Source organism: Pseudomonas sp. TMW22090, from assembly GCF_022496665.1.
In the GTDB taxonomy this organism is placed as follows: domain Bacteria; phylum Pseudomonadota; class Gammaproteobacteria; order Pseudomonadales; family Pseudomonadaceae; genus Aquipseudomonas; species Aquipseudomonas gregormendelii.
The window spans coordinates 1-113,031 of the sequence record NZ_SCFH01000012.1 but is presented as its reverse complement, the minus strand read 5'-3'; the positions used below and the strand labels follow the sequence as shown (position 1 = coordinate 113,031).

Genomic DNA, 113,031 nt, shown 5'->3' with positions numbered 1-113,031 from the left:
GGGTATTTTCGACTCACGTGTGCCACGTAAAAGTGCGGTGTCGGTAACGCCTTATCGAGGGGGCAGTCTGTCCCGGGCCGATTATTTGAGGATTAATCGGGATTTCGGTTAAACCTGCGGGCCATTTTTCAGTCGTAGATCTCATGACAGGCCGGTTCTGGCCTGCCTTTCAAAACGTGCGTCGCGGTCAGGGCGCTCAGTCGTATCAAGGAGCCCTGTGCAATGACGCGCACTCGAAAAGTAATTGCCTGGACCCTCGCCAGCTTGTCAGTCCTGCTGGCGGTGCTGGTTCTGATCATCGTGTTCTTCGATTGGAACCGGATTAAACCCCCGCTCAATGCCAAGGTGTCCGAGGAGTTGCACCGTCCGTTTGCCATAAACGGCAACCTGGCTGTGGTCTGGCAGCGCGAGCCCGCGGAAGGCGGCTGGCGGGCGTGGGTGCCGTGGCCGCATGTGGTGGCCGAGGACCTGAGCCTGGGCAACCCCGAGTGGTCAAAGCAGCCACAGATGGTCACGCTCAAGCGCGTGGAGTTGCGCATTTCGCCCCTGGCTCTGCTGGCGCAGCGTGTGGTCATCCCGAGAATTGACCTGACCGGGCCCAATGCCGATCTGCAGCGCCTGGCCGACGGTCGTGCGAACTGGACGTTCCAGTTCGATCCCAAGGATCCGGATGCCGAACCATCCAGTTGGGTGGTGGACATTGGCGCCATTGGTTTCGACAAGGGTCACGTTACCCTCGATGACCAGAGCCTTAAAACCCAACTTGATGTGCTGATCGACCCGCTCGGCAAGCCAATCCCGTTCAGCGATATCGTCGGCGAAAAGGCGGCAAAGACCGCGCAGGACAAGGGCGCGGCGCCGCAGGATTACGCATTCGGTATCAAGGTCAAAGGTCAATATCACCAGCAGAAGCTCAACGGCGAAGGCAAGATCGGTGGCTTGCTGGCGCTGCAGGACTCGAACAGACCGTTTCCACTGCAGGCCAAGATCAGTATTGCCGATACCCGGGTGGAACTTGCCGGCACTCTGACCGATCCGCTGAACCTTGGCGCACTGGATCTACGCCTGAAGCTGGCGGGCGCGAGCCTTGGCAACCTGTATCCACTGACGGGCGTCACACTTCCGGACACCCCGCCTTATGCTACGGACGGCCATTTGATCGCCAAGCTGCATGAACCTGGCGGTGCGCTGTTCCGCTACGAAGCATTCAACGGCAAGATCGGCGAAAGCGATATTCACGGCAGCCTGGCCTATCTGGCCGGACAGCCAAGGCCTAAACTCAGCGGCGCACTGGTTTCCAACCAATTGCTGTTTGCCGACCTCGCGCCGCTGATCGGTGCGGATTCCAACGCCAAACAGAAAGCACGTGGTGGCGACAGCAAGCAGCCGACCGACAAGGTGCTGCCGGTCGAGGAATTCAAGACTGAACGCTGGCGCGACATGGACGCGGATGTCGAATTCACCGGCAAGCGCATCGTCCACAGCGAAAAGCTGCCTTTTAACGACCTCTATACCCACCTGGTGCTTACCGACGGAGTGCTCAGCCTGGAGCCCCTGCGTTTCGGCGTGGCGGGCGGCAAGCTGGATGCGCAAATTCGCCTGAACGGCCGTACCGAGCCCCTGGAAGGCCAGGCCAAGCTGACCGCGCGGGGCTTCAAGCTCAAGGAGCTGTTCCCGACCTTCGAACCGATGAAAACCAGTTTCGGCGAGCTTAATGGCGATGCCGACATCACCGGGCGAGGCAATTCGGTCGCCAAACTCCTTGCGACCTCCAACGGCAATCTGAAGATGCTGATCAACGACGGTGCGATCAGTCGTGAGCTGATGGAGCTGGCCGGGTTGAATGTGGGTAACTATATAGTCGGCAAGATCTTTGGCGATAAAGAAGTGAAGATCAACTGCGCGGCTGCCGACTTCGATATCAAGACGGGCCTGGCGACGACGCGCCTGTTTGTATTTGATACCGAGAACGCGATCATCTATATCGATGGCACGGCAAACATGGCGACCGAGCAACTGGACCTGGCGATTACCCCGGAATCCAAGGGCTGGCGCTTGATCTCCCTGCGATCTCCCCTGTACGTGCGGGGCAAGTTCATCAAGCCGGATGCGGGTGTGAAGGCGGTACCACTGTTATTGCGTGGTGCCGGCATGGTGGCCCTGGGTGTGATAGCCGCCCCGGCCGCCGGCTTGCTGGCACTGATTGCACCTAGCGGGGGTGAGCCGAATCAGTGCGCGCCACTGCTTGAGCAGATGAAGGCGGGCAAGGCGCCGAAAACTGTAAAGAACTAGGCTGGTGTTGAGGAAGGCTGAGCCTTATCGTCGCTTGGGGGCGATAAGGCTCGTGGGGTTAGAGGTCCTTCAAAATATCGGCCATGTCATCCGCGTGCTCTTCTTCCTGAGCCAGGATGTCTTCGAAAATACGCCGGGTAGTCGGGTCTTTCTCTCCAATGTATTGAATGATTTCCCTGTAGCTATCTATCGCAATTCGCTCGGCCACCAGGTCTTCATAGACCATCTCTTTCAGTGAGTTGCCAGCGACGTATTGCGCATGAGAATTGCGGGACAGCGTGTCAGGGTTGAATTCCGGTTCACCCCCCAATTGCACAATGCGCTCGGCAAGCCTGTCGGCGTGCTGGCCTTCCTGTTTGGCGTGTTCGAGAAACTCCTCGGCCGCAACGTGGGCTTTCAAGCCATTGGCCATGAAGTAGTGGCGCTTGTAACGCAACACGCAGACCAGTTCAGTGGCCAGCGACTCGTTGAGCAGGCGCAGCACTTCGTCGAGGTCGGCGCTGTAGCTTTCGGTCACCGCACCGTTTTCGACGTTCTGCCGGGCGCGGGCGCGCAGGGTGGTTACATCAGATAAATGCATGTCGCTCATCTCGTTCTCCTGGAGGCTAATCCGGTTGGCGTCACGGCTCTGGGGGACGTGATCGCTACTTAAGGTGTGAGTGATGAGCGCAATGAAAAGTTTTATGGGATTGTCGGCTGTCCGTCCGATGCGCTCTGCTGCGACAGCAGGCCCGACAGACGCGCATCGTCCTGTCGCCACGAAAAGGAAGGTGCGCACCGGTGGATGCCGCGTGCGTCCTGCTGCAAAAAGGTCTCGGTCGTCGAGTTGTCATCTGTTGCAGTGATGCTTGGCTGAGGTCTTGCATTGCGCTTGCCCTACCTGTCCCTCACAAGGAAGTCCGCCCATGTCGCAAGGTTCAGCCCCGCGCTATCCATTGGTGCTGGTCCCGGGAATGCTCGGGTTTGTGCGGTTGCTGCTTTATCCCTACTGGTACGGGATCATCTCGGCGTTGCGCCGTGGTGGTGCAACCGTGTTCGCGGTGCAGGTCTCTCCCCTCAATTCCAGCGAAGTTCGTGGTGAACAGTTGCTGGCCCGAATTGACGAGATTCTGCGGGAAACAGGGGCAGAGAAGGTCAACCTGATCGGCCACAGCCAGGGCTCGCTGACCGCGCGCTATGCCGCTGCCATGCGTCCCGACCGGGTGGCGTCGGTGACTTCGGTCGCGGGGCCCAATCATGGCTCTGAACTGGCGGACTACCTGGAAAGGCACTATCCGGCGCAGAGCGCCAAGGGGCGAGTGCTCAGCGTGTTGCTGCGGTTGATTGGTGCCGTGATGAGCCTGCTTGAAACGGGCTATCGCGGGCCGAAGTTGCCGGTCGATATCCCGGCTTCTCACCAGTCGCTGACCACGGAGGGGGTGGCGCTGTTCAATCAACGGTATCCCCAGGGCTTGCCGCTGACTTGGGGTGGCCAGGGCCCGGAGCGGGTGAATGGCGTGCGGTACTACTCGTGGTCGGGCACCCTGCAACCGGGCAAGACCGATCGTGGGCGCAATCTGATTGACGGGACCAATCGCAGCTGCCGGTTATTCGCCAGGACCTTCGTCCGTGAAGCCGGGCATTGCGACGGCATGGTCGGACGCTACAGCTCTCACCTGGGCACGGTGATTGGCGACGACTATCCGCTGGATCACTTTGACATCGTCAATCAGTCGCTGGGACTGGTGGGCAAGGGCGCTGAACCGATCCGCCTGTTCGTCGAACATGCGGCGCGGCTGAAAGCGGCGGGCTTGTAAGATCAAGATCAAAAGATCGTCCGAACGCGGTCCGAGCCTTCGGACGATCTTTTTCAATCAGGCAACCCTGAGTTTGCGCCCCAAAACAGTCGTCCACCGCTCCGAAAGAATCACCCCACCCAACGTTAAAACCCCACCCACCAAGTGATACAGCGCCAACTGCTCCTGCAGCACCACGGCGGCAATCAATGCAGTAATCAACGGCAGCAAATTGAAAAACAAGGTGGTCCGGCTCGGCCCCAGGCTTACTACGGCCTGCATCCAGGCCAAAGGGGCCAGCATCGAAGCCAGCAAGCAGGCGTACAGCACGAGCGGGATATTCTGCAGCGTCGGGCCGATCTTCGGCGAGGCAATGAACAGCGGAAACAGCACGACTATCGCCACCAGCACCTGCAAATACAGCAACACCAGCGGCGGCAAGCGCAGTTGCCACTTCTTCAGCAGCGTGCTGTAGATCGCGTAAGCCAGGGTGGCCACCAGCATCATTGCATCACCCAGGTTCACTCCATGCTCCAGCAACACCCCGAGACTGCCGGAGGACACCACGACCAGCACGCCGGCAAACGACAGCACGGCGCCGGCCAGCGCCCCCGCAGTCAGGCGCTGGCCCAGGCTCGCGATCGCCATGGCCAGCGACATCAACGGCATCAACGACAGGATGATTCCCATGTTGGTAGCCGACGTCAGCGTGGCGGCGAAGTACGCCAGGCTCTGATAAACAGCCATGCCCAGCACCCCGAGCACGAAAATTCGCCCCAGGTTCGGACGGATCAGCGGCCAGTGGGCGATGACCGGTTTAAGCATGAATGGAGTGAACAGGACACCGGCCAGCAGCCAGCGGTAGAAACCGATCTCGGCCGGAAATATCGCCCCTACGGCGAGTTTGTTGATGACGGTATTGCCCGCCCAGATAAAGATCGCGAGCAGGGGGTAAGCGTATTGCATCAGGAACAACCAGAACATTAATGAGGGGGGATTATCCCCGCCTGCGCGGCGCATATCCATGCCGGCGGCCCTGAGGCGCTAAATTGCCGCCATGACGTGAAAGCAGGAAGGTGTAACAGGTGTTGTCTACACTCCAGCACAAGGCCGCGTTCCTCCCTGCGGCGACCAGGAGAAAACTCCATGAAGATGTTGCGTGCCCCCTTGTTGATGATCGGCTTGCTGCTCTGCTCCCAGGGTTTCGCGGCCACGGCCCAACAGAACAAAATGACCACTTGCAACGCCGACGCTACGGCCAAGAGCTTGAAAGGGGATGAGCGCAAGGCCTTCATGAGCACCTGCCTGAAGGCGGCGCCGGCGGCCAACGATGACGGCAAGGCGCTGACCCCGCAGCAGGAAAAGATGAAAACCTGCAACGCCACGGCGGCTACCCAGGCGCTCAAAGGCGATGCGCGCAAGGCATTCATGAGCGAGTGCCTGAAGAAAAAATAATGCGCTGGTAGGTGATGGCCTCGTCGCGGGCAGGTCTTGTTCCCGCAGGAGCGCTGCATGTTCGCCGGATCTGCAGGCACTGGAGATCGTAGTCGGAGCCGGCGCAGCGACGTTCGACTTGCCAGCGCCGAGGCCCGCAGGCCCCACACAGCCCCGACAAAAGTCTCCCCCACATTTCCTAGTGCTGGGTTCGGAACGCTGGCAGACTGCCAATCCTTTTTACGCCGTTCGTTTTGAGGCTGTATGCCAACGTTTTCTCAACGCCAAGTCTTGCTGGTCATCAGTTGGGTCATCATCTTTGGTGGTTTGCTGTTGGTGATTCCCCTGCGCCTGCTGCCAAGCCTGCTGGCCGGGTTACTGGTGTTTGAACTGGTCAATATGCTGACCCCGCAGCTGCAGCGGCTGATCGAAGGTCGACGCGCCCGCTGGTTGGCGGTGGCGCTGCTGGGCACGCTGGTGGTCAGTGTGCTGGCGTTGATATTTGCCGGTGCGATCAGCTTCCTGTTGCACGAAGCGGAGAACCCCGGCGCCTCTCTCGACAAGTTCATGGGCGTGGTCGATCGGGCCCGTGGGCAGTTGCCACCGTTCATCGATGCCTATTTGCCGGCCAGTGCCGCCGAATTCCGCGTGGCAATCGGCGAGTGGATGAGCAAGCACCTGAGCGATCTGCAACTGGTCGGCAAGGATGCGGCGCACATGTTCGTGACGCTGCTGATCGGCATGGTGCTGGGCGCGATCATCGCCCTGCAGCGGGTTCCGGACCTGACCAAACGCAAGCCGCTGGCCGCCGCGCTGTTCGATCGCCTGCACCTGCTGGTGCAGGCATTCCGCAATATCGTCTTCGCGCAGATCAAGATTTCCCTGCTCAACACCTTCTTCACCGGAATCTTCCTGGCGGTGGTGCTGCCGATGTTCGGCATCAAGCTGCCGTTGACCAAGACCCTGATCGTCCTGACCTTCCTGCTGGGCTTGTTGCCGGTGATTGGCAACCTGATGTCCAACACTCTGATCACCATCGTCGGCCTGTCGCTGTCAATCTGGGTGGCAGTGGCGGCGCTGGGTTACCTGATCGTTATCCACAAGCTCGAGTACTTTCTCAACGCCCGCATCGTCGGTGGGCAGATCAGCGCCAAGTCGTGGGAGTTGCTCTTGGCAATGCTGGTGTTCGAGGCCGCATTCGGCCTGCCGGGGGTAGTGGCGGGGCCGATCTACTACGCGTATCTGAAAAGTGAGTTGAAGCAGGTGGGGATGGTTTGACCCGGTAGGGATGTTGCCTGATCTGACGCCATCGCGGACAAGTCCGCTCCCACAGGTTTCAGGTCAGGCACAAACCTGTGGGAGCGTGGCTTGCCCGCAATGCAGGCAACTCGGTTTTTGATCAGTCCATGCTGCCGTAACGCTTGCTGGCCTCAATCGCCAATCCGCTACCAATGCTGCCAAAGATATTCCCTTCGACGTGCCGGGCATTGGGCAGCATGTCCGAGACGCTGGTGCGCAACGCCGGGATCCCGCTCGAACCGCCGGTAAAGAACACCGTATCCACCTGGTCGACCCGCACGTTGGCATCGTTGAGCATCTGGGTCACGCTGTTGCGCACGCGCTCCAGCAGCGCTTCGATGGCTGACTCGAACAGCGCCCGGGTCAATTCCACGCTCAACCCCGGCTCGATGCGGTCCAGCGGAACATGACGGTGCTCGGCATGGGTCAGCTGGATCTTGGTTTCTTCCACTTCCATGGCCAGCCAGTGCCCGGCGCGCTGGTCGATCAACTTGAACAGGCGATCAATGCCACCGGTGTCCTCGATGTCATAGCGCATGCTGCCCAGGGCCAGGGTGGACTTTTGCGAGTACACCGAGTTGATGGTGTGCCAGGTCGCCAGGTTCATGTGGTGGCTGGTGGGCATGTAGGCGCCGCTCTTCATCCGGCTGCCATAGCCGAACAGCGGCATCAGCCCTTGCAGGCTCAGCTGCTTGTCAAAGTCGGTCCCGCCGATGTGCACGCCGCCGGTGGCGAGAATGTCATCGTGGCGGTTGTCGTTGTGGCGACGGTCGGGCGACAGGCGCACCAGCGAGAAGTCAGAGGTACCACCGCCGATGTCGACGATCAGCACCAGTTCTTCTTTCTCGATGGTCGACTCATAGTCGAACGCGGCGGCAATCGGCTCGTACTGGAACGATACATCCTTGAAGCCGATGGCCCGGGCCACGTCGACCAGGGTGTTCTCAGCTTCCTGGTCGGCCATTTCATCGTCATCGACAAAGAACACCGGACGGCCCAGCACCACTTCCTCGAATTCCCGGCCCGCGGCGGTTTCGGCACGCTTTTTCAACTGGCCGATAAACAGCCCGAGCAGGTCCTTGAACGGCATCGCCGTGCCGAGGACGCTGGTGTCGTGCTTGATCAGTTTGGAGCCCAGCAGGCTCTTGAGCGAGCGCATCAGCCGGCCTTCGTAGCCTTCCAGGTATTCGTGCAGGGCCAGGCGGCCGTACACCGGACGGCGTTCTTCCATATTGAAGAAGACCACCGACGGCAGGGTGATCTTGTCGTCCTCCAGCGCGATCAGCGTTTCCATGCCGGGCCGAATCCAGCCGACGGTGGAGTTGGACGTGCCAAAGTCGATACCACAGGCACGAGCTGGAGATGCGTTTTTCATGTCTTTCGAGTTCCGGTTAAAAAACGGCCGCGCAGTGTATGTCACTGCGGCACAGATTCGAAGGCCGACTATCCGCTAAATCGAAGCGAATAGCGCCTTGAAAGACTATCCTTTGCCCCAAACTTGTCTGCATCGAGCCTGGCGGCGCATGCTGCGGGTGGCAGAACGAATTGATAACGGATGGTGATCCTTAGATGGACTTCAAAGACTATTACAAGATTCTCGGTGTGGAGCCGACAGCGGACGATAAGGCCATCAAGGCGGCCTATCGCAAGCTGGCGCGCAAATACCACCCCGATGTCAGTAAGGAAAAGGACGCCGAGGCCAAATTCAAAGACGCCTCGGAGGCCTATGAAGCGCTGAAAAGCGCCGACAAGCGCGCCGAATATGATGACTTGCGCAAGTACGGCCAGCATGGCCAGCCATTCCAGGGCCCGCCAGGTTGGCAGGGGCGTGGGGGTGGCGGCTTTGGAGGTGGTCAGGACACGGGCGATTTTTCGGACTTCTTCAGTTCGATCTTCGGCAACCGTGGTCCCGGTTTTGGTGGTGCACAGCCGGGCCGCAGTGCCGGGCGTCGAGGGCAAGACGTGGAAATGGAATTACCGGTTTTTCTGGAAGAGACCCTTTCGAACGAATCGAAGAAGGTCAGTTTCCAGGTGCCGCAGTACAACGCTGCCGGCCAGCACGTCAGTAACACCAGCAAGAGCCTGAACGTGAAGATTCCGGCCGGCGTGACCGACGGCGAGCGCATCCGGCTCAAGGGCCAGGGCGCACCGGGTGTGGGTGGCGGCGCCAATGGCGACCTGTACCTGATCATTCGTTTTGCCCCGCACCCCAAGTACGACGTCGAGGGCGAAAACCTGATCATCACGTTGCCCCTGGCCCCGTGGGAGTTGGCGCTGGGCACCGAGGTCGCGGTGCCGACCCTCACCGGCAAGATCAACCTCAAGGTCCCGGCAGGCAGCCAGAACGGCCAGCGCATGCGCGCCAAGGGCCACGGCCTGCTGAACAAGGCCGGCGAACGCGGCTACCTGTTCATCCAGCTCAAGGCCGTGATGCCCAAAGCCGCCAGCGACGAGGTCAAGGCGCTGTGGCAGGAACTGGCAGACAAAGCTGCGTTCAACCCAAGAGAGAACTTCTGAGTCAACAGACGGAGTAGCCCATCATGAGCAACCCCCTGATCGTTCATCTGGACCTGGCCGAATTCTGCGAAGCGACCGACTTGTCGGACGTCTACGTGATCGAAATCGTCGAGCACGGCATCCTCGAACCTCAGGGCTCGGCGCCCAAGGATTGGCGATTCAACGACTTCGAACTGGCCCTGGCCAAACGCGCCGCCAAGCTGCGGCGAGATCTGGAGCTGGAATGGGAAGGGGTGGCCCTGGCGCTGGAGTTGCTGGAGGAGGTGCAGCAGCTTCGGGCGGAAAACCGGATGTTGAAGCAGCGGTTGGGGCGGCTGGTGGTGGAATAGGTAGCCGGCTTTGGTTCAGGGACGCTTGAGGGCATCCCGTGCTGGCGACTTCTGGCGAGCCGTCAAATGTTGCGCGGCAGCACTACCGTGAACAGCGTGCCGTCGGTTTCGCTGGAGCTCACTTCGATCGTACCGGCGTGGGCTTGCACCACTTCCTTGACGATAAAAAGCCCCAGGCCAAGGCTGGTGGACGGCTGGCCCAATTCTTCGTCGGCGCTGCGTACCAGTGGGTCGAAGATGGTGCCGATGGCCTCCTCGGAAATCGGTTTGCCGAAGTTATGCACCGTCAGGCGTATGGCGTCGGGTTCCCCGGTCAGGGTAATGGTGACATCCCGCTTGTTCAAACCGTGTTGCAAGGCGTTGCCAAGCAGATTCTGCAGCAGTTGATCAAGCCGTCCGCGATCCCAGTTACCCTGGGTGTTGCCCGAGATGACCAGTTTCGGGTCGCACTCAGGGTTGCCGGCGCAGGCTTCGCCTATGGCCGCGTGGGCGGCGTCGGCCAGGTCCATCGGCGCGGGTTCGATCGGCAGGCTCTTGCCCAGGCGGCTGCGTACCAGTTCGAGCAGATCGCTGACCATCACGGCCATGTGCCGGGCGCCACGCTTGATGTTGATGGCACAGGCCAGGGCATCACCCTCAAGCTTGGCCTTGCGCAGTAACAACTCAGTGGACATGCTCACCGCCTGCAAGGGGGCGCGCAGGTCATGGCCAAGTATCGCCAGGAAGATGTCCCTGGAGCGGTTAACCTGTTCGGCATAGGCGGCCGTGGACTCCGCCAGCGCTTCGTCGATGGCTTCGTTGAAGCGGATCATGTCCTGGAAGTAGGCAAGGTCCGGTGAGTCCAGGCTGTCGACCCACAGCCGGATCACGCAGGCGCGCAGGTGACGGAATTCGCTGGTCATCTGCACCAGATCAAAGCCCACCGTGTGCCGCAGCTCACCGTGGCTGGCTCCGGCCTCATCCAGGCTTGGGGTTTTCTCGGGTCCCTCACCTTTGGCCTTGGCCATTTGCTCGCTGGCACTTTGTGCGGTGGTCATGTCCCGCGCTGCGGCCAGCAGGATGACCCGGGCATGGTCGCGCAATGCGACGCTGTCCATGTACTCGGCAGCAGGAGTGATGGTGCTGGCGAACTGCTCCCATTCATCGACGATACGGTCTACGTGTTGCCTGATGAATTCGGGTAGGCGCATGGCCAGATTCCTGAGGGAGAAGTCTGGCGCATCTTAGCCCCTTTGGCGGGCACTAAAAACTACCATTACGCGGCGCGAGCCTCGATCAGGAAATGTTCTGCGGTAACTGCAGCGGGTGAAGATCCCCTGCACCGTTCAAACGGCCACCTGATCAGCCGTTGCGGCAGGCAGGAACCGGGCATGCCGGATTCCTGCCTGCTCACCGTGGGGTCAGAACAGGAAGTAGCGCTGCGCCATCGGCAGCACATCCGCCGGTTCACACCACAGCAACACACCGTCGGCCTTGACTTGATAGGTCTGCGGATCGACGTCGATGGTCGGCAGATAATCATTGTGGATCAGGTCGGTTTTCTGCACCTCACGACAGCCTTTGACCACGGCGATTTTCTTCTTCAAGCCAAGCGCCTCGGGTAGGCCGGCATCGTGCGCTGCCTGGCTGATAAAAGTCAGGCTGGTGGCGTGCAGCGAGCCGCCGTAGCTGGCGAACATCGGGCGGTAGTGCACCGGTTGCGGTGTGGGTATCGATGCATTGGCGTCGCCCATCAGGCTGGCCGCGATCGCACCGCCTTTGAGGATCAGCGTCGGCTTGACCCCGAAAAACGCTGGCCGCCAGAGCACCAGGTCGGCCCATTTACCCACTTCGATCGAGCCCACTTCATGGCTGACGCCGTGAGTGATCGCCGGGTTGATGGTGTACTTGGCGATGTAGCGCTTCGCGCGGAAGTTATCGTTGCCGGGACCATCCCCGGGCAGTGCGCCGCGTTGCTTTTTCATTTTGTCGGCGGTCTGCCAGGTTCGGGTGATCACTTCCCCGACGCGCCCCATGGCCTGGCTGTCGGAGCTGATCATCGAGAACGCGCCGAGGTCGTGGAGGATGTCTTCGGCGGCAATGGTTTCGCGGCGGATGCGGCTTTCAGCGAAGGCCACGTCTTCGGCGATGCTCGGGTCCAGGTGGTGGCAGACCATCAGCATGTCCAGGTGTTCGTCGATGGTATTGCGGGTGAACGGCCGGGTCGGGTTGGTCGAGCTCGGCAACACGTTGGCAAAGCCGCAGGCCTTGATGATGTCGGGTGCGTGACCGCCACCGGCGCCTTCGGTGTGATAGGTGTGGATGGTGCGCCCCTTGAACGCGGCGAGTGTGGTTTCGACGAAGCCCGATTCATTGAGCGTGTCGGTATGGATCGCCACCTGCACGTCGTACTGGTCGGCGACGTTGAGGCAGTTGTCGATGCTCGCCGGCGTGGTGCCCCAGTCTTCATGCAGCTTGAGGCCGATGGCGCCGGCCTTGACCTGTTCGATCAGCGGCTCCGGCAGGCTGGCGTTGCCTTTGCCGGTGAGGCCGATGTTCATCGGGAACGCGTCCGCCGCCTGAAGCATCCGTGCCAGGTGCCACGGCCCGGAGGTGCAGGTGGTGGCGTTGGTGCCGGTGGCCGGGCCTGTGCCACCGCCGATCATGGTGGTAACGCCACTCATCAACGCCTCTTCGATCTGCTGCGGGCAGATGAAGTGGATGTGGGTGTCGATGCCGCCAGCGGTGAGGATCATGCCTTCGCCGGCGATGATTTCGGTGCTGGCGCCGATGGCGATGGTCACGTCGGGTTGCACGTCCGGGTTGCCCGCTTTGCCGATGCCGGCGATGCGTCCATCCTTGAGGCCGACATCGGCTTTGACGATGCCCCAATGGTCGATGATCAGTGCATTGGTAATCACGGTGTCGGCGACTTCAGCGGCCAAGAGCTGGCTCTGGCCCTGGCCGTCGCGGATGACTTTGCCGCCGCCGAACTTCACTTCTTCGCCGTAGGTGGTGAAGTCTTTTTCCACTTCGATCCACAGCTCGGTGTCCGCCAGGCGGACCTTGTCACCGACGGTGGGGCCGAACATGTCGGCGTAGGCTTGTTTGGAAATTTTCATGCGCATGCCTTGGGGTTCAATTGTGTTTTAGGCTCACCTGTGGGAGCAAGGCTTGCCCGCGATGGGGCCACTGCAAGCACCGCATTGCTCAAAGGTCACCCATGATCCGCCCGGCAAACCCGAACACCCGGCGATTTCCCGCCAGGTCGACCAGCTCGACCTCCCGACTCTGCCCCGGTTCGAAACGCACGGCAGTGCCGGCAGGGATGTTCAGGCGCATGCCGCGACTGGCCGCACGGTCGAAGGTGAGCGCGTCGTTGGTTTCAAAAAAGTGGTAGTGCGAGCCAACCTGAATCGGCCGGTCGCCGCTGTTGGCCACCTTCAGGCTGATCGTGCGGCGGCCTGCGTTGAGTTCGATGTCGCCGGGCTCGATCTGGTATTCACCGGGAATCATCAATGAGCTCCTTGCAGAATCTTGTAGTAAAGAGCGGTCGGCTTGTACTGGCCGCTCGGGTCGCAGGCGTAGTCGGGGATCTGGCCGGCACGGGTGTAGCCCAGTGCCTTGTAGAAGTCTTCGGCCGGTGAGCCGGCCTCGGTATCGAGGTACAACATGCCGCGCTTGTGCTGCAGCGCGGCGGTTTCCAGGGCGGTCATCAACTGTTGCCCCAGGCCACGACGTCGTGCGTGCTCGCGCACCAGCAGTTTTTGCACTTCGGCACGGTTCAGGCCATTGGCTTTCTGGCACAGGGTCAGCTGTACGCTGGCTTGCACCTGTTCGTCCTTGACCACCACCCAGAGCAGTACATTGCCCTTGTTCAGGTTGTCCTGGACTTCGTCGAAATAGGCGCGGGCCTGCACCGCGTCCAGGTTCGCCATGAATCCGACACTGGCGCCATAACCCACTGCATCGAGCAGCAGATCGATCAGTCCCTGGCGATAGTGCGCGAAGCTTTCAACATTGACGCGGCGCAGTTGGGCGGCGTTCATCGGGCGTTACTCCTTGCTGGCGATCGGCGGTTGCGCGCCAGGATTGAGCGTCAGTTGCATGAAGGTCAGGTCCAGCCAGCGGCCGAACTTGGTGCCGACCTGGGGCATCTGGCCGGTGGTGATAAAACCGGCGCGCTCATGCAGACGAATGGAAGCGGCGTTACCACTTTCGATGGCGGCCACCATGATGTGCTTGTCACAGCCTTTGGCGCGCTCGATCAGCACGGTCATCAGCTGCGGGCCGAGGCCGTTGCCACGCTGGTCGCTGCGCACATACACCGAGTGTTCCACCGTGTGGCGGAAGCCGTCGAACGGCCGCCAGTCACCGAATGAAGCGTAGCCCAGTACAGTGTTGTCGCCGTCGACGATGACCAGAATCGGATAACCCTGTGATTGCCGGGCGCTGAACCAGGCCTGGCGGTTTCCCAGGTCGACCGCCTGCTCGTTCCAGATGGCCGTGGTGTTCAGTACGGCATCGTTGTAGATGTCGCGGATCGCAGGCAGGTCGGCGTGGACGGCATCGCGGATGTGGAAGTTCATGACGCGTCCTCAGGCGATGGGTTGGTGAACGGTCACCAGTTTGGTGCCGTCGGGAAACGTAGCCTCCACCTGGATTTCCGGGATCATTTCCGGGATGCCTTCCATCACTTGTTCGCGACTGAGCAGGGTGGTGCCGAAATGCATGAGCTGCGCCACGGTCTGACCGTCACGCGCGCCTTCGAGCAGCGCGGCGGAGATGTAGGCCATGGCTTCCGGGTAATTGAGTTTCACGCCACGTGCCAAACGTCGCTCGGCCACCAGGCCGGCGGTGAAGATCAGCAGCTTGTCTTTTTCGCGTGGGGTCAGGTCCATTGTTGGAATCCATCTTGGGCAGTAAAAAATTCGGATCTGTTCACAGGTAACCTTGTGGAAGCTGGCTTGCCAGCGATGGCGTCGGCACATTCACCCGATCAGGCGCCTGACCGGCCGCCATCGCCGGCAAGCCGGCACCTCCAGGTTATGTGTTCAGGTGCTCCATATTCTCGGTGACAGCGCTTCGCGGCCGAGCATCGCCGGCCTGAGCAGTCGCCATAAATCAATCATCCAGCTGCGGGCCAACAGGGCTTCGCTGGCCAGGCATCGGGCGACCAGAAGTCCCGGCAACTGGGTTAAATCCCCGCGGACGTCGTTGGGTAGAGACCGGCATTTTTCCAGCAGGTCATTGTCGATCTCACCCGTTACCAGCAGCGTCGCAAACACCGGTCGCCCGTCCAGCCCGACAGGCGAGTCAAGCAAGCCGTCATCCCCGACAATGCGCTGGCGTTCGTGCCAGAGCAACTGGCCGTCGCGACGGATGTCGAGTTGCGCCTGGAAATGCCCCCGGTCAAAGCGCTCGCCGCTGGCCGGCCGTCCCAGTGCCACGACGTCCCAGTAGAACAGCCGCGCATCGCCTTCCAGGTCGATGGACGTGCTGAGCTCTGCCTGCGCGGCGCTGAAAATGATGGTCTCCTGGGGCACCCACTCCAGTGTCGCGCCTGCGCTGACTTTCAATTCGAGTTGCTGATAGGCGGGCCCTGCGGCGCGGTACCATTTGGCCGCACCGGGGCTGGTGATTTGCGCCCAGGCATCGCGACCCACGCTGGCGCTGATATCCAGTCTATCCCCGCCGGCAATACCTCCGGGCGGGTGCACGATGATGTGCTGGCACACTTCGGGGCCTTCGGCATACAGGTGTTTTTGCACCCGCAACGGGCCCATGTGGCGGCGCAGTACCGGGCGCGTGCTGTCGCCGAATCTGGCATAGCCCAATTCCAGCTCGGCGTGCCAGCTCGGGGTAAACAGGGCAGGGGAAACAGGTAAGTTCATAAGTACCAATGATCGTCTGGACGCTGCAGGTTAGATGGTTACCAGGCCGCGCACACCTTCGGCTTCCATGTTTTCGCCGCGCCCCTGCTGCACGATCTCGCCGCGGGACATCACCAGGTACTGATCGGCGAGTTCGGCAGCAAAATCGTAGAACTGCTCGACCAGCAAAATCGCCATGTCCCCGCGGGCGGCAAGCTTCTTGATGACCGCGCCGATTTCCTTGATCACCGAAGGCTGGATACCTTCAGTGGGCTCATCGAGGATCAGCAAGCGTGGGCGACTGGCCAATGCGCGACCGATGGCCAGCTGTTGCTGCTGGCCGCCGGACAAATCGCCACCGCGCCGCTGCTTCATTTGCAGCAACACCGGGAACAGTTCGTAAATGAACGCCGGGACTTCCTTCGCTTCGCTGCCGGGAAAGCGTGACAGACCCATCAGCAGATTTTCTTCGACGGTCAGTCGGCCGAAAATTTCCCGACCCTGGGGAACGTAGGCGATTCCAGCGTGCACCCGCTGGTGGGGTTTGAACGTAGTGATCGGTTTACCTTCCCAGTTGACCGCGCCGTCCTTGGCCGGCAGCAGGCCCATCAGGCATTTGAGCAAGGTGGTCTTGCCCACGCCGTTGCGCCCGAGCAGGCAGGTGACCTCGCCGATTTTCACGTCAAACGTCAGGCCGCGCAGGATGTGGCTACCACCGTAGTACTGGTGCAGCTTGTCGACTTGCAGCATTCCAAATTCTCCTCAAAACCCTTGTAGGAGCGAGCTTGCTCGCGATGATCCCGAGATCGAAGCGTTCATTCAGGCAGCCCGCGTAATCGTTGATCTCCATCGCGAGCGAGCTCGCTCCTACGAAGTGCATCAGCGTCCGAGATAAACCTCGATTACCCGCTCGTTTTCCTGCACCTGCGCAAGCGACCCTTCGGCCAGCACGCTACCCTGGTGCAGCACCGTGACGTGGTCGGCAATCGAGCCGACAAAACCCATGTCGTGCTCGACCACCATCAGCGAATGCTTGCCGGCCAGACGCTTGAACAGCTCAGCGGTGAATTCGGTCTCGGCATCGGTCATGCCCGCCACCGGTTCGTCGAGCAGCAGCAGTTGCGGGTCCTGCATCAGCAACATGCCGATTTCCAGGAACTGCTTCTGACCATGGGACAGCAGGCCCGCCGGACGATTGACCGAACTGGTCAGGCGAATGGTGTCCAGCACCTCGCTGATGCGATCCTTCTGTTCACCGCTCAGGCGAGCCCGCAGGCTGGCCCACACCGACTTGTCGGTTTTCTGCGCCAGTTCAAGGTTTTCAAAGACGCTCAACGCCTCGAACACTGTCGGTTTCTGAAACTTGCGACCGATGCCCGCCTGGGCGATCTGCACTTCGCTCATCTGCGTCAGGTCAAGGGTTTCACCGAACCACGCCTTGCCATGGCTGGGGCGGGTCTTGCCGGTGATCACGTCCATCAAGGTGGTCTTGCCTGCACCGTTGGGGCCGATGATGCAGCGCAACTCACCGACGCCGATGTACAGGTTCAGGTTGTTCAGCGCCCGGAAGCCATCGAAGCTGACGCTGATGTCTTCCAGGGTCAGGATGGTGCCGTGACGGGTGTTCAGGCCGGGCGTCACGCGCTGTCCGAGGCCGATAGCGTCCCGGCTGCTGCCAGCGTCCTTGTTCGGTTCCGGTGGGAAGAAAGCGGGTTCGAGCATGAATTGTGCCGTCGGTGTGATTCTCATTGTTCGCCCCTTTTCTTCAGCAAGCCGATCACACCCTTGGGCAGGTACAGCGTCACGACGATGAACAGTGCGCCGAGGAAAAACAGCCAGTACTCGGGGAAGGCCACGGTGAACCAGCTCTTCATGCCATTCACCACGCCGGCGCCCAGCAGCGGCCCGATCAGCGTGCCGCGCCCACCCAGCGCTACCCAGACAGCGGCTTCGATGGAGTTGGTCGGCGACATTTCACTCGGGTTGATGATGCCGACTTGCGGTACATAAAGCGCACCGGCCAGGCCGCACAGCACTGCACTCAATACCCACACAAACAGCTTGAAGCCGCGTGGGTCGTAGCCGCAGAACATCAGGCGGTTTTCTGCGTCGCGCAGCGCGGTCAGCACCCGGCCAAATTTGCTTTGCGCCAGGCGCCAGCCGATGTACAGGCTGGCCACCAGTAACAGCACCGTGGCAATAAACAGCACTGCGCGGGTACTGGGTTCGGTGATGCCAAAGCCGAGAATGGTGCGAAAGTTGGTGAAGCCGTTGTTGCCTCCGAACCCGGTTTCATTGCGGAAGAACAGCAGCATCCCGGCGAACGTCAGCGCTTGGGTCATGATCGAGAAATACACGCCCTTGATGCGCGAGCGAAAGGCGAAGAAGCCGAACACCAGCGCGAGCAGTCCCGGCGCCAGCACCACCAGGCACATGGCCCAGAGAAAACTGCTGGTGCCGGCCCAGTACCATGGCAACTCGGTCCACGACAGGAACGTCATGAAGGCCGGCAAACTATCGCCCGAGGCCTGGCGCATCAGGTACATGCCCATCGCATAACCGCCGAGGGCGAAGAACAGGCCGTGGCCCAGGGACAACAGACCGGCGTAACCCCAGACCAGATCCAGGGCCAGGGCCACGATGGCGTAGCACAGGATCTTGCCCACCAGGGTCAGGGTGTAGGCGGAGACGTGGAATGTGCTGTCCGGTGGCAACAGCGAAAGCAAAGGCAGTGCCAGCAGCAGCACGAGAATCACCGCACCGACGGCGATCGTGACCTTGGGGCCGGCCTTTTGTGTAGCCGTGAGCATCAGGGGCTGGTTCATCAGTCGATCACCCGTCCTTTCAGTGCAAAGAGGCCTTGCGGACGTTTCTGGATAAACAGAATGATCAGCGCGAGGATCAGGATCTTGCCGAGTACGGCTCCGATTTGGGGTTCGAGAATCTTGTTGGCAATGCCCAGGCCGAATGCGGCAAAGACGCTCCCGGCCAGTTGACCTACGCCGCCGAGCACCACCACCAGGAACGAGTCGATGATGTAGCTCTGGCCAAGGTCAGGGCCGACGTTGCCGATCTGGCTCAGGGCCACGCCGCCGAGCCCGGCGATACCGGAGCCGAGCCCGAACGCGAGCATGTCGACGCGACCGGTCGGCACTCCGCAGCAGGCGGCCATGTTGCGATTTTGCGTGACGGCGCGCACGTTCAACCCCAGGCGCGTCTTGTTCAGCAGCAGCCAGGTCAGCACGACCACGAACAGCGCAAACGCGATGATGACGATGCGGTTGTAGGGCAGCACCAGGTTTGGCAGCACCTGAATGCCGCCTGACAACCAGGCCGGGTTGGCCACCTCGACGTTCTGTGCGCCAAACACCAGCCGCACCAACTGGATCAGCATCAGGCTGATGCCCCAGGTGGCGAGCAGGGTTTCCAGTGGGCGCCCATAGAGGTGGCGAATCACTGTGCGCTCCAGTGCCATGCCGATTGCGGCGGTGACAAAAAACGCCACCGGCAGGGCAATCAGCGGGTAGAACTCGATGGCTTGCGGGGCGTAGCGCTGGAACATCAGCTGCACCACATAGGTCGAGTACGCGCCGAGCATCAGCATCTCGCCGTGGGCCATGTTGATCACCCCGAGCAGGCCGAAGGTAATCGCCAGGCCGAGGGCGGCAAGCAGCAGAATCGAGCCCAGGGACATGCCGCTGAACGCCTGGCCGAGGACCTCGCCGATCAGCAGTTTGCGTTTCACTTGGGCCAGGCTGGTTTCGGCGGCGGTACGCACCCCGGCGTCGGCCTCGACGCCCGGTTCCAGCAGGCTTTCAAGGCGGGTGCGGGCCAGCGGGTCGCCGGTTTCCCCGAGCAGGCGCACGGCCGCCAGGCGCACGGCTGGGTCGGTGTCGACCAGCTGCAGATTGGCCAGGGCCAGGCTCAGGGCCGCGTGGACGCTTTCGTCCGGTTCTGCGGCCAGTTGCTGGTCGAGGAATTTCAGTTGCGCCGGTTTGGCGCTTTTCTGCAATTGTTGTGCGGCCGCCAGACGCAGCCTGCCATCGGCGGCGAGCAGTTGGTGACTGGCCAGTGCGGTGTCGATCAGACCCCGCAGGCGGTTGTTCAGGCGCAGGGTTTTCGGCTGGCCGTCGACGGTCAACTGCCCTTGTTGCAAGGCGTTGATCAGCTCGACACGGGCCGGGTCGGGCTGCGCGGCCCAGGCTTCCAGAAGCTTGGCTTGTTGAACCGGATTGGCGGCGACGAAGTCTTCGGCGTCGCCGGCAAAAGTGGCCATCGGCAGCAACAGCGCGATGGCCAGGATCAAGCGATAAAGGGCGGTGGGCATAGAGAGTCGCCTTGCGCGGACATTGTGGGAGCGAGCCTGCTCGCAAATGCGGTGTGTCAGCCACATAGATGTTGAATGTGCCGCCGCCTTCGCGAGCAAGCTCGCTCCCACAGGGATTTGTGTCGGGCCCGAGTGCGGGCCCCGACGTCCAATGGCTTAGTTGCTCTTCACCGCATAGTCCGGCTTCTTGTCGTTACCCGAAATGAACGGGCTCCACGGCTGGGCACGGATCGGGCCTTCGGTCTGCCAGACCACGTTGAACTGACCGTCCGCCTGAATTTCGCCGATCATCACCGGCTTGTGCAGGTGGTGGTTGGTTTTGTCCATGGTCAGCGTGTAGCCGGACGGCGCGGCAAAGGTCTGGCCTGCCAGGGCTTCGCGGACCTTGTCGACGTCGGTGGACTTGGCTTTTTCAGCTGCCTGGGCCCACATGTGGATGCCCACGTAGGTGGCTTCCATAGGATCGTTGGTGACCGCTTTGTCGGCACCCGGCAGGTTGTGTTTCTTCGCATAGGCTTTCCAGTCGGCAACGAATTTCTTGTTCGCCGGGTTCTCCACCGACTCGAAGTAGTTCCAGGCCGCGAGGTTGCCCACCAGCGGTTTGGTGTCGATGCCGCGCAGTTCCTCTTCGCCGACCGAGAACGCTACGACCGGAACGTCGGTAGCCTTCAGGCCCTGGTTGGCCAGCTCTTTGTAAAACGGCACGTTGGAGTCGCCGTTGACGGTGGAGATCACCGCCGTCTTGCCGCCTGCCGAGAATTTCTTGATGTTGGCAACGATGGTTTGGTAGTCGCTGTGGCCGAACGGGGTGTAGACCTCTTCGATGTCCTTGTCCGCCACGCCTTTGGAATGCAGGAACGATCGCAGGATCTTGTTGGTGGTGCGCGGGTAGACGTAGTCGGTGCCCAGCAGGAAGTAGCGCTTGGCACTGCCGCCTTCCTCGCTCATCAGGTATTCCACCGCTGGGATCGCCTGCTGGTTCGGCGCTGCGCCGGTGTAGAACACGTTCGGCGACATTTCTTCGCCTTCGTATTGTACCGGGTAGAACAGCAGGCCATTGAGCTCCTCGAATACCGGCAACACTGATTTGCGCGACACCGAAGTCCAGCAACCGAAGACCACGGCGACCTTGTCCTGAGTCAGCAACTGGCGGCCCTTCTCGGCGAACAGCGGCCAGTTCGACGCAGGGTCGACCACTACGGGTTCGAGCATCTTGCCGTTCACGCCGCCCTTGGCGTTGATCTCGTCGATGGTCATCAACGCCATGTCTTTGAGCGAAGTTTCGGAGATTGCCATGGTGCCGGACAACGAGTGCAGAATCCCGACCTTGATGGTCTCGGCGGCCTGGATAGTCCAGGTCATGCCCATTGCGGCGATGCTTGCCGTGAGTGTGAAAGCCTTGATCAAGCTACGACGCTTCATTGTGCAATCTCCATGAACGTTAGATATTTTTCTTGGTTGGCAGATGCGGGCTACTGAAGAGTCTTTAGCAAGGGCTGTGCCTGGTCGGCATAAGGCAGGAAAGTGTCGGTTTAGACAGGGTGCGCGCCTGGGCGGCGCACCAGGAAGGGTCGAGGTCGGGGCGTTGGTGCGCCGGGGTGCGCCACAACAGGGCAGGAGCGCCGCCCCTGGCTGTAGGAGCGAGCGCGCCCGCGATGGACGTCAACGATAACGCTGGTTTCTGTCTGACCGCAGCGTCACGACGTTGATCGCAAGCGAGCCCGCTCCTGCAGAGGAAGCCGGATTCAGGAAGTAGAAGCCGATTCAGGCTGCCGGTTGAATCGCGAAAACAGCACACGGTCCAAAACCCAGACCACGACCAACGAGGCCCCCACCAAGGGAAATGCCACCGCCAGTGCGAGCATGATGACCATCGCGGTTTTCCATTTCGGCAGGTCGTGGCGCAGCGGTGGCACGCCGAGCTTGCCTTGCGGGCGACGTTTCCACCAAATCACCACGCCACTGACCGCGCTCAGCAGAATCATCAGGCAGATCAGCAGCACGATAATCTGATTGATGACCCCGAACATCTTGCCTTCATGCAACATCACGCCGACTTCCGTGGCGCGGGCGACACTGCCGTAGTCTTCCCAGCGCACATCGGCGAGCACCTTGCCGGTGTATTGATCGACATGCAGGGTGGCATCGTTGCGCGGGTCGTCGGCGAACACGGCGATCGTGAACACGCCGGTATCGGTGGTGGGCAGGGTGATGCTGTAGCCGGGCTCGACCTTGCGTTGTTCGGCGACGTTTTGCACGTCTTGCAGGCTGATGATCGGTGCGGCCGGGCCGGCAGGTTTATCGCCGTGGTTCATGTGTTCGGCATGATCGCCGGACATCGGCATCGGCGTGTTTTCCATGGCCCATGGGACAGTCTGGCGAGTGGCGGTATTGAGACTGCGCGCCTCGACATCGGACTTGGGCATGTCATTCCACATCGCGTCCGGAAAGACGTTCCAGACCCCCGCGTATTGCTTGCCCCAGAACCCGGTCCAAGTCATGCCGCTGAGCAACATCACCAGCAGAAAGGTCGCGCCCCAGAAACCGGTGACCGCGTGCAGGTCGCGCCACAGCACTCGGCCGCGGCTGCTCAGGCGTGGCCAGAGGATGCCGGCTGCCTGGCCCCGCGGCCACCAGAGGAAGACGCCGGACACCACCAACACGATGCCCCAACCGGCGGCCAGTTCGACCAGGCGATCACCCACCGTGCCGATCATCAGCTCGCCGTGAATCGCCCGGGCCACGGCTTGCAGGTTCATCTTGGCGTCTTGCTCGCCGAGGATGTCGCCGTGATAAGGATCGATGAAGACGTTCAGTTCCTGGTCGGCCTGGGTTACCACAAACTGGGCACTGCGTTCGGCATTGACCGGTGGCAGGTACTGCGTGACCTGACCTTGTGGATAGGCAGTTTTCACCCGTTTGAGCAGGTCGTCGGCCGGCAGGCTGTGATGGCCGGCCGGGACATTCAGCAGGCTGCCGTACATCAACGGATCAAGCTGTGGCTTGAACAGGTAGATGACCCCGGTCAGGGCCAGCATGACCATAAATGGCGCGACGAACAGACCGGCGTAGAAATGCCAGCGCCAGGCCAGGTTGTAGAAATTCACTTTGGGCTGTTTCATGGTGGGTGCTCCGCTTGGCGAATCGATTGTCCCGTAAAAGATCGCAGCCTCGTTTCACTCGACAGCTCCTACGCCGCTCCTACAGGGTGCATGCGATGCAGGAGCTGGCGTAGCCTGCGATCTTTTGACTTTTCTTGTTAGAAACTCATATCAATCTTGGTCCAGAGCGTTCGCCCCGGTTCCTTGATGGCTTGCGGGTCGTTGGCCGGGTAACCGAAGCCCGCGTTGCCGGCCAGGTTCAGGTGCTCGGCGTAAGCCTTGCCGAACAGGTTGTCCACGCCTGTGCTGACCTTCCAGTGCTGGTTGATCCGGTAGGCGCCATTGAGCGAGAACACCCCGAAACCTGCGGTCTTGTCGAAGTCCTTGCCGACCACGTTGCCCTTGTTGCGGTCGATACGGTCTTGCGCGGCGACCACTCTCCACAGTGCCCCGGCGCTCCAGTTGTCTTCGCTATAAGTCAGGCCGAAACGGGCATCGAGCGGCGGCATTTGCGGCAGTGCGTTGCCGTCGCTGCTGTTCTTGCCCCAGGCATAAGCCAGGGTCGCGTCAGCCTTCCAGTTGTCGGTCAGCTTGTAGGCGGCACCGAGTTCGCCGCCCATGATTCGCGCGTCGATGTTCTGCGCCCGCGAGGTCATTCCCATCATCCCCGGGGTGTAATCGAACAGGATGTAGTCGCGCACCTGGCCGATGTAACCCGAGGCCCAGGCTTCGAGTTCAGCGCTCTTGTACTGCAGGCCGAAATCGAGCTGGGTGGTTTTTTCCGGCTTGATCGAATCAAAGGCGTTGAGCGACCCGCTTGGGCCTGAGTTGGGCGAAAACAGCTCCCAGTAATCCGGGAAGCGCTGGGTGTGGCCCAGGCCTGCATAGAGAGTGGTCGGGCTGTCTGCCAGGTCATGCTCGTAGCGGATGAAGCCGCTGGGCAGGGTGTCGGCGCGGGTGTCGTTGGCGGTCGGGTTGGGGCGGGTCATCATCCCCGAGCCGGTGGTCTGGCGAAAATCCCTGGCCGAGGCGCGATCCAGGCGGGCGCCGCTGATGAGCCGGTCACTGTCCGTGGCGAACCAGGTCAGCTCGCTGAAGACACCGTAGTTATGGAAGTCGGCGTCCTTGGTGAACGGCACGTCCTTGTAGGTATCGATGCCCATGCCGCTGCGCTGGCGGTGTTCATTGGTCTGCGCATCGAGGCCGCTGATCAATTGCACGTCGGCCCAGCGCCAGGTGCCTTTGATACGCGCGCCGAGGGTGCGGCGGTCGACGTTCGAGGCCATGGGGCCGGCCATCATCCCGGTGCCGGAAGGCGTGCGCAGCGTGTAGTTGTCCATCACGTGGTCGGCGTAGTTGTAGTAGATCTGTGCCTCGACCTTGTCCAGCACCTCGCCGATGTTCGATTTTTCGAAGCGCAGGCCCAGGCTTTCGCGCTTGAACTGGGAACCGTCCATGCCGCGTCCGGCGTACCGCGCTTCACCGTCACCCTTGCCGGCGGTCAGCTCCAGCAAGGTGTCGGCATCCGGCGTCCAGCCCACGGCGACGTCGCCGTTCCACTTGTCGTAGCGCGAGGGCACGGTGTCATTGTTGCCGTCACGGTAGTCGTCGGAGTGGGCCGTGTTGCCGATCACTCGCACATAGCCCAACGGTCCTCCGGCAGCAGCGTCCACCACTTTGTCGAAACGACCGTTGGAACCGGCCAGCAGGCTGGCATTTACCCGGGTACCAAGTTCGCCGAAGTTTTCCGGTTCGCGGTCAAAGAGGATGGTCCCGGCGGATGCGCCGGGGCCCCAGAGCACGGTTTGCGGGCCCTTGATGACTGTGAGCTTGTCGTAGGTTTCCGGCGAAATGTAGGAGGTGGGTGCGTCCATTCGGCCAGGGCAGGCGCCGAGCATCATGCCGCCATTGGTGAGGATATTCAGGCGTGAACCGAACATGCCGCGCAGCACCGGGTCGCCGTTGGTGCCACCGTTGCGCACCAGGGCGAAGCCGGGGATGGTCTTGAGATAGTCACCGCCATCACTGGCCGGCACCGGTTGGCGCGGATCCTTGGGGTTGGTGACGATGGTCAGCGGTGAACTTTGGGCAATGGCGGTGATGACCGTGGGGCTCAATTCTTCATTGTGCCCGGCGTGTTCATCGGCTTGCGCCAGGGGCACGAGCAAAGCGCCGCAAAGGATCGCGGTGGCGTGTCTGAACCGGACGTTGGTCGGGTTCAGGGCGAAAGAAACCTGGGCGGCGCTCAGGCGTGTGTCTGCAGAAAACATGGACATGAAAATTTCCGTCGAACAGTCGTAAACGACACGGCTGGCAGCCAAAGCTCGAATCAACTGTGGGAGCAGGCGTGCTCGCGAAGAGGAATGTCAGCCACATGGATGTCATCTGGCACAACGCTTTCGCGAGCCGCCCCGCTCCCACAGGCGCCTTTGCTGTCCTATAGCCGTGTGGGTTTGGGCAGGTGTTTACGCGACGGAAGGGGGCGCGCGGGTGCGGGCGCCGGGGAAGAAGGTTGGCCGGGCATGGCCCAGGCGTGTGGCGGGTGTGGTGAAAGTGCTGGTCTTGGGGGTGTCAAAGGCCGCGAAAGAGTGGCCGCCCGTCAGTGCCGGGCAATTGAACAACAGGCTGCAGTAGCCGCATCGTTCCCACAGCGCGTGATGATCGGTTTTCGGCGGGCAATGCTCAGCGTCGACCTGCGCGCCATGTTCGGCGTGCTCCATCGTCGACATGTCCATGCTCATGCTCGTGGACATGTCCATGGACATCGGCGCGCGCTGATCCATCGGCATCGACTGGGAAATCAGCGGGCCGATAAAGATCATCAACATGGCGAACAGGCTGACCCAGCTGCCGCGAGTCAGGCGCAATGGCTGACGGCGGGTAGCTGGGGACCTGGCGCTAAGCGGGCGCATGGGCGTGCGGGCTCGGTCGTTTATTGGGCGTGGGCGTGCATTGGCGCGCCATCCGGCGCCTGCTTCTGCACTGTGACGTCGACCGTCACTTCACCGGACTTTTCAAAGTGCATCGTCAGCGGGAACTTCTGGCCGTCTCTCAACAGAGCGCGGTCTTTGAGGTCCAGCAGCATGACGTGATAGGCCATGGGGGCGAAGGTGACGACTCCCCCGGCCGGGATTGCCACGCTGGGGACCTGCTGCATTTTCATCAGGTCGCCTTGCTGCACGTGCTCATGCAATTGGGCGCTGCCGGCGATCGGCGAGTCGACGCTGACCAACCTGTCTGCGCTGTCGCCTTTGTTGGTGATCACGAAATACGCGGCCACGGTCGGTGCATTGGGTGGCAGCTCCATGGACCAGGGGTGGGCAACTTCAAGTTGCCCGGCCTTGTAATCGTGGGCATTGGCAAGGCAGGCAGGCAACAGCAAGGCGGCCAGGACGATGAGTTTGTTCAACATGGCGGTTCTCCGGAACGATTCAAAACGCAGGTCAATTGCGAGAAGGAATCACACCAGAGGGGACGCGCGGGGGTTCAAGGCAGGCCATTGCTGGCGAGGTGTGGGCGTATCCAGGATGCCGACTGCCAGGCTGTGATTGGCCTGGTACTGTGCGAAATACAGCTGCGGCTCATGCCCGGGCAATGCCACCAAGGGCGCAGACCCGGAGCAGCACCAGCAATGCTGCATGTTGGAATGATCGTCGCCTGAGGGGGCTTTCTGGTCGACGTCACCCAGGGAAATCGCCACCATCTTCGTGCCGCTGGAAGAGCAGAAACTGCCCCACAACAACTGATCGGCCGGCGATTTAGCCGACTGCGCCAGCGCCCCGCTCATCGGCATGGCGAGCATGTTGAACAGCACTGCAAAGCAGGCGATCCAGGCAATTGCGAGCCGTTGTCGGGACATGGGGAAATCCGGTGGATGGGCGATCAGGCGCGGCTATTTAGCCTGATCAGGGCCGATAAGTAAAAAGCCCGCCTGCGGTCTGGTGTCGCAGCAGTCAGGGCGCAGTGGCATGCAAGCGCAGGCCCAAGGCTTTCATAACCTTCATGATAGTCGCGAATTGCAGATTGCCAGCGTTGCTCAATGCCGAACTATAAGATTTGCGCGAGCGGCTGGATATACGGCTTTTTCCGAAAACCTGGTCGGCAAAATCACGAGTTTCGAAAGAGTGCAGGAGACATCCTAGGTTGACAGGGCCGCCAAGACCTGCATCACCGACTCAAACTCCCTGTCCACCACCGGCAACACCGGTCTTTTCAACACCAGCACCGGCACCCCACGCTCCCGCGCCACTTCCAGCTTCGGCTCGGTGGCGGTGCTGCCGCTGTTCTTGCTGATCAGCACGTCGATCTGCCGGCGCTCGAACAGTTGGCGTTCGTCGTCGATCAGGAAGGGCCCGCGGGCGCCGATCACTTCGCAGCGTTCGTTGCCGGGGTAGACGTCCAGTGCACGCAGCGTCCAGAACTGTTCGGGCGGGATTTCGTGCAGGTGTTGCAAAGGCTCGCGGCCGAGGGTGAACAGCGGGCGTCTGAAGGGTTGCAGGGCGCTGATCAGGTCTGCCCAGTCGTTCACTTCTCGCCAGTCATCACCGGCCTGGGCCTGCCAGACCGGGCGCCTGAGGGCCCAGCAGGGTATGCCGCTGATACGCGCAGCAGTGGCGGCGTTCTGGCTGATTTGGGCAGCGTAGGGGTGGGTGGCGTCCAGCAGCAGGTCGATGCCTTGATCGCCGATGAACTGCGCCAGGCCATCCGCACCGCCATAGCCACCGACGCGCACCTGGCAGGACAGATCCGTGGGCACGCGGCCTACGCCGGCCAGACTGTAAATGTGTTGCGGTGCCAGGGTTCGAGCAATGGCCAATGCTTCAGTGACGCCGCCCAGCAACAGGATGCGTTTCATTGGAAGGCTCCCGCGTGGCCGACCACGCCGCCCTGGCGGTCGATGGCGAACACTTCGACCTGCACCTGGGCCGGCACCACGCTGCGGGCAAACTCCAGTGCGTGCTGGCACACAAGATCACCGAGGGCGATCCCGGCTGAGCTGGCCATGGCCAGGGCTTGCTGGCTGGTATTGGCCTCGCGGATCGCCTGTTGCAACGCTTCGTCGGCGCCGATGGCGGCGGCCCAGTCTGCCAATTGCGCCAGGTCGATGCTTGAGTGCCGGCTGTGCAGGTCCATGTGTCCGGCGGCCAGCTTGCTGATTTTGCCAAACCCACCGCACAGGCTCAGTTTATCCACAGGCACCCGGCGCAGGTGCTTGAGCACAGCACCGACGAAGTCGCCCATTTCGATCAGGGCGATTTCCGGCAGGTCGTAGACCCGGCGCATGGTGTCTTCGCTGGCGTTGCCGGTGCACGCGGCAATGTGCAGGTAGCCGTTGGTCCTGGCGACGTCGATGCCCTGATGGATCGAGGCAATGTACGCGGCGCAGGAGAACGGCCGGACGATACCGCTGGTGCCGAGAATCGACAGCCCGCCGAGAATCCCCAGCCGCGGGTTCATGGTTTTTAATGCCAACGCCTCGCCGCCTTCGACATTGACCGTGACCTCGAACCCACCGCCATAACCCAATTCGGCGGCCAGTTGGGTCAGGTGATCGCTGATCATCTTGCGCGGCACCGGGTTGATTGCCGGCTCGCCCACACCCAGGACCAGCCCCGGGCGTGTCACGGTGCCAACGCCACGGCCAGCCCTGAAACGAACGCCTGGGGCGGCGTCCAGGCGCACCCCTGAATAGAGCAGGGCGCCGTGGGTGACGTCCGGATCGTCACCGGCATCCTTGATAGTGCCGGCCTCCGCGCCGTCTTCGGTCAAACGGCAGAACTCCAGGCGCATCTGCACCTGCTTGCCCTTGGGCAGCACAATATCCACAGCGTCCGCGCCCAGGCCGCCGAGCAACAACCGGGCGGCCGCGAGGCTGGTAGCGGTGGCGCAGCTGCCGGTGGTCAGGCCGCTGCGCAGGGGGGCGGGTTGCTCCGCAGTTTCATCACGCATGGAAGGGCTTGACCACGTCCAGCAGGGTAATGGGCAGCGCCTGACGCCAGGTGTCGAAGTCACCCAGGGGTTGCGCCTGGGCGATGTGAATTCGCGTGAGCTCGCCGCCGTGCTGCTCGCGCCACGCCATCAGGGTCGTTTCGCTCTGCAGCGTAACTGCATTGGCCACCAGGCGGCCGCCGGGCTTGAGCGCCGCCCAGCAGGCGTCCAGCACGCCTTCGCGGGTGACGCCGCCGCCGATGAAAATGGCGTCGGGGCGCTCAAGCCCATCCAGCGCCTGCGGCGCGCTGCCGCGAATCAGCTGCAAGCCGGGCACGCCGAGGGCTTCGCGATTATGTTCAATCAACAGTTGGCGCCCTGCGTCAGCCTCGACCGCCAGTGCGCGGCAACTCGGGTGCGCACGCATCCACTCGATCCCGATCGAACCACTGCCAGCGCCGACGTCCCACAGCAGTTCGCCCGGCACCGGCGCCAGGCGAGCGAGGGTGATCGCTCGCACGTCACGCTTGGTCAGCTGACCATCATGCTTGAAGGCGCTGTCCGGCAAACCGGCCAACCGCGACAGGCGCGGTGCATCGGCTGCTGCGAAGCATTCAATGGCAACCAGGTTGAGATCGGCGATGACCGGATTGTTCCAGTCATTGGCCACTGCGTTGATGCGGCGTTCGGCGTCACCGCCCAGGTGCTCAAGCACGCTCAGGCGACTCGGGCCGAACCCGCGCTCGCGCAACAACGCGGCAATGGCACCAGGGCTCTGGCCGTCATTGCTGAGTACCAGCAGGCGCGTGCCGTTGAACAGATGTGCGTTGAGCGCAGCGACCGGGCGGGCGACGACGGACAGGGTGACGACGTCCTGCAGTGCCCAGCCCATTCGCGCAGCGGCCAGGGAGCAAGAGGAAGGCGCCGGCAGGATCAGCATTTCGTCAGTGGACAGTTGCCGGGTGAGGCTGGCGCCGACGCCGAAGAACATCGGGTCGCCGCTGGCCAGTACGCAAACCGGTTCGCCGCGCAGGGCCAGCAGTGAATCCAGCGAGAACGGGCTCGGCCATTGACGACGTTCGCCGACGATACACAGGGGCAACAGTTCGAGCTGGCGCGGGCTGCCGAAGATCCGCGATGCAGACAGCAGGGCGCGTCGGGCATTCTTGCCAAGGCCCTTGAAGCCGTCTTCACCGATACCTACCACCGTCAGCCAAGGGGTCATGCCGTTCCTCTTTTTTCAAACAAAGCCACATCGTCACCGCAACCCGGGCCTGAGTTGCCCGTGCGGCCGTCCATTATAGCCCGGCGTAGCCTGTGACCGGTTGTCCTTATCAGTCGCCGGGATGAGGGCCTGGCTCTTCACTGTCGGTGTTTTTGCCACTCGAAAGCCCCTCGCGTTTCGTCGTCAAAACGTACGGGCTTTTCATCCTGCGGGGCAAAGCAGGCATAATGCCGAGCTTCATTCCCTTGCCGGCTAACCCGTGAAATCACGACCGACCTCCAGTCCCTTGCGTCCTTCGGCTTGCCCGGGATTGCTGCGTGTCGTCCAGGCGCTGGACGGCGGGATTTGCCGGATCAAACTCGATGGCGGTTCCATCCGCAGCGCTCAGGCCAAGGCGGTTGCCCAGGCCGCGCAGCGGTATGCCGATGGGGTCATGGAAGCGACCAACAGGGCCAATCTGCAGATCCGCGGCATTGGCGGGCAGGAAATCGCACTGATCGACAGCTTGCTGGCTGCCGGGTTGGGGCCTGCCACCGCCGCTGGCGACGACGTGCGCAATGTGATGCTCAGTCCTGGCGCCGGTATCGATCGAAAAATGCTGCTCGACACCCGTCCACTGGCCCGGCAAATACTCGACAGCCTGCAAACCCATGCACGCTTCCATGCGCTGTCGGCCAAGTTCGCCCTGCAACTGGACGGCGGTGAGGCGCTGGCCATGCTCGAGCATCCTCACGACCTGTGGCTGAGCGCGGCTGACCGGGCGGGAGAAGTGGTGCTGGCGTTCGGTTTTGCCGGCTGCCCCACAGACAGGCCGGCGGCCGCGGTACAGCTGCAGCACGCCCATGCGCTGGTGATCGCCGTCCTGGATCTGTTCCTTGAGCTTGCTCGGCCGGACCAGACCCGCATGCGCCATGTGCTGGCCGAACGGTCACCAGAGCTGTTGCTGCAGATGCTGGCCACTCGGGTGCCGCTACTGGGCGTGACTGAGTGGCAGCGCCCGGCGGCGAGAGCGAAATTGCACCTTGGCACCGTTGCCCAGCGCCATGATGGCCTTGTGTATGTTGGCGTTGCACCGCCCCTCGGGCGGCTGGATCCGTCGATGCTCAAGGGCGCCGCGGACCTGGCTGAGCAGTTCGGCGACGCCAGCCTGCGCCTGACGCCCTGGCAAAGCCTGCTGCTGCCCAACATCCGCCAGGAGGATGCCCCCTGGGTCACCCGGCAATTGCAGGCCCTGGGTTTCCTGGTCGACGCCAATGAGCCGTTGACCGATCTGGTGGCCTGCACCGGTTCTTGCGGCTGCGCCAAAGGGTTGTCGGATACCAAGGGCGATGCCCGGCTGTTGGGTGCGCTGCAGCCAGGCCCGCGCGGGCAACAGGTTCACCTGACAGGTTGCCCACGCTCCTGCGCCTGCGCGCACCCTGCTCCCGTGACGCTGCTGGCGACCAGCGCGGGTCACTACGATGTTTATTTTCGCGATGCAGCACTGCCGGGTTTCGGCGCGCTGCAAGCACGCAACCTCACTATTGAAGCGGCGGGTGCATTGCTTGATGCCCGCCCACGGAGCCCCCTTGATGCTTGATTACATCCGCGACGGTCAGGAGATCTATCGCAACTCCTTCGCGATCATTCGCGCCGAGGCCAACCTCGACCGGATCCCGGCTGACCTGGAAAAACTCGCGGTTCGGGTGATCCACGCTTGCGGTATGGTCGAGGCCATTGACGGCCTGCAGTATTCCGAGGGTGCGGGCAAGGCGGGGCGTGAGGCTCTGATGGCCGGGGCGCCGATTCTCTGTGATGCGCGGATGGTGTCCGAAGGCGTGACGCGCGCGCGCTTGCCGGCCAACAATCAGGTGATCTGTACGTTGCGCGACGACAGCGTGCCAGAGCTGGCGCGTGAGTTGGGCAACACCCGTTCCGCTGCTGCGCTCGAGTTGTGGCGCCCGCATCTGGAAGGCAGCGTGGTCGTCATCGGTAACGCGCCGACGGCCTTGTTCTACTTGCTGGAAATGCTCGATGCCGGCGCGCCGAAACCGGCGCTGATTCTGGGCTTTCCGGTAGGTTTCGTGGGCGCAGCCGAATCCAAGGCAGCGCTTGCCGCCGACAGCCGAGGCGTACCGTTCGTGATCATGCAAGGGCGGCTGGGAGGCAGCGCCATGGCTGCCGCCGCCGTCAATGCCCTGGCTACGGAGATCGAATGATGCAGCCTTCTGGACGTTTGATTGGCCTGGGCGTCGGCCCTGGTGATCCGGAACTGATCACTGTCAAAGCCCTGCGCCTGTTACGTGAATCGCCTGTGGTCGCGTACTTCGTCGCCAAGGGCAAGAAGGGAAATGCGTTCGGTATCATTGAAGCGCACCTGCAGGATGCACAAACACTGCTGCCGCTGGTGTACCCGGTAACCACCGAAGCATTGCCGGCACCGTTGTCCTATGAGCAAGTGATCAGCGACTTCTACGACACCGCCGCGCAAGAGTTGGCCGCGCACCTGGATGCCGGGCGAGATGTGGCGGTGATCTGTGAAGGCGACCCGTTCTTCTACGGTTCGTACATGTACCTGCACGATCGCCTGGCCGAGCGCTACGAAGCCGAAGTGGTGCCGGGTGTCTGCTCGATGCTGGGAGGCGCGTCGGTACTCGGTGCCCCTCTGGTCTATCGAAATCAGAGCCTGTCGGTGTTATCCGGCGTGTTGCCCCGTGAAGATCTCAAGCGCCGCCTGGCCGACGCCGACGCGGCAGTGATCATGAAACTGGGGCGCAACTTTCCCAAGGTTCGTGAAGTACTGGGCGAGCTGGGCCTGGCAGAGCGGGCGCTGTACGTTGAGCGCGCCACCATGGCTAACCAGAAGATAGTACCGCTGGATCAGGTCGAGCCGATGTCTTCGCCGTACTTCTCATTGATCATCGTTCCGGGTGAAAGGTGGCAGGGCTGATGAGTCGATCCATTCCTGCAATCGTCATTCTAGGTAATGGCAGCCTCGCGACTGCACGCCTGATTCAGCGATCCCTGCCCGGCGCCCAGATCTACGGACTTTCCACAAGGGTCGAGGGCGCGGACGTCGTCTATCAGGAGTTCGGCGCTACCCTGCGCGAACTCTACACGACGAACACACCGATCATTGCGCTGTGCGCCGCCGGTATCGTGATCCGTACGCTGGCGCCGCTGCTCCTGGAAAAAGGCGTGGAACCGCCGGTACTGGCCGTGGCTGAAGACGCCAGCGCTGTGGTGCCGCTGTTGGGTGGCCTGGGCGGTGTTAACGTATTGGCCCGCGAAATTGCTGAAAGCCTGGGGATCGCGCCGGCCATCACTACCAGCGGCGAACTGCGCTTTGGCACCTGTTTGCTGAACCCGCCCAGCGGCTACGCCTTGGGCGATCTGGAGCTCGGTAAACGCTTTGTTTCCGATTTGCTCGGCGGTGAACCGGTTCGAATTGAAGGCGATGCGCCGTGGCTGGCGCAAGCGCAGTTGGCCCAGGATCAGCAGGCGCGTCTGGCCATTCATGTCGGGAGTACCGAGCGCGAGCCATCCGCCAATGAGCTGTTGATTTACCCCAAGAGCGTTCTGGTGCTGGTAAGCGAAGAGGTCGCGGACCTGGCCGATGCCATTCGCAAGCGCCTGCACAATGCGAATATTGCCGTGCAGTCGCTGGCCTGTTTGTTGGCCAGTGAACAGCAGATGGCCAGCCAGGCGCTTCGTGACGCCGCCGTCGAACTCAATGTGCCACTGCGGTTTTCCAGGGCGGGCACTGTAGGCGAGCAGTTGGCCGAGCTGCCGTCGCCACCGCTGACCGTTCATGGGGATGCCGGAATTACGATTGCCGTCGCCGAACACCCGTTGGACCCTTCGCGCATTGGTCGTGCACGGGGGCGCCTGGCCGTCATCGGGCTTGGCCCGGGCGCTGCGGATTTGATGGTGCCTGCAGTGAAGCTGGAATTGACCCGCGCCAATGATGTTCTGGGTTATGAAACCTATGTGCGCATGGCGGGGCCGTTCCGTGCCGATCAGGTGCTGCACTGCACCGACAACCGTGAGGAAATGCAGCGAGCGCGACATGCCTTTGAGTTGGCGGCGCAAGGTCGCAGCGTTGTCGTGGTGTCTTCCGGTGACCCAGGGGTATTTGCGATGGCCGCGGCGGTGCTTGAAGCGCTGCATGAATCCCGTGACCCCGCATGGCACAGCGTTGACCTGGAAATTCTTCCCGGCGTTTCAGCGTCATTGGCTACCGCTGCCCAGGCAGGTGCTCCGCTGGGGCATGACTTCTGTGTACTGTCGCTGTCGGACAATCTCAAACCATGGGAAATCATCGAGAAACGCCTGGCGCTGACCGCCCAAGCCGACCTGGCCATGGCGTTTTACAACCCGATTTCACGATCACGCCCCTGGCAGCTGGGGCGCGCCCTTGAGATCGTCGCGCAGTACCGCATTGCCGAGACGCCGGTCGTGCTGGGTCGGGATATCGGGCGGCCAGGTCAAACGTTGCGGGTGACTACCCTGGGGCAGTTGACTGCGGATCAGGTTGATATGCGAACAATGGTATTGATTGGTTCTTCGACGACTCGCGTGTTCCCTCGAGCCCAGGGTTTGTCATGGGTGTATACGCCGCGCAGTTACGGAGACAAGCTGGTCGAAATCAAGTAATCGCCAGGTTTTGAGGGGGCCTGTGTTCAGGGCACCAGGTACCCTCGGACCCCGGTAAAGATGATTTGCGCCGCCAGCGCACACACGAACAACCCCATCAAGCGGCTGACAATCTGCAGCCCCTGGTCGCCCAGGATTCTCTCGATGCGGCTCGACAGGAAAAGCACCACGCCCACAGTGAAACTGGCCAGCGCGATACTGACGATTGCCGTCAGCTTGTCATCCCAATGCGGCTGGCTCACGCCCATGACCAACAGCGCGCCGATAGTCCCGGGGCCGACCGTCAGGGGAATGGTGAGCGGGACGATGGTCACGTCCTGTTGCACGTTGTCAGTCTGCACCACTGATTTGCCCTGCGCCATGCCCAGTGCCGAGATGAACAGCACGCTGCCGGCGCCGATGCGGAAGGCGTCCACGGTGATCCCGAACACATCGAAAATCACCCGGCCGAACAAGTACAGCAGCACACTCGAAACCAGCGTGGCGGTCGCCACTTTCCAGGCCAGGCGACGTTGTTCTTTTCGCGAGTAGCCGCGCGTCAGGCTGATAAAGCAGGACAGTACGAAGAACGGGCTGTAGAGCACCAGCATCTTCAGGTACACACTGAACAACACGTGGAGCATGGTGCGAGCTCACTGCAGGGAAAAGTCGAAGGGAAGTCTAACAGGCGTTGCAGTGTCTGTCGGCTCAGGTGGTTTGCGTCGCCGCGCGGTTCTGTTCATCTCGCTGGGCGACCCAGTGCTCGATCAGTTCGCGCAATTGGGAGAGCTCCACCGGCTTGGCCATGTGTCCATCCATGCCGGCCTGGCGCGCTCGCTCCTTGTGTTCGGCCAGTATGTGCGCCGTCAGGGCGACCACAGGGGTGCGCACGCGTTGGTTGCCGACCTCCCAGGCGCGTAGTTGCTGGGTGGCGGAGAAGCCGTCGAGAATCGGCATTTCGCAGTCCATCAGCACCAGGTCATATCGCTGGGCCTTCATGGCCTGAAGCGCTTCTTCGCCATTGCTGGCGGTGTCGGGCTGCAGATTGAGTTTGCCCAGCATTCCGCGAATCACCTTGGTGGAAATGCTGTTGTCCTCGGCCACCAGGATACGGAAATCCCCCGGCACCTTGACCGGCAGGGTCGGCCCCGTTGGTAACGGGTAGGGGGTCGCCAGGCCTTTGTTACGCTGGTTCAGTTCGTCGGCCAGGGTGGTCTTGAGCGTATAGCCGGCTACCGGCTTGGCGAGGATGCGCTTGATCCCGGAATTGCGCGCGATGATCTTGCTGGGCGCGTTGCTGATGCCGGTCAGCATGATCAGCAGGATGTCGTGGTTGAGGCTCGGGTCTTCCTTGATCTTTGCCGCCAGTTGCATGCCGGTCATGCCAGGCATGTTCTGGTCCAGCAGCACTACATCGAAATAATCCCGCAGGTGCGCCTTGGTGCGCAACAGTGCCAGCGCTTCCTTGCCGGACGGCACCGCACTGACGTTCAGGCCCCAGGCGGTGCATTGTTGCACCAGGACCTTGCGGCACGTGTCGTTGTCGTCGACGACCAGCACCCGCGCACCCTGAAGAGGGCCATCGAGATCGGAGGTGGGGTGTTCGAGGCGATCTGGATCCAGCGGCAAGGTCAGCCACAAGGTGCTGCCCTGGCTGTTGCCGCTCTTGATGCCGAACTCGCCATGCATCAGCCGGATCAGTTGACGGGCAATCACCAGGCCCAGGTTGCCCCCCACCCGGTTGGCCGACAGGAAATGCTTGCTGTGGAGTTCGGCGTGCATCAGCGCGTCGCGCTCCTCGGCGTCCATCGGCTCGCCGCTGTCCTGCACGGCAATGCGCAACCGCGGTTTGGCGCTGCGTTCATCCAGGGCAACGACGATCAGGATTTCGCCTTCGTCGGTTTTTTTCAGGGCGTTTTCCAGCAAGCTCAGCAGGGTCTGGCGCAGGCGCGTCGGGTCACCGCTGATGACCCGCGGGACTTGCGGCTGGATAAAGCTGATCAGCTCGACGTTCTGTTGCTCGGCCTTGGCGCGGAAGATGCTCAGGCAGTCCTCGATCAGCGCGTTGAGGTCGAACTGCACATCGTCCAGTTCAATCTGCCCGGATTCGAGTTTGGAGATGTCGAGAATTTCGTTGATCAGTGTGAGCAGTTCGTTGCCAGCACTGTGGATTGTCTGGACGTAGTCGCGTTGCTTGACTGAAAGCGGGGTGCCCAGCAGCAATTCGGTCATGCCCAGTACACCATTCATGGGCGTACGAATTTCGTGACTGATCTTGGCGAGGAATTCGGCCTTGGCATTGATCTCGGCATTGCTGGCCGCCAGGTCGCGGCTGATGCTGAAACGGCTTTCGGTGATGCTGCGCTGGCGCTCGCTCAGGGCGATGCTCATCAACAGGCCACTGAGGCAGATGAACGCCAGCAGCGTGGTGATAAGGCCCTGGGGTTCCACCAGTGTCAGCCCCAGCAATGCCGGGAGGATGATCAAGGTGCCGAGGTTGAACGCCACCATAGCCACCACGAAAAAGCGCGCCGGGCGATAGCCTTTTTGCAGGTGCCAGGCCCCGGCGAACAACATGCTGAGGCCGGCGAGGGCGACCAGCCCATAGGTGATGATATTCAGCGGCAGCGTGTTGACGAACAACAGCAACAGGCCGCAGGCGATGATGAACAGCATTTCGCCCTGTAGCAGTTTATTGAGCGGGTGCGAACCCAGGGGGGCAAAAAAGCGATAGGCAAACATCAGTCCGCAGGGCGCGGTCAGCAGCAGGGCCAGATACGCTCCAGGCGTCTGGATGGCGTGCCAGGCTGGCAACCAGGGGCCGGCAAGATTCAGCAGCAGGGCCAGGCTCAGCATCAACAAGGCCTCGCACCCGGCCAGCCAGAGACTGCTGCGTGATCGCGTGTAGGCGTAACGGATGAGGTTGTGCAGGATCAGCATGCCGATGCAGCCGAACAGCAGGCCGTAGATCAGTGTCTGGGTCTGGTTGGCGGCGGTGCTGATCGCCGATTGCAGGGTGATGTAGGGGCGCATCTGGTGTTCGGAAACCAGGCGCAGGTAGACATCCAGGGTGTTATCGCTTTGTGGCAGCGGCAACAGGACATCACTGCCGGCCATTTGCCGCTCAGCGTGCGGCTGATCGGCACCGGCCTGGGTCTGATCGATGAGTTTGTCGCCGTCCAGCACGTAGAGCTTGAGGTTTTCGAGATCCGGCGCGAATACCTTCAACACCTGCTCGTGTTTGCCGGGGGCCAGCCTGAAGCGTAGCCAGAGCGCGCCACCGGGCTCGGCCGCCGTCAGGCGTTCAAGTTCGGTAGGGCTGAATTGATTGGTATAACGGGCGGAACGGATGTCGCTCAACTGCAGGTTGCCCTGCTCGTCGAGCAATACGGCCCAGCCACTGCCTTGCGCGGCCTGGGCCGGGAGCATGCAGAGCAAGGTCAGCAGCGTGACGGTGAGACTTACGGCAATCCTGAGCCAGCGCACGGCGAAATCCCTTCGTAGGTTGATGCCAGAATATAACTATGCGCGGCGCCGGAATAGTCCGGCAAGGGCTCGAGGCCCTTGCCCGACCGAATGGATCGACTATTCCTGATTTTCGCCACGCTCACGGGCAATGGCGCGGTAGCCAATGTCCTTGCGATAGAAGCAGCCTTCCCAATCGATTTTGCCTGCCAGCTGGTAAGCCTGCTGTTGAGCCGCATCGACACTGGCGCCCATGGCGGTCGCACAGAGCACTCGACCACCGGCGGTGACCACTTGTCCATCCTTGAGCGCGGTACCGGCGTGGAAGACCTTGCCTTCCAGTGCGGCAGCCGCGTCCAGGCCATTGATGGCCACGCCTTTGGCGTAATCACCAGGATAGCCGCCCGCTGCCAGCACGATGCCGACGCTCGGACGTGGATCCCACTGTGCTTCGACCTTGTCCAGCGCTTGCGCCAGGGCGGCTTCGACCAGCAACACCAGGCTCGACTGCAGGCGCAGCATGACCGGCTGGGTCTCAGGGTCGCCGAAACGGCAGTTGAATTCGATGACTTTAGGGTTGCCGGCTTTGTCTATCATCAGGCCGGCGTACAGGAAGCCCGTGTAAACGTTGCCTTCATCGGCCATGCCGCGAACGGTCGGCCAGATCACCAAGTCCATTACGCGTTGGTGCACTTCGCTGGTGACCACCGGGGCAGGGGAGTAGGCACCCATGCCGCCTGTGTTCGGGCCGGTATCGCCATCGCCGACGCGTTTGTGGTCCTGGCTGGTGGCCATTGGCAGTACGTTCTTGCCGTCAACCATGACGATGAAGCTGGCTTCTTCACCATCCAGGAACTCTTCGATGACTACGCGGGAGCCAGCGTCGCCGAAGGCATTGCCGGCGAGCATATCGCGTACGGCGTCTTCGGCTTCGGCCAGGGTCATGGCGACGATCACGCCTTTACCGGCCGCCAGGCCGTCGGCCTTGATGACGATCGGCGCACCTTTTTCACGCAGGTAAGCCAGGGCAGGCTCGATCTCGGTGAAGTTCTGATAGTCGGCTGTCGGGATCTTGTGGCGAGCCAGGAAGTCCTTGGTGAACGCCTTGGAGCCTTCCAGCTGGGCTGCGCCAGCGGTCGGGCCGAAGCAGTCGAGGCCACGTGTGCGGAACAGGTCGACCACACCGGCCACCAGTGGCACTTCCGGGCCGACGATAGTCAGTGAGACATTTTTCTCGGCGAAGTCGGCAAGCTGTTCAAGGGCCAGCACATCGATCGCAACGTTTTCGCACTTGGCTTCAATAGCGGTGCCGGCGTTGCCAGGCGCAACAAAAACTTTCTCCACACGTGGATCCTGAGCCACTTTCCAGGCCAGGGCGTGTTCACGGCCACCGCTGCCAATGATCAAAACATTCATTTCAAAAACCTCAAATTCTGTGGGGCGCTGCAAAACCCCTGCGTAGAAACCGTGTAGGAGCTGCCGAAGGCTGCGATCTTTTGATCTTGATCTTTAACGAATCAAAAGATCGCAGCCTCGTTTCACTCGACAGCTCCTACAGAGTTCCCATACAGGAGGAGCGGTGTATCAGTGACGGAAGTGGCGCATGCCGGTGAACACCATGGCGATGCCGGCTTCATCAGCGGCGGCAATCACTTCTGCGTCGCGCATCGAGCCGCCTGGCTGGATCACCGCAGTGACACCGGCCTTGGCCGCATTGTCCAGGCCATCGCGGAACGGGAAGAACGCGTCCGATGCCATCACCGAACCCTGCACCTGCAAACCAGCGTGTTCAGCCTTGATCGCGGCGATTCGCGCGGAGTTCACCCGGCTCATCTGGCCAGCGCCGACGCCGATGGTCTGGCGGTTCTTGGCGTAGACAATGGCGTTGGATTTAACGTACTTGGCGACTTTCCAGGCGAAGATCAGGTCGTTGATTTCCTGTTCGGTCGGTGCGCGCTTGGTCACCACTTTCAGGTCTTCGCTGCCGATCATGCCGATGTCACGGCTCTGCACCAGCAGGCCGCCATTGACGCGCTTGTAATCCCACGCAGCAGCGCGATCGGCCGACCACTCGCCACAGGCCAGCAGGCGCACGTTGGCTTTGGCGGCGACGATGGCGCGAGCTTCTTCACTGACGGACGGGGCAATGATCACTTCGACGAACTGACGCTCGACGATGGCCTTGGCCGTTTCAGCATCCAGTTCGCGGTTGAAGGCAATGATGCCGCCGAACGCAGACTCGGTATCAGTGGCATAGGCCAGCTCGTAGGCCTGGCGGATACCGCCTTCGGCGTCAGGGCTTACGGCCACGCCGCACGGGTTGGCGTGCTTGACGATCACACAGGCTGGTTTGACGAAGCTCTTCACGCATTCCAGCGCGGCGTCGGTGTCCGCCACGTTGTTGTACGACAGCTCTTTACCTTGCAGTTGGGTCGCGGTGGCGATGCCGACTTCGGCAGGCTTGGCTTCCACGTAGAACGCCGCGCTCTGGTGCGGGTTCTCGCCGTAGCGCATTTCCTGGGCCTTGACGAACTGGCTGTTGAAAGTGCGCGGGAATTCGCTGCGACCTTCAGTGCCCAGCGTATCGGCAGCCTGGTTCACGGTGCCCATGTAGTTGGCGATCATGCCGTCATAGGCGGCCGTATGTTCGAAGGCCTTGAGCATCAGGTCGAAACGCTGGGCGTAGGTCAGGCCGCCGGCCTTGAGACCTTGGAGCACGCTGGCGTAGTCGCTGGCATTCACCACGATCGCTACGTCTTTGTGGTTTTTTGCCGCAGAGCGGACCATGGTCGGGCCGCCGATGTCGATGTTTTCGATCGCGGTCGGCAGGTCGCAGCCTGGCTTGTTGATGGTGGCTTCGAACGGGTACAGGTTGACGGCTACCAGATCGATCGGCTTGATGCCGTGCTCGTTCATGATGGCGTCATCGATGCCGCGACGACCGAGGATCCCGCCGTGGATTTTCGGGTGCAGGGTTTTCACCCGACCGTCCATCATTTCTGCGAAACCGGTGTAATCCGCGACTTCCACTGCGGCAACGCCATTGTCGCGCAGCAGCTTGAACGTTCCGCCGGTGGAGAGGATCTCGACGCCCAGGGCTTCAAGCTCCTTGGCGAATTCGAGGATCCCGGTCTTGTCGGAAACGCTGATCAAGGCGCGGCGGATCGGCAGGCGGGTAGTCTGGTCGGTCATCTCAATTTCCATCAAAAGCAAAGGAGTCAGCAAAAAAGGCGACCGTTTTTACGCGGGCGCCTTTCTGGTTTGATTGAATGCTTACAGCAAATCGTACTGCTTGAGTTTCTTGCGCAGCGTGCCCCGGTTCAGTCCGAGCAGTTCGCTGGCCTTGGTCTGGTTGCCCTTGACGTAATTCATCACGCACTCGAGCAGGGGAGCCTCGACTTCGGAGAGCACCAGGTTGTACACATCCGTGACGGCAGCGCCCTCAAGGTGGGCGAAATAATTGTGCAGCGCCTTCTCGACACTCCCGCGAAGGGTCTGGCCTTCTTCGCTAGGCGTATTGAGGTGCTGTTTCAAATTCACGTTGTCGCTCACGGGTGTTGTTCCACTCACTAAAGTCTCGGTCATCATCGTCATGCGGCCACCCCTTCTCCGTCCCCTGTCAGGCTCTTGTAACGTTCGGCGAAGAAGCCCTGAACGTTGGCGCATTGTGCTTCCGTATCTTCCAAACGATTGAAGTGGGCGCGAAACTCCCTGGCGCCCGGCAAGGTTGCGAGATACCAGCCCACATGCTTGCGAGCAATGCGCACACCCATGACGTCTCCATAGAAAACGTGCAGCGCGGCCAAATGCTCTAGCAGTATGCGTTCCACCTCGATCAGTTCCAGCGCCGGAAGTTTTTCACCGGTGCGCAGGTAATGATCGATCTCGCGAAAAATCCATGGTCGCCCTTGGGCAGCCCGCCCTACCAGCAGGCCATCGGCACCGGTGGCATCGAGCACATACCGGGCCTTTTCCGGCGAATCGATATCGCCGTTGGCAAACACCGGGATCGACACCGCCTGCTTGATCGCGGCAATGGTGTCGTACTCGGCTTCACCGGTGTACAGGTCGGCACGGGTGCGGCCATGCACCGCCAGCGCCGTGATGCCTGCCTGCTCGGCGATTTTCGCCACCGTCAGGCCGTTCTTGTTGTCCCGGTCCCAGCCGGTCCGGATCTTCAGGGTGACCGGCACATCGACTGCGGCCACGACGGCCCGCAGGATCTCGGTCACCAATGCTTCATCCTTCAACAGTGCGGAGCCGGCGGCCTTGTTACAGACCTTCTTGGCCGGGCAGCCCATGTTGATGTCAATAATCTGTGCACCCAGTTCGACGTTGGCCCGTGCCGCATCTGCCAGCATCTGCGCATCGCCACCGGCGATCTGTACCGAGCGGGGCTCGGGATCACCTTCGTGGATCATGCGCATGCGGGACTTGCGGGTGTTCCACAAGCTCATGTCGCTGGTGACCATTTCTGAAACTACCAGCCCGGCGCCCAGTCGCTTGCACAGCTGACGAAAGGGTTGGTCTGTGACGCCCGCCATGGGGGCGAGAATCAAGCCGTTGTGCAATGTATATGGACCGATGCGTACCGCCGACATAGGACTTCCCTGTTGTGGGGCCGGATCATGAGAGTTCGAAAAAGGGTTGGCATGATACCCGCTCTCGATGACTGGATAAAGGCTGAATTGAACAAAATCTGAACAGTTATTCTGTTATCGCCAGCGGTTTGGTCCAGGCACGCTCAGTCAGAAATCCGTCGTCAATCGCGGATCAGTGAAGCGTTTCACTCGGGCGAATGAAAACTCAGGCTGTAGTTCACCGCTTTGGAGCCCGGATCGAGGATATCCAGCGCGATGTGGATGGGCGTCTGCGGCGGCATTTCTGCCATGCCTTCGAGATCGCCATTGAGGTACTCGCCGGGTTTGAACTGACGCCTGGCGATCAGGTGACCGTTGAGGTCGGCAAAACGCAGCTCCAGCAGGGGAAACGGCTGGGAGAACGGCGCGCGATTGTAGATGATCGCATCGACCACCAGGGCACCGCTGAATTCCGGGTGGCTGCGTACGACCAGATTGCTGCTCTTGATTTTCGCGATGTCGACCTTGGACGGCACGGTGCAACCAATTTGCGGGCACAGCTGCTGGAACCAGGGACGGTACTGGTCCTGACGCGCGAGTTCTTCGAAATGATAGGCAACGTATTGGCCGCCCAGCGCGAGGGCGGCGAGCGCCACCAGCAGTATCCAGATCAAACGGCGGCCCCAGGGGGAACGACGTTTTTGCCAGTCCAGTTGCAGCGGGTCGTCGGTCAGGTCCTGCAGCACCTCGGCGCGCACTGCCGGTTCGCCGCGCTTTTTACGCAACGGCTCGATCGAAGGCAGGTCGTCATCCAGGTCATCCACCGCGGACAGGGACAGGCGTTCGGGCGCGGGTGGCGGCTCCAGCACCAGTTCCTGGCGCACCAGGGGAGGGCGCGGCTCATCGTCGAGCTCGACCAGCTCCAGGGTCAGCGAGGGTTCGGTACGGGCCGGCTTGAGCGGGGTGAAGGGCACCGCAGCCTCTTCGTCGACCTGGCTGGCCTGTGCCCGCTCGGCCGCCGATTCGCTGTACAGGCTGTCGGCCCAGGGGGCTTGCTCATGATCGGCGCTGTCGCGTCGCGCACTCAGTGAATCTTCGCGGTGCCGACCGAATTCGGTGGTCGGCTGGATCTCCCGCTGCTCCAGGCGCGCAAGTTCTTCGTCGAGGTCCATGCTGTCCAGGTCCAGCTCGGCGGCCGTCCATTGCTTCAGGCTGATGGCCCGTTGCTCTGGCGGCTCGACGATGACTGGGGACGGGGTGGCAACAGGCTCCTTGCCGGCGTGTTGCTCCAGCAGCTGCTTGGCGGCATTAAAAACCTGCAGGCATGACCCGCAACGAACCACTCCACGGGCCACGCTCAACTGGGCATGGCTGACGCGGAAGCTCTTTTGGCAATGGGGACACTGGGTGACGAAGCTGTCGGTCATGCGGCGATCCGATGAATGCAGGCGCCCATTCTAGCGCCGACGGCCAGTGATGCGCACCCAGCCATCGCGATTGGCGATCGGGTCCAGGTCGAAGTCCTGGGCGTAGGCCCTGGCGACGTCTTCGCCCTGCTCGGCGAGGATGCCGGACAGGGCCAGGCGGCCACCCGGCTTGACCAGGCTGGACAGTTGCGGCGCCAGGGAAACCAGCGGCCCCGCGAGGATATTGGCGACCAATACGTCGGCCTTCACCTGCGGCAGATCTTCTGGCAGATACAACGGGAACAACGCTTCGGCAATGTTGTTGCGCCCCGCATTGTCCCGGGAAGCTTCCAGCGCCTGCACGTCGATGTCAGTGCCTACGGCTTCCCTGGCGCCCAGCAACAGGGCGGCGATCGCCAGGATGCCCGAGCCGCAACCGAAGTCGAGCACGTTGCAATCCTTCAGGTCCTGACCATCGAGCCACTCCAGGCACAGTGCGGTAGTCGGGTGTGTGCCGGTGCCAAACGCCAGGCCCGGATCCAGCAACAGGTTCACCGCGTCAGGCTCGGGTGCGGCGTGCCAGCTCGGGACAATCCACAGGCGCTGGCCAAAACACATCGGCTGGAAACCGTCCATCCAGCTGCGCTCCCAGTCCTGGTCTTCGATGACTTCGCTGTGATGCTCGGGCAATGGGCTGCCGGTCAGCAATTCAAGATGCGCCAGCACGCTGGCCGCTTCAGTGCCGCCTTCGAACAGGGCCAGCAGGTGCGTGTGCGACCACAGTGGCGTGGTATTGAGTTCCGGTTCGAAGATCGGCTGATCTTCAGCGTCCATGAAGGTCACCGACACGGCGCCCACTTCAAGGAAAGCGTCTTCGTAGGTTTCGGCTTGTTCTGGGCTGATGGCGAGACGGACTTGCAGCCAAGGCATGGCGGGCACCTTTGAAAAATATTGATTGCAGCCTAGCGGGCTGCGAGAAGCGCGCAAGTTTACGCGAGCGCGGAGGGTTTGTGGGAGTCCACTGCACCTGTGGGAGCGGGCTTGCCCGCGAAAGCGTCCGAACTCTCACATTGATGTTGGATGTGCCGACGCCTTCGCGGGCAAGCCCGCTCCCACAGGGATTGTGCACGATGGCAAATTTGATGAGGTGTCCAGAAACAACAAAGCCGCCCGAAGGCGGCTTTGTCGATCAGGCTAAAGCTTAGTGTTTGTCGCCAGCCAGCTTGTGTTCCAGGTAGTGGATGTTGATTCCACCTTTGCAGAAGCCTTCGTCGCGGACCAGGTCGCGGTGCAGCGGGATGTTGGTCTTGATCCCGTCGACCACGATTTCATCCAGCGCATTGCGCATGCGCGCCAGGGCTTCGTCACGGGTTGCGCCGTAGGTGATCAGCTTGCCGATCAACGAATCATAGTTCGGCGGAACGGCATAACCACTGTACAGGTGCGAATCGACGCGAACGCCGTTGCCGCCTGGAGCGTGGAAGTGCTTGACCGTGCCTGGGCTTGGCATGAAGGTTTTCGGGTCTTCGGCGTTGATCCGGCATTCAAGTGCGTGACCGCGGATGACGACATCTTCCTGGGTGTAGGACAGCTTGTTGCCAGCGGCGATGCTGAGCATCTCCTTGACGATGTCGATGCCAGTGACCATTTCGGTAACCGGGTGCTCGACCTGAACGCGGGTGTTCATTTCGATGAAATAGAACGCGCCGTTCTCGTACAGGAACTCGAAGGTGCCCGCGCCACGGTAGTTGATGTCGATGCAGGCTTTAACGCAGCGTGCGAGGACTTCCTGGCGAGCTTTCTCGTCGATGCCCGGTGCCGGTGCTTCTTCGAGAACCTTCTGGTGACGACGTTGCAGCGAGCAGTCGCGGTCGCCCAGATGGATGGCGTGGCCCTGGCCATCGGAAAGCACCTGAACTTCCACGTGACGTGGGTTGGTCAGGAATTTTTCCAGGTAGACCATCGGGTTGCCGAACGCCGCGCCAGCTTCGGAGCGGGTCAGTTTCGCCGAGGAGATCAGGTCTTCCTCTTTATGCACAACGCGCATGCCGCGACCACCACCGCCGCCAGCGGCCTTGATGATCACCGGGTAACCGACTTCGCGACCGATGCGCAGCGCGGTTTCTTCGTCTTCCGGCAGCGGGCCGTCAGAACCCGGAACGGTTGGAACGCCAGCAGCGATCATCGCGTGCTTGGCCGATACCTTGTCGCCCATCAGGCGAATGGTGTCGGCTTTCGGACCGATGAAGGCGAAGCCGGAGTTCTCGACCTGTTCAGCAAAATCAGCGTTTTCCGCGAGGAAACCGTAGCCTGGGTGGATGGCGGTAGCACCAGTCACTTCAGCGGCGGCGATGATGGCCGGAATGTGCAGGTAAGAATGGGCGGCCGACGCCGGACCGATGCAGACGGATTCGTCTGCCAGGCCCAGGTGCATCAGCTCCTTGTCCGCCTTGGAGTATACGGCGACAGTCTTGATGCCCATTTCCTTACAGGCACGCAGGATCCGCAGGGCAATCTCACCGCGGTTGGCGATCAGAACTTTTTCCAACTTCGCAGTCATCAAAGTTTCTCCGCGGTTCAAACGATGGTGAACAGCGGTTGGTCGTACTCAACCGGCTGGCCGTCTTCGACGAGGATGGATTCGATCACACCGCTGGTTTCAGCTTCGATGTGGTTCATCATCTTCATCGCTTCAACGATGCACAGGGTGTCGCCTTTCTTCACGGTCTGGCCGACTTCAACGAAGGACGGCGAGCTTGGCGAAGATTTGCGATAGAAAGTACCCACCATCGGCGAGCGGGCAACGGTGCCGTTCAGCACAGGTGCGGCTGCAGCAGCAGGCGCGGCGGCAACCGGGGCGGCAGCGGCAGGCGCTGGAGCCGGAGCGTGCATTGGAGCCGGTGCGTAGTACTGTTGAGCTGGAGTCTTGCTGTGGCGGCTGATACGTACGGACTCTTCGCCTTCCTTGATCTCGAGCTCGTCGATGCCGGACTCTTCCAGCAATTCGATCAGTTTCTTAACTTTACGGATATCCATGAATCATCAACTCCCAAGGGTCGGTCAGGGGCGCTTAACGCTTGTAGTTCAAGTCGTTGCCTGTGTTTCAAGCTGCTCTAGTGCGGCCTCCAGGGCCAGTCGATAACCGCTGGCGCCAAGGCCGCAGATCACTCCCACCGCTACGTCGGAGAAGTAAGAGTGATGGCGGAATGGTTCGCGTTTGTGCACGTTAGACAAATGCACTTCGATGAATGGGATGCTCACCGCCAGCAGCGCGTCACGTAAAGCGACACTTGTGTGCGTAAAAGCTGCTGGATTGATCAGGATGAAATCCACACCTTCGCTGCGGGCAGCGTGGATGCGGTCGATCAATTCATACTCGGCATTGCTCTGCAGGTGCAGCAAATGGTGGCCGGCTTCACGGGCACGGCGTTCCAGGTCCTGGTTGATCTGGGCCAGCGTCGTGGCGCCATAGGTGCCCGGTTCGCGGGTGCCGAGCAAGTTCAGGTTGGGTCCGTGCAGAACCAGAAAGGTTGCCATCTGCTGTTCCTTGTTATCCGAGTGCATTTGTCAGAACCCGGCGACTATGCCGCAAAGACTTTATGACTGTCCAGTTCTATGCAATAGCCAGCACGATGGCCGATGTTTGCGCGAAATATATGACCGCCCGATTGAATCCGGTCATTTGGGCCCGGTCGGCATGATGGGGTTGGCAGGTGTGCCGCCTTCGCGAGCAAGCCCGCTCCCACTGGGGCCTGCGTCGCGCATGGATCCAGTGTGGGAGCGGGCTTGCTCGCGAAGGCGTTCGATCAGACGCGAAACGCCTGTACCGCCGTGTGCAACCGTCCGCCCAGCACCAGCAAGTGTTCCCCTTGCTCACGGCCTTCACCAATTCGCACCAAATTATCCCCGCCCAGCTGGTGAATCCGCTCGCTGTGATCGCGAATCTCGCTGACCGCACCACTTTGCTGCGCAGTCACATCGGCAATGCGCACTGCAGTGTCGGAAATGGTCTGGATCGCATCGACGATTTTATCCAGTGCGCCGTCGGCCGCCTGGGCCTGGTTGGCGGTGGACTGCGCGTGCCCAACCTGGGCGCGCATGCCTTCGACCGATTGGCGTGCCGCCGTTTGCAGCCCGGCAATCAAGGTCTGGATCTGCGCCGTGGCACCGGCAGTGCGTTGTGCCAGCGAGCGAACTTCCTCTGCAACCACAGCAAACCCTCGACCCATTTCCCCGGCACGAGCCGCCTCGATGGCGGCGTTCAGGGCCAGCAGGTTGGTCTGGTCGGCGATCGAGCGGATGACCGTCAGTACCCCGCCGATCGTGGCCGACTCTTCGGCCAGATGTTCAATCATCTGCGCATTGCCTTGCACTTCGCCGACCAGGGCATGCAGGCCGGCAAGGCTCAGGCCGATGACTTTCTGTCCTTGCTCTACTGCCAGCCCCGCATGGCGACTGGCGTCGGCCGCCTGGCTGGCATCGCCGGCCACTTGCTGGATCGTAGCTTCCAGCTCTGCGAGAGAATCGCGGATCATCGCGGTGTCGCCAGCCTGATCCTCAGCGCCGCCGTGCAGGTCGTTGCTCAACTCGGCCAGGGTGCGACTGCTGCCGGCCACTTGCTCGGCGTTCAGGCGAATGGTTCCCACCAGGTCGACCAGGTAGGCTCGCAGGCGGTTGAGCGAGGCCTGGATGTCGTGCAATTCGCGGTTGGTCTTGCCCAGTTCGATGTCCCGGCTGAAATCGCCCTCGGCCCAGGTCGACAGGGCGGGTGCGAGGTTGGTCAGGGTGCGAGCCAGTCGCCGTTGCAGAGTGTCGATCAGCAGCGCGATCAGCAGGATCAGGCCGATCATCAACCCCTGCAGCAGTCTCACCTCACTCTGGATCTGCCCGTGTTGCGCGCGCACTGCCGGCTCCAGATCTGCGAGGGACTGCTGCACGGCGGTCATTTTCTGATGAGTCGCAGCGCTGAGCTCGCTGCGTTTTTCGATCTGTTCGCGGGTGCGGGCAAGTTCTGCGGGGTAGCGGGCCAACAGGCTGTTGAGTTCCCGTTTGAGTGCAATGCCGGCGTCTTCGGCGGCGGTCTTCTCAGTGCTTTCCAGGCCCATCATGGCGGCGAAATCATCGGTATTGGACTCGCTGCTGCTTGTCACGCCCAGCAACGGCAGGGCCTCCAGAATACTGGCCTGGGTACGGATATTGCTGACTTCTCGCTCCACCTCCGCAGCCAGTTCGCTGCGACCGCTGCTGACCAGTTTGTCCCGGGCCAACGACAGCTTGCCCACGTGCTGCGAGGCGTTGAGCAAGGGCTTGAGGTAGTCCGCGTTGGCACTGGCATATTGACTGAGCTGGTCAAGGTTTGCGCCCAACTCCCGTTCTGCCTGCAGCAGCAATGCCTGGGGGTCGCCTGCAAGCTTGCCGGCGGCGAGCAGTTCGGTTTTGCTGAACCCTTCAAGCTCCGCAAGGCTGGGGCGCACGGCGTCGGCCAAGGAGGGCGGCAGTTCATCGAGCTCGTGTTTGAGCTCATCGATCGCCTGGCCCGCACTGCTCAGGCGCAGGGCATCACCGCTGACGAGGTAATCCTGCACGTTGCCCGCCACCTGCCGCTGAAACTGCTGAGACAGGCTCAGGTAACGCTCCATCAGCAGATAGGGGCGTTCGAGGGCTTTTTGCGACCACCATAGGGTCGCGCCAAGCGCAGCGCACACGGCGATTAAAAGGACGGTGTTGAGATTGGTCAGCAGCTTAAGGCGCATTGCGGGACTACCAACGGCAGAATGGTAAGCGCCCGAAGTTATTGCGTTTCTATGACAGGGTTATGACCGGTTCGATGGATTCAGATGAAATAGTGGCCTTTTGCTTTGATTCCCGCGAGGACTGCACGCGGTTACGCCCGGCGTGCTTGGCGCGGTACAGCGCCTCGTCAGCCTGGCTCGCCATCATCAAGCTGTCGGAGTTCTCACCGAGATCCACCACCCCGGCGCTAAAGGTGCACCAAAGGTCCTGGGGCTGCGCCGGATAGTGAATTTCGGCGAAGCGCTGGCGGATTTCGTCGAGCACTTTGTGGGCCGACTCCAGATCGGTATCGGGCATCACAATGGCGAACTCTTCGCCACCATAGCGGCCGATGAAGTCAGTCTTGCGCAGGCGCTGCTTGAGAAACAGCGCCAGGCTCTTGATCACCCGGTCGCCCATCGGATGGCCATGACTGTCATTGACCCGCTTGAAGTGGTCGATATCGAGCATGGCAAAGCTCAGTGGCTTGTTCTCGCGGCGCGCGCGAAAGCTGCAGTCTTCCAGCAACTGCAGGATATGGGTGTGGTTGTACAGGCCGGTGAGGCTGTCGCGCACCATCCGCGCCTTCAGGTTGCGCGCCCGTGCCGCGCGGTTGCGCACGGTGGTGATCAGGTGCCGCGGTTTGATCGGTTTGGTCAGGAAATCGTCGCCCCCTTCACTCATGGCGTCGAGTTGCTTGTCCAGGTCATCCTCGGCCGAAAGGTAGATGATCGGCACGCTGACGTATCGGTCGTTGTGACGGATGACCTTGGCCAACTCGGTGCCGGTGCAGGCCGGCATGTACATGTCGAGGATGATCAGGTCGGGCTGGAAGTCCGCGAGTTCCGCCATGGCCTGTATAGGCTCGATCAAGGTGCGGGTGACAATGCCGGCGCTATTGAGCAGGCGCTCGGTGTGCATGGCCTGGGCCCGGGAATCGTCAATGATCAGCACTTTGAACGGTTCGTACTGCGCGACGCAGGTCAGCACTTCGATTTTTTCCAGCAGGCTCGACGCTTCGAGGGTGCCGGTGAGGAACTCCTGGCCGCCGGCACGCACGGCGGCGAGGCGGGTCGGGGTGTCGGTTTCATTAAGACTGAAGAACAGCAGCGGCAGTTGTTGTTCCAGGCCTTCCTGGGCTTCGGCGGCGAGTTTGAGGCCGATGCCGGGCCCGCTGAAATCCACATCCATGACAATCGCCGCCGGCAGGCGCTCGACCATCGAGGAGCGAAACGCCGCCACGCTGTCCAGGGACTGGGCGCTCAGCCCGAAAAATTCCAGCTGTTTGGCCAGGCGCTCCGCGCGGTCGTGATCCTGCAGCACCACGTAGATCGGTTTGCGCAAGGGCGGCAGGAACGTCTGATCGAGCTGATCGCCCTGGCGCAGGCCGGTGCGCGACAGCCGCTGCATCAGGCGGTTGAGGTCGGTGATCAGACCGCTGCTGAGGCGACCGCGATTGGTTTCGACTGCGTCAAGTGCCTGGCCGATCTGGCGAGCCAGCTGCATGTGCTCCGGCTGCTCGAAGCGCTCGGCGAACCGCAACAGGCGCAGGTTGGCTTCGCTCAGTTCCGCCAGGTCAGTGGCAGACCACTCGCTGCGCTGCAGGCGCTGCCATGTCTCAAGAATCTGACGTGCCTGATGAATTACCCGCTGGGCAAAGTGCTGCTTGAGGCGCTCACGGCTGGGGTCTTCTGGCTCGGTCATATCCTGACTACTAGTTAGGGTGCATGCTGAGATCGACTGGTGGCTCTATGCTAGCATCTCTTCCGAGGGTGGATCAGTGTCGCATGTCAATAATGTGCATAGCGAGCTCATTCAGTTTATGACTGGCGAGTCGCTTTGCTGCGTACGGAATGCGTACGGGATGCCCAGGAGCTGGTTGCACTCGACACATCCTACGCCGCACCAACACAAGGCGTGGTGTTCATTTATAGTGGCGGTATCGACCGTGCGGTTGTGGCTTGCGGCATGCGCGTATTAATGCGCGGCAAACGAGGCACGATGGCGTAGGGTTGTGGTCGAACCGATGAACTCAAGTGATTGAAAGGATATCGCCATGCTGGACTGGAAGAACCGCGCGGGCAGCGCGCCTGAACGTGCCGCTGAACCAAAATCAGCGACCCGCAGCTATATAGGTGGACTTTTGTTCAGCCGGGCGCTGGTCACCTTGATCGGCCTGTACCTGTTGGTGACGATCGGCCTGGGCTGGTATTGGAGCCAGGAGCCGGCACTGTTCCCGGTCCAGCAGAATGCCCAGGTCGCTGCCGAGAAAGAAGGCAAGCAGATGGTCATCGGCTACACCACGGTTGAAACCCTCAAGACCGTGGCCGATACCTTGCTGAGCAAGCCGGGCGGCTATATTTCCAATGACCGTTTCCCGCCAGGCCTGTGGATGGACAACACGCCAAGCTGGGAATACGGGGTGCTGGTGCAGGTGCGCGACCTGACGCGAGCGCTGCGCAAAGACTTTGCCCGCTCGCAATCGCAATCGGCGGAAGACTCGGACCTGGCCAAGGCCGAGCCGCGCTTCAACTTCGACAACAAGAGCTGGGTGCTGCCGTCCAGTGAGTCCGAGTATCAGGAAGGCATCAATTCCCTGAGCCGCTACCAGGCTCGCCTGTCCGATCCTTCGCAGAAAAATGCGCTGTTCTACGCCCGTGCCGACAATCTCAACAACTGGTTGGGCGATGTGGGCACACGCCTGGGTTCGTTGTCGCAGCGACTGTCGGCCAGCGTTGGCCGGGTCAAGCTCAACACCGCCTTGAAAACCGAAGTCGTGGCCCCGGGCCAGGTGCCACAGGTTGACGAGGAAATCGTCGAAACCCCGTGGATGCAGATTGACAACGTGTTCTATGAAGCCCGCGGCCAGGCATGGGCCTTGTCCCACCTGCTGCGCGCCATCGAAGTCGACTTCGCTGACGTGCTGGCGAAGAAAAACGCCACCGTCAGCGTGCGCCAGATCATTCGTGAGCTGGAAGCTTCGCAGGAGCCGGTATGGAGTCCGATGATCCTTAACGGCAGCGGCTTTGGCGTTCTGGCCAACCACTCGCTGGTCATGGCCAACTACATTTCCCGGGCGAACGCCGCAGTGATCGACTTGCGTCAATTGCTGAACCAGGGCTGAGTCATGGCCGACAGCGACAAAGAGGCCGCCCACCGCGCGGCCTCGGACGCCGAGCAGATTGCCTGGGTCGATGAGCAGGACAACCTGCTCGGCGCGCTGGTCCGGTCCGACCTGCGCGAGCGGGGCCTGATCGGGCGTGGCACCTACATCATGCTGTTCAATTCGGCGGGTGAGCTGTGCGTGCACCGCCGCACCCTGAGCAAGGCGATCTATCCCGGTTACTGGGACGTCGCCGCTGGCGGCATGGTGCTTGCCACCGAAACGTACGCCGAGTCGGCCGCACGGGAACTGGAAGAAGAGCTGGGCGTAGGCGGGGTGGAGTTGACCGCTCACGACCATTTCTACTTCGAGGACACCGGCAATCGCCTGTGGTGTTCGGCGTTCTCGGCCGTGTGGGACGGGCCGTTGATCCTGCAGCCGGAAGAGGTGGTTGAAGCGCGCTTTCTCCCCATCGACCAGGTGATGCTGGAAATCCGGCAGAAGCCTTACTGCCCGGACTCGCTCGCGGCTTTGAAGCGCTATCTTCGCGCCTGCGGGAAAGACGTCGCAAAAGAGCTATAAATTGGCGCCGATTGGCTCTTAGCAATCGGCGTTTTTGCCGTTACACTGCGCGACCTTTTCAAACTGAATCGACATCAGTACGGCGTAGGAGCTGCCGCAGGCTGCGATCTTTTGATTTGCCGTTGAATCAAGATCAAAAGATCGCAGCCTCGTTGCACTCGTCAGCTCCTACACCGGCTTTTTCGTTTCAGTAGCGCTGCCCCTGCCTGAGTGGGGCTTCGCGGTCGATAGCCATTTGCTGCGGCCAGTCTTTGTCCTCCCAAGAGGATTGCCGGTGGCCAAAAAAGCCGCATCCTTCGCCGCCCTAGGTGGCCTGGTATTTTCCACCGACGCAGGTCGTCATTGCCCCGAGTGCAGTAAACCGGTGGACGCCTGCATCTGCAAACAGACCGTGATCCCGGCCGGTGACGGCATTGCTCGCGTACGCCGCGAAAGCAAGGGGCGTGGCGGCAAGACGGTGACCACCATCACCGGCGTGCCCCTGGCTGAAGATGCGCTCAAGGACCTGGCGACCACGTTGAAAAAACGTTGCGGGACCGGGGGTGCGTTGAAAGACGGCATCATTGAAATCCAGGGCGATCATGTCGAGCTACTCTTGGCTGAATTGATCAAGCTCGGTTTCAAGGCAAAGAAGTCCGGCGGCTAGCAGCCTCTGTGAAAACCACCCTCGACTTGATCCAGTCCTGACAACAGGTCTGGCGTCGCCCACATGGTTTTCACAGAGCCTGTTCTGACCGGTTTCTAAACTCACTGCGGTCGGCGAGGTCTACCCCCTCGTTGACGAACCGTCATTTTCATTCTTTAGACTGCGCCGGCCTGAACCCAGGCGACGCTCTATGACTTCTTTATAGGGGACTTCAATGTCCGTACGACGCACACGCAAAGACGATGGCAGCCAATGGACAGTTGCGGACAGCCGCAGTGTTTACGGGATCCGCCATTGGGGGGCCGGGTATTTCGCGATCAATGACGCCGGTCGCGTCGAGGTTCGTCCGAACGGCCCCGCCAGTTCGCCTATCGACCTGTTCGAGCAAGTTGACCAGCTGCGCAAGAGCGGCTTGTCCCTGCCATTGCTGGTTCGTTTTCCCGACATCCTGCAAGACCGCGTGCGTCAGCTGACCGGTGCATTCGATTCGAACATCGAACGCCTGGAATACCAGAGCAAGTACACCGCGCTGTACCCGATCAAGGTCAACCAGCAGGAAGCGGTGATCGAAAACATCATCGCCACCCAGAATGTTTCCATCGGCCTCGAAGCGGGTTCCAAGCCCGAGCTGCTGGCCGTGCTGGCCCTGGCACCCAAGGGCGGCACCATTGTTTGCAATGGCTACAAGGACCGCGAATTTATCCGCCTGGCCTTGATGGGGCAGAAACTCGGTCACAACGTGTTCATCGTGATCGAAAAAGAATCCGAAGTTGAGCTGGTCATCGAAGAAGCCGCCTCGTTGAAGGTCAAGCCTCAGGTCGGCCTGCGCGTGCGCCTGTCGTCCCTGGCATCGTCCAAGTGGGCGGACACTGGCGGTGAGAAATCCAAGTTCGGCCTGTCGGCGGCGCAGCTGCTGTCGGTGGTCGAGCGTTTCCGCGCGGCGGGCCTGGACCAGGGCATCCGCCTGTTGCACTTCCACATGGGTTCGCAGATCGCCAACCTGGCGGACTACCAGCACGGTTTCAAGGAAGCGATCCGCTACTACGGCGAACTGCGCAACCTCGGCCTGCCGGTGGATCATATCGACGTCGGCGGCGGCCTGGGCGTCGACTACGACGGTACCCACTCGCGTAACGCCAGTTCGATCAACTACGACATGGACGACTACGCCGGCGTCGTGGTCGGGATGCTCAAGGAATTCTGCGACGCGCAGAGCCTGCCGCACCCGAACATCTTCTCCGAAAGCGGTCGCTCGCTGACGGCGCACCACGCCATGCTGGTGGTGCAGGTCACCGACGTCGAGAAACACAACGACGACGTGCCGCAGATCGAGAACAAGGAAGCCCTGCCGGAAACCGTGCAGTGGCTGGTGGACCTGCTGGGCCCGACCGACATCGAGATGGTCACCGAAACCTACTGGCGCGCCACTCACTACATGAGCGACGTGGCTACCCAGTACGCCGATGGCAAGCTGACCCTGGCGGAAAAAGCCCTGGCCGAGCAATGCTACTTCGCGGTCTGCCGTCGCCTGCACAACTCGTTGAAGGCGCGTCAGCGTTCGCACCGCCAGGTGCTCGACGAACTCAACGACAAGCTGGCAGACAAGTACATCTGCAACTTCTCGGTATTCCAGAGCCTGCCGGACACCTGGGCCATCGGCCAGGTCCTGCCGATCCTGCCGCTGCACCGTCTGGACGAGGAGCCGCTGCGCCGTGCCGTGCTGCAAGACCTGACCTGCGACTCCGACGGCAAGATCAAGCAATACGTCGACGAGCAGAGCATCGAGACCAGCCTGCCGGTACACGGTCTGAACGAAGGTGAAGATTACCTGTTGGGTATCTTCCTGGTAGGCGCCTACCAGGAAATTCTCGGCGACATGCATAACCTGTTCGGTGACACCGACTCGGTGAACATCTACCAGAATGCGGATGGCAGTGTGTATCACGCCGGTATCGAAACCCACGACACCATCGAAGACATGCTGCGCTACGTGCACTTGTCGCCGGAAGAGCTGATGACCCACTACCGCGACAAATGCGCCAGCGCGCGCATCACTGCCGCCGAACGCACCCAGTTCCTCGACGCCTTGCGTCTGGGCCTGACCCGTTCGTCTTACCTGTCGTCCTGACGGGTTGGCGCCTAGGCTTGATTCGCGTGGGGCCGGTTGGCCTGGCGCGGGCAAGCCTGGCAGTGGAGTGAAACCACGGGGACCGATTACGAGCGCCTGTGGTCCCATCTTCAGGAAGGCCTGGCGCTGGGGTTCAGCGAGCGTCAGGGCTCGATGAGTGGTTGTGGCTGCGCTACCTGTGGCAGCGCAACAAACCCTGAGGTGTGGCGTCGATGGCGATCTGGATTCGGCTATTTTGCAAACGGGCCATTGGCGCGCTCGTGCTGGCTGCGCTCGCGGCCTGTTCTCCGCTCAAGGCGCTTAATGCCCTGACCCCTGACGACGGCTTCGACAAGACCGAGGGCATCGCCTATGGCAGAGACCCGCGGCAAAAACTCGATGTGTACGTCCCGCGCCACCCCATGGAGAACGCTCCGGTGGTGGTGTTTTTCTATGGCGGCAGCTGGAACAGCGGATCGCGCAGCGATTACAGTTTTGTCGGTGAGGCCCTGGCATCCCGGGGAATCGTGGCCGTACTGGCGGACTATCGCCTGTATCCGCAGGTGCGCTACCCGGCATTTCTCGAGGATGGCGCCAAGGCCGTAGCCTGGACCCGCTCGCACATCCAGCAGTTTTCCGGCAATCCGCAGCGGCTGTACCTGATGGGGCATAGCTCCGGCGCGTACAACGTCGCGATGCTGGCGCTGGACCCGCAATTACTGGGGGCTGCTGGCATGTCGCCCCATGATATCAGCGGCTGGATCGGCCTGGCCGGTCCCTATGACTTCCTGCCCATCGTGAACCCTGACGTGCGCCCGGTGTTCTTCTGGCCGAATTCGCCGGCCCTGTCACAACCGATCAACCATGTCAGTCGAGGCGCGCCACCGGCGTTGCTGATGGCGTCCAGCGATGATGAACTGGTCGACCCTCGCCGCAACACCGGTGGCCTGGCGCGCAAGTTGCGTGAAGCCGGGGTGCCGGTGCGCGACCTGTATTTCTCCCGCACCGGTCATGCCACCCTGGTGGCAGCGTTGTCCCGGCCAATGCGGGGCCTGGCACCGGTGCTGGATGAAGTCGCAGGCTTCATCAAGGCCACGCCGGCTCAGTGAGCTTTGCCGGCAAACCAGCCGTCGTTGCGTTGCAGATACCAGGCAAACGCCCCAAGTGTCAGGCTGCGCAGCAACATGAACAGCAGGAAGGTCAGCCATAGACCATGGTTGCCCAACCCTTGCAGCGCCCATGCGAAGGGCAGCAGCAGGGCCACCGTCAACAACATGCCATTGCGCATTTCCCGGGCGCGCGTAGCCCCGATGAACAGACCATCGAGCAGGTAGCTCCACACCGCAATCAATGGCAGCGCGGCCAGGTAGGGCAGGTAGATGAACGCAGTGTCGCGCACGCTCTGGATATCGGTCTGCATCTCGATGAACAGATGCCCGCCAAACAGGAACAGCACGGCAAAACCCAGGCTCGCCAGCAGCGACCAGCCGCAGGCCACCACCAGGGAGCGGCGCAACGCCTGCCGGTCACGGGCGCCAATGGCATGGCCGCACAATGCTTCCACGGCGTGGGCCAGGCCATCCAGTGCATGAGCCGTCAGCAACAGGCCGTTGAGCAGCAGTGCGTTGGCGGCGACAGTGGCGTCGCCCAGCCGCGCACCTTGCACGGTGATCAGGAAAAAAATCGACTGCAGCGCCAGGCTGCGAATGAAGATGTCGCGATTGACCGCCAGCAGGGGGCGCCAGCTCTGCCAGATGGCCAGCGCCGCCCAGGCGATTTGCCCGGGGTAGGCGCGCAGGGCCTTGCGGGTCATCAGCAGGCCGATGATTGCTCCGGTCCACTCAGCGATGACCGAGGCCCGGGCGGCCCCGACCACCCCCCATTCCAGGCCCAGAACGAACCACAGGTTCAAGGCAATGTTGACCAGGTTGGTGCTCAGCAGTATCGCCAGGGGTGCCCGAGCGTTCTGCGTGCCGAGGAACCAGCCCACCAGTGCATAACTGGCCAGCGCTGCCGGCAGGCCGAATAATCGGGTGTGGAAGAATTCGCGGGTCAGCTGGTCCAGCTCCGCCGAAGGCTGCATGAAGTGCAGCGCAACTCCGCTCAGGGGCACGCCTGCTGCGCCCAGGACAACCGCCAGCCCGAAGGCCAGCAACAAGCCTTGCAACAGGATCTGCCGCAACGCCGCGCCATCACCTCGGCCGGCCGCCTGTGCGGCGAAACCGGTAGTGCCCATGCGCAGGAAGCCCATGCCCCATGCCAGGAAGGTATACAGGCTGGCGCCGACGGCCACGGCGCCGAGTTGATGGGCATGGGGCAGGTGGCCGATGACGGTGCTGTCGACCAGCGCCACCAGCGGTACCGAGATATTGGACAGAATCATCGGCGCGGCAAGCGCCCAGACCCGGCGATGGGTCAGGCGGTCGCGCCAGTCGTTGCTCAGGTTGGACATGCAGGCTCCTTGGGGGAGCCATTGTGTGTCAGTGGATGATCCAGCTCAACAGCCACAACCCGAGCAGCAGCCAGATGATCCCCATGATGATCGACGCATTCATGAACGCTCGAATGGCCGACCACAGCAACATCAGGCCCAGGACCAGCGCGATGATGCTGATGATCGAAGTGTCCATCCCCAACGCCCGGGACAGCCCCTCGACAAAGTTGGCGCCGGCATGGCTCAACAGATTGAACAGGCCGCTGAGGCCGTCGACGATAAAACGGATGACTGAACCGAGTGCCTGCCCGAGCCATTCGAAAAAGCTTTCTACCTGCATGTGTAGTTCGTCCTGAAAGAATGATGAGCCCCGTAGGAGCGGCCGCAGGCTGCGGTTTTTTGATCTTGATCCTTGGCGCTCATGACTATGCCAAAAGATCGCAGCCTGCGGCAGCTCCTGTACAGGGCATCGACTGTTGATTATGGGGCAAAGTTCGACACGCCATCGATACGCTTGCAGTCCTGGGCCAACCCCTTGAAGCTATACGTCTTCAGGAGAGCCCGATGAACCTTGTTGAACTGACCGAACGCCTGCACGCCATCCGCGATCGCAATGACTGGCGACAATTTCACAGCCCCAAAAACCTGGCCATGGCTGCCAGCGTGGAAATGTCCGAACTGGTGGAGATCTTCCAGTGGCTGACCGAAGACCAGTCGCGCCAGCTGCCGGCCGAAAAACTCGCCCATGCCGGTCAGGAAGTCGGCGACATTGTGCTTTATCTGCTGCTGTTGTGCAGCGAGTTGGGGTTGGACATGAATGAAGTGGTACGCAGCAAGCTGGCGGACAGCGAACGGCGGTTCAGCTGATGAGTGACCGTCATTTCGATCAACTGGCGACGCGCTTCGCCGAAAAAATCTATGGTGGGGCCAAGGGCGCCATCCGTCTGGCCGTACTCCAGGCCGACCTGGCCGAAACCCTTCCGGACCGGCCTTTGCGCGTTCTGGACATCGGCGCGGGCCTGGGCCACATGTCGTTATGGCTGGCCCAGCGCGGGCATGACGTCACGCTTGCCGAACCTGCCGAACCGATGCTCGAAGGCGCTCGCCAGCGCTTCGCCGAGGCCGGGCAACACGCGACTTTCATCCAGGCACCCTGGCAGGAACTGCTCGGCCAGCTTACCGAACCCTACGACCTGGTGCTGTGTCACGCAGTGCTGGAATGGTTGGCCGAGCCCCACGCGATATTGCCGGTCTTGCATCAACTGACCCGGCAGGACGGCTGGTTGTCCCTGGCCTTCTACAACCGCGATGCGCTGATCTACCGCAACCTGCTAAAAGGCCACTTTCGCAAGATGCGCAAAAACGACATGGCGGGGGAAAAACAGAGCCTGACCCCACAACAGCCTCTGGACCCGCGTGAACTTGCGACGCAACTTGAGGGCCTGTGGCAGGTCGAAACCCAGAGCGGGGTACGGGTTTTCCACGACTACATGCCGGTGGAATTCCAGGCCCGCGCAGAACTGGTGGACCTGCTTGAAATGGAACTCGCGCACCGCCGTCACCCAAGCTTTGCCGGGCTTGGGCGCTACTTGCACTGGATCTGCCGGCCGATCTGATCGGAGCATGAAATGAAAAGTCGTTCGGGTTTACTGATCATCTGCCTGGGATTGGCGGCCTGTCAGGGCAGCAACCCCTATGTCGCGACCTCCAGGCCGTTGCCGCCCGCGCCGCCTCAAGCCGCCACCACCTTCGACCGCAGCGCCTATCCGGCACCTGCGCGCGACTACGGCCGGTATCGCAGTTGGGCCTGGTTGAACGGACAATTGCCGCCGGGGACTGCCTGGGCGGATTCGGCGCAGGTCGCCGAAGCCGTGAGCAACGCCCTCGACCAGCGCGGCCTGCGACCCTTGCATGACAATCGCCCGGCCGACCTCTTCGTCAGCGCTGACCTGCGCCTGGAAACCCGCTTGCGTCAGGTGCGGGATGACTACTATGGCGGCGCCGGTTATTACGGCGGCGGTGGCGGTTATAACCGCTGCTGCGGCAGCGGCTATGGCATGTACAACACAGTGCCGATCGTGCGCACCTATCAGGAGCAGGTCGTGGTCGTGCGGGTCGACCTGTTCGATGCGCAAAGCGGCCAGCCGGTGTGGAGCGCCAGTGCCGAAACCAGCAACCAGGGCAAGCAGAGCGCCAGGGCCGATGCGATCAGGGAGGCTGTGGAAAAAGCCATGTCGGCGTATCCTCCCGGTTAGCTACAGTAGACAAGACGCATTACGCAGGTTCATGCCTCACTCGGAGAATCATCATGTTCCGCCGTCTCGCTTTACTGGTCGTGGTCGCGCTGCTCGGCGCCTGCGCCTCGGACCAGGTCAACCATGACTTTGATGCCAGTCGTGACTTCGCCGCCTACCGCAGCTGGAGCTGGAAGGAGCCGGCCCTGCAATATCGCCCCGATGACCCGCGGATCAAGAGCGATCTGACCGAGCAGCGCATCCGCCAGGCGGTCACCGAACAGCTCGACCAGCGCGGCCTGCGCCCGGCTGCCGCCGGCACCAAGGGTGACCTGAGCGTACAGACCTACCTGATTGTCGAGCAGCGCCAGCAGCAGGTCACCACCAACTACGGCGGTGGTTGGGGCGGCCCGTGGAATGGTTACTGGGGCGGGCCGATGTACAACGAAACCCGCAACATCACCTACAAGGTCGCGACGGTTCAGATCGACCTGCTCGATGGCAAGGACGGCAAGCTGGTATGGCGCGGCAGCGACGAACAGATGCTCGCCCGCTCGCCGAACCCGGCGGATCGCAGCACCGCGATACGCGAGACGGTGGCGCGGATATTGGCAAATTACCCGCCTAGATAAAGACTTGATGCAGCACCGCAATCAACACACCCGCTCATGTGCAGCTCTGAAAACCCTTGTCTACACTCTCCCATACCCATGGAGGTAACACCTCGGCAGTACGCCGGCAAAGGAGTGCACAATGTCTCCCCGCTTGCAGTTTCACGGCCCCGCCCGGCAACGTGGCGCGATCGGTCTGTTAGCCGCGCTTACCCTCGGCCTGGCATTGATGTTCATGTTGCTGGTGCTCGACAGTGGCAGGCTCTACCTGGAGCAGCGCAAGCTGCAGCGAGTCGCCGATGTGGCGGCCCTTGAAGCCGTGACGCGCGACGGCGATTGCCTGGCCAATCTCACCGCTGCCAGGTACGCCACTCAAAGCGCCACCCGCAACGGCCTGACCGTCGCCGACGGCATTACCCTGAGCACCACCTGCGGAGTCTTGCAAACCGGCGCCGATAAGCTGCGCAGCTTTACGCCGGATGCCAGTAAAAAAGCAGCCATCCGCGTGATCGCCACGCGAGTGGTCCCCACCAGCATCGCCGCCGGCGTCGGAGCACTGTTCAGTCCCGGCCCGGCCAGCCTCAACACACGGCTCACCGCGACAGCAGTCGCTGCCCCGGCCGTACTGCCGCCCTTGGCGATGTTGACGATCGGCAGCACAGCGCTGGTGGTCGATTCCAGCAAGTCGGCTGCGTTGAACCTGTTGTTGGGGAAAATGCTCGGCGGCAGCCTTAATCTGAGCGCGGTGGGCTGGCAGGGCCTGGTCGATACCAACATCAATCTGCTGAGCTACCTGAATCAACTGGCCCTGGACGTCAACGTCAGTGCCGGCAACTACACCGAATTGCTCAACAAGAAAATCAAGCTGACCCAGTTGCTGGACACCGCGATCACCGTGCTCCAGGCCGGCGGCACAACGGCTAACGTGGCGGTCAGTGGCCTCACCGATCTCAAGGTGGTAGCCGGCAGCACCGAGCTTGCATTAGGGCAACTGCTGCAGTTGCAGACCGGCACGCCTTCGTCGGCGCTCAATACCAATCTGCAAGTGTTCCAGCTGGTGGAAGCCTTTGTGCAGCTGGCCAACAGCCAGAACGGCATCGTGGTCGACCTACCACTGAATATTCCTGCATTGGTCAACGGCTCGGTACGGGTCAAGGTGATCGAGCCGCCGCAGCTGTCGGCGGTGGGTAATCCGGCGCTGGCCAAAGCCAACCCGATGGGGCCCGACCGTATTTACGTGCGCACGGCGCAGGTGCGCACCGTGCTGTCGCTTAATCTGCCGCCGCTGTTGACGGGCGTGACCGGTCTGCCCGCTGCCATCTTGAATACGTCTTTGATCTCAGGCGTGACCGACGCCCTGAACAACGTGTTGCACCTCAACCTCGGCGGAGCGCTCCAGTCAGTCTTCTGTGTTCTGGGGGGCACCTGCCAGCGTACCAACTTGCTCATACTGCCCACCTCCAGGATTGATATCGCCCTGGAAGTCGGCAGTGCCAACAGCCATGTGACCGACTACACATGCGCCAGTGATGCCACCAAAACGCTGACGACCCAAACCAATACGGCCCTGGTGAAACTGAAGGTCGGCAAAATCGACACGGCCAACGCATTCTCGTCTTCGGCAGATGTAACGGTGCAGCCGTTGCCCCTGATCGACGTTGGCGCCATCACTTGCAAGATTCCCTTGCTGGGCTTGGGGCCAGAAACCTGCGATCTGTCGACACGCAAGCCGTTTTACGGCGGCGGCCTGGGGGTCAAGGTCGATTCGCCCGTCGCCAGCACCCAGAGCACGCACATTTACAACCAGCCTCCAGAGATCAAACAACCTCCGTTGTTCTACAGCCTGGGTACGCAGGGGGTTGTCGATAGCTTGAAAACCACCCTGGCGGGTGTTCAGGTGCAGGCCTACAAACCTGTGGCTCCAAATGTACTGGGTGATTTACTGACAACTGTGACGGGGGCGCTGGACGCGGTTAACAACACGCTGGGCGTGGTCATTGATGGCCTGCTCAGCAAAGTCCTCGACCCCATCCTCGACAACCTGCTCGCTGCCCTCGGCATCACGCTGAACAAAGTCGACGTCGGCGCCAACCTCAGTTGCAAGCCCCCGGGTCGCGCCGGGCTGGTGATTTAAGACAGGGGCAATATCGGCAATTCGATGCAGAAGCGCGCGCCGTGTACCGAATTGCTCACACTGAGCCGTCCGCCCATGTTCTCGACAATGCCGTAACTCACGGACAACCCAAGGCCGGTGCCAACACCCACCGGCTTGGTGGTGAAAAAGGGTTCGAAGATCCGCTCCATCAGCCGCGGATCGATACCACCAGCATTGTCCTCGACCCACAGGCGCACGTGTTGGGCATCCCGCTCGGCGTCCAGCGCGATCCACGGCTGGAAGGGGTGATCATCCTCGCGTTTGGCCAGCAGGGCATCCCGGGCATTGACCATCAGGTTGATCAGCACCTGTTCCAGCTGATCGACATGACCGCGCACCTGCACGTCGAAGCCGGCCTCGCCGATTCGCAGCTCCAGCCCTTTGCCGCGCATGCCTTCGGCCAGCAACGCCAGGGTACCTTCAATGGCATGCAACGGATTGAATGGCTGCTGCTCGATCTCGGAACGGCGACCGAACACGCGCATGTGGTCCACCACCCGCGCTGCGCGCTGGACCTGAGCGTCGATGCGCTTTAGCTTTTCGGTCAGGTAATCGACCTGCACATCGCCGTTGCCCAGGCGCTTGAGCACATTGACGACGGCCATGCGCATCACATTCAGCGGCTGATTGATTTCATGGGCCAGGCCCGTGGCCATCTCGCCCAGGGTGGCCATTTTTGCGCTCTGGGTGAGTTGCTGCTGGGCGCGCCGCACCTCGGTGTTGTCGCGGCCCACGGCCTGGATTTCAAGAAGGCGCCCCTGATCATCGAACACCCCGCGATCCGACCAGACCCACCATGCATGCTCGCGTCCCGGCAGTTGCAGATTGATTTCCGCGGTACTCACCGCAAACTCGGGGGTCAGTTGGCCCAGGCGCGATACAAACGCCTTGCGCTGTTCCGGCGACATCCAGCTGCCGAGGTTTACACCGGGTAGCGCTTGCGGCTCGCATTCCAGATAGGCCGCCAGTGGTCGGTTGCCAAAGGTCAGTGTGAGGTCGGGCAGGTAACGGCAGATCATCGCCGGGGAGTCTTCCACCAGGAGGCGATAGCGTTCCTCGCTTTGTCGAACCTGCTCGGCAGCCTGGGTGGCTTCAGTGACATCCAGCCACAGGCCCACGGCCTCCACCGGCAGGCCGAGATCGTCGCGCAGCAGGCGGGCTTCATCGAGCAGCCAGTGGTAATCGCCACGACTGTCGCGCAGTCGATAGCGTGCCTGCACCGAACCCTGGCGCAGCAGCTGTCGGGTGCGTTCAAAGTACTGGTCGCGGTCATCCGGGTGTACCCGCTCGACCAGCATCGCGGGACTGCAGTCGGCGAGGGTGAAGCCCAGTAACGGCAGCAGGCTGTCACTGAAAAACGTCGGCAGCAGCGCGCCCTCGACGTAACGCTGAACATAGATCACTGCTGGTGAACTGGCGATCAGGTTGTCCAGCCGTGCATGCGCCGTTGCCGCGTGCTGCTGCTGGTTTTTGATGTCGCTGATGTCGAGCATGAAACCGATGATTCGCCGCTGTGTCCCCGCGCCGACGGCCTGGCCTTGCAGGCGATACCAGGTCGGCGATTGCGCGGCCTCGGCCTGCAGCACGCGGATGCACAGCAGCAGGGGTGCACTGTTGTCCTGCAGGTCGAGCAGGCGGGCATTGAGTTCTTCGCGATCGGCGGGGTGTACCCGTTCGAGCCAGTCGCGCACCGGTAAAACCCCCCGGTCCAGGCCCAGGTCGCTGGCCAGCGATGCGGCCAGTTGCAGCTCGTGGCGATCACCGAAAAGCTCCCACCAGCCGGTGCCCAGCAAGGTTTGCAGGGCTTCCAGGCGCTCCAGGTGCAGATGGTGGCGCTGCTCGCGCAACCGCTCCAGCAAGGGCGCCGCCAGCGCGGCCATCAGCTGTAGCCAGTCGCGATGGCTCAAGTCGGGCGCGCGCTGTTGCACCGGGTAAAAACCGCACAACAACCAGGCCGCGACACCCTGGGCGTCCTGGTAAGGTACGGCGAAGCCTTCGGCATGGCCGAAAATATCCTGCAGGCGCGGATGCTCGCCGCTGATCAACGGCTGGGGGGCGCCGCCGTTCAAGGTGTCGAGGCCAGTGCCCAGGCGTTGACCCGCGTGCCATAACTGCGGTGCGTCAAAGGCATCGGCATGCTGATGCACCTGCCAGCCTTGTTCCTGCTCGTCGAGCAGCGCCACGGCAATGCAAGGGACATGCAAACGTTGGGCGAGGAGTTGCAGCTGTTCGCTCAGCACCTGGGGCAGGCGCGGCAGACTGCACAGGCGCAGTTGCTCGCTGAGCTGGGTTGCGAGCAGCTGACACTGCTCGCGGCTGCGTGCCTGTCGACGTTCGAGCAGCAGATCACCGATGTCCAGCAGCTGCAATAACCAGCCTTCGGCTTGAGGCTGCACCCAGCCGCGCAGGTGCACGGGCTGATCGCCCAGGCCCTGAAAGTCCAGGTCCAGGCTGTGCCCAAGCCAATCCCCGGGCGAACCTTCGATGGACAGGCAACTGTGGGGCATCAGGTAGTCGCGCAACGGTACCGGCTGGGCGCTCACGGCCTGACGGGCGAGTGCGTGCCTGAGCGGCCCCGCCAGGTGCATCACTCGAGATGCGGCATCCAGCTGGATGTGCAAACCGACTCCGGGCGCGCTCATGGCGTACTCGGTGTTGAGGGTTTTCGCCGGTGGCCGTTGCAGCAGGCGACCGAGCAATGTATCGCCGGGACTCAAAACTGCAGGCTCGATTGGGCGCTGAGCGTGGTCGGCAGATTGGGTATCGGGCCGACCCCGGGCAGCACCAGCGAAGGCAGCACGCTGTTCAACTTGCTGCTGGGATAGTCGATGCTTACCGTCAACACTCCGCCGGCATACACCGCCTTCGCGTGGGTGGCGACACTGAAATTCAACGCCGGCGGGATCCATGACAGGCGTTGCGTCAGGACACTGGTCGCCAATGTCTCGACGGTCTGTTTGTAATTAGCGGTGGTCGGGTCAACGGCCACGCTGCGCCTAACCGCTTCGGCGGTCGACTCGTTGAACGATTGCATCAGCAATAACGGCAGGCTGTAACTGAGCAGACCGTACAGCACCGCGAAAAAGATCACGAACACCAGCGCGAACTCAATCGCCACGGCACCTTTTTGCTTACGGGGGAGGGCGGTTTTCATGTGTGCGTCTACCCTGACAATCACAATGTAATATCAGCATAGAATCATTCAGCCAAAACGGACGGCTTTTACCTCATGCAGAGTTTTTTCCTGATCATCTGGCTGATGGTGTGTGCCGCGCAGGATGCACGAGAACGACACATTGCCAATGTCCTGACCTTGGGCGCTGGCGCGGTGGCGCTCGCCTGGTTGCTGTGGACCGGGAGCACCTGGCTGGGCGCCGAGGCCGTGCAGGGCGGCCTGGCATTCCTGCTGGCGCTGGCCTTCACGCTGCCGGGCTACTGGATGGGTCGGATGGGCGCCGGTGATGTGAAATTAGTGACAGCTTTGGCACTTGCGACGGACGGTATGCACGTTCTCGGCACGATCATCGGCGCGGGAATGGCCAGCGTGCTGTGGTTATTGATTTCGCCAAAACTCTGGCTGTATATGAGTCAATCACTTAGGGAGCAATTGCGCTACATGGGGCCGCAAATGTCAAAAAAACAACCATTTGCGCCGTTCGTACTGGCAGGCGCGGTGCTGACTTTGGCCTGGCTCCGCTAGTCGCCAGTTGTGTGTACAGAGTCGAAAAGTACGTCTATTTTCAAATCAGTCGTAGTTGTACAGCCCGTGGCTGTCAGTACAGGAATAGCCAGATTTTGGCGTTGGCATGGAGTAGCACGTGAACAAGCTCACCTCGGCAGTAAAAGTCCTTGTCGTTGATGATCAGCCGTTGATCGTGGAAGAACTTGGCGAGTTTCTCGAGAGCAGTGGTTATCAGTGCGTACCCTGTGGCTCCAGTCAGGAAGCGATCGAACGTTTTTCCGATGACCCCGATGTCGGGCTGGTGCTGTGTGACCTGCACATGCCCGCCATGGATGGCATTCAGCTGGTTCAGGAGTTGCAACGCTTGTCCGGCAAGCATCGAGTGTTCGAGGCCATCATGTTGACGGGCCGCGCGGACAAGCAGGACGTGATCAAGGCGTTGCGTGCAGGCTTTGCCGACTACTATCAGAAACCCATCGACCTGGATGAATTGCTGAACGGTTTGCGCCGCCAGGAAGTGGCGTTGCAGGAGCGGCAAAAGAGTCTGCAGCTGGGGCATTTGAATCAGAAGCTGCAGTACCTTTCCGAGTCCATCGATGATCTGTATCAGGACCTGGACAAGGTACGGCGCAATCCGTCAGCCCGTGGCGGGGCAGAGGCCTCGGACGATGCTTTTATTGACCCGGACCGGCTGCAGATACCTTCGATTTTCAATCAGCTGTCCCCTCGGCAGCTGGACGTGGCACGGCTGGTGGGCAAGGGGCAGACCAACTATCAGATTGCCTGTGAGTTGGGGATTACCGAGAACACCGTGAAGCTGTATGTGTCGCAGGTTTTGCGTCTGACCCACATGCACAATCGCACGCAATTGGCACTGGCGTTGTCCCCGAACAACTCAGGTTTGCGCCAAAGAGTCACAGCCCACTGAGCGAAACAAATCCACCGTAGGAGCTGCCTTCGGCAGCGCCTACGCGGACGTGCATAAGGTATTCGAAGGCCTCTCAATTCCCTTCCAGTGAACCGCCCTCATCCTGCTCATAAAACTCCGGTATCGGGTACTCAAAACTTTTCAGGAACCGCGTCATGGCCCGTTCCCGCTCGGCCGCCGTGGCCGTTTGCGGGATGTTGGACGCCGCCTGGTTTCGGCTCTGCAAAACCAGCCAGCCTTCGGTTTCCTGCTGTTGTGGTGACGAGGGGCCGGCGTCGAGGGCCAAGGCTGGCAGGCTCAGCAGGGGCAGGCAGCACAGGATGGTCAGTTTCATGGTGTTCTCCTCTACTTCAGCGCATCAGTGACAACCGCCACCTGGCCGCTGGTGGACGGCCGTGGCGGGGTGGGGGCCTTGAGTGATTCGGCGCGGGCCTTGGCGTCGCCGAATTGTTCCGGGCTCAAGCCGGCGCGGCTGACGAGTTCACCAGCCTGTTGCCAGTTGTCCTGATAGATCAACAATGCCACCAGGTTCACCGCCGCCAGTTGATCGCTCTGCTTGAGCTCGATTGCGGTCAGGAACTCGAAGCGTGCGTCGTCCAGGCGCAGCTGGTTCATGTAGACCACGCCCAGGTCATTGCGGATTCTTTCGTCAGTCGGCGCCAGTCGTGCGGCCCGCTGCAGATGCGCCTGGGCCTGGCCGTTGTCACCCCGACCTGCGGCGAGTTGGCCGAGACCGTGTTCGGCTTCGGCGGCGCGGCAGCTGCCCAGCAGGCTACGGTACAAGGGTTCGGCGTCGCTGCGCCCCAGCAGGCGATAGACCCGGGCCTTGCGCAGGCGTACATCCGCCAGGTTGTCCGGCAGGCTCTGCAGGTTGGCGAGGCTGGCGTGCAGCTTGCCGTCCTTGGCCATGTCATCGGCCAGGTTCAGCGCCAGCTCCTGATCGGCGCTGGGTTTGGCGCAACTGGCGGAGGTCGTCAGGGCGGACCAGGGCGCTTGGCCGTTGGTGGCGCATCCGCTCAACATCAGCAGGCTCATCACGGCTATCAGTGCTTTCATAAGTAACCTCTTCAAGAGCCTGAATCAGGAGGAGAACGCCCGGGCAATCGCGGTAAACCCCGGCCCGGCCAACACAATCAACAGCGCAGGAAACAGAAACAGCATCATCACCACCGACATCTTCGCCGACATCTTCGAGATGTATTCCTGCAAGTTGGTCAGGCGCCGGTCGTCGAGCAGCTGCTTGAGCGCCAGCAGCGACTTCATCGCACCGCCGCCCTGCTGGATCAGTTGCTGCAAGATCACGCAGGTGTCGGTGAACTCGTCGATCGCCAGCACATTGGCCGCCTTGTTCAGCTCCTGTCCCAGCTCCAGGCCGGAGTCGACCCGGGCCAGAATCAGACTCAGCTCCTGGGTGGTCTGCGGCAACAGCCGCTGGGCTTCGACGCTTAAAACCCTCAGGGCCTGCTCAACGGCCATCCCCGACTCGAACAGAATGCGCAGCAAGGGAATAAGCGTGGAGATTTCTACAGCGATCTGTTTTTGCCGGCGCTTGGCCGCGTAGGCCAGCAGGCGCTTGGGCAGCAGGTAGCCAATGGCCAAGGCAAAGAATGGCGCTATCCAGTGGTTGCTGGCCTGTGGATAGAACAGCGTTTGCAGCACGATCACCAGGCCCACTACCACGAACGGCGTGCCGATTTGCAGCGCGGCAAACATCGAGCGCTGGCGGGCGCGGCGCCATCCCACGCGGTTGAGCAACACCTGGGTTTCGTTGTCGAGACTGACGCTGCGTTGCCCCACCTTGCTGTCGCCTACGGCGCGCAGCCAGGTGCCCAGGCGGTTGTCCCGCACCATCTGCCCCTGCAGGCGCTGGCTGACCTGGCGTTCACGGCGGTGGCGCTCGAACAGGCTGGCGAACATCAATAACACGGCGCCCAGCAGCAACAACGAGCTGACAATCATCGCGACGGCCATATCACACGCTCCGCAACATGCGCCACAGCGCCAGGCAACCGGTGACTTGCAGGCACACGGCGATGATCAGCATCTGCCGTCCACCCTCGTCGTTCCACATCCCCAGCATGTAGCCGGGATTACTCATCATGAAATAGCTCACCAGGATCAGCGGCAGCGAACCCAGGACCCAGGCGGTCATGCGGGTTTCACCCGTCAGTGCACGCAACTGGCGAGCCCCCTGGTCGCGCTCGCGAATCAGTTTGATCAGGTTCTCCAGCAGCTCGCTGGCGTTGCCGCCATAGCGGTGATTGACCTTCAGGCCCAGGGCGAACATGCGCAGTTCGTCCTGCTCATACAGCTCGGCAAAGTCATTCACGGCGTCGGGCAGGTTTACGCCCAACTGAACGTTGCGTTGAACCCTGCCCATGGCGGTTTTTAGTGGATCCTCGCTGGCGTCGATCGCGCCCATCACCGCGTCCGCCAGGGTACGACCGGACTTCAGGCTGCGTACCGTGTGGTCCAGCATCTGGGGTAACTGCTCGACGATCCGGTGGATCCGCCGGCGGTAGCGCCAGGACACATACACCCGCAGCGCCAACGGTGGCACCACCAGCAACAGCAGGAAACCGGCCCAGCTGGCGACGGCAGAACCCATCAGCATCGACACCACCCACAGCGCCAGCCAGATACCCAGGCGGTCCGTGGGGCGCCCCAGGCCTGCGCGCAGGAATGCCCGCTCCAGGCCCGTCCAGCGAGTTTTTTCCGGTAGCCCTTCCGGCTGCCCCTGGCCGAGGCGTTCCAGGATCCTTTCGCTGCCGGATTTGCGCACGCCCTGGTAGAACAGGCGTACGGAAAAGGTCAGCAGCAACAGGCACACCAGGCACAGCAACAGAGGTCCGATCATGTGCGCCTCGCGGTCAGTGAAGGTCGCCGAACGACTCGCGGCGCAGCTTGTCGCCGGCGGGGTTGACCGCCTCGCGCAGAAAGCCGAAACCGGTGCGTCGATCAAGCCGGAACAGGGTATTGGTGACGTACACGTCGTCGCGGATCCCCACCACTTCCACGACTTCGCTGACGCAGCGGCGTCCGTCGGGCATGCGCGTCAACTGGATCACCACATCCAGCGCGGCGCAGATCATCTGCCGCAAGGTACGCTCGGCGATGCTGCGGCCGGTCAGGCCCACCAGGGTCTCCAGGCGCAGCAACGCATCCTGCGCGTTGTTGGCGTGCACGGTGCTCATCGAGCCATCGTGACCGGTATTCATGGCAGTGAGTACGTCGACCACTTCGACGCCACGGATCTCGCCGAGGATGATCCGGTCGGGACGCATCCGCAGGGCGTTGCGGATCAGGTCGCTGGCCTTCACTTCGCCGTGGCCTTCGGCATTCGGCGGGCGGGTTTCCAGGCGCACCACGTGCGGGTGGCCCAGTTGCAGTTCGGCGACGTCTTCGATAGTCACCAGGCGTTCGTGAGGGTTAATCAGCTGACTGAGAATATTCAGCAAGGTGGTCTTGCCCGTGCCGGTGCCGCCGCTGATCAGGATGTTGCAGCGCTTGCCGACAGCCTCCTGGATGAAATCGAAGATCGCCTGGTCAATGGTTTGCATCGCCATCAAGTCCGAACTCTTGAGCATGTCCTTGCGAAATTTACGAATCGACAGGCACGGGCCATCGAGGGCGATTGGCGGGATGATCGCGTTGACCCGGCTGCCATCGGGCAGGCGCGCATCGACCATTGGCGAGGACTCGTCGAGCCTGCGCCCGAGGGGCGCGAGAATACGCTGCATCACGCGTTCGACATGGTGAGCATCGATGAAACGCAAGTCGCTCTGATGCAGCACGCCATCGCGTTCGATAAATACCCGGTGCGGGCCGTTGACCAGGATCTCGGTCACCGCCGGGTCGCGCAGCAGCACTTCGAGGGGGCCGAAGCCGGTGAGTTCGTCGACGATCTCTTCGGCCAGGCGCTCCATTTCATAGCGGGAGATTGCCAGGTGCAGGCGGGCGATGTACTCGGCGATCTTGTCGATGACAAACTGCGACAGCACCTGCCGGGTACCCTCCAGCAGGTTTTTTCCGGACTCTTCGATGGCGTCGATGATGTAGCGGTGCAACACCAGTTTGAGGCCTTCATGATCGGTGTTGCCGACCGCGCCACGGGTTGGCGCGCCGAACAGCTTTTCACTGTTCATTGCGCACCCCGCAGGCGGTCGAACCAACCGGCCTTGGGTTTGACGATGCCTTCGGAGCGTTTCGCCAGGCGTTCGCCGAGGGTGCGCAGGCCCTGGGTCAAGGTTTCCCGCGGGGCGAGTTCGAACAGCGACACGCCCTGGTTCTTGGCGTTGAGTCGCACCTGCGGGCTGTTGGCGAGCGTCGCGATGACCTCCATGCCGAAGCTTTTACCCAGGGTCTCGGCGTCGGGTGTGACGTCGCGCAGGTAGCGGTCAACCAGCAGCCGGGAGTGCTCCAGCTTCATGCCTTTTTCGCGCCAGAAATTGAGGATCGCCAGGTTGCGCCGGCAGTCGAGCACGTTCTGGTCGGTGTACCACAGCAACTTGTCGCAGTGGCTGACAAAGGTTCGCAGCGCCTCGCTGTCGTGCTGCCCGGTGAGGTTCACCACAATGTGCTGGAAGTGATGACGCAGCGCGCTGAGCAGCATGTACAGCTCGGCCGCACTGGTGTGTTCCAGTGGTTCATCGGTACTGGCATAGGCGAGGATCCGCAAGCCGCCCTCGCAGCGACTGAACGCGCTGTCGATCAACGTGGCGTCCAGGCGTCGCAAGTGCCGCAGGGCATCACCGAAGTGAAACGAGCTCTCCAGGCCCAGCAAGGCCAGGCTGTCACCCCGGGGCAATCCGAGGTCCAGCAACAGGGTTTGTTGCCCGCTCTTCTGCACCACTTGCGCGAGATGGGTGGACAGCAAGGCGCCATCGGCATTGCTCTGCACGCTGTACAGCACCGTCAGGCCGCCCAGGTGATTGTTGGGCGTCACAGGGGGCAGGCGCTTGCTCAGGCGCCGCACCAGGCCTGCAACCTCACTGGAGCGCGAGCCGTACGCGACGAAATCCCGGGCCCCTGCGCGCATGGCGTTGAGCACCAGTTGATTGTCCATGCCATCGCCCAGCGCGACGATTGCCAGCATCGGCTTGGCTTCCAGGGCACCTTCGATCAGCGCGCTCTGGGCCACCACGTGGTCGCGGTCCAGGCCGATGAACACCAGGCTGGCGAACGTCACATCCACCAGTGCCAGCAGTTCGTCAAGGCTGCCGCCACCGGCGCTCACCACCTGGCCCAAAGGTGCCAGGGCGCCCTGCAGCCACTCCAGGTCAGTGGCGTTGCGCGTAATCGCGAGAAAGGTCTGGCTCAGGCTCTGGCTCATTGCGATAACCCGCTGCGTCTATCGAAGTTGCCGTTTTCAAGGAAGTACATGCGGTAGAAATTCGGATCGTAGTTGCGCAACTTTTCCCCGGGCAACGAGGGCAATTGCGCGTTCGCCGCCAGTGGCTGCACCAGGTGCGGGGTGACGATCATCAGCAGCTCGCGTTCTTCGCGATTGATGTTCTGGTCGCGGAAAAACGCACCCAGGATGGGGATGTCGCCAAGCCCCGGAAACTTGTTCACCTGGGAGCTGTTGCGGGTGCTGATCAGGCCGCTGATGACAAAACTTTCGCCATCGGCCAAAGAAATGCTGGTGTCGGTGCGGCGCACCGTCAGCGCCGGGACTACGGTGCCTGCGATGTTGACGCCGTTGCTGTAGTCCAGCTCGCTGACTTCCGGCGCAACTTTCAGGGCGATGCGATTGCTGCCGATGATGGTCGGGGTCAGCGTCAGGCGGATGCCGAATTCCTTGTACTCGATCGAGACGTTGTCACTGCCGGAGCTGGGCACCGGGATGGGGATTTCGCCGCCGGCCAGGAAACTCGCGCTTTGCCCGCTCAGCGCCACCAGGCTGGGACGTGCCAGGGTATAGGCGAAACCGCTGCCTTCCAGGGCGTTGATCATCACCATGGTCTTGCCGCCAATCCACGAGATATTGAACTGATCGTTATTCACCGGCAGTCGCGGCTGCACCACGCCGTCGATGGTCGGCAGGGTGCGGGGCGCGCCAAACAGGAAGTTGCCACGGGTACCGAAAACCGAGGTCGAGGCCTCCTTCAGTTTGGATCGGCTGACTTCGACGAAGCGGATGTCGGTCTGCACCTGGGAAGGCAGCAGCGGCTCCTCGGACGGCAGGGCGACGCCGGTCAGTGCGGCGGTGGCCTTGCCCTGGACGAACACCATGGTCTGGCGCGGTGTGGTCGAGCACGCTGTCCAGACCATCAGGCTGGTCGCGCCGGGTGCCATCCCCGTGAGCAGGAAGCCGCTGGCGCCGGTGGTGCGAACGTCGGCGATCTTCGGGTCGCCGACGGCCAGGCGCGTGATCGCAACCGCAGACTGCAGCTCTTGCTGCAAGCCTTCGCCGACTTCCAGAACGCTGGGTAGCGGGCTCAAGGCCGTGCAATTGCTGGAGGCGGCAAGGCTGGTGTCAGCTGCGATCAACACCAGGCAAGCGAACAGCGGGCAAAGTATCGGCATGGAACGACTGGGCATAGCACTGCATCCTTGCTCGATCAGGGAGTTTGTTGGGTGATCTGGTTACCACGAATGACTTCCACCCCAGGCCGTGCGACGGCAGTGCGTACGGGGCTGCTGACGGGTGTTTTCGGCGCGCCGCCCAGGGCCAGTTGGGTGAACTGGAACAGGCCGCTGTTGGCCGCATCGAGATTGCCGGGCGTGTCGCTTTCGCCAGCCCAGTAACGGGCCAGGCGCTGCTCCTCGGCGCTGCGTACCGCCAGGCGTAGGGTGCCTACCTGAGTCGCCAGCATCAGCCGGCCGAGCAACGGCGCCGGCACGGCCAGCAGTACGGTGCGGGCGGCGATGCGGCGCTGATCCTGCTTGATCTTTTCTTCGGCGTTCAGGGGCGGGGTGGCAGGCTTGCCGTCGTTGGTCAGGCCGAGCTGGTCGCCGACCCCAAGCACGCGCATGGCCGGGATGACGATCTGTGCCGACTGTTGCCGGTTGCTCTCGTCCTGGCGTAAGTACAGCAGCACATCAACATAGTCACCCGGTGTCAGTTGCCCTGCGGCGCCGATCACTTCATCGACGGCGACTGCAAGTGCGCGCTCGTCACTGCGAATCATGCGTGCCACGGCACCACCGCTTTCAAAGCTGTCCTCACTCAGCCATGTGCCGGCGGTGAGTGTGCGCCACGGCGTACGCCCGACTGCCTGGTCGATGTTGCCCAGGCTACCGGCCGGTGCGCTGCGCAGTTTTTCCACGGCGAGGTCGGCGGCGGTCAATGGCGTGAATGGCGCCACATCGCGTACTACCACGACCACTGACTGGCGGGTCTGGTCTTCGGCAGTGGCGACGGTTTTTTCGATGGCGGCAACGGCGGTGGGAGCCTCGACCGGTTCGGCAGCAGGCGCGCGACTGAGCATCAATCCCCAGTAGCCGGCGACGACTGCGCCTACTAGCAACATCCCTGCAAGACCCATGGTGACGCGACTGTTCATGACGGCTCTCCATTTCCAGCTGCAAGACTTGGCCCATATCCAGACGGGGTAATTCGTGCTTAAGCAGCTATGAACATTCAACGATTTCGCTATTTGACGGTAGCGCAGGTAAAGCGAAATGCCATTAACCAAAATGAAAATAGCTGTCAAAAGTTGAAGAAGTGGCCGAAATGGCAGGTTTTTTTGGAGTGCATCAGAAAGTACTAATACTTTGTAATTAAGCCGTTCTTACAGTTGCTGGGGGACCATTTCTTGACAATGCTCTGGTGGCACGGAGCAATCATGTCTCGGTCCGTGAAACCGGTGCCCAGGGGCCCAAGGAGTTGTCAGATGTTTCTTAAACTGTATGTGAAGGTTCGCGCGTTTTTTGAAAGTACTGAAGGGGCTTCGGGTATTGAATATGCGATTGTTGCAGCGATGGTGGCAGTGATGATCGTTGGATTCATCACACCGATCGGAGATTGGGTGTTTGAAACATTTGAGCGTGTAAATGATGCTATAGGCGGCGCAGCGGTTACGAAACCTGGTGCATGAAATAAACCTGCCGGTTTTCTGGTCGTCGGCTAATGTGGTTAAACCTAGGATTGCGGTAGCGGGAACGCCACATGACAGTAACTTCACCCCCACGCCAGCAGTTGCTCTTGGTCGACGACGAAGAAGACGCGCTGCTGGAACTTGCCGAACTGCTGGAGGGCGAGGGCTTTTGTTGCTTCACGGCAACGTCGGTCAAACTCGCCCTGCATCACCTTACCCGCCATCCCGATATCGCCTTGGTAATCACCGATCTGCGCATGCCGGAGGAGAGCGGCATGTCGCTGATAAAGAGGTTGCGCGAGCACACCTCGCGTCAGCATCTCCCGGTGATCGTCACGTCCGGGCACGCGGACATGGAGGACGTCAGCGACATGCTGCGCCTGCAAGTGCTCGACCTGTTTCGCAAGCCGATCTATCACGTGCGATTGCTGGAAACGCTGAACAACCTGTTCCCGCAGCCCTTGGCCCAAGTGACCTCTGGCTGAACAAACCCGGTCCTGCCGATTCACGCCACCAGCACCCGATCCCGTAGGGGGATCGTTTGAAGCACTAAAATTGCGCCATTCTGAACCCGGGCGACCAAACCCGTTCACTGAATTTGCAGCGACACCCAAAGCGTACATTCCCCGCTTCCGAAACAACAACCGACACAACCTGTTGGAATGGTCCCCAACCCACTCTGAGATGCAGGACGTGCACTCATTTCCTCAGCCCCACACCGGTCAACTGTAGGAGCGAGCTTGCTCGCGATGGTCGTGAACGATAACGCTGGCAGCCTGACATGCCCTCGGCGTTCTCGGGGTTATCGCGAGCGGGCTCGCCCCTACAATGGGTTCGTATAGACCTCCGTCCTTCTGGCGCTCGTTCACCGTCGCCATCACCAGCAAACCGGTCCATGACTCAAAGCTGGTAACTGAAACTGATGCTGTACCGCGGCTTGCGGTTGAAGGTATCCAGTGCTTGCTCGGACATCGGCTTGGCGGCTTCCAGGGCGATGTTGTAGTACTTGGCATCGCCAAACCGCAACCCGATGGCGCCCGAGGACAGACTATTGCCCTGCACCGGCAGCTTGTTAAACCAGGTCTTCGAGCGATCCAGGACGACGTAGGGTTGCAGGATTTTTACCCAGCGCCAGTCGCGGTTGAAGCTGTAGTTGACCTCGTACGCCACGCCCCAACCCTTGTCGCCCGATGCCTGATCGTCAGGGTAGCCGCGGCCGAAATTCTGCCCGCCGAATACCGCGCGTTCGCTGTCGGGCAGGGTGTCATCACTCCAGTAGAGCGCGGCAGAAAGCACCCCCTGCCAATTGTCGAAAAACCGGTCGCTCTGCACCCCGGATAAACGCAGGCGGAAGAAGTCCAGGTCGAGGTCGGTGTTGTTGGTGTCGGCCCCCATGCCATCGATGCCCTGATAAACCCCGCCACTGAGGATCCGCAATTGCTTGGCATCGGCCTTGCGCCAATCGCCTTCAAAAGCGAGGGCGCGCACGTCGCTGTTGATGTCGACGCTCAGTGGAAACCCGACCACCTTGTAGCGGGTCTTGTCATTGACCGCGTACACCCTTGAGCTGACGCTGAGCTGTTCATTGGGTGACGCAATAAGTGGGTGGCTCAAGCCGATGGAGTAACGGTCATTCTCCCGGTGTGGCTCGAGCTCCAGGCCATTATCGGTCAGCACGTTGGTGCCCGGATCGGCGCGGTAGCGCGAGGCGGAGAGCGCGAGCTGCGTGCCCTCGGCATCCAGAAACTGGTTGTAGTCCAGGCGATAATACTGCTCGTGATCTTCCCCTGGTGGAAACAGGCCGCTGAGGCTCAGTTGCTCGCCCATGGACGTCTGGGAGTTGCTGCTGAGGCCGAGCAGGGCCTGGGTGCCGTTGCGGCTGCTTTCCGTAGCGCTCAGGGTGCTGGTGAAGGGTTTGCGACTCGCCTGTGCGACCAGGTAGGCCGCACCGTCCGTAGTGCCCGGTGGCGGCACCTGCGCCTGCAAGGTCACCCCGGGGATTCGACTCATGAGCGTGGTGTAGCGTTCGAAGGTCTTGCGCGTCAGCGGGCGTTCGGCCTGCAGCTTGGCCACCAGCTTGTCGAGCAGGCCCTTGACCCGTCCGACGTCGCCCTGCAGCTGGTAATCCTTGATATAGCCTTCCACCAATACCACCCGCGCCACGCCATCGTCGAATGTCTGTTGCGGCAGGAAGGCATAGGACAGCAGGTAACCGTCCTGCTGGTAGCGGCGGGTAATGCTGCGGGTTGCTTCGATCAGGTCGGCGAGGCTGGTTTCCTGGCCGATCAGGGGCTGGTAGAGCGTGGCCAGTTCGCTGAGAGGGTAGACGGTTCCGCCTTCGATCTGCACGGTTCTGAGCTTGATTCGGGTGTTCATCATCAGCGGCTGGGCCTGGGTGGCGCCGGGTTCCGGCACCGAGAGCGGCGCAGTGCTGGGTCGGTAGGCATCGGCGGGCAGGTTGGGTGCCGGCAGGTTGCGCGTGGTTTCGTTGCTGTTGAGGAAGCTGGGAAGGGTGTCGGCAAGGGCGCAGGTACTGAAGGTCAAAGCTAGCAAGGATGCCAAGAGGCGCATAGGACACTCCATGTTCAAGTTACAACTTCGCCTGGATCATCATGTTCCAAAGAAAAAGCGGAAGACTCTTTCGAATCTTCCGCCTTCAACCAAGCGTAGGCGCTGTAGATAAGGCCGTCGAATCGGCCAGGTGCAAAAACTATCGGTTCTTGCCGCTCAACTTGCCGGTGAGGCCGCCCAGCAAGCCACCCAGACCACCGGTGGCACCGCCCTCGCCAGGCGTGCCGTTCACCAGGCCGCCAACGGCACCGACGGTGCTGCCCACCGTGGTGACCGTGTTGCCGACCGCCGCCACGACCGGGTTTGGCGTGCTGGTGGCGATCGCTGTACCCAGATTGCTGACCGCACCACCCACTTGATTGGTCAGGCCGTTGACGGGTGCCCCAAGGCCTGTCGCTGCGCCGACGTTCTGGGTCAGGCCAGTGACGGCGGTAGTGACCGGATTCAGGCCTGCGCCAACCGCAGTGCCAAGGTTCGCCAAGGGCGCGGTAACTGCCGTATTGGCGACGCCGGAGCCGCCCAGTACGGTGTTAACCGACGCAACCAGATTGCCCGCTGCCCCGGCCGTTACACCGCCTGCACTGACCACGCCACTGGTGCTGCCAGCGTTGAGCCCGCTGCCAACATTGACCACCGCGCCGCCGACGGTCTGCAACAGACCTGTGCCGCCCAAGGCGCCACCCAGACCTCCACCCGCGCCTGAACCCGTGCCATTGGATACCAGCCCGCCGGCTTTGCCGACCGCCGTGCCGGTGTTGCTGAGTGCGCCGCCAACAGTGTTGGTCAGGGCATTGCCGTTACCGGCCAAGGTAACTTTGTCGCCCACGCCATTCACGGTGTTGCCGACTTTGTTCACCAGGCCCTTGAGTGGATCACCGAGCCCGGTGGCGTCGCCAATCTTGTCCGTGGTGGTCTCGACCATGGCAATCACCGGCACGAGTTTGCTGCCGACTTCCTTGGTCACGGTCCCCAAGGGGCCGGTGGTGGTGGCAGTGCTCAGGGTATCGCCGAGCATGGTGACTTTTTCGCCAACGCCGTCCAGTACGGGGGCGACTTTGGTCACGACCCCGCCCACCACAGGAATACTGCTGGTGGCCGTGGCGAGTTTGCCGCTGACGTCTGAGACGCCATTGCCGACATCCTGCACCACGCCGCCCACCGATGCCGCCGTGACGCCCAGCCCATTGGGGTCGGTGTCCAGCTTGCCGATGCCGTTGGCGACGCCATCACCCAGGGTGCTGACGACATTGCCGGTGGTGTTGACTGCACTTTGCACCACACCGCCGACCACGGGCACGGTGCCCAGGCTGTCGCCGACCTGGCCGACGCCATCGCCTACGCCACTGACGGTTTTGCCGACGTCCTGGACCAGGGTGGTAGTCACCAGCGGAGTGACGCCCGGGTTGGTTGGATTGGTGGGGTCAGTCGGATCTGTGGGGTTGGTCGGGTTGGTCGGGTCAGTGGTGCCGCCGCCAGTGCCACCGGTACCGCCTGTGCCTCCGCTGCCACCGGTGCCCGCAGTGTTGTCGCCACCGGTGCCGCCAGTTCCATCCGTTCCGCCAGTGCCTGCGGTGCCGTCACCTGCGCCACCGGTTCCACCTGCGCCTGTTCCGCCCGAGTCCCCGGAACCGCCTGTTCCCGCGTCTGCAGTGCTGTCGGGGGATGAGCTGTCGGAGCTGCTGTGATGACCGCCGCCGCCACTGCTGCAGCCGGTCAGTCCGAGGGACAGGGCGAGCGCCATGGCGATTGCTGATTTGCACCAAACTTGGGTTTTCATGAGTGGTATTCCTTGCACCTGTTACAACGTTCGCTGTCTTCGATGGCTTGCCGGTTTCTGTTGCCGGCAATGCCTTCGTCCGTTGTAGACATGACAGTCGCAAGGGGGCGCCAACACCATTCTCCAGTTGGTATTAACGCCTTGTGTAAGGGGGCTGATAGATAAAAGACTTATGTTCTAAATCAATGACTTACTGGAGTTCGAAAGGGTTCATGAACTTTGGATATATATACAATTTGAATCACTGCGCGCGAGCAAAGCTTGCTCCGGGCGGCGTTCCGACAATGGCCATCTCCAACGCGCCTCAAGCAATCGGCGCCCAATGCCCCACCATATGCTCCAGGTCACCCGCCCCCAGCAGTTGAAAGTCCCCGCTCGATCCTGCCGCACTGGCCATCAGCGTCACTTCACTGGGCAATCGCACAGGCTTAAGGAATTGCACGGCAATGTCCACATTGGCCGCGGGCAAATGATCGGCGAGCGCCGCCAGGGTCCTGGCCTTGTTCCACAACCCATGGGCGATCGCAGTGGGGAAGCCGAACAGCTTGGCGCTGACGGCACTCAGGTGGATCGGGTTGTAGTCCCCGGAGACCTTGGCGTACTGCCGGCCAATGTCCGCCGGGGCTTGCCACTGCGCGACCTGGGTCATCGGCAACATCGGCGCGAGCACTTCCTCCGCCGCTTCGCCCTCCAGCTTGACGCCGCGACAGAGCATCCGGCTTTCGGCCTCCCATAGCGCGCCGAGTTGATCATCCAGGGTCGTTATGAGGTCGAAGGTTGCACCTTTGGCGTGGGGCTGCAGGTTCTGCACCCGCACGCTGACACGCACCCGGCCCACGCCGCCCATCGGGCGCAGGACGCGGATACGATTACTCAAATGGATGAGACCGAGCAACGGAAAAGGAAACTCCCTGGCGGTCAGCAGTTGCATCTGCAAGGCAAACGCGAGTACGTGGGGATAGGTGGGTGCAAGCAAGGCATTGTCGGCGAAGCCGCAGACTTTGCGGTAAGCCGCCAGGCGCCCGGGATCGACCTCGACCCCGGTGCGCAGCCCGGAATCAGGCAGGGTAGTGCCCGTGATTTTGCGGCGAGTAGCGGCCTTGAAGTACAGGTCGGCCAGGCTCGGCTCGCGATCGAGGGTGTGCCAGTCGGTCGTCATGTCTAGGCCCCCAAAACGCTTTGTCCGCAGACCCGCAGGGCCTGTCCGGTGAATGCGCCCGTGCCGGGCTGGGCCAGCCAGGCGACCGCTTCGGCGACGTCTTGCGGCAGGCCACCCTGGCCCAGGGAACTCATGCGGCGGCCGGCTTCGCGCAAGGCGAAGGGGATGTGGGCGGTCATCTGGGTTTCGATGAACCCGGGGGCCACGGCGTTGATGCTGATGCCGCGCTCCTTGAGCAACGGCGCCCAGGCTTCTGCCAGGCCGATCAGCCCGGCCTTGCTGGCGGCGTAATTGGTCTGCCCGCGATTGCCGGCGATGCCGCTGATGGAGGCCAGCAGGATCACTCGGGCATTGTCGCGCAGGGTGCCCTGGTCCAGCAGGGCCTTGGTCAGCACTTGCGGTGCATTGAGGTTGACCGCCAGCACGGCATCCCAGAACTCCGGCGTCATGTTGGCCAGGGTTTTATCCCGGGTGATGCCCGCGTTCTGCACCACGATGTCGATGCCATCGGGCAGGTGGTCGATCAGTTGCGCGGCGGCATCCTCGGCGCAAATGTCGAGGGTGATGCTGCGCCCGCCGAGGCGTGCGGCGAGGGCTTCAAGGTCAGACTTGGCCTGAGGCACGTCCAGCAGCACCACCTCGGCGCCATCACGGGCCAGGGTTTCGGCGATGGAGGCGCCGATGCCCCGCGCCGCGCCAGTGACCAGCGCCTTGCGCCCGGCCAGGGGGCGGGTCCAGTCGGTGACCGGGGTGTCGCAGGCGGTCAGGCGGATGACCTGGCCGGAGACGAACGCGCTTTTTGGCGACAGGAAAAACCGCAGCGGACCTTCCAGTTGATCCTCGGCACCTTCACCGACATAGATCAATTGCAGGGTGCCGCCGCTGCGCAGTTCCTTGGCCAGGGACCGGCTGAACCCCTCCAGGGCCCGCTGGGCGCTGGCGGCAAACGGGTCGTTCAAGCCTTGTGGCGAGCGACCGAGGATCACCAGGTGCGCGCTTTGATCGAGGTTTTTCATCAGTGGCTGGAAAAACTCGCGCAAGTGTTTGAGTTGATCGGTGTGCACCAGGTCGCTGGCATCGAACACCACGGCCTTGAGTTTCGGACCGTGCCCCGGAATCCATGGTGTAGCCACTGAAGGCTCGGTGCCGTAACCGTAGATCGCGTCGGTGAGGCGGTTGGCGAAAGCACTGACTTTCTCCGCCAGCGGGCCACCGCCAATCAGCAGCGCGCCCTCGACCGGACGCAGCCTGCCAGCTTGCCAGCGCTCCAGGCGAACCGGCGACGGCAGGCCCATGGCACCGACCAGGCGATGGCCGATGGATGAATTGGCGAAGTCGATATAGCGGTCAGACATGGAACGCACTCCGGTAGCTGGGGTTCAAAGTGTGGACCATGAATGGCGATCAGTCGTTCGATCCACGAGATAAGGCCTACGCTTGCCGTTTGAATTGGAATATTTCATCAGGAGCTTTTCATGACTCAACTGCGCCGCGTCGCGATCATCGGTGGTAACCGTATTCCCTTTGCTCGCTCCAACGGACCCTACGCCACTGCCAGTAACCAGGCCATGCTCACCGCTGCGCTCGAAGGGCTGATCGAACGCTACAACCTGCATGGCCAGCGCATCGGTGAGGTGGTTGCAGGGGCGGTACTCAAGCTGTCGCGAGACATGAACCTGACGCGTGAGTGTGTGCTCGGCTCGCGCCTGTCACCCCACACCCCGGCCTACGACATTCAGCAAGCCTGTGGCACCGGGCTGGAGGCGGCGTTGCTGGTGGCCAACAAGATTGCCCTGGGCCAGATCGACTGCGCGATTGCCGGTGGCGTCGACACCACTTCGGATGCGCCGATCAGTGTCAGTGAAGGGTTGCGTCGAATTCTGCTGCAGGCCAATCGCGGCAAGACCACGGCCGACAAACTGAAAACGTTCCTGCAACTGCGTCCCCAGCACCTGATTCCGGAGTTTCCGCGCAATGGCGAGCCGCGCACTGGCCTGTCCATGGGCCAGCACTGCGAATTGATGGCGCAGACCTGGAACATTCCTCGCGAAGCCCAGGACCAACTGGCCCTGGAAAGTCATCGCAATCTGGCCGCGTCGTACACTGAGGGCTGGCATAACGACCTGATGACGCCGTTCCTCGGGCTCACCCGCGACAACAATCTGCGCCCCGACCTGACCCTGGAAAAACTCGCGGGGCTGAAACCGGCGTTCGAGAAAAGCGCCAAGGGCACCCTTACGGCGGGCAACTCCACGCCGCTCACCGATGGCGCGTCCCTGGTGCTGCTGGGCAGTGAGGAGTGGGCCAAGGAACGCGGCTTGCCAATCCTCGCCTACTGGCGCGACGGCGAAACGGCTGCGGTGGATTTCGTCAACGGCGCCGAAGGCCTGCTGATGGCGCCGGTGTATGCCGTGCCACGCTTGTTGGCGCGCAACGGCCTGACGCTGCAGGATTTCGATTACTACGAAATCCACGAAGCCTTTGCCGCTCAGGTGCTGTGCACCCTGAAGGCCTGGGAAGACCCAGAGTACTGCAAGACCCGCCTGGGCCTTGACGCGCCATTGGGTGCCATCGACCGCAGCCGGCTCAATGTCAAAGGCAGCTCCCTGGCGGCAGGTCATCCATTCGCCGCGACCGGCGGACGCATCGTCGCCAACCTGGCGAAGCTGCTGGACGCGGCAGGCAAGGGCCGTGGCCTGATCTCCATCTGCGCCGCGGGCGGGCAGGGCGTGACGGCGATTATCGAGCGTTGATAATCCCGTGCGCCGTTGAAAAGTCCGCTGAAAGCGGCCAAATTGACGGGGCATAATCGGCACATTGTGTGCATCTTTAGGCAGATAGCAGCGTTCATAGGTCGGCAACCCCTCCCACCGGCGAGTGGATTGCCGTATAACGAATGACTTTCGCGTGTTTGGTAATAAAGGACCCACAATAAAAGCTGATGAAGACTCCAAAACGCATTGAACCCCTGATCGAGGACGGTCTGGTCGACGAGGTGCTGCGCCCACTCATGAGTGGTAAAGAAGCAGCTGTTTATGTGGTGCGCTGCGGCAACGAGTTACGTTGCGCGAAGGTTTACAAGGAGGCGAATAAACGTAGTTTCCGTCAGGCGGCCGAATACCAGGAAGGCCGCAAGGTGCGCAACAGCCGTCAGGCCCGGGCCATGGCCAAGGGCTCGAAGTTCGGCAAGAAAGAAACCGAGGACGCCTGGCAGAACGCCGAAGTGGCGGCTTTGTTTCGTCTGGCCGGTGCTGGCGTTCGGGTGCCCAAGCCTTACGACTTCCTCGAAGGCGTGCTGCTGATGGAGCTGGTGGCCGACGAGTACGGCGATGCTGCGCCGCGTCTGAACGACGTGGTGCTGGAGCCGGACCAGGCGCGCGAGTATCACGCGTTCCTGATCTCGCAGATCGTGCTGATGTTGTGTACCGGCCTGGTGCACGGTGACCTGTCCGAGTTCAACGTTCTGTTGACCCCGACCGGCCCCGTGATCATCGACTTGCCTCAGGCAGTGGACGCGGCGGGGAACAACCACGCGTTCAACATGCTGGAACGGGATGTGGGCAACATGGCCTCATACTTCGGGCGGTTTGCTCCGGAGTTGAAGCAGACCAGGTTCGCCAAGGAGATGTGGGCCTTGTACGAAGCCGGCACCTTGCACCCGGCCAGCATCCTGACCGGCGAGTTCGACGAGCCGGAAGAGTTGGCCGACGTCGGCGGCATCATGCGCGAAATCGAGGCGGCACGCCTGGATGAAGAGCGCAAGCAGGCGGTGCGCGCGGCAGATGACGCGCCACCGAACAAAACCGAAGAACCGCCTCCGCCTTGGATGCAGTGACTGGTTGATGAAAAACCCGGCTTCGGCCGGGTTTTTTGTGACCGGCTTGCCCGCGATGGTCGTCGACGATGACGCGGGACAGCCGATACCCCGCAGCGTCTTAAACCCCTGTAGGAGCGAGCTTGCTCGCGATGGTCGTCAACGGTGACGCGGGGCAACTGATACCCCGCGGCGCCCGCTGGTTTTTCGCGAGCAAGCTCGCTCCTACAGGGGGGCTCGCGGTCTCGTTGTTTGATGGGCAGGCTCAGCACAGCAGCCCGACTCCAGGTTCTTGAGGATCGGGCAATCGGGCCGATGGTCGCCCTGGCAGTGCTCCACCAGGTCCTGCAGCGTGTCGCGCAGTTGGCCAAGCTCGCGAATCTTCTGGTTCAGCTCGTCGATATGCTGGCGGGCCAGGGCTTTTACATCGGCGCTGGCGCGCTGGCGATCCTGCCAGAGGGTCAGCAGCTTGCCGACCTCTTCCAGGGAAAACCCCAAATCCCGGGAACGCTTGATGAAGGCCAGGGTGTGCAGGTCATCGTCGCCATACACGCGGTAACCGCTGTCAGTGCGATGGGCGGCTTTGAGCAGACCGATGGATTCGTAGTAACGAATCATCTTGGCGCTCAGGCCACTTTTGCGGGCTGCTTGGCCGATGTTCATCGGTTGTCCTCCAGGTCCTTGGGCTTCCAGGTTTTCAACAGTAGCGCATTGCTGACCACGCTGACGCTCGACAATGCCATCGCCGCGCCCGCCAGCACCGGATTGAGAAAACCGAAGGCTGCCAGGGGAATCCCGACCAGGTTGTAGACGAAGGCCCAGAACAGATTCTGCCGGATCTTGGCGTAGGTCTTGCGGCTGATCTCCAGTGCCGCAGGCACCAGTCGTGGATCACCCCGCATCAAGGTGATACCGGCGGCGTGCATCGCCACGTCGGTGCCTCCGCCCATGGCAATACCGATGTCGGCGGCAGCCAGGGCCGGGGCGTCATTGATCCCGTCGCCGACCATGGCCACGACTGCAGTTTTCTTCAACTCGACCACGGTGGCGGCTTTGTCGGCCGGCAGCACTTCGGCGTGGACATCCTCAATACCCAACGCGTCCGCGACCACTTTGGCGCTGCCGCGGTTATCACCGGTCAGCAGATGGCTGCTGATATGCCGCGCGCCAAGTTGTTGCACAGCCTGCAATGCACCCGGCTTGAGGGTGTCACCAAAGGCGAACAGGCCCAACACCTGCGGCTCGGGGCTTTGCTCGATCAGCCATGACAGCGTGCGGCCTTCGGTTTCCCAGGCGCTGGCCGAGTCCGCCAGGGAGCCAGCCTGCAAACCGGTCTCCTCCAGCAGACGGCGATTACCCAGGGCCAGGCGCCGTCCTTCAAGCGTGCCGGCAATCCCACGCCCGGTCAGGGACTGGCTGTCGCTGACATTGGCGACGCTCAGCCCGCGCTCGGCGCAAGCATCCAGCACCGCTTTGGCCAAGGGGTGCTCGCTGCCTCGCTGCAACGCGCCGGCTTTTTGCAGCAATGCATTTTCATCGCCGCCGATGGCGCTCAAGTGAGCGATGCGCGGCGCACCCGACGTCAGCGTGCCGGTCTTGTCGAACACCACTGCACTGACTTCATGGGCGCGTTCCAGTGCCTCGGCATCCTTGATCAGGATCCCGTAGCGTGCAGCGACCCCGGTACCGGCCATGATTGCCGTGGGAGTGGCCAGGCCGAGGGCGCAAGGACAGGCGATCACCAGCACGGCAACGGCGTTGATCAGCGCTGTTTCGATGGGCGCGCCGTAAAGCCACCAGCCCACCAGTGTTGCCAATGCGATCAGCAGCACGGTGGGGACGAAAACCTGGCTGACCTTGTCCACCAGTTTCTGGATGGGAGCCTTGGCCGCCTGGGCGTCTTCCACCAGGCGAATGATCCGCGCCAGCACGGTTTCGGCCCCCAGTGCCTGGGTGCGCACCAACAGCCGGCCCTCGCCATTGATCGCGCCGCCCGTGACCTTGTCCCCAGGTTGCTTGGGCACGGGCAGGCTTTCGCCGCTGATCAGGGCTTCGTCCGCATGGCTTTGGCCTTCGACGACTTCGCCGTCTACCGGAAAGCGTTCGCCGGGTTTGACCAGCACCAGGTCACCCAGGCGCAGGGCGCTGATGGCGACGTCCTGTTCGCGGCCATCGACCACCTGAATCGCCCGTTCCGGGCGCAGGGCTTCGAGGGCGCGGATGGCGCTGGCGGTCTGGCGCTTGGCGCGGCTTTCGAGGTATTTGCCCAGCAGTACCAGGGCAATCACCACTGCCGAAGCCTCAAAGTACAGGTGCGGCATGCGCCCGGCAGCGGTGGCCCATTCGTAAATACTCAGGCCGTAGCCGGCGCTGGTACCCAGGGCAACCAGCAGATCCATATTGCCCGCGCCGGCGCGGACGGCCTTCCAGGCGGCCACATAAAAACGGGCACCCAGAATGAACTGCACCGGCGTGGCCAGCGCGAATTGCGCCCAGGCCGGGAGCATCCAGTGCACGCCGAACGGCTGCAGCAGCATCGGCAAGACCAATGGAAGGGCGAGGGCGATGGCCAGGATCACCCTCCAGCGTTCGCGGTGCAGGCGTTGTTGTTGGTTATCGGCAGCAGCGTGCTCGACTTCCCGCACGCTGGCCGAGTATCCCGCCTTGCTGACGGCTTCGATAAGGGTTTGCGCAGCGACCTGGCCCAGCAATTCGAGGTGCGCGCGTTCGTTGGCCAGGTTGACGCTGACACTCTTCACGCCCGCAACCTTGGCCAGCGCCCGTTCCACCCGGCCGACGCAGGAGGCGCAGGTCATGCCATCGATGCTCAGTTCCAGGGTTTGCTGTGGCACGCTGTATCCGGCCTGGTGCACGGCGTCCATCAGGGCCGGCAGGCTGTCGCCGGGTGCCTGCACCCGGGCCTGTTCGGTAGCCAGGTTGACACTGACGGCGCTGGCGCCCCGGACTTTGCTCAAGGCACGCTCGACCCGCCCGGCGCAGCTGGCGCAGGTCATGCCGGCAATCGGCAGGTCGAACGTAGTGGTCTCGCTCATGGTCAAGCTCCCTGTAGTGGATGCCTACAGGATCAACCTTGCCATGCGGGCAAGGTCAAGCGCCAATATCACCTTGATCCGATCTGTGGCGCTCAGTAGTTCAACGCCGCAGGCTTGAGGTACATCCCTTCCTGCGACATCGCAATCCGGAATTTCAACACATCCCCGGCCTTGAGCGTGATGGTTTGCGAACCCGGCGCGAGCATCCCCGGATTGCACCCCGGGGCCTGGCCCGGCAGCAGTTTCAGGCGCAGGGAGACATTGCCCGGCGGCAAGTTGAATGACGTGCTTTGCTCCTGGAACAGCCGAGCGGACAGCTGGTCTTGCAGGTACACGCCAATTTCGCAATTGGTCGACACTTCCAGGCGCTCGCGGGAAATGATCAGCACCCCGTAGTCCTCCCCGGCAGCGTTGGCCGAAGGCAGGGCCGCGAAGAGGCCAAGGAAGCCAAACAGGCTGAGAGCTGACCAGCGCATGGCTGAATCTCCTGATGTTGAAGTCATTGATACTCGCAGCTTGGCCGAGCTCGACGGCGATTGCCAGCCCGGCCGTTCACTTCAGAACTTGACCTTGCCATGGTGGCAAGCTCGAGACTGGTGTCAATCCCATCAACAGGAGTCATCCCATGCAAGTGTTCACTGTTCAAGGCATGTCCTGCGGCCATTGCGTAAAAGCCATTACCCATGCGCTTCAAGCCAGGGACCCGGCCGCCAGCGTGCGAGTCGATCTGGGCGCCAGGGAAGTTGGCGTCGAGAGCAGCCTGTCGGCTGAAGAGGTGCTCGCCGCCATCACTGAAGAAGGATATGAAGCAAAGCTCGCCTGAAGTCTTTATTAGTTAGCGACCTATCGGAATGTTCAAGGCGTCCATCCCCGGCTAGACTGTTGGGCTGCTGACTTCTGTCCAACTGGATGCCTGATGAACTTTCGTACCATTTTAATCCTCGGCGCCCTCAGTGCATTTGCGCCGCTGGCGATTGATTTTTACCTGCCGGCCTTTCCCGCAATGGCGCTGGCTTTCGGCACCGACGAGCAACACGTTCAAGTGACGCTGGCGGCCTATTTTCTGGGGCTGTCGATTGGTCAATTAGTCTACGGGCCGATTGCCGATCGCTTCGGCCGGCGGGTGCCATTGCTCACCGGCGTGGTATTGTTCACCGTCGCTTCACTGGCCTGCGCTTTTGCGCCGAACCTCGACTGGCTGATCGGCGCGCGCTTCGTCCAGGCGCTGGGCGGTTGCGCAGGGATGGTGATCTCGCGGGCAATCGTCAGCGATAAATGCGATGCGGTGGGCTCGGCCAAGGTCTTTTCCCAGCTGATGCTGGTGATGGGGCTGGCACCTATCCTTGCGCCAATGCTGGGCGGGTTGCTGGTCAATACCACAGGCTGGCAGTCGATCTTCCTGGTGCTGACCGGCTTCAGTGCGCTGGCGGCGGTAGCCGTGGCGCTGGGGTTGCCGGAAAGCATGCCGGCCGACATGCCACGCCAACCATTATCTGGCTCGTTGCGGCAGTACGGCCGGTTGCTCGCGGACCGGGTATTCCTGGGTCACGCCCTGACGGGCGGTATCGCCATCGCCGGGATGTTTGCCTACATCGCCGGCTCGCCTTTTGTGTTCATCAAGCTGTATGGCGTGCCGGCCGAGCATTTTGGCTGGTTGTTCGGCACCAATGCGGCAGGTTTCATTCTGGTGGCCCAAGTCAACGCCCGGTTGCTGGCCAAGCGTGGGCCGGCATTCCTGCTGGCTCGTGCGGTATGGGTTTACCTGGCGGCAGGCCTGGCGCTGCTCGCCGTGAGTGCGCTGCACACCGAGAAACTGTGGCCGCTGCTGATTCCGTTGTTCATCTGTATCGCCAGCCTGGGGTGCATCCTGCCCAACGCGTCAGCCTGCGCGATGAACGGCCAAGGCGCCCGTGCCGGCAGTGCGTCGGCACTGCTTGGTTGCCTGCAATTCAGCGTCGCCGCCGGGGCTGCGTCACTGGTGGGGATTTTGTACGACGGCACGGCCATGCCGATGGCCATGGTCATCAGCCTGTGCGGGGCTTTGGTGGTGAGCGTCGCAATGCTCACCCGACGTTTGCAGAATACCCGGGCGCTGGTGCAGGCCCAGGTTTGAGGGCGTGCTCAGCCAGCAGCGCGCTGCTGGTCGGGAAAACGGTGAGGCGCCTGCAGCCGCGCTTCCAGGGTTCGGGTAAAGGCGCGCGCTTCGGCTTCGCTGCGGAATGTCACGGCATGTTGGTCCAGGCGGACCTGCCACTGGGAACGGGCCACTTCTTTTATCAGGATCTTCATTGCTGACCTCCTATAAGTAAAAGATTTGCCTTGCAGAGGCCTCGATTGTAGTCCCGATCCAGCGCGTAATTGTGACAAAGGTCAACTCTCTGACTGACGGTGTCGGCCCTGTGCGCACGACACCGTCACCTCTGTTCTAGAAGCCTTCCAGGACAATCTTGCCTTTGGCCTTGCCGCTCTCCAGCAACTCATGGGCGCGTCGCAGGTTCGCCGCGTTGATGGTGCCGAAGTGTTCGCCCACCGTGGTTTTCAGCGTCCCGGCGTCGATCAGCTCGGCCACGCGGTTCAACAGTGTGTGTTGTTCGATCATGTCGGCGGTTTCGAACAGCGAGCGGGTGTACATGAACTCCCAGTGCAGCGACAGGCTCTTGCGCTTGAGTTTGGTGATGTCCAGTGCCTTCGGATCGTCGATCAGCGCCAGTTTTCCTTGCGGCGCCAAGGCCTCGACCAGTTGATCCAGATGCTGGTCAGTCTGGGTCAGGCTGGCAACGTGGGTCACCTGTTCCACGCCCGCGCGCTTGAGTGCTTCGCTGAGCGGCTGGCTGTGATCGATCACCAGGTCTGCGCCCAGCTCACGTACCCAGGCTTGGGTTTGCGGACGCGACGCAGTGCCTATGACCTGAAGGCCGGTCAACTGGCTGGCCAGTTGGGTGAGGATCGAACCGACGCCCCCGGCCGCGCCAACGATCAACAGGCTCTGGCCCTCCGCAGCTTGGCCTTCGCGCACTTGCAGGCGCTCGAACAGCAGTTCCCATGCGGTGATCGCGGTCAGTGGCAGGGCCGCAGCTTCGGCAAAGCCCAGGGTTTTCGGCATGTGGCCGACGATGCGCTCATCGACCACGTGCATTTCGCTGTTGCCGCCCGCACGGGCGATGGAGCCGGCGTAGAACACCTTGTCGCCGGCCTTGAACAGTGTCACTTCGCTGCCGACCGCCTTGACCACGCCCGCCACGTCCCAACCCAGGACCTTTGCCTCGCCGTCTTGTGGCTGGACGTTCTGCCGGACCTTGGTGTCCACCGGGTTGACCGAAATCGCTTTGACTTCGACCAACAGGTCTCGAGGGCCGGCGACGGGGTCCGGCAGCTCGATGTCTTGCAGGGCGTTGTTGTCGCTGATCGGCAGGGACGCGTAGTAGGCAATGGCTTTCATGGAGCACTCCAGGAGTCGGGATGATTTCGATGGGCAGATGATTAGCTATTTCTACCGAAGATAAAACCCGCTAAAAGAGCAGTCTCTTTCAATATTTTTTTGATAATAGGCCGCACATGCTGCGTTTTGATGACCTGCAATTATTCGTCCGGGCTGCCGACCTGGGGAGCCTGTCGGCGGCCGCCCGGGGCATGGACATGTCAGCCGCCGTGGCCAGCGCGGCGTTGAAGCGCATCGAACACCAGCTCGGCGCGCGTCTGCTGGCCCGTTCAACCCGCAGCCTGCGCCTGACCGCCGAGGGCGAAGGTTTCCTCGAATACGCCCGCGCGGCGTTGAGCAATATAGAAGAAGGGCGCCGCCTGCTGGCCAGTGGGCAGGATCAGGTCAGCGGAGTGTTGCAGCTGTCGGCACCATCGGACTTCGGCCGCAATGTATTGCTGCCCTGGCTGGACGACTTTCAGCGCGAGCACCCCAAGCTCACGGTGCGCCTGCTGCTGGGGGACCGCATTGCCGACCTGTTCCGCCAGCCGGTGGATATCGCCTTGCGCTACGGTGAACCGGAGGACTCAAGCCTGGTGGCGCTGCCCATTGCCCCGCATAACCGCCGCGTGCTGTGTGCAGCGCCGAGCTACCTGGCCCGCCATGGCGAGCCGCGGCATCTCGAGCAACTGGCCCAGCACAATTGCCTGCTATACATGCTTGGCAGCCGTGTTCACGACCATTGGAGTTTCCAGGACGGCAAACGCGAAGTCGGCCTGACAGTCAGCGGTGATCGCTTCAGTGACGATGCCGACGTGGTGCGTTTGTGGGCCGTGGCGGGGGCAGGCATTGCCTATAAATCCTGGCTGGATGTTGCTGCAGATGTCCTGGCTGGCCGCTTGAAGATCCTCATGCCGGAACTGACGGGCGAGCGCGCTTCTCTGAATTTGTTGTGCGCTCATCGCGCACAATTGAGTAAGCCTGTGAACCTTTTACGGGAAATGCTCGCCAGTCGATGCGCACAATTGAGCAGGCAATTACCCGGTTTATCAGAGGCAAGGCACTAATCGCCCGAATAGAGAGAAATGTCCTCCAGCAGCTACCCCCCGAAGCTTGGGAGCCGCTGTTCATGCAATCACAAACCCTGTTCCCACAGGTATGAACACCGGTGGGAGCAAGGCTTGCCCGCGATGGCGGTGCCGGGTGTTACGGCTTGACCAGCCGCGCATCCAGGCTGTTCTGCGCCAGCCGCCTGGCCTGATCCTGGGTCATGCCCAAATGGGTGTGCAGGGCATGGAAGTTCTCCGTCACATAGCCGCCGAAGTACGCCGGGTCATCGGAGTTCACCGTGACCTTCACTCCGCGCTCCAGCATGTCCAGGATGTTGTGCTGGGACATGTGATCGAACACGCAAAGCTTGGTGTTGGACAGCGGGCAGACGGTCAGCGGAATCTGCTCGTCAATGATTCGCTGCATCAGCCGCTCGTCTTCGATAGCGCGCACGCCATGGTCGATGCGCTGGATTTTCAGCAGGTCGATGGCTTCCCAGATGTACTCCGGCGGACCTTCCTCGCCCGCGTGGGCGACGGTCAGGAAACCTTCGTGGCGAGCCCGGTCGAACACTCGTTGAAACTTGCTCGGCGGGTGACCCATCTCCGAGCTGTCCAGGCCTACCGCGACAAACGCATCGCGAAACGGCAGGGCTTGATCCAGGGTTTTCTGCGCCTCATCTTCGCTCAGGTGGCGCAGGAAACTCAGGATCAAGCCACTGGTGATGCCCAGTTGCTGCTCGCCATCTTTCAACGCGGCGGCGATGCCATTGAGCACCACTTCAAAAGGAATGCCACGATCGGTGTGGGTTTGCGGATCGAAGAACGGTTCGGTGTGAATCACGTTCTGCGCCTTGCAGCGCAAGAGGTAAGCCCAGGTCAGGTCGTAGAAATCCTGGGAGGTGCGCAACACGTCAGCGCCCTGGTAATACAGGTCCAGAAACTCTTGCAGGTTGTTGAAGGCGTACGCCTTGCGCAGGGTTTCCACATCGCTCCACGGCAGGGCGATCTTGTTGCGTTCGGCCAGGGCGAACAGCAGCTCGGGCTCCAGCGAACCCTCGAGGTGCAGGTGCAGTTCTGCCTTGGGCAGGGCGTTCAGCCAGTCGTACATATTCTTTTCTCATCAGGTGCAGATGACGAGCATTCTACAGATGCTCGCCGCCACAATTGGTAAAACCTGACCAGGTGGTTCATCACCCTGCCTGGGGCTCGCGGCGATAGGCATAGGTGTCGGCGAATCGCGAGAGCAGAAACTCGGCGCAGGTGGTGGCCGGATACTTCGCCGGATGGTGCTCGTCCTGGCAGCCGGGCAGGCATTCAATCCGGGTGTCGGGGTGTGGTTCGGCGAAGAATGGCATCGAGTAACGGTCCACGCCCAGCGGGCTGATCACCCGGTGGGGCGTCGACAGATAACGGTCGTTGCTCCAGCGCGCCATCATGTCGCCGAGGTTGACCACGAAGGTACCTTCGATGGGTGGTGCGTCGATCCACTCGCCCTTGACGTTACGCACCTGCAGGCCGCCGGCGGCATCCTGGTACAGCAGGGTGATGCAGCCGTAATCGGTATGGGCGCCGGCACCTTGTTGTTCTTCCGAGCTGGCGGTATGGCGGGGCGGATAATGAATCATGCGCAGCACGCTGACGGGCTCGCTGAAGCGCGAGTCGAAGAAATCGGAATCGATGTCCAGCGCCAGGGTCATGGCCCTCAGCAAGGTCTGGGCAAGGGCCTGCATGTCGAGGTAATGCCGCTCCATCAGGGCTTCCCAGCCGGGTATCGACGGGTGGCGATTGGGACCTCGCAGCGGTTTTTCGTCCAGCACTTCGGGGTGGTCGGCTGGCAAGTGCAGGCCCATGTCGAAGGTTTCTTTCAGGTCGCTGGGTTTCGACGGGTCGAGTTGTTCCGTGGCTATCGCGCCATAACCCCGGTGGTGGCGGGTCTGGGTGATGTCGATCTGCAATTTTGTCGCGCTGGGCTGGGCGAAGAAATCCTTGGCCTGGGCGAGTACTTCTTCGATGCGCGCCGAACTGATCGGGTGACCCTTGATATAGAAAAAGCCCCATTCGCGGCAGGCACGGTCGATTTCCATGGCGACTGATTGCCAGGCAGCCTGGTTGTCGCTGTAGAGGGGGGCGATGTCGATGATGGGAAGGCTGTTCATGCGATTGTCCTGAGAGTGCGCCGTGTGTGGAACATCGGAGAAATATCGTGGGAACGAGCCTGTTCGCGATGAGGCCAGGGCATTCAGCATGGGTGTTGAATGCAGTGGCGCCATCGCGAGCAGGCTCGCTCCCACAGGAAGGCCAGTGGTTCAACCCAGGCGAGTTACTTCGGTATGTCAGCCTTCATGCCTTCCACGTAGTAATTCATCGAGGCCAGTTCGGCATTGGTCGCCGTCACGCCCGCCGGGATTTTCTCGGCACCGGCCTGGTCCTTGATCGGCCCGGTAAACGGGTGGAACGCGCCGCTCTTGATATCTGCAATGATCTGCTCGGCCTGGGCTTTCACCGGCGCGGGCACCAGGTCGCTGATTGGCAGTTCAACAGTACCTTCCTTCAGGCCGCCCCAGTAATCCTGGGACTTCCACGAGTGATCCAGCACGCTCTGCGTCGCCTGGATGTAGTGCGGGGCCCAGTCGTTGACGATAGAAGTCAGCACGGCTTTGGGACCGAAATGTGCCATGTCCGAAGCGTAGCCCACGGCATACACGCCGCGACGTTCGGCAGCCTGGATCGGTGCCGGGCTGTCGGTGTGCTGGAACACCACGTCCACGCCCTGATCGATCAGCGCATTGGCGGCGTCGGCTTCCTTGCCCGGATCGAACCAGGAATTGACCCACACCACCTTGATCTCGGTGCCAGGGTTGTACTTGTTCAGTGCCAGCTGGATGGCGTTGATGTCGCGGATCACTTCCGGGATCGGGAAGGACGCGACGTAGCCGATTTTTTTGCTCTTGGTCATTTTGGCCGCGAGGAAGCCGCCGACATAGCGCCCCTCATAAGTGCGCGCCAGGTACGTGCCGAGGTTCTTGTCCTGCTTGTAGCCCGTGGCATGTTCGAAGGTCACTTTGGGAAATTGCTTTGCCACCTTCAGGGTCGGGTTCATGTAGCCGAAGGACGTGCTGAAGATCAGGTCGTATTTGTCCTTGGCCATGTTGCGGATCACCCGTTCGGCGTCGGCGCCTTCGGGGACGTTTTCGACATAGTTGGTGGTGATCTGGTCGCCGAATTTTTCGGCCAGTGCCTTGCGTCCCTGTTCATGCTGATACGTCCAGCCGTGGTCACCGATCGGGCCGATGTAGACGAAACCGACTTTCAGCGGTTCGGCGGCCGTGGCGGTCAGGCTGGCGCTCAAACCGATGGCTGCGGCGACGGCGCAAAGCAGTTTCTTCAACGGGCGGTTGTGCATGAATTGAAACTCCATGTTGTTGTGAGGTTGGCAGTGGGCAATGCAAATTGCTGACCAACAGGACAACAAAATCAAAAGATCGCAGCCTTCGGCAGCTCCTGCATGGTCTGCATTGTTCTGCAGGAGCCGCCGAAGGCTGCGATCTTTTGATTCACCAGGACCAACCCGGTGCACGTGACCGAACCTGCGCCATCCGCTGGTGCGCTAAGGTGTAACGAAACGTTAGCGCCGCACCGTAGTCAGTAGCTCATCACATCAACTGCGCTTCATTCGGTAAAAGGCCTGCAATGCTCACACTCCTCAAGCAAGAAAAGTTTCTGCTGCTGGCCCTGATCGCCGCATTTGTCGCTTATCCACTGGAACACTGGCTGCTCAACAGTGGCCAGGCGGTAGCGCTGATCGGTGGACTGGTGCTGATCGCATTCATCGTCGTTGCTTCCATGCGAGTCGCGCATCACGCCGAGTTGCTCGCGGAAAAAGTCGGCGATCCCTACGGGACCATGATCCTGACGCTGGCCGCCGTGCTGGTGGAAGTGGTGATCCTGGCGATCATGATGAGCAACGAAGCCTCGCCTACGTTGGTGCGTGACACGATCTACTCGGCGGTCATGCTCGACATCAACGGCATCCTCGGCCTGGCTGCGTTGATGGGCGGGATCAAGCACGGCGAGCAGTCCTATAACGACGATTCGGCGCGCAGCTACAGCGTGATGATCCTGACCGCCATGGGCGTGTCGATGGTGGTTCCGGAGTTTATTCCCGAGGCCAACTGGAAGATTTATTCGGGCTTCACCATTGGCGCGATGGTGGTGCTGTATGCGTTATTCCTGCGCATGCAGGTCGGGCCGCACAGTTACTTTTTCAGCTACAGCTACCCGGAAAAACGCCGTCGCAAGGAGCCGGCAGAAGCAGAACCCGCGCCTGTAAGCCTGGTCGTTTCCGTCGGTACGCTGGTGTTTGGGGTGGTAGTGATTGGCGCGCTGGCCGAGGTGATGTCCAAGACCCTGGACCTGGGCCTTGAAGGAACCGGAGCACCGCCAGTGATCACGGCAATCCTGGTGGCGGCGATTTCCGCCGCGCCGGAGATCCTGACCGCACTGCGGGCGGCACTGGCCAATCGCATGCAGTCGGTGGTCAACATCGCGATGGGCGCGTCGTTGTCCACGGTAATCCTCACCGTACCGGTGATGGAGGCCATGGCACTCTACACCGGCCAGCCATTCCAGATGGCGATGACCCCGGTGCAGACGGTGATGATCTTCCTCACGCTGATCGTCAGCGCGATCAACCTCAACGATGGCGAGACCAATGCCATCGAAGGAATGACGCACTTTGTGCTGTTCGCGACGTTCATCATGTTGTCGCTGCTGGGCCTTTGAGACTCACAGCAATCAATTGAGGGAGTGGGCCTGCTCGCGCTAGCAATGTTTCAGACCCTTTTGATGTCGGCTGAAAAACCGCCCATCGCGAGCAGGCTCGCTCCCACAGTTTTGATCGGTGTGATGTCAGGTGCCGGCAATCAACTGCCGGGCGGCCTGGCTGTGATCCGCTATCAAGCCCTTCAGGTCCAGCCCTTCCACCTGCCCGTCAATCACCCGCCATTTGCCGCCGATCATCACCCGATCCGCGCGATCCGCGCCGCATAGCAGCAGGGCCGACACCGGATCATGGCTGCCGGAGAAACGCAGTTCATCCAGCTTGAACAGCGCCAGGTCGGCCTGCTTGCCCACCGCCAGTTCGCCGATGTCGGTACGTCCCAGCAACCCCGCCGAACCCTTAGTCGCCCAGCCCAGCACCAGTTCCGGCGTGATTTTCTCGGCACCGTAGCGCAGGCGCTGAATGTAAAGGGCCTGGCGGGTTTCCAGCATCATGTTCGACGCATCATTGGAGGCCGAGCCGTCCACACCCAGGCCGAGCAATGCGCCGGCAGCGGTCAGATCCAGGGTTGGGCAAATGCCTGAGGCCAGGCGCATGTTTGAGCTCGGGCAATGACAGATCCCGGTGCCTGCCGCGCCCAGGCGGGCGATTTCATCCGGGTTGAAGTGAATGCCATGGGCCAGCCAGGTGCGCGGGCCGAGCCAGCCGACACTGTCCAGATAGTCGACGGTACGCAGGCCGAAGCGCTGCAGGCAGAAGTCTTCTTCGTCCAGGGTCTCGGCCAGGTGGGTGTGCAGACGCACGTCGAGTTTGTTCGCCAGTTCGGCGCTGGCGGACATGATCTGCGGCGTCACCGAAAACGGCGAGCAGGGCGCCAGGGCGATCTGGATTTGCGCGCCGTCGCCGCGTTCGTGGTAAGCGGCGATCAGTCGCTGGCTGTCGTCGAGTATCACTTCGCCTTGCTGTACGGTCTGTTGCGGCGGCAAGCCACCGTCTTTTTCCCCAAGGCTCATGGAACCGCGGGTGAGCATCGCGCGCATGCCCAGTTCACGCACGCTCTCGACTTGCACGTCGATGGCGTTTTCCAGTCCTTCGGGGAACAGGTAGTGGTGATCCGCAGCCGTGGTGCAACCGGACAGCAGTAATTCGGCGAGGGCCACTTTGCTGGCTAAAGCGAGTTTTTCCGGAGTGAGGCGTGCCCATACCGGATACAGGGTTTTCAGCCACGGAAACAGCGGTTGGTTGACCACCGGCGCCCAGGCGCGGGTCAGGGTTTGGTAGAAGTGGTGGTGGGTGTTGATCAGCCCAGGCAGGATCACATGTTCGCGGGCATCGAAGACTTGATCGCAGGGGGTGGCCGGCTGCTGGCCAGCGCCGAGCACTTCGACGATCACACCGTCTTGCACCACCAGGCCACCACGGGCGTCGAGCTCATTGGCAGTGAAAATGGCGAGGGGATTTTTTAACCAGGTACGGGTCGCAGGCATGTTGGCCGGCTCCTCTGAAAGTTGGGTTCAGGTTAGCCAGCTCAGTGATTACCCTGTCTGCTGATCCAGGGTCGCCGCGGGGACGAGGTGCGCAGTTTCAAACAAAACCGCTTGGCGAGCAAGCCCGGCCCGACCGGACGCTGGCGCTCACCCCGCGTGGGCCTGCGCGCACCCTTTGCAGGAGCCAGCTTGCTGGCGATGCAGGCGCCTCGGTGTTTCAGCAATGCCGAGCAAAGGCCATCCCCGGCAAGCCGGCTCCTGAAGAGCCGGCCGGTGGCTAAAGGAAGTGCTTACCAGGGAATGGTTTCGCCTTTGTAGTTAACGAAATGATGCCCACCCTTGCCGGCGTACGCATTGACCTGATCCACCAGCCCGCGGGTGCTGGTCTGCACGTCGATGTCGGCCCCTTCGCCGCCCATGTCAGTTTTCACCCAGCCCGGATGCAGCGACAACACCGTGAGTTTCTGCTCGCCCAATTGCGTGACAAAGCTGTTGGTCATGGAGTTGAGCGCGGCTTTACTGGCTTTGTACAAGGCCAGCTCAGGCGCGTCCGGCATGGTCACGCTGCCCAGCACCGAACTCATGAACGCCAGCACGCCGCTGTCGGGCTGGATCTGTGCGGCAAATCGTTGCGCCAGGTTGATCGGTGCCACCGCGTTGGTGAAGAACAGTTGCCCGACTTCGGCCAGCGTAGCGCCACCGGGCGTTTGCACGTCCGGTCCCTTGACCCCGGCGTTGACGAACAACAGATCGAACAGTTCACCCTTGAGCTTCTGGCTCAGGGCAATCACGGCTTGCTGATCGTCCATGTCGAGTTTTTCAATGCGCACATTGCCCAAGGCCTGCAAGGCTTCGGCGTTCTGCGGGTTGCGCACGGTGGCGGTGACCTGCCAGCCATCGGCCAGCAGGGTTTTCACCAGGCCTAGCCCGAGACCCCGGGAGGCGCCGATGATGAGTGCGGTTTTTGCCTTGGACATGAGTGGCTTCCTTGATGAATGAGGATCACGGATTTAATGGACAACGCTGGCCGAGTCGTTGCTGCAACTGGTGACGCAATTCGCCCAGTTCTACCATGCGCGCCTCGATCAGTTTGAGCTTGTCTTGGAGCAATTGAGTGACTGCACTGTCCGGATTGGGCGACTGCCACAGGGCAGCGACGCTGTCGCCGATCTCACCGAGGGTAAAGCCCAGTCGTTGGGCCGTTTTGATGTATTGCACCAGTTGCACCATTTCCACCGGGTAGTCGCGGTAGCCATTGGCGCTGCGTTGCGCGGCGATCAGTCCGCGCTGTTCGTAGAACCGCAGCGTGTCGCGGCTGACCGAGCTGGCCTGGGCTAGTTCACCGATGCGCATACCGGGCTCTCGAGAAGGGCTTGACCCTTGAGCATACTCCAGGCTTTAGCCTTGTTGCTCCCTGAATTTATGGAGCAATGACGATGTGGACTTCCACTCAGTATCGGCGGTTGGTGCGCGGCAGTGCCTGGTATGACCTGATCGTGATGGCGGCCTTCGTGACCCCCTGGAGTTTCGCCGCGCTGCATGGGCTGCTCGCGGCTGTCATGCAGGCGCTGGACCTGCCTGGGGAGCTGCCGGTGTTTGCGCCGGTGCACATGTTGATGGCGAACCTTTTGGGGTCGATTGTCTGTGTGTGGTCGGTGCTGCGGATTCGTGATCCGCAGCAGGTGTATGGCCGGTATGACGCGGCGGGGCGGTTTTTGTTTGCGGCCTGGCAGCTCAATGCCTTGCTGCAGGGGGGAAGCTCGTTGCTGGTGGTGTTCCTGGTGTTTGAATTGGCGTGGGGCATTGTTCAGGTGTTGCCTGTGAAGGCCCCATCGCGGGCAAGCCCGCTTCCACAATGGCCGAGTTGAACTCGATATTATCGGTCGGCACCGAACTCTGTAGGAGCGGGCTTGCCCGCGATGAGGGCCTGACAGGCACCCCCTAACGCCCAGCCTGCCAAGGCTGCCCCAACGACACCGGCGCATACAACCGTGTGCGCACCGCATCCCGGGACAGCAGCACCAGCACCACGATGGTCGCGACATACGGCAGCATCGCCAGCAGGCTCGACGGAATCGCCAGCCCCAACCCCTGCGCCACCAGGTGCAGGATGCTGGCGAGACCGAACAGATAGGCGCCCAGCAACAGGCGCCACACCCTCCAGCTGGCAAACACCACCAGCGCCAGGGCAATCCAGCCGCGTCCGGCGCTCATGTTTTCGGCCCACATCGGCGTGTAGGCCAGGGACAGGTAAGCCCCGGCCAGCCCGGCCATCGCCCCACCGAACAACACGGCCAGGGTGCGCACCCCCAGCACCGGCAAGCCCATGGCGCTGGCCGCGTCGGGATTTTCGCCGACCGCCTGGATGATCAGCCCAACGCGACTTTTCAAAATCACCCACGCCACCACGCCAAACAACGCAAACGACAGGTACACCAGCAGGTCCTGAGCGAACAGCATGCGCCCGATCAGTGGAATCTCGCTGAGATACGCAATCGCCACCGGCTCGAATCCGGCCAGGGGTTTACCCACCCACGCCGCGCCGACAAAGGTCGACAGGCCCACGCCGAATATCGTCAGCGCCAGCCCGGTGGCTACCTGGTTGGCGTTGAAAACCAGAGCGACCAGGGCGAACAGTGATGACAGCAGCATCCCGGCGAGCATCGCCAGCACCACACCGAGCCACAGGTTGCCGCTATTGAGTGCGACGATAAAACCGATCACCGCGCCGAACAGCATCATCCCTTCCTGGCCCAGGTTGAGTACGCCGCTCTTCTCGCAGATCAGCTCGCCCAGCGCCACCAGCAGCAACGGCGTGCCACAGCGGATCATGGCGTAGAAAATATTGCTCAGCAGGTCGATGTCCATCACAGGGCTCCAGCGTGTGCGGCGGTGGCTGGGGCGCGACGGGCCCAGCGCAGGTTCAGGCGCGGTCGGTAGAGAATCAGCACATCACTGGCGAGCAGGAAAAACAGCATCATCCCCTGGAACAGCTGGGTGATCGCCTGCGGCAGATTCATGCTCATTTGTGCGCTCTCGCCGCCGATGTACAGCAGGGCCATCAGCAGGCTGGCAAACAGAATGCCCAGCGGATTCAGGCGCCCGAGAAAAGCCACGGTGATCGCCGCGTAGCCGTACCCCGGCGAGACCTGCGGCACCAGTTGGCCGATCGGCCCGGTGACTTCGCAAACGCCAGCCAGCCCGGCCAAGCCGCCGCTGATCAACAGTGCCAACCAGATCAGACGCTTCTCACGAAAGCCGACAAAACCGGCCGCGCGGGTGTCCAGCCCGAGGACTTTTATCTGGAAGCCGACGAAGCTTTTTTGCAGCAGCACCCACACGGTCACCAAGGCCAGCAGGGCAAAGTACACACCGGCGTGAACCCGGCCGTCCTCCATCAACAGCGGCAGGCGGCTGGCGTCGCCAAACATCGCCGACTCGGGGAAATTGAAGCCTGCCGGGTCCTTGAGCGGCCCGTGCACGCAGAACAGCAACAGGTTGAGGGCGATGTAGTTGAGCATGATACTGGTGAGGATTTCGTTGGCGTTGAAGCGCGTGCGCAGCCACGCCGTCAGCCCGGCCCAGGCGGCACCCGCCAGGGAGCCGGTCAGCAGGATCAGCACCAGTGCCCAACGACTCTGCATATCAATGATGTTCACCGCCAGGGCACTGCCGGCCAACGCGCCGAGGAGCAGTTGACCTTCGGCGCCGATGTTCCAGATCCGCGCCTGGTACGCCACTGCCAGGCCCAGGGCGCACAGCAGGATTGGCAGCGCTTTGACCAGCAATTCGGAGACCCCATACAAATCGCTCACGGGGGCGATCAGCAGCGTGTGCAGGGTCAGGAGCGGGTCATGCCCCAGTGCGATAAACAACAACGAGCCGCAGGCCAGCGTGAGGACTGCCGCCAGCAACGGCGAGCACCACAACATCAGGCGCGATTGGCGGCCACGGGGTTCGAGAGAAAGCAGCATGAAAGACTCCGTTAAACCGTCGCCGGTGCGGGTGAGCAGGAAGCGTCGAACTGGCCAGCCATCCAGCCGCCGACATCGATCAGGCGAGTGTCGACGGTGGCCCTCAGGGGCGACAGTCGACCACCGCACAGTGCGCCGAGGCGGTCGCTGATCTGGAACAATTCGTCGAGATCCTCGGAGATCACCAGGATCGCTGCGCCGGCATCGCGCAAGGTGATCAGCGCCCGGTGGATAACCGCCGCCGCACCCACGTCGACGCCCCAGGTCGGGTGTGCAGCCACCAGCAGCTTTGGTTGCTGGAGGATTTCCCGGCCGAGGATGAATTTTTGCAGGTTGCCGCCGGACAGGCTGCGCGCCGGGGTCTGGGTATCGGGTGTCTTGACGCCGAAGCGGCGAATGATCTCTTCAGCCAGGGCCTTGACCTTGCTGCGCTGGATCAGGCCCTTGCTCACCAGGCCCTGCTGGAAGGCGGTCAGCAGGGCATTGTCGGCCAGGCTCAGGTCCGGCACTGCGCCATGGCCCAGGCGCTCGGCGGGGACAAAGGCCAGGCCGAGTTGACGGCGCGCATCGGGGCGCAGGTGGGCGACAGGTTTTGTGCTGAAACGGATGATGTTGCGGTCTCTGTAGGGCAGGCGTTTTTCACCGCTGAGCAAGGCCAGCAATTCATCCTGGCCATTACCCGCAACCCCGGCGATGCCGACGATTTCACCGCAGCGCACAGCCAGGTCGAGGTCTTTGAGCGAGCAGCCAAACGGGTCCGGGTTGGCCCATGACAGGGCGCTCACGTCCAGGAAAACCTCGCCACCTTGCGCTTTCGGATATTCGGTCATCAGCTCGGCAGCTTCGCCGACCATCAGCCGCGCGAGTTGCGGGTCCGAGCATTGCGCCGGAACGCAATGCCCGGCCACTCGACCGCCGCGCAATACCGTGGCGCTGTGGCACAGGGCGCGAACTTCGCCGAGCTTGTGGCTGATAAACAGAATGCTGCAACCTTCGGCTGCCAGTCGGCGCAAGGTTACGAACAAATCGTCGGCTTCCTGGGGCGTCAGCACTGAAGTCGGTTCGTCGAGAATCAGCAGTTTGATGTCCTGCATCAGGCAGCGAATGATCTCCACCCGCTGGCGCTCGCCGATCGACAGGCTGTGAACCAGTCGTTCCGGTTCCAGGGCCATGCCATAACGGCGCGACACTTCACGAATTTTCGGTTCGAGCTGTTTCGGCGTGCCGGCGGCGGCGCCCATTGCCAGGGCAATGTTCTGCGCCACGCTCAGGGTTTCAAACAGCGAGAAGTGCTGGAACACCATGCCGATCCCCAGCTCGCGAGCCTGCCCCGGGTTACGCATGAGCACCGGCTGCCCCTGCCAGATCATTTCCCCGGCGTCGGCCTGGGTGACGCCATAGATGATCTTCATCAGGGTGCTTTTGCCAGCACCGTTTTCACCCAGCAAGGCGTGGATCTCGCCAGGTGCGATGGTCAGGTCGATGGCGTCGTTGGCCAGGCAACCGGGGTAGCGCTTGGTGATTCTGCGCAGTTGCAGACGCGGTGTTCGATCAGGGATCGGCGCTTGGATAGACATGACAGGCTCGGTCGATTGAAGTTATGCCTGTGGATAAAGCAATTTCCTGGCCATTGAGTCAGGAAAATTCAAATAATCCTGAATCACAGGCCGTGGAGCCAATGCCCGGTCGGCAGCGCCTGCCGATCCGGGCACCAACAAGGGGCAGAGCCCTTGATGACGCTGTGATTTCGCGCATGAACATTTGGTTAAAAATCGATCAGTCGGCCGCAACCCATGCAGGATCTGGGGTCGCGACAGGAGTGAACGGGTTATCCACAGATTGCTCCACAGTATTTGTGCGCAAGCGCGAACACCGGGCATAAGTACTGCCTTGCTTTCTTCTAAAGGACATAAACAGGGCTAACTGATTGTTTTCACGAGAATTTGCGGGTTTTGTCAGCAGCATTGAACGAAAAATGAACAAAGGCCGCAAAGCCGCATGACAGAAGGGTTACAGCCGTATGTGCTCAGGTTATCCACAGGCGGGTGCACAGCAGATGTGGGCAATTAGTGGTCGTCGGGAAATTGGGTGATGCCCTAAAAGATCGCAGCCTTCGGCAGCTCCTACGGGATCGGGGTACACATTGGATTGCGGCGCCACGCAAATCCGCAGGCCCCGGCTTGCCGGCTGCTACAAGGTGACGCTTTACGTAGAAGCTGCCAAAGGCTGCGATCTTTTGATCTTAGCGCTCCAACACTATCCGCCCACGACTCAGATCCGCCAACAACGACTGCAGCGCATCGATCTGATGCTCACCCACCGCCAGCTGCAAATCGACCCCATTGCCGGTAAACGTCTCCTGCACCACCAGCCCGCCCAATTCCGCCACCCGAATCTTTACCAAGGCCAGCTCGGCGAAGGCGCACGCGCAGTTCATGGGCACGCGGCTGATCAGTTCGATTTTTGCCGCCGCCTGCAGGCACTTGTTGGCGCCACCGCCGTAAGCCCGGGCGAGGCCGCCGGTGCCGAGTTGAATGCCGCCGTACCAGCGAATCACCAGGACTACCACCTGATCACAATCCTGGGCATCGATTGCCGCCAGAATCGGCCGGCCTGCCGTGCCGCCGGGTTCGCCGTCGTCGGTGCTGCGGTACTGATCGCCGAGCTTCCACGCCCAGCAGTTGTGCGTGGCGTTCAGGTCGCTGTGCTGCTCGATAAACGTCTGGGCGTCTGCCGGGCTGCTGATGGGAGCGGCCAGGGTGATGAAGCGGCTTTTGCGAATCTCTTCGCGATACTCGCAAAGGTCGCTGAGGGTATAAGGCATAGTGATCTTAAGTGGGGTGTCTTAAAGAGCAGGCTTCACGCCGCAGCCCTTGAGGATGATGCGGATCAAGTTGTTGCCGGCGTCTTCCATGTCCTGCCTGGTCAACTTGCTCCGGCCGGTTACGCGGCAGATCTGGGTGGCGAAGTCAGCGTAGTGCTGGGTGCTGCCCCACAGCAGGAAGATCAGGTTGACCGGATCCACCGGGTCCATTTTTCCGGCGTCGATCCACGCCTGGAACACCGCCGCCCGTCCCTGGAACCAGGCGCGATAATCCTGGTTGAAATACTCGGTCAGGCACTCGCCGCCACTGATCACTTCCATCGCGAAAATCCGCGATGCCTGGGGCTGGCGCCGGGAGAATTCCATCTTGGCGCGGATATACCGCGTCAGTGCTTCAGCGGGATCGTCTTCGGCTGTCAGGGTGTTGAAAGTGCTGTCCCACAACTCGATGATGTTACTCAGCACCGCCACGTACAAACCCAGTTTGTTGGTGAAGTAATAATGCAGGTTCGCCTTGGGCAAGCCGGCATTCAGGGCGATGGTGTTCATGCTCGTGCCTTTGAACCCGTGACGGGCGAACTCGTCTTCGGCGGCCTTGATGATCGCCTCTTCGTTCTTCTGACGAATGCGGCTGGCGGGTTTGCCGCCGTGAGCAGGGACTTCAAAGGTCATAGTCACTTCCGAACAGGTAGGTGGGTGCAGCCAGAGCGTTGATAGCGCACCCACGGGTATCCGACAAGTCCTGTCTTGATAAAAGCCTTACAGCTGCTTGATTGGCTCGCTCTTGGGCAGGGCCGCGTCTGCCTGTGCGGCGGATGTCGCTTCCGGCAGCAACAGGCACATCAGGATGGCGGTAAGGCCGCCGCTGGTGATGGCCGAGTCGAACAGGTTTTGTACCAGTTTTGGCATCAGGTGCAACAGGTTGGGCTGCGCGGCAATGCCCAGGCCCACGCCGAAGGAAGTGGCAATGATCAACATGCTGCGCCGGTCCAGCGGTGCCTGGGCGAGAATGCGCACGCCCGCTGCCGCGACGCTGCCGAACATCACCAGGGTCGCGCCACCGAGCACCGGTTTGGGGATTTGCTGCAGCACTGCACCAATCAACGGAAACAGACCCAGACAAAACAACAGGGCGCCGATGTACAACCCGACGTAGCGGCTGGCTACGCCGGTCAACTGGATCACGCCGTTGTTCTGAGCGAACGTGGTGTTAGGGAATGCGCTGAACGTCGCGGCAATCAGGCAGCTCACGCCATCGCCCAGGACACCGCCCTTGAGCCTGTTGATGTAGGACGGCCCGCTGATCGGCTGGCGCGCGAGCATGCAGTTGGCCGTCAGGTCGCCAACGGTTTCGATGGTGCTGATCAGATAGATCAGGGCGACAGGCAGGAACGCGGTCCAGTCGAAGCTGAAGCCGAACTTGAAAGGAAGGGGCAGGCTGACCAGGGGCAGGTCGGGCAAGGGCTGCGGCACCAGTTTGCCACTGAACCATGCCGCGAGGCTGCCCAGCACCAGGCCAATGATGATTGCCGACAGCCGGACCCAGGGTGTGTTCGAACGGTTGAGCAGGATGATCGTCAACAACACGAATACTCCCAGGGCCAGATTGCCCGGGGCGCCGAAGTCTGTGGCATTGAAACCGCCACCCAGGTCAGTGATGCCGACCTTGATCAGACTGATGCCGATCAGCGTGATCACGATACCGGTGACCAGCGGCGTGACCACACGGCGCAATTGGCCGATGAAGCGGCTCAGGATCACCTGGACCACCGCGCCGAAGAAACACACGCCGAAGATCATGGCGAGGATGTCCTCCGGGCTGCCGCCCCGTTGCTTGACCAGAAACCCGGCGGACAACACCGCCCCCAAAAAAGCAAAACTGGTGCCCTGCAGGCAGATCATCCCGGCGCCTATGCCGAAAGGCCGGCGAGCCTGGATGAAGGTCCCAACGCCAGACACCATCAGCGCCATGCTGATCAGGTACGGCAAATGGGCCATCAAGCCCAGGGCCGAGCCAATGACCAGCGGCGGCGTAATGATGCCGACGAAACTGGCGAGCACGTGTTGCAAGGCGGCGAGGATCGCGGCCAGGGGTCGCGGGCGGTCGTTGAGGCCGTAGATCAGGTCGCTGGGGTTGGAGGATTCTGGCTGCATGGACAAAGTTCTTCTTGAACGGGTGACGGTAGTGTCGTCCTGCAAAAAGCTGTCCAAGTGCTCAGGTTATTTTCCTTCAGGTTCTCTCCAGCCCTTTGATTACGGTGCCTCAATGGATTTTTACCGGGTCGCGGCAAGGCTCTCCAGAAAGCTTTCCAGCACCAAATGGGGGCGACGGCCCTTGCGGGTGACCGATGCGAGGCTCAGGTCATAAAACCGCGCCTTGGGTTTTAGCGCGCGCAGGCGGCCTTGCTGCACCCAGAGGCTGGCGTAATGGTCCGGGAGATACCCGATAAAGCGCCCGGTAAGGATCAGGAACGCCATGCCTTCACGGTCCGAGGCACTGGCGGTGCAATTGAGCGCCTGGTAGTGCGCCTGGATATCGGCGGGCAGGCGGAAGGTTGGGGCGATGGCGTCCTGGCTGTTGAGGCGCTCATCGTCGAGCTGCTTGTCGTCGACATAAAACAGCGGATGACCCACCGCGCAGTAGAGCAGCGAGCGTTCGTCGTAGAGCGGCTGATATTCCAGCCCCGACAATGCGCTGGCCTGGGGCACGACGCCGACATGCAGGCGACCGTCGAGCACGCCTTGTTCGACTTCGTTGGGGGCGATCATGCGGATCTGGATCTGCACGTCGGGCCCGCGCTCCTTCAATTGGGCGAGGGCGTGGGTAATGCGCATGTGGGGCAGGGTGACCAGGTTATCGGTCAGGCCGATCGTCAATTCGCCGCGCAGATGCTGGTGCAGACCATTGACCTCGGTGCGAAAACTTTCCAGTGCACTCAATAGCTGCAACGCCGACTGGTATACCTCGCGGCCTTCCTCGGTCAGGGAAAAACCGGCGCGACCGCGTTGGCACAGGCGCAAGCCCAGGCGCTGCTCCAGATCGCTCATCTGCTGGCTGATCGCCGAGCGACCGATGCCCAGCACCGACTCGGCAGCGGAGAACCCGCCGCACTCGACCACGCTGCGAAAGATCCGCAGCAGGCGGATATCAAAGTCGCTGACTTGCGCCAGCGGATCGGGGCGGCGTGTGCTCATGGGCGAATGGCTCAAAGTTTAGTAAGGGGCTGACTGAACATTAGAAAAGTTGGATTTCACAGACTTTATCTCCGTGGCAATTTAGCTGCAAGAACGCTTTTGATCTCTATGCCGCTTATTGCCCTGCGAGGTTTTGCACATGAACATGCCCGAAAACGCCCGGTCGCCGCTGGCCAGCCAGCTCAAGCTGGACGCGCACTGGATGCCGTACACCGCCAATCGCAACTTTCAACGTGATCCACGCCTGATCGTTGCCGCCGAAGGCAGCTGGCTGACCGACGACAAGGGCCGCAAGGTGTATGACTCGCTGTCGGGTCTCTGGACCTGTGGCGCCGGGCACACTCGCAAGGAAATCCAGGAAGCGGTCTCCAGGCAGTTGGGCACCCTCGACTACTCGCCAGGCTTCCAGTACGGCCACCCGCTGTCGTTCCAGCTGGCAGAGAAAATCACCGACCTGACGCCGGGCAACCTGAACCATGTGTTCTTTACCGACTCGGGTTCGGAGTGTGCCGATACTGCAGTGAAGATGGTCCGTGCCTACTGGCGTCTCAAAGGCCAGGCCACCAAGACCAAGATGATCGGCCGCGCTCGCGGCTATCACGGGGTGAACATTGCCGGCACCAGCCTTGGTGGAGTGAATGGCAACCGCAAGATGTTCGGTCAGGCGATGATGGACGTCGATCATCTGCCGCACACGCTGCTGGCCAGCAATGCCTACTCCCGTGGCATGCCGAAGGAGGGCGGTATCGCCCTGGCGGATGAACTGCTCAAGCTGATCGAACTGCATGACGCTTCGAACATTGCCGCCGTATTTGTCGAGCCAATGGCCGGTTCTGCCGGCGTGCTGGTGCCGCCTGAGGGTTACCTGAAGCGCCTGCGCGAGATCTGCGACCAGCACAACATCCTGCTGGTGTTCGACGAAGTGATCACCGGTTTCGGCCGCACCGGTTCGATGTTCGGTGCCGAAAGCTTCGGTGTGACCCCGGACCTGATGTGTATTGCCAAGCAAGTCACCAACGGTGCGATCCCGATGGGTGCAGTCATTGCCAGTTCCGAGATCTACCAGACCTTCATGAACCAGGCGACGCCTGAGTACGCGGTGGAATTCCCCCACGGCTACACCTATTCCGCGCACCCGGTGGCTTGCGCTGCCGGCCTGGCCGCGCTCGACCTGCTGCAAAAGGAAAACCTGGTGCAAAGCGTGGCGGACGTCGCGCCGCATTTTGAAAGCGCGCTGCACGGCCTCAAGGGCTCCAAGAACATCATCGACATTCGTAACTACGGCCTGGCCGGTGCGATCCAGATTGCCCCACGTGATGGCGATGCGATCGTGCGACCGTTCGAAGCGGGCATGGCGTTGTGGAAAGCCGGGTTCTACGTGCGCTTCGGCGGCGACACCCTGCAGTTCGGCCCAACGTTCAACAGCAAGCCGCAGGACCTCGATCGCTTGTTCGACGCGGTCGGCGAAGTGCTGAACAAAATCGATTGATCGACTCTGTACCTGAATTGATTGGCCCACTACTTGGGACTGATTGACCGAACACTTGTAGGCGCGAGCTTGCTAGCGATGAACCAGAGGGCGCCACAGTCATAAAGGCAGCCACGTCATCGTTAGCCTCCATCGCTAGCAAGCTAGCACCTACATATATAAGCAGGCGTTCCCAAGACGCCCGCGAACACATTTTCTGGAGCCCCGCATGAGCCTTATCCCGCATTTGATCAATGGTGAACTGGTGACCGATAACGGTCGCACTGCCGACGTGTTCAACCCGTCTACCGGTCAGCCCATCCACAAAGTGCCATTGGCCAGCCGCGAAACCATTCAACAAGCCATCGACGCGGCCAAGGCGGCGTTCCCGGCCTGGCGCAATACGCCACCGGCCAAACGTGCCCAGGTGATGTTCCGCTTCAAGCAACTGCTGGAGCAGAACGAAGCGCGCATCTCCCAGCTGATCAGCGAAGAGCATGGCAAGACCCTGGAAGACGCCGCGGGCGAACTGAAGCGTGGCATCGAGAACGTGGAGTTCGCCTGTGCCGCTCCGGAAATCCTCAAGGGCGAATACAGCCGTAACGTCGGCCCGAACATCGATGCCTGGTCGGACTTCCAGCCGCTGGGTGTAGTGGCGGGTATCACCCCGTTCAACTTCCCTGCGATGGTGCCGTTGTGGATGTACCCGCTGGCGATCGTCTGCGGTAACTGCTTCATCCTCAAGCCGTCCGAGCGTGATCCGAGTTCCACGCTGCTGATCGCTCAGCTGTTGCTCGAAGCCGGTCTGCCCAAAGGCGTGATGAGCGTGGTGCATGGCGACAAGTCCGCAGTGGACGCGTTGATCGAGGCGCCTGAGGTCAAGGCGCTGAGTTTTGTCGGCTCGACGCCGATTGCCGAATACATCTATGCCGAAGGCACCAAGCGTGGCAAGCGCGTGCAAGCACTGGGCGGCGCCAAGAACCACGCGGTACTGATGCCGGATGCCGACCTGGACAATGCGGTCAGCGCACTGATGGGCGCGGCCTATGGTTCCTGTGGCGAGCGTTGCATGGCGATTTCGGTGGCCGTCTGCGTGGGCGACCAGGTTGCCGATGCGCTGGTCGACAAGCTGGTGCCGCAGATCAAGGCGCTGAAGATTGGCGCGGGCACTTCCTGCGGCCTGGACATGGGGCCACTGGTGACCGGCCAGGCACGGGACAAGGTCAGCGGTTATGTCGATGACGGCGTTGCCGCTGGCGCGAAGCTGGTGGTGGATGGTCGTGGCCTGAGCGTATCCGGTCATGAAGAAGGCTTCTTCCTGGGCGGTTGCCTGTTCGATCACGTCACCCCAGAGATGCGCATCTATAAAGAAGAGATCTTCGGGCCGGTGTTGTGCGTAGTCCGGGTCAACAGCCTGGAAGAAGCCATGCAGTTGATCAACGATCACGAGTATGGCAACGGTACTTGCATCTTCACCCGTGATGGCGAAGCGGCGCGGTTGTTCTGCGACGAGATTGAAGTCGGCATGGTTGGCGTTAACGTGCCGCTGCCGGTACCCGTGGCGTATCACAGCTTTGGCGGCTGGAAGCGTTCGCTGTTCGGCGACCTGCATGCCTACGGTCCGGATGGTGTGCGCTTCTATACTCGCCGCAAGGCGATTACCCAGCGCTGGCCACAACGGGCGAGCCATGAGGCATCGCAGTTCGCATTCCCTAGCTTGTAAGCAGGGGACAAAGGCCGGCCCATTGGGCCGGCCTTTGTGTTTTCGGGGCTTTTTTGACTGATATGACAGTTTTGTGAAAACAGCGCTTGACGGCAGATTTCAGATGTCTATAATTCGCCCCACTTCCGGCGCAGTCGAAACGGAAAACTCCTTGGTAAACAATGAGTTGCGCAGTTTTGACGGTCAGCTGCTTCAGGTCATCGAAGCGCAAAAGAAGTTGAAAAAGAGGTGTTGACAGCAGCGTGTAACGCTGTAGAATTCGCCTCCCGCTAACGAGAGATCGAAAGCGCAAGTGG

Annotated in this window: 103 protein-coding genes and 2 pseudogenes; 34 read left to right on the top strand and 71 right to left on the bottom strand. The window is 61.6% G+C overall.

Features of this window, described 5'->3' with window-relative positions:
• The first annotated feature begins 222 nt into the window (after positions 1-222).
• On the top strand, positions 223-2,292 hold the full coding sequence (locus tag EQV97_RS26935) for an AsmA family protein (RefSeq protein ID WP_240890410.1): 2,070 nt from the start codon (positions 223-225) through the stop codon (positions 2,290-2,292).
• A 58-nt stretch (positions 2,293-2,350) separates the two neighbouring features.
• Here the strand turns inward: EQV97_RS26935 and EQV97_RS26930 are convergent, their stop codons facing one another.
• Entirely contained in the window at positions 2,351-2,881 is a 531-nt protein-coding gene (locus tag EQV97_RS26930; RefSeq protein ID WP_122841590.1) for a ferritin-like domain-containing protein, read from the bottom strand.
• 316 nt (positions 2,882-3,197) lie between these two features.
• On the opposite strand from EQV97_RS26930, the gene EQV97_RS26925 reads away from it, so the two are divergent.
• On the top strand, positions 3,198-4,088 hold the full coding sequence (locus EQV97_RS26925) for a triacylglycerol lipase (protein WP_240890409.1): 891 nt from the start codon (positions 3,198-3,200) through the stop codon (positions 4,086-4,088).
• Between the two features lie 57 nt (positions 4,089-4,145).
• Here the strand turns inward: EQV97_RS26925 and EQV97_RS26920 are convergent, their stop codons facing one another.
• On the bottom strand, positions 4,146-5,033 hold the full coding sequence (locus tag EQV97_RS26920; protein WP_240890408.1) for a DMT family transporter: 888 nt from the start codon (positions 5,031-5,033) through the stop codon (positions 4,146-4,148).
• Between the two features lie 180 nt (positions 5,034-5,213).
• Between EQV97_RS26920 and EQV97_RS26915 the strand changes: the two genes are divergently transcribed.
• Positions 5,214-5,522 (top strand): PsiF family protein, encoded by a 309-nt coding sequence (locus EQV97_RS26915; protein WP_122841592.1) that lies wholly within the window; start codon positions 5,214-5,216, stop codon positions 5,520-5,522.
• 243 nt (positions 5,523-5,765) lie between these two features.
• Positions 5,766-6,779 (top strand): hypothetical protein, encoded by a 1,014-nt coding sequence (locus tag EQV97_RS26910; RefSeq protein WP_225569366.1) that lies wholly within the window; start codon positions 5,766-5,768, stop codon positions 6,777-6,779.
• Positions 6,780-6,900: 121 nt separating this feature from the next.
• On the opposite strand, the gene EQV97_RS26905 is transcribed toward EQV97_RS26910, so the two are convergent.
• Positions 6,901-8,175: an Hsp70 family protein gene (locus EQV97_RS26905; RefSeq protein WP_045060365.1), complete on the bottom strand. Its 1,275-nt coding sequence runs from the start codon at positions 8,173-8,175 to the stop codon at positions 6,901-6,903.
• Positions 8,176-8,369: 194 nt separating this feature from the next.
• On the opposite strand from EQV97_RS26905, the gene EQV97_RS26900 reads away from it, so the two are divergent.
• Together EQV97_RS26900 and EQV97_RS26895 are read left to right on the top strand one after the other, a co-directional pair.
• Positions 8,370-9,317: a DnaJ C-terminal domain-containing protein gene (locus tag EQV97_RS26900; protein WP_225569367.1), complete on the top strand. Its 948-nt coding sequence runs from the start codon at positions 8,370-8,372 to the stop codon at positions 9,315-9,317.
• 23 nt (positions 9,318-9,340) lie between these two features.
• Positions 9,341-9,646: a chaperone modulator CbpM gene (locus EQV97_RS26895; protein WP_122841595.1), complete on the top strand. Its 306-nt coding sequence runs from the start codon at positions 9,341-9,343 to the stop codon at positions 9,644-9,646.
• 62 nt (positions 9,647-9,708) lie between these two features.
• Here the strand turns inward: EQV97_RS26895 and EQV97_RS26890 are convergent, their stop codons facing one another.
• The 21 genes and pseudogenes from EQV97_RS26890 to cbiE all read right to left on the bottom strand — a co-directional run bounded on the left by EQV97_RS26890 (position 9,709) and on the right by cbiE (position 30,079).
• Positions 9,709-10,836: a HAMP domain-containing sensor histidine kinase gene (locus EQV97_RS26890; RefSeq protein ID WP_122841596.1), complete on the bottom strand. Its 1,128-nt coding sequence runs from the start codon at positions 10,834-10,836 to the stop codon at positions 9,709-9,711.
• A 210-nt stretch (positions 10,837-11,046) separates the two neighbouring features.
• Positions 11,047-12,747: an urease subunit alpha gene (ureC, locus tag EQV97_RS26885; RefSeq protein WP_122841681.1), complete on the bottom strand. Its 1,701-nt coding sequence runs from the start codon at positions 12,745-12,747 to the stop codon at positions 11,047-11,049.
• A gap of 88 nt (positions 12,748-12,835) precedes the next feature.
• Entirely contained in the window at positions 12,836-13,141 is a 306-nt protein-coding gene (locus tag EQV97_RS26880; RefSeq protein WP_122841597.1) for an urease subunit beta, read from the bottom strand.
• On the bottom strand, positions 13,141-13,674 hold the full coding sequence (locus EQV97_RS26875) for a GNAT family N-acetyltransferase (RefSeq protein ID WP_045060360.1): 534 nt from the start codon (positions 13,672-13,674) through the stop codon (positions 13,141-13,143). Before EQV97_RS26875 ends, EQV97_RS26880 begins: the two co-directional genes overlap by 1 nt.
• A 6-nt stretch (positions 13,675-13,680) precedes the next feature.
• Positions 13,681-14,214 (bottom strand): GNAT family N-acetyltransferase, encoded by a 534-nt coding sequence (locus EQV97_RS26870; protein ID WP_122841598.1) that lies wholly within the window; start codon positions 14,212-14,214, stop codon positions 13,681-13,683.
• A gap of 9 nt (positions 14,215-14,223) precedes the next feature.
• Positions 14,224-14,526 carry an urease subunit gamma gene (locus EQV97_RS26865; RefSeq protein ID WP_045060358.1) on the bottom strand — a complete coding sequence of 101 codons (303 nt, stop codon included), beginning with the start codon at positions 14,524-14,526 and terminating at the stop codon, positions 14,224-14,226.
• Between the two features lie 153 nt (positions 14,527-14,679).
• On the bottom strand, positions 14,680-15,519 hold the full coding sequence (locus tag EQV97_RS26860; RefSeq protein WP_240890407.1) for an urease accessory protein UreD: 840 nt from the start codon (positions 15,517-15,519) through the stop codon (positions 14,680-14,682).
• A gap of 30 nt (positions 15,520-15,549) precedes the next feature.
• On the bottom strand, positions 15,550-16,248 hold the full coding sequence (urtE, locus tag EQV97_RS26855; protein ID WP_045060356.1) for an urea ABC transporter ATP-binding subunit UrtE: 699 nt from the start codon (positions 16,246-16,248) through the stop codon (positions 15,550-15,552).
• A gap of 129 nt (positions 16,249-16,377) precedes the next feature.
• Positions 16,378-17,247 (bottom strand): urea ABC transporter ATP-binding protein UrtD, encoded by an 870-nt coding sequence (gene urtD, locus EQV97_RS26850; protein ID WP_045060355.1) that lies wholly within the window; start codon positions 17,245-17,247, stop codon positions 16,378-16,380.
• Positions 17,244-18,323, bottom strand: a complete 1,080-nt coding sequence (gene urtC / locus EQV97_RS26845) for an urea ABC transporter permease subunit UrtC (protein WP_240890406.1) — start codon at positions 18,321-18,323, stop codon at positions 17,244-17,246. The genes urtD and urtC overlap by 4 nt, the downstream gene beginning before the upstream one ends.
• Positions 18,323-19,825, bottom strand: coding sequence for an urea ABC transporter permease subunit UrtB (gene urtB / locus EQV97_RS26840; RefSeq protein ID WP_240890405.1), 1,503 nt, complete (start codon positions 19,823-19,825; stop codon positions 18,323-18,325). The genes urtC and urtB overlap by 1 nt, the downstream gene beginning before the upstream one ends.
• 156 nt (positions 19,826-19,981) lie before the next feature.
• Positions 19,982-21,247 carry an urea ABC transporter substrate-binding protein gene (urtA, locus tag EQV97_RS26835; RefSeq protein ID WP_045060352.1) on the bottom strand — a complete coding sequence of 422 codons (1,266 nt, stop codon included), beginning with the start codon at positions 21,245-21,247 and terminating at the stop codon, positions 19,982-19,984.
• A gap of 323 nt (positions 21,248-21,570) precedes the next feature.
• Complete coding sequence (locus EQV97_RS26830; protein WP_240890404.1) at positions 21,571-22,947, bottom strand: PepSY domain-containing protein; 1,377 nt, start codon at positions 22,945-22,947, stop codon at positions 21,571-21,573.
• A 137-nt stretch (positions 22,948-23,084) separates the two neighbouring features.
• A complete protein-coding gene (locus EQV97_RS26825) occupies positions 23,085-25,202 on the bottom strand; it encodes a TonB-dependent copper receptor (RefSeq protein WP_240890403.1) in 2,118 nt (705 codons plus the stop codon).
• A gap of 189 nt (positions 25,203-25,391) precedes the next feature.
• On the bottom strand, positions 25,392-25,838 hold the full coding sequence (locus tag EQV97_RS26820) for a DUF2946 domain-containing protein (protein ID WP_240890402.1): 447 nt from the start codon (positions 25,836-25,838) through the stop codon (positions 25,392-25,394).
• Between the two features lie 20 nt (positions 25,839-25,858).
• Positions 25,859-26,338: a copper chaperone PCu(A)C gene (locus tag EQV97_RS26815; RefSeq protein WP_240890401.1), complete on the bottom strand. Its 480-nt coding sequence runs from the start codon at positions 26,336-26,338 to the stop codon at positions 25,859-25,861.
• 48 nt (positions 26,339-26,386) lie between these two features.
• Complete coding sequence (locus tag EQV97_RS26810; protein WP_240890400.1) at positions 26,387-26,785, bottom strand: DUF2946 domain-containing protein; 399 nt, start codon at positions 26,783-26,785, stop codon at positions 26,387-26,389.
• Between the two features lie 94 nt (positions 26,786-26,879).
• Positions 26,880-26,987, bottom strand: a pseudogene (locus EQV97_RS26805) (transcriptional regulator); the annotation flags it as partial.
• Positions 26,988-27,064: 77 nt separating this feature from the next.
• Positions 27,065-27,781, bottom strand: a complete 717-nt coding sequence (locus tag EQV97_RS26800; protein WP_240890399.1) for a cobalt-precorrin-6A reductase — start codon at positions 27,779-27,781, stop codon at positions 27,065-27,067.
• Positions 27,778-28,875, bottom strand: coding sequence for a cobalt-precorrin-5B (C(1))-methyltransferase (locus tag EQV97_RS26795; protein ID WP_240890398.1), 1,098 nt, complete (start codon positions 28,873-28,875; stop codon positions 27,778-27,780). The genes EQV97_RS26800 and EQV97_RS26795 overlap by 4 nt, the downstream gene beginning before the upstream one ends.
• Complete coding sequence (cbiE, locus tag EQV97_RS26790; RefSeq protein WP_122841609.1) at positions 28,868-30,079, bottom strand: precorrin-6y C5,15-methyltransferase (decarboxylating) subunit CbiE; 1,212 nt, start codon at positions 30,077-30,079, stop codon at positions 28,868-28,870. Before cbiE ends, EQV97_RS26795 begins: the two co-directional genes overlap by 8 nt.
• 259 nt (positions 30,080-30,338) lie before the next feature.
• On the opposite strand from cbiE, the gene cobG reads away from it, so the two are divergent.
• Genes cobG through cobJ form a run of 4 tightly spaced genes read left to right on the top strand, consistent with a single transcriptional unit; the run spans position 30,339 to position 34,714 of the window.
• A complete protein-coding gene (gene cobG, locus EQV97_RS26785; RefSeq protein ID WP_122841610.1) occupies positions 30,339-31,658 on the top strand; it encodes a precorrin-3B synthase in 1,320 nt (439 codons plus the stop codon).
• Entirely contained in the window at positions 31,651-32,277 is a 627-nt protein-coding gene (locus tag EQV97_RS26780) for a precorrin-8X methylmutase (protein ID WP_122841611.1), read from the top strand. The genes cobG and EQV97_RS26780 overlap by 8 nt, the downstream gene beginning before the upstream one ends.
• Positions 32,277-33,008, top strand: a complete 732-nt coding sequence (locus EQV97_RS26775; RefSeq protein WP_225569409.1) for a precorrin-2 C(20)-methyltransferase — start codon at positions 32,277-32,279, stop codon at positions 33,006-33,008. The genes EQV97_RS26780 and EQV97_RS26775 overlap by 1 nt, the downstream gene beginning before the upstream one ends.
• A complete protein-coding gene (gene cobJ, locus EQV97_RS26770) occupies positions 33,008-34,714 on the top strand; it encodes a precorrin-3B C(17)-methyltransferase (protein ID WP_122841612.1) in 1,707 nt (568 codons plus the stop codon). The genes EQV97_RS26775 and cobJ overlap by 1 nt, the downstream gene beginning before the upstream one ends.
• Positions 34,715-34,740: 26 nt before the next feature.
• On the opposite strand, the gene EQV97_RS26765 is transcribed toward cobJ, so the two are convergent.
• The 13 genes from EQV97_RS26765 to EQV97_RS26705 all read right to left on the bottom strand — a co-directional run bounded on the left by EQV97_RS26765 (position 34,741) and on the right by EQV97_RS26705 (position 51,620).
• Entirely contained in the window at positions 34,741-35,337 is a 597-nt protein-coding gene (locus EQV97_RS26765; protein ID WP_122841613.1) for a MarC family protein, read from the bottom strand.
• 64 nt (positions 35,338-35,401) lie between these two features.
• Complete coding sequence (locus EQV97_RS26760; protein ID WP_122841614.1) at positions 35,402-38,179, bottom strand: hybrid sensor histidine kinase/response regulator; 2,778 nt, start codon at positions 38,177-38,179, stop codon at positions 35,402-35,404.
• Between the two features lie 99 nt (positions 38,180-38,278).
• Positions 38,279-39,574, bottom strand: a complete 1,296-nt coding sequence (purD, locus tag EQV97_RS26755) for a phosphoribosylamine--glycine ligase (RefSeq protein ID WP_122841615.1) — start codon at positions 39,572-39,574, stop codon at positions 38,279-38,281.
• Between the two features lie 168 nt (positions 39,575-39,742).
• The gene (purH, locus tag EQV97_RS26750; RefSeq protein WP_225569380.1) at positions 39,743-41,350 is read right to left on the bottom strand and encodes a bifunctional phosphoribosylaminoimidazolecarboxamide formyltransferase/IMP cyclohydrolase; all 1,608 of its coding nucleotides are present in this window, start codon (positions 41,348-41,350) and stop codon (positions 39,743-39,745) included.
• An 81-nt stretch (positions 41,351-41,431) separates the two neighbouring features.
• Entirely contained in the window at positions 41,432-41,752 is a 321-nt protein-coding gene (gene fis, locus EQV97_RS26745; protein WP_007907419.1) for a DNA-binding transcriptional regulator Fis, read from the bottom strand.
• A complete protein-coding gene (gene dusB / locus EQV97_RS26740) occupies positions 41,749-42,759 on the bottom strand; it encodes a tRNA dihydrouridine synthase DusB (protein WP_045060335.1) in 1,011 nt (336 codons plus the stop codon). Before dusB ends, fis begins: the two co-directional genes overlap by 4 nt.
• Before the next feature lie 185 nt (positions 42,760-42,944).
• A complete protein-coding gene (locus EQV97_RS26735) occupies positions 42,945-44,165 on the bottom strand; it encodes a DUF3426 domain-containing protein (protein ID WP_122841617.1) in 1,221 nt (406 codons plus the stop codon).
• 30 nt (positions 44,166-44,195) lie between these two features.
• A complete protein-coding gene (prmA, locus tag EQV97_RS26730) occupies positions 44,196-45,074 on the bottom strand; it encodes a 50S ribosomal protein L11 methyltransferase (protein ID WP_240890397.1) in 879 nt (292 codons plus the stop codon).
• 271 nt (positions 45,075-45,345) lie between these two features.
• On the bottom strand, positions 45,346-46,704 hold the full coding sequence (accC, locus tag EQV97_RS26725; RefSeq protein ID WP_045060332.1) for an acetyl-CoA carboxylase biotin carboxylase subunit: 1,359 nt from the start codon (positions 46,702-46,704) through the stop codon (positions 45,346-45,348).
• Positions 46,705-46,721: 17 nt separating this feature from the next.
• Entirely contained in the window at positions 46,722-47,180 is a 459-nt protein-coding gene (gene accB, locus EQV97_RS26720) for an acetyl-CoA carboxylase biotin carboxyl carrier protein (RefSeq protein ID WP_045060331.1), read from the bottom strand.
• Between the two features lie 48 nt (positions 47,181-47,228).
• The gene (gene aroQ / locus EQV97_RS26715; protein WP_045060330.1) at positions 47,229-47,681 is read right to left on the bottom strand and encodes a type II 3-dehydroquinate dehydratase; all 453 of its coding nucleotides are present in this window, start codon (positions 47,679-47,681) and stop codon (positions 47,229-47,231) included.
• A 269-nt stretch (positions 47,682-47,950) separates the two neighbouring features.
• Positions 47,951-49,897, bottom strand: coding sequence for a methyl-accepting chemotaxis protein (locus EQV97_RS26710; protein WP_122841620.1), 1,947 nt, complete (start codon positions 49,895-49,897; stop codon positions 47,951-47,953).
• Between the two features lie 49 nt (positions 49,898-49,946).
• Complete coding sequence (locus EQV97_RS26705) at positions 49,947-51,620, bottom strand: PleD family two-component system response regulator (protein ID WP_122841621.1); 1,674 nt, start codon at positions 51,618-51,620, stop codon at positions 49,947-49,949.
• A 352-nt stretch (positions 51,621-51,972) separates the two neighbouring features.
• Between EQV97_RS26705 and EQV97_RS26700 the strand changes: the two genes are divergently transcribed.
• The 5 genes from EQV97_RS26700 (at position 51,973) to EQV97_RS26680 (ending at position 57,463) form a co-directional block, all read left to right on the top strand.
• Entirely contained in the window at positions 51,973-53,040 is a 1,068-nt protein-coding gene (locus EQV97_RS26700) for a DUF2333 family protein (protein WP_122841622.1), read from the top strand.
• Between the two features lie 3 nt (positions 53,041-53,043).
• Positions 53,044-53,601 (top strand): NUDIX hydrolase, encoded by a 558-nt coding sequence (locus EQV97_RS26695; RefSeq protein ID WP_045060326.1) that lies wholly within the window; start codon positions 53,044-53,046, stop codon positions 53,599-53,601.
• Between the two features lie 274 nt (positions 53,602-53,875).
• Entirely contained in the window at positions 53,876-54,247 is a 372-nt protein-coding gene (locus tag EQV97_RS26690) for a translation initiation factor Sui1 (protein ID WP_045060325.1), read from the top strand.
• A gap of 214 nt (positions 54,248-54,461) precedes the next feature.
• Positions 54,462-56,375, top strand: a complete 1,914-nt coding sequence (gene speA, locus EQV97_RS26685) for an arginine decarboxylase (RefSeq protein WP_122841623.1) — start codon at positions 54,462-54,464, stop codon at positions 56,373-56,375.
• A gap of 212 nt (positions 56,376-56,587) precedes the next feature.
• Positions 56,588-57,463, top strand: a complete 876-nt coding sequence (locus EQV97_RS26680; RefSeq protein ID WP_240890396.1) for an alpha/beta hydrolase — start codon at positions 56,588-56,590, stop codon at positions 57,461-57,463.
• Here the strand turns inward: EQV97_RS26680 and EQV97_RS26675 are convergent.
• Positions 57,457-58,806, bottom strand: a complete 1,350-nt coding sequence (locus tag EQV97_RS26675) for an MATE family efflux transporter (protein WP_240890395.1) — start codon at positions 58,804-58,806, stop codon at positions 57,457-57,459. The two genes, EQV97_RS26680 and EQV97_RS26675, sit on opposite strands and share 7 nt — an antisense overlap.
• Before the next feature lie 28 nt (positions 58,807-58,834).
• On the bottom strand, positions 58,835-59,128 hold the full coding sequence (locus EQV97_RS26670; RefSeq protein WP_045060321.1) for a hypothetical protein: 294 nt from the start codon (positions 59,126-59,128) through the stop codon (positions 58,835-58,837).
• A 224-nt stretch (positions 59,129-59,352) separates the two neighbouring features.
• On the opposite strand from EQV97_RS26670, the gene EQV97_RS26665 reads away from it, so the two are divergent.
• The 5 genes from EQV97_RS26665 (at position 59,353) to EQV97_RS26645 (ending at position 63,767) form a co-directional block, all read left to right on the top strand.
• Entirely contained in the window at positions 59,353-59,655 is a 303-nt protein-coding gene (locus EQV97_RS26665; protein WP_045060320.1) for a MazG-like family protein, read from the top strand.
• On the top strand, positions 59,655-60,404 hold the full coding sequence (locus tag EQV97_RS26660) for a methyltransferase domain-containing protein (RefSeq protein ID WP_122841626.1): 750 nt from the start codon (positions 59,655-59,657) through the stop codon (positions 60,402-60,404). The genes EQV97_RS26665 and EQV97_RS26660 overlap by 1 nt, the downstream gene beginning before the upstream one ends.
• Before the next feature lie 12 nt (positions 60,405-60,416).
• Positions 60,417-61,043 carry a DUF4136 domain-containing protein gene (locus EQV97_RS26655; RefSeq protein WP_122841627.1) on the top strand — a complete coding sequence of 209 codons (627 nt, stop codon included), beginning with the start codon at positions 60,417-60,419 and terminating at the stop codon, positions 61,041-61,043.
• Positions 61,044-61,096: 53 nt separating this feature from the next.
• Entirely contained in the window at positions 61,097-61,654 is a 558-nt protein-coding gene (locus tag EQV97_RS26650) for a DUF4136 domain-containing protein (RefSeq protein ID WP_122841628.1), read from the top strand.
• Positions 61,655-61,775: 121 nt separating this feature from the next.
• On the top strand, positions 61,776-63,767 hold the full coding sequence (locus EQV97_RS26645; protein ID WP_240890394.1) for a pilus assembly protein TadG-related protein: 1,992 nt from the start codon (positions 61,776-61,778) through the stop codon (positions 63,765-63,767).
• On the opposite strand, the gene EQV97_RS26640 is transcribed toward EQV97_RS26645, so the two are convergent.
• Complete coding sequence (locus tag EQV97_RS26640) at positions 63,764-66,505, bottom strand: PAS domain-containing sensor histidine kinase (protein ID WP_240890393.1); 2,742 nt, start codon at positions 66,503-66,505, stop codon at positions 63,764-63,766. The two genes, EQV97_RS26645 and EQV97_RS26640, sit on opposite strands and share 4 nt — an antisense overlap.
• A complete protein-coding gene (locus EQV97_RS26635; protein WP_240890392.1) occupies positions 66,502-66,942 on the bottom strand; it encodes a TadE/TadG family type IV pilus assembly protein in 441 nt (146 codons plus the stop codon). Before EQV97_RS26635 ends, EQV97_RS26640 begins: the two co-directional genes overlap by 4 nt.
• 75 nt (positions 66,943-67,017) lie before the next feature.
• Here EQV97_RS26635 and EQV97_RS26630 point away from each other — a divergent pair, with 75 nt between their 5' ends.
• Both EQV97_RS26630 and EQV97_RS26625 read left to right on the top strand, forming a co-directional pair.
• A complete protein-coding gene (locus EQV97_RS26630) occupies positions 67,018-67,488 on the top strand; it encodes a prepilin peptidase (RefSeq protein ID WP_122841632.1) in 471 nt (156 codons plus the stop codon).
• A gap of 118 nt (positions 67,489-67,606) precedes the next feature.
• Entirely contained in the window at positions 67,607-68,398 is a 792-nt protein-coding gene (locus EQV97_RS26625; protein WP_240890391.1) for a response regulator transcription factor, read from the top strand.
• A 73-nt stretch (positions 68,399-68,471) separates the two neighbouring features.
• Here the strand turns inward: EQV97_RS26625 and EQV97_RS26620 are convergent, their stop codons facing one another.
• From EQV97_RS26620 to cpaB, 8 genes are read right to left on the bottom strand one after another with little or no spacing between them, the layout of a single operon-like run.
• A complete protein-coding gene (locus tag EQV97_RS26620) occupies positions 68,472-68,732 on the bottom strand; it encodes a DUF3613 domain-containing protein (RefSeq protein ID WP_122841634.1) in 261 nt (86 codons plus the stop codon).
• Positions 68,733-68,743: 11 nt separating this feature from the next.
• Positions 68,744-69,454 (bottom strand): tetratricopeptide repeat protein, encoded by a 711-nt coding sequence (locus tag EQV97_RS26615; RefSeq protein ID WP_225569394.1) that lies wholly within the window; start codon positions 69,452-69,454, stop codon positions 68,744-68,746.
• A gap of 24 nt (positions 69,455-69,478) precedes the next feature.
• Positions 69,479-70,369 carry a type II secretion system F family protein gene (locus EQV97_RS26610; RefSeq protein WP_240890390.1) on the bottom strand — a complete coding sequence of 297 codons (891 nt, stop codon included), beginning with the start codon at positions 70,367-70,369 and terminating at the stop codon, positions 69,479-69,481.
• 1 nt (position 70,370) lies between these two features.
• On the bottom strand, positions 70,371-71,255 hold the full coding sequence (locus EQV97_RS26605; protein ID WP_225569396.1) for a type II secretion system F family protein: 885 nt from the start codon (positions 71,253-71,255) through the stop codon (positions 70,371-70,373).
• Positions 71,256-71,268: 13 nt separating this feature from the next.
• Positions 71,269-72,543 (bottom strand): CpaF family protein, encoded by a 1,275-nt coding sequence (locus tag EQV97_RS26600; protein WP_122841638.1) that lies wholly within the window; start codon positions 72,541-72,543, stop codon positions 71,269-71,271.
• Positions 72,540-73,730: a pilus assembly protein gene (locus tag EQV97_RS26595; protein ID WP_240890389.1), complete on the bottom strand. Its 1,191-nt coding sequence runs from the start codon at positions 73,728-73,730 to the stop codon at positions 72,540-72,542. The genes EQV97_RS26600 and EQV97_RS26595 overlap by 4 nt, the downstream gene beginning before the upstream one ends.
• The gene (locus EQV97_RS26590) at positions 73,727-74,941 is read right to left on the bottom strand and encodes a type II and III secretion system protein family protein (protein ID WP_240890388.1); all 1,215 of its coding nucleotides are present in this window, start codon (positions 74,939-74,941) and stop codon (positions 73,727-73,729) included. The genes EQV97_RS26595 and EQV97_RS26590 overlap by 4 nt, the downstream gene beginning before the upstream one ends.
• A 20-nt stretch (positions 74,942-74,961) precedes the next feature.
• Positions 74,962-75,906 carry a Flp pilus assembly protein CpaB gene (cpaB, locus tag EQV97_RS26585; RefSeq protein WP_240890387.1) on the bottom strand — a complete coding sequence of 315 codons (945 nt, stop codon included), beginning with the start codon at positions 75,904-75,906 and terminating at the stop codon, positions 74,962-74,964.
• Positions 75,907-76,236: 330 nt separating this feature from the next.
• On the opposite strand from cpaB, the gene EQV97_RS26580 reads away from it, so the two are divergent.
• Entirely contained in the window at positions 76,237-76,440 is a 204-nt protein-coding gene (locus EQV97_RS26580; protein ID WP_240890386.1) for a Flp family type IVb pilin, read from the top strand.
• A 71-nt stretch (positions 76,441-76,511) separates the two neighbouring features.
• Positions 76,512-76,925 (top strand): response regulator, encoded by a 414-nt coding sequence (locus EQV97_RS26575; RefSeq protein WP_240890385.1) that lies wholly within the window; start codon positions 76,512-76,514, stop codon positions 76,923-76,925.
• Positions 76,926-77,340: 415 nt separating this feature from the next.
• On the opposite strand, the gene EQV97_RS26570 is transcribed toward EQV97_RS26575, so the two are convergent.
• The 4 genes from EQV97_RS26570 to EQV97_RS26555 form a co-directional block, all read right to left on the bottom strand.
• Positions 77,341-79,011 (bottom strand): POTRA domain-containing protein, encoded by a 1,671-nt coding sequence (locus EQV97_RS26570; RefSeq protein WP_240890384.1) that lies wholly within the window; start codon positions 79,009-79,011, stop codon positions 77,341-77,343.
• Between the two features lie 139 nt (positions 79,012-79,150).
• The gene (locus EQV97_RS26565; RefSeq protein WP_240890383.1) at positions 79,151-80,788 is read right to left on the bottom strand and encodes a collagen-like triple helix repeat-containing protein; all 1,638 of its coding nucleotides are present in this window, start codon (positions 80,786-80,788) and stop codon (positions 79,151-79,153) included.
• A 304-nt stretch (positions 80,789-81,092) separates the two neighbouring features.
• Positions 81,093-81,947 (bottom strand): MaoC/PaaZ C-terminal domain-containing protein, encoded by an 855-nt coding sequence (locus EQV97_RS26560; RefSeq protein ID WP_240890382.1) that lies wholly within the window; start codon positions 81,945-81,947, stop codon positions 81,093-81,095.
• 2 nt (positions 81,948-81,949) lie between these two features.
• A complete protein-coding gene (locus tag EQV97_RS26555) occupies positions 81,950-83,302 on the bottom strand; it encodes a 3-oxoacyl-ACP reductase (protein WP_240890381.1) in 1,353 nt (450 codons plus the stop codon).
• 120 nt (positions 83,303-83,422) lie between these two features.
• Between EQV97_RS26555 and EQV97_RS26550 the strand changes: the two genes are divergently transcribed.
• The 3 genes and pseudogenes from EQV97_RS26550 to EQV97_RS26540 all read left to right on the top strand — a co-directional run.
• The gene (locus tag EQV97_RS26550) at positions 83,423-84,700 is read left to right on the top strand and encodes an acetyl-CoA C-acetyltransferase (protein ID WP_122841648.1); all 1,278 of its coding nucleotides are present in this window, start codon (positions 83,423-83,425) and stop codon (positions 84,698-84,700) included.
• Positions 84,701-84,888: 188 nt separating this feature from the next.
• Positions 84,889-85,782: a PA4780 family RIO1-like protein kinase gene (locus EQV97_RS26545; RefSeq protein ID WP_045058174.1), complete on the top strand. Its 894-nt coding sequence runs from the start codon at positions 84,889-84,891 to the stop codon at positions 85,780-85,782.
• A gap of 131 nt (positions 85,783-85,913) precedes the next feature.
• A pseudogene (locus EQV97_RS26540) lies at positions 85,914-85,991 on the top strand (outer membrane lipoprotein carrier protein LolA); the annotation flags it as partial.
• Here the strand turns inward: EQV97_RS26540 and cueR are convergent.
• From cueR to EQV97_RS26525, 3 genes are all read right to left on the bottom strand, one after another.
• Positions 85,987-86,424, bottom strand: a complete 438-nt coding sequence (gene cueR, locus EQV97_RS26535; protein WP_122841649.1) for a Cu(I)-responsive transcriptional regulator — start codon at positions 86,422-86,424, stop codon at positions 85,987-85,989. The pseudogene EQV97_RS26540 and the gene cueR sit on opposite strands and share 5 nt — an antisense overlap.
• Complete coding sequence (locus tag EQV97_RS26530; protein WP_240890380.1) at positions 86,421-88,814, bottom strand: heavy metal translocating P-type ATPase; 2,394 nt, start codon at positions 88,812-88,814, stop codon at positions 86,421-86,423. Before EQV97_RS26530 ends, cueR begins: the two co-directional genes overlap by 4 nt.
• A 92-nt stretch (positions 88,815-88,906) precedes the next feature.
• The gene (locus tag EQV97_RS26525) at positions 88,907-89,290 is read right to left on the bottom strand and encodes a hypothetical protein (RefSeq protein ID WP_045058177.1); all 384 of its coding nucleotides are present in this window, start codon (positions 89,288-89,290) and stop codon (positions 88,907-88,909) included.
• A gap of 149 nt (positions 89,291-89,439) precedes the next feature.
• On the opposite strand from EQV97_RS26525, the gene EQV97_RS26520 reads away from it, so the two are divergent.
• Together EQV97_RS26520 and EQV97_RS26515 are read left to right on the top strand one after the other, a co-directional pair.
• Positions 89,440-89,637 carry a cation transporter gene (locus EQV97_RS26520; protein WP_240890379.1) on the top strand — a complete coding sequence of 66 codons (198 nt, stop codon included), beginning with the start codon at positions 89,440-89,442 and terminating at the stop codon, positions 89,635-89,637.
• Positions 89,638-89,730: 93 nt separating this feature from the next.
• On the top strand, positions 89,731-90,927 hold the full coding sequence (locus EQV97_RS26515) for a multidrug effflux MFS transporter (protein WP_240890378.1): 1,197 nt from the start codon (positions 89,731-89,733) through the stop codon (positions 90,925-90,927).
• 8 nt (positions 90,928-90,935) lie between these two features.
• Here the strand turns inward: EQV97_RS26515 and EQV97_RS26510 are convergent, their stop codons facing one another.
• Positions 90,936-91,103 (bottom strand): hypothetical protein, encoded by a 168-nt coding sequence (locus tag EQV97_RS26510; RefSeq protein ID WP_163019560.1) that lies wholly within the window; start codon positions 91,101-91,103, stop codon positions 90,936-90,938.
• A 136-nt stretch (positions 91,104-91,239) separates the two neighbouring features.
• Positions 91,240-92,253 carry a zinc-binding alcohol dehydrogenase family protein gene (locus EQV97_RS26505; protein ID WP_122841653.1) on the bottom strand — a complete coding sequence of 338 codons (1,014 nt, stop codon included), beginning with the start codon at positions 92,251-92,253 and terminating at the stop codon, positions 91,240-91,242.
• A gap of 116 nt (positions 92,254-92,369) precedes the next feature.
• Between EQV97_RS26505 and EQV97_RS26500 the strand changes: the two genes are divergently transcribed.
• The gene (locus EQV97_RS26500) at positions 92,370-93,299 is read left to right on the top strand and encodes a LysR family transcriptional regulator (protein WP_122841654.1); all 930 of its coding nucleotides are present in this window, start codon (positions 92,370-92,372) and stop codon (positions 93,297-93,299) included.
• A 139-nt stretch (positions 93,300-93,438) separates the two neighbouring features.
• Here EQV97_RS26500 and EQV97_RS26495 read toward each other — a convergent pair whose 3' ends face one another.
• The 3 genes from EQV97_RS26495 to EQV97_RS26485 form a co-directional block, all read right to left on the bottom strand.
• A complete protein-coding gene (locus EQV97_RS26495) occupies positions 93,439-94,392 on the bottom strand; it encodes an adenosine deaminase (protein WP_122841655.1) in 954 nt (317 codons plus the stop codon).
• 82 nt (positions 94,393-94,474) lie between these two features.
• Positions 94,475-95,440, bottom strand: a complete 966-nt coding sequence (locus tag EQV97_RS26490; protein WP_122841656.1) for a 2-oxoglutarate and iron-dependent oxygenase domain-containing protein — start codon at positions 95,438-95,440, stop codon at positions 94,475-94,477.
• A gap of 164 nt (positions 95,441-95,604) precedes the next feature.
• Entirely contained in the window at positions 95,605-96,687 is a 1,083-nt protein-coding gene (locus EQV97_RS26485; RefSeq protein ID WP_045058184.1) for a BMP family ABC transporter substrate-binding protein, read from the bottom strand.
• 287 nt (positions 96,688-96,974) lie between these two features.
• Between EQV97_RS26485 and EQV97_RS26480 the strand changes: the two genes are divergently transcribed.
• Positions 96,975-98,066 carry a calcium:proton antiporter gene (locus tag EQV97_RS26480; RefSeq protein ID WP_240890377.1) on the top strand — a complete coding sequence of 364 codons (1,092 nt, stop codon included), beginning with the start codon at positions 96,975-96,977 and terminating at the stop codon, positions 98,064-98,066.
• Between the two features lie 126 nt (positions 98,067-98,192).
• Here EQV97_RS26480 and EQV97_RS26475 read toward each other — a convergent pair whose 3' ends face one another.
• The 3 genes from EQV97_RS26475 to EQV97_RS26465 form a co-directional block, all read right to left on the bottom strand.
• On the bottom strand, positions 98,193-99,551 hold the full coding sequence (locus tag EQV97_RS26475) for an 8-oxoguanine deaminase (protein ID WP_122841658.1): 1,359 nt from the start codon (positions 99,549-99,551) through the stop codon (positions 98,193-98,195).
• A gap of 290 nt (positions 99,552-99,841) precedes the next feature.
• Complete coding sequence (locus EQV97_RS26470; protein ID WP_122841659.1) at positions 99,842-100,528, bottom strand: SDR family oxidoreductase; 687 nt, start codon at positions 100,526-100,528, stop codon at positions 99,842-99,844.
• A gap of 25 nt (positions 100,529-100,553) precedes the next feature.
• Positions 100,554-100,904 carry a MerR family transcriptional regulator gene (locus EQV97_RS26465; protein WP_225571125.1) on the bottom strand — a complete coding sequence of 117 codons (351 nt, stop codon included), beginning with the start codon at positions 100,902-100,904 and terminating at the stop codon, positions 100,554-100,556.
• 83 nt (positions 100,905-100,987) lie between these two features.
• On the opposite strand from EQV97_RS26465, the gene EQV97_RS26460 reads away from it, so the two are divergent.
• Positions 100,988-101,419 (top strand): hypothetical protein, encoded by a 432-nt coding sequence (locus EQV97_RS26460; RefSeq protein WP_240890376.1) that lies wholly within the window; start codon positions 100,988-100,990, stop codon positions 101,417-101,419.
• Positions 101,420-101,492: 73 nt separating this feature from the next.
• On the opposite strand, the gene EQV97_RS26455 is transcribed toward EQV97_RS26460, so the two are convergent.
• The 7 genes from EQV97_RS26455 to EQV97_RS26425 all read right to left on the bottom strand — a co-directional run bounded on the left by EQV97_RS26455 (position 101,493) and on the right by EQV97_RS26425 (position 109,544).
• A complete protein-coding gene (locus EQV97_RS26455; protein ID WP_240890375.1) occupies positions 101,493-102,419 on the bottom strand; it encodes an ABC transporter permease in 927 nt (308 codons plus the stop codon).
• A complete protein-coding gene (locus EQV97_RS26450; RefSeq protein WP_240890374.1) occupies positions 102,419-103,525 on the bottom strand; it encodes an ABC transporter permease in 1,107 nt (368 codons plus the stop codon). Before EQV97_RS26450 ends, EQV97_RS26455 begins: the two co-directional genes overlap by 1 nt.
• A gap of 11 nt (positions 103,526-103,536) precedes the next feature.
• Positions 103,537-105,102, bottom strand: coding sequence for an ABC transporter ATP-binding protein (locus EQV97_RS26445; RefSeq protein ID WP_225571126.1), 1,566 nt, complete (start codon positions 105,100-105,102; stop codon positions 103,537-103,539).
• A gap of 665 nt (positions 105,103-105,767) precedes the next feature.
• On the bottom strand, positions 105,768-106,349 hold the full coding sequence (locus EQV97_RS26440; RefSeq protein ID WP_240890373.1) for a YigZ family protein: 582 nt from the start codon (positions 106,347-106,349) through the stop codon (positions 105,768-105,770).
• Positions 106,350-106,370: 21 nt separating this feature from the next.
• Positions 106,371-107,021 carry a TetR/AcrR family transcriptional regulator gene (locus EQV97_RS26435; protein ID WP_240890372.1) on the bottom strand — a complete coding sequence of 217 codons (651 nt, stop codon included), beginning with the start codon at positions 107,019-107,021 and terminating at the stop codon, positions 106,371-106,373.
• Positions 107,022-107,108: 87 nt separating this feature from the next.
• Positions 107,109-108,503 (bottom strand): nucleobase:cation symporter-2 family protein, encoded by a 1,395-nt coding sequence (locus EQV97_RS26430; RefSeq protein WP_240890371.1) that lies wholly within the window; start codon positions 108,501-108,503, stop codon positions 107,109-107,111.
• A gap of 120 nt (positions 108,504-108,623) precedes the next feature.
• Positions 108,624-109,544: a LysR family transcriptional regulator gene (locus EQV97_RS26425; protein ID WP_045058195.1), complete on the bottom strand. Its 921-nt coding sequence runs from the start codon at positions 109,542-109,544 to the stop codon at positions 108,624-108,626.
• 139 nt (positions 109,545-109,683) lie between these two features.
• On the opposite strand from EQV97_RS26425, the gene EQV97_RS26420 reads away from it, so the two are divergent.
• Both EQV97_RS26420 and EQV97_RS26415 read left to right on the top strand, forming a co-directional pair.
• Positions 109,684-111,033: an aspartate aminotransferase family protein gene (locus EQV97_RS26420; protein WP_122841668.1), complete on the top strand. Its 1,350-nt coding sequence runs from the start codon at positions 109,684-109,686 to the stop codon at positions 111,031-111,033.
• Positions 111,034-111,241: 208 nt separating this feature from the next.
• A complete protein-coding gene (locus EQV97_RS26415) occupies positions 111,242-112,735 on the top strand; it encodes a CoA-acylating methylmalonate-semialdehyde dehydrogenase (RefSeq protein WP_122841669.1) in 1,494 nt (497 codons plus the stop codon).
• Positions 112,736-113,031: the final 296 nt, after the last annotated feature.

Bases quoted from the DNA above. Each gene is read 5' to 3' on its own strand.
- EQV97_RS26435 (WP_240890372.1), bottom strand. From the start codon at position 107,021: ATGACCTTTGAAGTCCCTGCTCACGGCGGCAAACCCGCCAGCCGCATT.
- EQV97_RS26875 (WP_045060360.1), bottom strand. From the start codon at position 13,674: ATGAACGCCGCCCAACTGCGCCGCGTCAATGTTGAAAGCTTCGCGCAC.
- EQV97_RS26905 (WP_045060365.1), bottom strand. From the start codon at position 8,175: ATGAAAAACGCATCTCCAGCTCGTGCCTGTGGTATCGACTTTGGCACG.
- accB (WP_045060331.1), bottom strand. From the start codon at position 47,180: ATGGATATCCGTAAAGTTAAGAAACTGATCGAATTGCTGGAAGAGTCC.
- purD (WP_122841615.1), bottom strand. From the start codon at position 39,574: ATGAATGTTTTGATCATTGGCAGCGGTGGCCGTGAACACGCCCTGGCC.
- EQV97_RS26455 (WP_240890375.1), bottom strand. From the start codon at position 102,419: ATGGACATCGACCTGCTGAGCAATATTTTCTACGCCATGATCCGCTGT.
- EQV97_RS26490 (WP_122841656.1), bottom strand. From the start codon at position 95,440: ATGAACAGCCTTCCCATCATCGACATCGCCCCCCTCTACAGCGACAAC.
- EQV97_RS26920 (WP_240890408.1), bottom strand. From the start codon at position 5,033: ATGCAATACGCTTACCCCCTGCTCGCGATCTTTATCTGGGCGGGCAAT.
- EQV97_RS26700 (WP_122841622.1), top strand. From the start codon at position 51,973: ATGCTGGACTGGAAGAACCGCGCGGGCAGCGCGCCTGAACGTGCCGCT.
- EQV97_RS26670 (WP_045060321.1), bottom strand. From the start codon at position 59,128: ATGCAGGTAGAAAGCTTTTTCGAATGGCTCGGGCAGGCACTCGGTTCA.
- EQV97_RS26530 (WP_240890380.1), bottom strand. From the start codon at position 88,814: ATGAGCGAGACCACTACGTTCGACCTGCCGATTGCCGGCATGACCTGC.
- EQV97_RS26735 (WP_122841617.1), bottom strand. From the start codon at position 44,165: ATGACCGACAGCTTCGTCACCCAGTGTCCCCATTGCCAAAAGAGCTTC.
- EQV97_RS26820 (WP_240890402.1), bottom strand. From the start codon at position 25,838: ATGCGCCCGCTTAGCGCCAGGTCCCCAGCTACCCGCCGTCAGCCATTG.
- EQV97_RS26415 (WP_122841669.1), top strand. From the start codon at position 111,242: ATGAGCCTTATCCCGCATTTGATCAATGGTGAACTGGTGACCGATAAC.
- EQV97_RS26935 (WP_240890410.1), top strand. From the start codon at position 223: ATGACGCGCACTCGAAAAGTAATTGCCTGGACCCTCGCCAGCTTGTCA.
- EQV97_RS26780 (WP_122841611.1), top strand. From the start codon at position 31,651: ATGCTTGATTACATCCGCGACGGTCAGGAGATCTATCGCAACTCCTTC.
- cobJ (WP_122841612.1), top strand. From the start codon at position 33,008: ATGAGTCGATCCATTCCTGCAATCGTCATTCTAGGTAATGGCAGCCTC.
- EQV97_RS26610 (WP_240890390.1), bottom strand. From the start codon at position 70,369: ATGGCCGTCGCGATGATTGTCAGCTCGTTGTTGCTGCTGGGCGCCGTG.
- EQV97_RS26450 (WP_240890374.1), bottom strand. From the start codon at position 103,525: ATGCTGCTTTCTCTCGAACCCCGTGGCCGCCAATCGCGCCTGATGTTG.
- EQV97_RS26485 (WP_045058184.1), bottom strand. From the start codon at position 96,687: ATGCACAACCGCCCGTTGAAGAAACTGCTTTGCGCCGTCGCCGCAGCC.
- EQV97_RS26915 (WP_122841592.1), top strand. From the start codon at position 5,214: ATGAAGATGTTGCGTGCCCCCTTGTTGATGATCGGCTTGCTGCTCTGC.
- EQV97_RS26830 (WP_240890404.1), bottom strand. From the start codon at position 22,947: ATGAAACAGCCCAAAGTGAATTTCTACAACCTGGCCTGGCGCTGGCAT.
- EQV97_RS26665 (WP_045060320.1), top strand. From the start codon at position 59,353: ATGAACCTTGTTGAACTGACCGAACGCCTGCACGCCATCCGCGATCGC.
- EQV97_RS26930 (WP_122841590.1), bottom strand. From the start codon at position 2,881: ATGAGCGACATGCATTTATCTGATGTAACCACCCTGCGCGCCCGCGCC.
- EQV97_RS26440 (WP_240890373.1), bottom strand. From the start codon at position 106,349: ATGCCTTATACCCTCAGCGACCTTTGCGAGTATCGCGAAGAGATTCGC.
- EQV97_RS26550 (WP_122841648.1), top strand. From the start codon at position 83,423: ATGACTCAACTGCGCCGCGTCGCGATCATCGGTGGTAACCGTATTCCC.
- EQV97_RS26510 (WP_163019560.1), bottom strand. From the start codon at position 91,103: ATGAAGATCCTGATAAAAGAAGTGGCCCGTTCCCAGTGGCAGGTCCGC.
- EQV97_RS26430 (WP_240890371.1), bottom strand. From the start codon at position 108,503: ATGCAGCCAGAATCCTCCAACCCCAGCGACCTGATCTACGGCCTCAAC.
- EQV97_RS26660 (WP_122841626.1), top strand. From the start codon at position 59,655: ATGAGTGACCGTCATTTCGATCAACTGGCGACGCGCTTCGCCGAAAAA.
- EQV97_RS26615 (WP_225569394.1), bottom strand. From the start codon at position 69,454: ATGAAAGCACTGATAGCCGTGATGAGCCTGCTGATGTTGAGCGGATGC.
- ureC (WP_122841681.1), bottom strand. From the start codon at position 12,747: ATGAAAATTTCCAAACAAGCCTACGCCGACATGTTCGGCCCCACCGTC.
- EQV97_RS26460 (WP_240890376.1), top strand. From the start codon at position 100,988: ATGTGGACTTCCACTCAGTATCGGCGGTTGGTGCGCGGCAGTGCCTGG.
- cpaB (WP_240890387.1), bottom strand. From the start codon at position 75,906: ATGAACAGTCGCGTCACCATGGGTCTTGCAGGGATGTTGCTAGTAGGC.
- aroQ (WP_045060330.1), bottom strand. From the start codon at position 47,681: ATGGCAACCTTTCTGGTTCTGCACGGACCCAACCTGAACTTGCTCGGC.
- EQV97_RS26695 (WP_045060326.1), top strand. From the start codon at position 53,044: ATGGCCGACAGCGACAAAGAGGCCGCCCACCGCGCGGCCTCGGACGCC.
- EQV97_RS26545 (WP_045058174.1), top strand. From the start codon at position 84,889: ATGAAGACTCCAAAACGCATTGAACCCCTGATCGAGGACGGTCTGGTC.
- EQV97_RS26810 (WP_240890400.1), bottom strand. From the start codon at position 26,785: ATGTCCCGACAACGGCTCGCAATTGCCTGGATCGCCTGCTTTGCAGTG.
- urtD (WP_045060355.1), bottom strand. From the start codon at position 17,247: ATGAGAATCACACCGACGGCACAATTCATGCTCGAACCCGCTTTCTTC.
- EQV97_RS26900 (WP_225569367.1), top strand. From the start codon at position 8,370: ATGGACTTCAAAGACTATTACAAGATTCTCGGTGTGGAGCCGACAGCG.
- EQV97_RS26565 (WP_240890383.1), bottom strand. From the start codon at position 80,788: ATGAAAACCCAAGTTTGGTGCAAATCAGCAATCGCCATGGCGCTCGCC.
- EQV97_RS26860 (WP_240890407.1), bottom strand. From the start codon at position 15,519: ATGAACTTACCTGTTTCCCCTGCCCTGTTTACCCCGAGCTGGCACGCC.
- EQV97_RS26605 (WP_225569396.1), bottom strand. From the start codon at position 71,255: ATGATCGGACCTCTGTTGCTGTGCCTGGTGTGCCTGTTGCTGCTGACC.
- cbiE (WP_122841609.1), bottom strand. From the start codon at position 30,079: ATGACCCCTTGGCTGACGGTGGTAGGTATCGGTGAAGACGGCTTCAAG.
- EQV97_RS26870 (WP_122841598.1), bottom strand. From the start codon at position 14,214: ATGAACTTCCACATCCGCGATGCCGTCCACGCCGACCTGCCTGCGATC.
- EQV97_RS26825 (WP_240890403.1), bottom strand. From the start codon at position 25,202: ATGTCCATGTTTTCTGCAGACACACGCCTGAGCGCCGCCCAGGTTTCT.
- urtA (WP_045060352.1), bottom strand. From the start codon at position 21,247: ATGAAGCGTCGTAGCTTGATCAAGGCTTTCACACTCACGGCAAGCATC.
- EQV97_RS26500 (WP_122841654.1), top strand. From the start codon at position 92,370: ATGCTGCGTTTTGATGACCTGCAATTATTCGTCCGGGCTGCCGACCTG.
- EQV97_RS26575 (WP_240890385.1), top strand. From the start codon at position 76,512: ATGACAGTAACTTCACCCCCACGCCAGCAGTTGCTCTTGGTCGACGAC.
- EQV97_RS26650 (WP_122841628.1), top strand. From the start codon at position 61,097: ATGTTCCGCCGTCTCGCTTTACTGGTCGTGGTCGCGCTGCTCGGCGCC.
- EQV97_RS26520 (WP_240890379.1), top strand. From the start codon at position 89,440: ATGCAAGTGTTCACTGTTCAAGGCATGTCCTGCGGCCATTGCGTAAAA.
- EQV97_RS26800 (WP_240890399.1), bottom strand. From the start codon at position 27,781: ATGAAACGCATCCTGTTGCTGGGCGGCGTCACTGAAGCATTGGCCATT.
- EQV97_RS26570 (WP_240890384.1), bottom strand. From the start codon at position 79,011: ATGCGCCTCTTGGCATCCTTGCTAGCTTTGACCTTCAGTACCTGCGCC.
- EQV97_RS26630 (WP_122841632.1), top strand. From the start codon at position 67,018: ATGCAGAGTTTTTTCCTGATCATCTGGCTGATGGTGTGTGCCGCGCAG.
- urtB (WP_240890405.1), bottom strand. From the start codon at position 19,825: ATGCCCACCGCCCTTTATCGCTTGATCCTGGCCATCGCGCTGTTGCTG.
- EQV97_RS26815 (WP_240890401.1), bottom strand. From the start codon at position 26,338: ATGTTGAACAAACTCATCGTCCTGGCCGCCTTGCTGTTGCCTGCCTGC.
- EQV97_RS26680 (WP_240890396.1), top strand. From the start codon at position 56,588: ATGGCGATCTGGATTCGGCTATTTTGCAAACGGGCCATTGGCGCGCTC.
- EQV97_RS26470 (WP_122841659.1), bottom strand. From the start codon at position 100,528: ATGTCCAAGGCAAAAACCGCACTCATCATCGGCGCCTCCCGGGGTCTC.
- dusB (WP_045060335.1), bottom strand. From the start codon at position 42,759: ATGTCGGCGGTACGCATCGGTCCATATACATTGCACAACGGCTTGATT.
- speA (WP_122841623.1), top strand. From the start codon at position 54,462: ATGTCCGTACGACGCACACGCAAAGACGATGGCAGCCAATGGACAGTT.
- EQV97_RS26560 (WP_240890382.1), bottom strand. From the start codon at position 81,947: ATGACGACCGACTGGCACACCCTCGATCGCGAGCCGAGCCTGGCCGAC.
- EQV97_RS26675 (WP_240890395.1), bottom strand. From the start codon at position 58,806: ATGTCCAACCTGAGCAACGACTGGCGCGACCGCCTGACCCATCGCCGG.
- EQV97_RS26655 (WP_122841627.1), top strand. From the start codon at position 60,417: ATGAAAAGTCGTTCGGGTTTACTGATCATCTGCCTGGGATTGGCGGCC.
- EQV97_RS26445 (WP_225571126.1), bottom strand. From the start codon at position 105,102: ATGTCTATCCAAGCGCCGATCCCTGATCGAACACCGCGTCTGCAACTG.
- EQV97_RS26645 (WP_240890394.1), top strand. From the start codon at position 61,776: ATGTCTCCCCGCTTGCAGTTTCACGGCCCCGCCCGGCAACGTGGCGCG.
- EQV97_RS26880 (WP_122841597.1), bottom strand. From the start codon at position 13,141: ATGATTCCCGGTGAATACCAGATCGAGCCCGGCGACATCGAACTCAAC.
- EQV97_RS26505 (WP_122841653.1), bottom strand. From the start codon at position 92,253: ATGAAAGCCATTGCCTACTACGCGTCCCTGCCGATCAGCGACAACAAC.
- EQV97_RS26590 (WP_240890388.1), bottom strand. From the start codon at position 74,941: ATGCCCAGTCGTTCCATGCCGATACTTTGCCCGCTGTTCGCTTGCCTG.
- EQV97_RS26480 (WP_240890377.1), top strand. From the start codon at position 96,975: ATGCTCACACTCCTCAAGCAAGAAAAGTTTCTGCTGCTGGCCCTGATC.
- prmA (WP_240890397.1), bottom strand. From the start codon at position 45,074: ATGCCTTGGCTGCAAGTCCGTCTCGCCATCAGCCCAGAACAAGCCGAA.
- EQV97_RS26775 (WP_225569409.1), top strand. From the start codon at position 32,277: ATGCAGCCTTCTGGACGTTTGATTGGCCTGGGCGTCGGCCCTGGTGAT.
- EQV97_RS26475 (WP_122841658.1), bottom strand. From the start codon at position 99,551: ATGCCTGCGACCCGTACCTGGTTAAAAAATCCCCTCGCCATTTTCACT.
- accC (WP_045060332.1), bottom strand. From the start codon at position 46,704: ATGACTGCGAAGTTGGAAAAAGTTCTGATCGCCAACCGCGGTGAGATT.
- EQV97_RS26865 (WP_045060358.1), bottom strand. From the start codon at position 14,526: ATGGACCTGACCCCACGCGAAAAAGACAAGCTGCTGATCTTCACCGCC.
- EQV97_RS26925 (WP_240890409.1), top strand. From the start codon at position 3,198: ATGTCGCAAGGTTCAGCCCCGCGCTATCCATTGGTGCTGGTCCCGGGA.
- EQV97_RS26420 (WP_122841668.1), top strand. From the start codon at position 109,684: ATGAACATGCCCGAAAACGCCCGGTCGCCGCTGGCCAGCCAGCTCAAG.
- EQV97_RS26705 (WP_122841621.1), bottom strand. From the start codon at position 51,620: ATGACCGAGCCAGAAGACCCCAGCCGTGAGCGCCTCAAGCAGCACTTT.
- cueR (WP_122841649.1), bottom strand. From the start codon at position 86,424: ATGAACATCGGCCAAGCAGCCCGCAAAAGTGGCCTGAGCGCCAAGATG.
- EQV97_RS26765 (WP_122841613.1), bottom strand. From the start codon at position 35,337: ATGCTCCACGTGTTGTTCAGTGTGTACCTGAAGATGCTGGTGCTCTAC.
- EQV97_RS26620 (WP_122841634.1), bottom strand. From the start codon at position 68,732: ATGAAACTGACCATCCTGTGCTGCCTGCCCCTGCTGAGCCTGCCAGCC.
- EQV97_RS26425 (WP_045058195.1), bottom strand. From the start codon at position 109,544: ATGAGCACACGCCGCCCCGATCCGCTGGCGCAAGTCAGCGACTTTGAT.
- EQV97_RS26555 (WP_240890381.1), bottom strand. From the start codon at position 83,302: ATGTCTGACCGCTATATCGACTTCGCCAATTCATCCATCGGCCATCGC.
- EQV97_RS26465 (WP_225571125.1), bottom strand. From the start codon at position 100,904: ATGCGCATCGGTGAACTAGCCCAGGCCAGCTCGGTCAGCCGCGACACG.
- EQV97_RS26910 (WP_225569366.1), top strand. From the start codon at position 5,766: ATGCCAACGTTTTCTCAACGCCAAGTCTTGCTGGTCATCAGTTGGGTC.
- EQV97_RS26595 (WP_240890389.1), bottom strand. From the start codon at position 73,730: ATGAGCCAGAGCCTGAGCCAGACCTTTCTCGCGATTACGCGCAACGCC.
- fis (WP_007907419.1), bottom strand. From the start codon at position 41,752: ATGACGATGATGACCGAGACTTTAGTGAGTGGAACAACACCCGTGAGC.
- EQV97_RS26890 (WP_122841596.1), bottom strand. From the start codon at position 10,836: ATGCGCCTACCCGAATTCATCAGGCAACACGTAGACCGTATCGTCGAT.
- purH (WP_225569380.1), bottom strand. From the start codon at position 41,350: ATGACCGACCAGACTACCCGCCTGCCGATCCGCCGCGCCTTGATCAGC.
- EQV97_RS26635 (WP_240890392.1), bottom strand. From the start codon at position 66,942: ATGAAAACCGCCCTCCCCCGTAAGCAAAAAGGTGCCGTGGCGATTGAG.
- EQV97_RS26795 (WP_240890398.1), bottom strand. From the start codon at position 28,875: ATGCGTGATGAAACTGCGGAGCAACCCGCCCCCCTGCGCAGCGGCCTG.
- EQV97_RS26895 (WP_122841595.1), top strand. From the start codon at position 9,341: ATGAGCAACCCCCTGATCGTTCATCTGGACCTGGCCGAATTCTGCGAA.
- urtE (WP_045060356.1), bottom strand. From the start codon at position 16,248: ATGCTGCAAGTCGACAAGCTGCACCAGTACTACGGTGGTAGCCACATC.
- EQV97_RS26580 (WP_240890386.1), top strand. From the start codon at position 76,237: ATGTTTCTTAAACTGTATGTGAAGGTTCGCGCGTTTTTTGAAAGTACT.
- EQV97_RS26525 (WP_045058177.1), bottom strand. From the start codon at position 89,290: ATGCGCTGGTCAGCTCTCAGCCTGTTTGGCTTCCTTGGCCTCTTCGCG.
- EQV97_RS26600 (WP_122841638.1), bottom strand. From the start codon at position 72,543: ATGAACAGTGAAAAGCTGTTCGGCGCGCCAACCCGTGGCGCGGTCGGC.
- urtC (WP_240890406.1), bottom strand. From the start codon at position 18,323: ATGAACCAGCCCCTGATGCTCACGGCTACACAAAAGGCCGGCCCCAAG.
- EQV97_RS26515 (WP_240890378.1), top strand. From the start codon at position 89,731: ATGAACTTTCGTACCATTTTAATCCTCGGCGCCCTCAGTGCATTTGCG.
- EQV97_RS26710 (WP_122841620.1), bottom strand. From the start codon at position 49,897: ATGCGCCTTAAGCTGCTGACCAATCTCAACACCGTCCTTTTAATCGCC.
- EQV97_RS26495 (WP_122841655.1), bottom strand. From the start codon at position 94,392: ATGTACGACTGGCTGAACGCCCTGCCCAAGGCAGAACTGCACCTGCAC.